The sequence below is a fragment of the Mycobacterium lehmannii genome (genome assembly GCF_002245535.1).
In the GTDB taxonomy this organism is placed as follows: Bacteria; Actinomycetota; Actinomycetes; order Mycobacteriales; family Mycobacteriaceae; genus Mycobacterium; species Mycobacterium lehmannii.
Genome location: NZ_NKCN01000002.1, coordinates 56,585 through 170,018, shown reverse-complemented (window position 1 = coordinate 170,018; position 113,434 = coordinate 56,585). Strand labels below are relative to the sequence as shown.

The window sequence follows — 113,434 nt, the reverse complement described above, 5'->3', positions numbered from 1 at the left end:
CGACCGCGCTGCGGCGATCAGATTTGACGATGAGTAACCGGCGACGGTCGGCAGCAGCACGACCTCACCGCCGTGGCGGCGGACCACGTCGGCCTCGGGAAGGTCGGCCTCGGTGTAGTCGCCGCCCTTGACCCAGATGTCGGGCCGCAGTTGCTCCAGCGCCGCCTCTGGTGACAGTTCGTCGAAGATCACCACGGCGTCGACACATGCCAGTGCGCCGAGCACCCGTGCCCTGTCCTGATCCGCGACGACGGGCCTGCGCGGTCCCTTCAGCGCGCGCACCGAGGTGTCGGAGTTCAGCAGCACCACAAGCGCGTCGCCGAGATCGCGCGCCTGCCGCAGCAGGCGGACATGACCGGTGTGCAGCAGGTCGAAGCAGCCGCCGGTGGCGACCAGCCGGCCTGCGCGCCGGCGCAAGCGGTCCCGGACCTCGGCGATGTCACCGGTGAGCGCGGTCGACGTTGCCGCCGAATGGGTTCCACCGACTGCCGCGGCGCTCGACACACCAACCGCACCGCCGGCGGCGACGAACCTGCTGGCGGCGTCCACCGCGTCGGCGACGGCGTCGTGAACACCCTTACCCGCCGCGAGTGCCATGGTGGCCGCGATCGCGAACCGGTCCCCCGCGCCGCAGGTGTCGCCGTGGTCAACCCGTGCGACCGAATCCCGCACGGGGTGGTGCTCGTTCCGGGTGTCGGTGGCCAGGAGTGCACCCCTGGAACCCAGGGTCACGCACACCGCTCGCGCCGCCCACTGTTCGCGCAATGACTCCGCCGAGCGTCCCGCCGCCTCGTCCTGGTTCGGGGTGACCAGCCAGCAGCCCGGGACAGGTTCGCTCCCGCGCGGATGCGGGTCCCATACCGTCGGCACTCGCCGCGCGGCCGAGGCGATGAGCTTGCGAACCTCACCGTGCGCGGTGATGCCGCGCCCGTAGTCGGCCACACAGACCGCGGCGGCCTGCCCGAGCACCTCGGCCACCTCGGGGGGTACCGCGTCCCCAGCGGCTGCTCCATCACCATGGTCGAGCCGCAGCATGGACTGCCCGGCCGCACGGATCCTGGTCTTACACACCGTGTTCCCGGCCATCGGCAAACCGATGACCCGCACGCCGGCATCGGCCAGCAGGTCGGTCAGCGCGCGGCCTTCGGCGTCGTCGCCGACCGCGGTCACCAGCACCACATCGCAGCCCGTCCGCGCGGCGAGCACCGCGGCCAGTCCCGCCCCGCCCGGGCGTCGCCATATCCGTTCGGTGTCGACGACCGGGACGGGCGCCTCGGGACTGAGCCGGGTTGCGGTGCCTTCGATATCGACGTCGAGCATGGAATCGCCGATGACGACCAATGGCTCACTCATGGGAGGCCCCCGACAGAACCTCGTCGACGGCGATGCACAGCGCATGCACGAGGAGCAGGTGGACCTCCTGGACCGTCGCGGTGGTCGGCGCTTCGACGCAGACGGCGTCGTCGCACATCGCGGCGAGGGGATTGGGCTGAGGGCCGGTGAAGGCCCATGTAGCGAGGCCGGTTTCGTGTGCAGCCTTGACGGCAGCGAGCACATTCGGACTCGTCCCGCTGGTCGACAGCGAGACCAGTACGTCGCCCGGCCTACCGTGTGCGCGCACGCCTCTGGCGAATATCTCGTCGATTCCGTAGTCGTTGCCGATCGCGGTGAGCGCCGAGGTGTCAGCGTGTAGCGAGATGGCGGACATGGGCATTCGCTCGTCTCGGAAGCGGCCGACCAGTTCCGCGGTCAGATGTTGCGCCTCGGCCGCGCTACCGCCGTTGCCGCACGCGAGTAGCCGGCCGCCGGTGGTGAGGACATCGGCGAGCCGTCGCCCCCACGCGGCCAGCTTGGGCGCCTCCGGTGTGAGGTGGCGGGCCGCCTGTGACAATGCGGAGAAGTGGGTTTCGATCGTCGGATTCATTGCCGTCCTCCAATTCGGTTGACCGCGTCGAGCAGTTCGTCGTCGGTGATGCCGTCCAGGCACGGGTGCCCGCGCACCGGGCAGACGCGGGCCCGGGTGAGCCGACAGGGGGCCTGTTGGTCTCCGAGCCGAATGACGGTGGACCCGTACGGGCTCCACTGTGAGGCGGGCACGACGGGAGCGAACAACGAGACCACCGGTGTGCCGACGGCCGCCGCCAGGTGGGCGGGCCCGGTGTTGGGTGCGATCACCATCCGCGCCGCGGCGTAGACGGCCGCCAACGTCTCCAGGGTCGTGCGCCCTCCGAGGTCGGTGGCCGACTCCCCCGCTACCGCAGCGGTGAGCTCGCTTTCGCCGGGATCGCCGGTGACGACGACCCGGTACCCAGCGGCGACGAGTGCCTCGACCATGCCGATGCTGCGCTGCGTGGTCGGTCGACGCGCGGGCACGGCGGCTCCGGGATGGAAGACGACAAACGGTGCATCGCCCGCTGATTCGGCGATTTCGGTGGGCAGTGGCGGTGGCTGCCGCACCCGCAGCGTGCCGTCGTCACCGTCGGGCAGCTCGCAACCGGCCGCCGTGGCCAACGACAGCGCACGCTCGGGCTCGGGTATGCCGTCGGGAACGTGGTGGCGAAGGTCGAGCAGTGTTCCGGGATAGTCCTCGCTGATCGCCCCGACCCACGGCACCGAAGCCATCCGGCAGATCAATGCCAGCGGCAGCGGGGACTGATGAAACGACGTGAAGATGTAGACCCGCTCGGGGGCGATGTCGCGCAACTGTTTGACCAACGCCTCCACGTGTCCCGCGGTCAGCTCGGGTGAGTCGAAGTCCACCCACGGCGCCTGCCACTCGATGATGTCGTCGACGGCGGGCAGGAGCTCGGCGGCGGCTCGCCCGCGCGGCCCAGCCAGAAAGGTGACCTCGTCGTGTGTTTCGGCCACGGCGCGGACCGCGGGGCCGGTGATCAACACGTCCCCTGCGCTGTCCAAGCGCGCAACGACCGCCCGGCTCATCGGCAGTCCCTGAGCACCATGGACACCGCTTCGTCGATGCTCGTCGCGACGCGCGCCTTGATCAGTGCCTCACTGATCTCCTGGCGCAGCGTGCGGTCGGTGGGCACGAGTATCGCGTCGGCGCCCGCGGACAGCGCGGCCTCGACGTCTCCGCCGGTGTCGCCGATCATTACACACCGGGAGGGGTGCACGCCCAGCGCGGCGGCGGCGTCTTCGACCATGCCGGGAGCGGGTTTACGGCAGCGGCATTCGTCGTCGGCGTCGTGCGCGCACAGGTGCCACGAGTCGAACGGGCCCAGCGCCGAATCGACCTCCGCGTTGACGGATTCGAGTTGTTCGGTGCTGATCAACCCCTTGGCCACCCCGGACTGGTTACTCACGATGGCCAGCAGTAACCCGTTGCGACGCAACCGATCCAATGCGCGGTGCGCGCCCGGCAGCGGGCGGACACGGGCCGGATCGTTGAGGTAGGGCCCGTCCTCGATGATCGTGTCGTCGCGGTCGAGCAACACCGCCAGCGGCGGATCGCGCCGCGCGCTGCGAAACGCCCACTCCCCAACCACGCGGTGCCACACCGCGACCGGCGGGATCAGCGCGCTGGTGAGCGTCATCCGTGCGGCCTCGGTGAAGGTTCGGGGTCCGGACCAGAACCGGCGGATCGCGAACTGTCCGGTCAGCAGCGCCCATGCCGCGGCGGCGGTGCGCGCGACGCGCCAGCGGCGCGCCACCGCACTCAGCGCCGCGACGACGGCTGCGGCCGTGGTCACCGAGTGCGCCGGGACCCGGCCTCGACCCTCACCGATCGCCGAGCGCCAGCGCCTGCCGAACTTGCGGCGAAGCAACGCGTTGTCCCGGTTGCCGATCTGGGCGCGCACGCTGCTCATCAGCGTGGCGTTCGCGACCGGATGGGTGCACCGGCGGGATCCGCGGACAATCCCGTTGCCGGCCTGATTGATTCGCAGCGCGATGTCCGAGTCCTCTCGGTAGGCCCGGGGGAACCGTTCGTCGAACCCCCCGACGTCGACCAGGACGTCGCGCCGGAAAGCCATATCGGCGGTGATCCACTTGGCCTCGGCGAGTCGCTGGGTGCGTTGTTCGTCGTCGGTGGCCTTGCGGCCGGCCACTCGCGGCACCTCGATCACCGCTTGTGAGCCTGCGGCCGACTCCACGTCGGCCTTGGCCAGGTCCTCGACCAGCGCGGTGAACCAGTCAGGTTGCGGGACAACGTCATCGTCGAGGAAGCACACCCATTCGGTCCGGGTCGCACGCCAGCCCGTGTTGCGGGCGGCCGCCGGCCCTCGTCCCCCGCTGCGCAGCACGGTGACCGGAAGCCGTGAGTCCACCTCCAGCGGCGGATGAGGCCGCGGGCGGTCGTCGACGACGATCACCGCAGCCGGTGCCGGCCCGGCGGACCCGTCGAATTCTGCGAGCAGGCGGTGCAGCGACGGCCGCCCGACCGTCGGTACCACGACCGAGAACGACGGCGTCATGCCGGCCGCCTCACGATGAACGGACCGATCGCCAGCACGTCGATCGGTGCGCTGCCGAAACATTCGAGTGCGTCGCGCGGGGTGTCGACCATCGGCCGCCCGGCGGTGTTGAAGCTGGTGTTGACGATCACCGGGACACCGGTGCGGCCGGCGAACCTGCTGATCGTGTCGTGCAGCAGTGGGTGGCTGCGGTCGACGGTCTGGATGCGTGCGGTGCCGTCGACGTGGGTGACCGCGGGAATCCGGTCCCGCCACTGGGCGGCGACCTCGTGCACGAACAACATGTACGGGCTCGGAATAGGTCCGCCGGAGAAGATCTCGGCGGCGCGTTCGGCGAGCACCATTGGGGCGACCGGCCGGAACTGTTCACGGCCCTTCACGGTGTTGAGTCGCTCCAGGTTCTCGATGCGCCGGGGGTCGGCCAGCAGTGATCGCTGGCCGAGCGCGCGTGGCCCGAACTCGGCACGACCCTGGAACCAGCCGACGAGTTTGTTGTCAGCCAACGCGTCTCCGATCGCGCCGGCCAGATCCGTGGGCCGTTCGTGAGGTATCGCGGCTTCGGTGAGCACCGCGGCGATCTCGTCGTCGGAGATCCCGCGGCCCAGCGCCGCCGACGGCATCGGCGCAATCGGTTCACCGGCGTCGCCCGCCAGCGCCAGTGCCGCGCCGAGCGCGGTTCCCGAGTCCCCCGCTGCGGGTTGCACCCACACGTTCGAGAAGCCGCCGCTGCGGAAGATCTTCGAGTTGGCCACGCAGTTGAGGGCGACACCTCCTGCCAGACAGAGGCTTTCGTGGTCGGTGCGGTCGCGAAGCCAGCCGACGAGGTCGAGCAGCACTTCCTCGACAACCGTCTGGACGCTGCACGCCAGGTCGGCGTGCTCGGGTTCGGGCCGGTCCAGCGCGTGTCCCTTCCCCGCGCCGGGCGCACGGGCGGGAGTGATCGAGTTCCAGTCCACCGGTTCGGTGCGGAAACCACCGTCGGCGCAGGCGTAGACCGCCTCGCGGAACCTGTCGGCGAACCGTGGCGTCCCGTAGGACGCCATCGCCATCACCTTGTACTCGTCGCTGGAGCGCTTGAATCCGAGGTGCTCGGTGAGGCTTTCGTAGAACAGACCCAGCGAGTGCGGAAGCGACTGTGTCGCGAGCACGTCGAGCTTGTGGTCGCGATAGCTCCCAGCCAGCATCGAGGACCGCTCGCCACGGCCGTCTACGACCAGCACCGCGCAGTCGGGGTGGGGGGAGGCCAACGCGGTGGACGCGGCGTGCGCGACGTGATGGCGGACGTGCCGCACAATGCCCGGGTCGAGCCCGGGCAGGGCGGACCGCAGAAAACGGGGGGCCCGGTCGGCGTAGAGCGTGCGCAGGTACTCCCAGTCGCGGTCCAGGCCGGCGAGCCCGTCGGTGGACTCGTCCATCAGGCGCGGGTCGTAGGAGTATCCGACCAGATCCAGGTCCGACGGTTTCAGGCCCGCCTGCTCGAGGCACCAACGCGCCGATTCCACCGGCAACTCCCACGTCGAGAACGGCACGGCCTGTTTGCCGTGCTTGCGGCGCGTGAACCGCTCCTCCTCTGCGGCCGCGACGATCTGACCGTCCACCACGAGCGCGACAGCCGGATCGTGGAACACCGCGTTGATTCCGAGAATGCGCATGACTTCCTCAACTCCCCTGCAGTGCAACGGTTGCCGATTTCCGGCGGAACCAGTCGACGGTCATCGACAGGCCGTCGGTGTAGCTGACTCGCGGACGCCACCCCAGCAGCTCGCGCGCCAGCGAGGTGTCCGGGCACCGGCGCTGCGGGTCGTCCTGCGGCGCCGGACGGAACTCGATCGGCGAGTCGCTTGCTGCCAGATCCCGGATGAGCTCCGCGATGCGCAGCACCGTCAGTTCGTCGGGGTTGCCGACGTTGACGGGTCCGGTGCAATCGGATTCGGCCAGGGCGATCAGCGCCGCGACGGTGTCGCCGACGAAACACAACGACCGGGTCTGGGCGCCGGTTCCGTTCACCGTGATCGGCTCACCCGTCAATGCCTGGTGGCAGAAGGTCGGCACGACCCGGCCGTCGTCGTGCCGCATCCGCGGTCCGTATGTGTTGAAGATCCGCGCCACGGCGATGTCGGCCGACCGCTCTCGCAGATAGGCGAATGTCAGCGCCTCGGCGAACCGCTTGGCTTCGTCGTACACGCTGCGCGGGCCGATCGGATTGACGTTGCCCCAATACGATTCGCGCTGCGGATGTTCCAACGGATCGCCGTAGACCTCGCTGGTGGAGGCCAGCACCAGCCGCGCACCGCACCGCTGCGCGAACTCGAGCATGTGTGAGGTGCCGAGCGCCCCGGTGCGAAGCGTGTGGATCGGCAACTGCAGATAGTCCACCGGGGAGGCCGGTGATGCGAGGTGGAAGACGGTGTCGATTCCCGACGGCAGGTCGGGCAGCGACTCGGTGATGTCGTGCGCGACGAACCGGTATCCCGGTCGGTCCACGAACAGGTCGGCGGCGGTCGGCGCGCTGGTGGACAGGTCGTCGACACAGGTCACCTCGACACCCCTGTCGAGCAGTCGCTCGCACAGGTGTCCTCCGAGAAACCCTCCGCCGCCGGTGACCAGCGCGCGATTGATGTCATGCATCGTTTGCCTTCCGATTCCGCGGGTAGCCGTCTGGGTCATGCAGGGCCCAGCTTCCACCGACGTCTCGTTCGTGATCGCCAGCCAGAATCGCGCCGCGGAGTTGTCGACCGTGGTGGCCAGGCTGCTCGACACGACACCGTGTCCGATCGTCGTGGTGGACAACGCCTCCACCGACGACACCGCAGCGATCATCAACGGCATGGCGGCACGGTCCGCAGGCCGCCTTGAACTCGTCGAGCTCGACACCAACCTCGGCGCGGTCGGACGCAACGTCGGGGTGGCGGCGTGCCGCACGCCGTACGTGGCGTTCTGCGACGACGACTCCTGGTGGATGCCGGAGGCTCCCCAGATCGGTGCGGAGACCTTCGAACGTCATCCATCGGTGGGACTGCTTGCCGCGCGCACGATCGTCTGGCCGCAGCGCCGGGAGGATTCGTTCTGCGCGATGCTCGCCGACAGCGCGCTCGGCAGGCGGCCGGACCTGCCGGGTCCGTCGATCCTGGGCTTCATGAGTTGCGCGGCCATGGTGCGCAAGCGGGCATTCGAAGAAGCCGGCGGCTTCAGCCCCATCCTGCACTTCCGCGGGGAGGAGCAACTGCTCGCACTCGATATGGCCGCGGCGGGCTGGGACCTCTGCTACTACCCCGAACTGCTGGCCATTCACCAGCCGTCCTCGGTGCGCGCCGCGTCCGCGGCCCAAGCCGCGAGGGTGCTGCGCAACGATGTCCTCACCACATGGCTGCGACGCCCGATCCGCCACTGCCTCAGCGCAAGCGGGCGCTTGGCCGTGGCGGCGCTGCGCGACCGCGACCATGCCAGGGGTGCGGCCCAGGCCGTGGCCCGGATTCCTGCGGTGGTCGTCCAGCGGCGGCCGCTCCCCCGTGAGCTGGAGGAAGCGGTGAGGGTGCTGGAGTCGGGCTGAGCCGGTCATCCGGACGACAGGCTCGTCGCCGGCTCCGGTTGCGGGACCCGCACCGGCACCAATCGGTCGTAGATCCGCTGGATGTCGGCGGCGATCCGGTCCCACGAGTAGCGGGCCCGCGCGCGATCCCGTCCGGCGGCGCCCATGCTCTGCCTGAGGAAGTCGTCGCGGAGCAGCCTGTTCACCGTCTTGGCCACCTCGTCGGGCCGCTGGGGCTTGAGCAGCTGTCCGGTCACGTCGTGGACGACGGTGTCGAGCATTCCGCCGACCGCCGACGCCACCACCGGCACCCCGCACGCCATCGCCTCGAGCGGCACGATGCCGAACGGTTCGTACCAGGGAGTGCACGCCACCACGTCGGCCGATCGAAGAATCGCGGGCATGTCCGCCCGGGACACCGATCCGTACAGCATCACTCGGTCCGCGACACCCAATTCCGTTGCCAGATCCATCAATCGACGTGCCTCGGGATCGGAGCCGAGTTGTGACTGGTCGGGTCCACCGACTATCACCAGTTCGGTATCGGGCAGATGGGGCAACGCGCGCACCACGACATCGAAACCCTTACGGGGCACGAACCGGCCGACGCTGACGATGCGGTGCTGCTCGGAGCGCGGTGCCACAGGTCCTTCCGGGCTGAACAGGTCGAGGTCGACGCCGCAGGGCACCACGGAGATCCGGTTGCGGGAGCGCCCCATTCGCATCAGCTCGAACACCTCGTCGGTGCAGGTGGCCGCGACCCAGGTGGCGGAACGCGCCACCGTCGCCTCCAGGCGCAACCGTTCCGGCGGGCTGGTGTCCTGCACACCCTGGTGGCGCCGTTTCACCACGCCCAGCGCGTGAAACGTCTGGACCGCAGGCAGATTGAGATGGCGCGCGGCGAGTTGCGTTGCGATACCCGACATCCAGAAGTGGGCGTGCGCGACATCGGGTCGATCCGCAGCCCAGTCGGCGTCGAGGAACTGGGCGAACGGACCCATGTACGAGAGGAGTTCGTCCTTGGGTAACGGCTCCGGCGGGCCGGCCGCGACGTGCACAACGGTGTATCCCTCGGGTGTGACCACGCGGTCAGGCAGCTCCGGGTCGTCCCTCCTGGTGTAGACGCTCACCTGATGACCGCGTCTGGTCAGCGCCGCCGACAACTCGGCGACGTGTACGTTCTGCCCACCGGCATCGACCCCGCCGAGCGCGGCGAGCGGGCTGGCGTGTTCAGACACCATTGCGATCTTCATCGGCGCCCTCCTTTCGTTGTCATCGACAGCACTCATCGATGAGGTCGTCCCATTGCGCGAGGAACCGATCGATTCCGAACTGCGCCATGGCGAAATCGCGCGCCGCCTTACCCGCCGCCGAGGCGGCCGCGCCGTCTGCGACGAACGACGACAGAGCGCGCGAAAGTGTGTCCATATCGACGCTCACCACGCCGGCCTCGGGCGGCACCACCAGTGGTGCCATCGTCGAGGCGACGGCGACCACCGGCATCCCCATGAACATCGCCTCGATCAGCGACAGGCCCAGAGACGTCCATCGGGCGGTGTGCAGGAACACGCGACGGCGGGCCACCTCGGGCAGCAACGCCGCAGTGGGCACGTCGCCCCTCCCGCGCACCTGCGGGCTCGTGATGCATTCGCTGAGCACGTCGGTGTCGATGCCCCACACGTCGATCGGGACCTTTTGCCCGAACGCCGCCAGCAAATCCGCACCGACCGTGCGCCAGCGGCGGCAGGGTTCGTTGATCATCGTCGCCGCGGCCTCGACGTCGCCCTGGTAGAGCGAGCCCGGATCGGCAATCCCGTGCGTGATGACGCGGGTGGGCGCGGCACCGTTGTTCCACATGAGCCGGTTGAAGTCGGTCACGTGCACGATCGGGATGTCGCTCCGTTCAGCAACCGGATGGACGCTGTCGACCGCGAACGGTCGCGGAGCGTTGTGCTCCACGTAGACGGCGGGTACGTCCAGACCGGGTCGCCGTCCCAGCCATCGGCTCGTCAGCTCGATCTCTTCGGGACGCTGCAACACCACCAGATCGATCGGCTCGTCATACAGTTCAGGCGGCGAAACCTCCTCAGCGCGTGGCCAATTCCGACCACAGAGTCCTCGGCCGTCGGCATCCCTCTCGCTATTCACAGGTAACACACAGCGATGGCGGCCGGCGACGAAAGACTCCGTCCAGGACCCGTGTACGTGCCAGAGCAGCACCGAACGCGGACTCGAGACGGCCGACATGTGGCCCGCCTACCCGAGCCCCTGACCAGCAAAACGGTCCCCCCACGACTCTTCGCATCGCGGACAAGTGCCGATTCGTATTCCGGACGGTTCACTTCGGGGCGCGGATGAGCTGCGGCATCGACCACCGTTTCGCTATGTGGGCCGGGGGTACACCGGTGGGCATGTCAGACAGCGAAGGCCTGCCCGACGACGTTCCCGTGGCCGACGCGGTGGAACAACAGCGCACCGCCAGCGAACCGGTTCTCGACGAGGAGGCGGGCGCTGATTCGGAACCGAATCCACCTTTGGAGGCGTCGCCCGCCGACTGGCAGGAGCAGCTGGAGGCGGTCGAGATTGACCCCGAGGATGACGTGCCGGCGGAGTGAGCCCGGACGCGCGAGCGTTTAGTCGTTCAGGCCCTCGGGAACCCGACACCTGCGCGAGGAAGTTCCTCGTGGTTGGACTGATCCACTGCACTGCGGAAGGTGAACATGACCGAGAAGAACAGTGGCCCTGAAGAAGGCATCAAGGGCGTCGTCGAAGACGTAAAGGGCAAAGCTAAGGAAACGGTCGGCACCGTCACCGGCCGCGACGACATGGTTCGCGAAGGCAAGGCCCAGCAGGACAAGGCCGATGCCCAGCAGGACGCCGCCAAGAAGGAAGCCGAGGCGGAATCTGCGCGCGCAGGCGCCGATGCCGCCGAGAAGCGCCAGGAGAACGAGCAGTAACCGATCCAAATCGGGAAAGCCCAGCCGAACCGGCTGGGCTTTTCTCTTTCCGTGCGTCAGCTACTCGGTTTTTGCCGTTGCGCTTCGGGATGTTCTGCGTACCAACGATCTTCGATCTTACGTACCCGCAGATGCTCTACGAGCAGCCAGCCGCCGCCGATGATGAACAGCACAGCCGACCCGCTGCCCAGTCCGACGCCGACGCCGTGTTCGTCGGCGCCGTGAGCCGCCAGCGCCGAGACGAACAGCACCAGGGCAATACCGATGAGGATCAGCCCCGGCATGTTCTTGGTGTCCTTCATCGACTCCCCGGCGTGCGGACGCGTCGTCCTCGCGTGGTCGACGGGGTCCTTCGGGCTTTTCATCGGTACTCCTCTCTCGGCATACCTCCGCCCGGGTATGGGCTATTGACAACGCTAGAACTACCCGACCGCAGAGGGGCAGAAACCGGCCGAACGCCGGCCTTCACTCATACGGCGGGTACTGGTCTGCCCGCAGGGCCCTTGCGAGATGAGCTGCGTTGCGGGCCAACGCGGCAGTCGTCGACGCGACGGGCTCGGGTACCTCGTCGAGATCCTTGTAGTCCTTGCTCTGCATCGCTTCGCCGGTCCAGTAGGTGCCGCCCTGGGCCGAGATGGTGTAGCCGATGTCGTTGAGGCCTTGAAAGCAGTCGGCGATCACCTTGTGAGCGCCGTCCTCGTTGCCGACGACACCGACCACGGCGACCTTGCCGACCATGATCGGCCGGCCGGCGTCGTCGGTGCTCGACAGTTCGGCATCGAGGCGTTCCAGCACACGCTGCGTGACGCTGGACGGATGTCCCAACCAGATCGGGGTGCACAACACCAGGATGTCGGCGCGCAACAGTTTCTCGCGGATGCGGGGCCATTCGTCGCCGTCTCCCATGTCGGCCTCGACGCCCGGTGCGATCGCGTAGTCGACGCAGCGCAGCACCTCCGTCTCGACACCCGCACCGCGCAGCTTCTCGCAGATGTGTTCGGCCATCAACGCGCTGCTCGACTCCGCGGGGCTGGGCTTGAGGCTGCACACCAACGCCACGGCGGTCAGCGGTCGGTCTGCATTCGCGGGGGCGCTCATGCGCCGAACACCGGGAACCCGGTGAGGGCGGGCATGCTCGTCGTGAGCACCAAAAGCATGGACGCCAGCAGGAACCATCCCGCGCCTTGCCACGCCGACGACATATCGCCTCTGCGCCAGAGCTGATAGGCCCGGAAGAACGCCCGCAGCCCGCCGACCAACAGAACGGCGGGTGCCGCGAGCGCCAGCAGGGTCCGCTGGGGCGCCCCGCAAGCCAGGCTGTCGGCCGTCGCGCCCTGGCAGGTACTCACCCACACCATCGCGCCGATCAGGAAGATGGCACCGGTCGCGCCGATCCCGAGGGCGAACCGTGCCGCGTCGCGGATGCCGGTGTCGACTTGTCTCAGCTCGGTGGGACCGTGGTACACGACGAGAACTCCCGAATTTGCTGCTGAATCAGCGGAATAGGTATGACGCAGCGCAGAGTTCCCGGTCAAAACGTGCGGTAAACCTCAATCTCGAACGCGATAGTGTGCGGTGAGCAGCAGCCTGTCGTAGGTCGACCGCGGCGGCAACTCCTCCTCATAGGTGAGCCCGAGGAAATCCTTGGCGATTTGCTCGGCCAAGATTCGCAGCTTGGTGTTGGTCTCCTGCGACCGCCACCGGAGCAACTCGAACGCCGAATCGGCGGAGATCCGGTAGATCAGCATCAGCATCCCTTTGGCCTGCTCGATCGGGCCGCGGACCTCCGCCATCTCGGTGACCGCCGCGCTGAAGGCCCTGTCGTGCCGCTGCAGCGTGGACGGGGTGACGTCGACATAGAACCCGTGGGTTCCGACTACCTGATCGTTGTCGTCGAAGAGTTGGTCGCCGACCACGACCACGTGGTGCACCTCGCCGTGGGTGTCGATGATCCGGTGGCGGGTGGAGAACGCGCCCGACGTACGGCGAATCTCCTCCAATGTCGCCGCCACCTGGCGGTAGTCGTCGGGATGTTTGTGTGACAGCACGAGTTCCGTCGACGGTTCCGTGGTACCCGGCTCGTAGCCGTGCATCCGTTCGACTTGCGGCGACCACTCCCAGCGTTCGTCGGCGAAGTAGAACCGGAACCAGCCCACCCGGTGCGGGTCGCCGCCGGCAAGCGCCTGCTCGACGGGTGTCTGCCCGTCGGTATCGGGCAGCTCGTCACTCATGATCGCAGGTTAACGCCGGTGATCGCACACGTGTATTGCAGCACGATCGTCCACTGGTTTCTCGGACAAGCACCGGATCGGCCGACGCGGGGATGTCGGGGTCGCGCCTTACGATCCGTGACGTGAGCGTAAAGCTGTACCTGGCAACGGCCTCGGCGGCGGGCGTCGCGGGGTGGCTGGTCGGGGTCTCCCCGCAGTGGAGCCTCGCACTAGGACTGGTCGCGCCGCTGGTGCTCGCCGCGCTTCCGCGCTTCCTCGCAGGCACGCTCGTCGGCGTCGCCACTCCCAGCGCACGCGAGGACCTCACCGCGGCGATGTCGGGCCCGGAGTTCGAGGATCATGTGGCGCGAGTGGCCCGGTCGTGCGGAGCGCCGGTGATCATGACCGCGATCACCGGAGACTGGGGCGTCGACATCATCGTCGGCAAGCGACCGGATCGCCTTGCCATCCAGTGCAAACGACAGTCGCGCCCGGTCGGCGCGACCGCCGTGCAGGAAGTGGTGGCAGGTGCGCCGATGCAGGACTGCACCAAGACGATGGTCGTCACGAACCACGAATTCACCACCGCTGCACGCAAACTCGCCGAGCTCCACGGATGTGAGCTGGTCGGCGGCGCCGACCTCCCGCGGTTACGGTCGACGATCCGGCGACTGCTCGAGCCGTCGGCGCCCTGACTGCGCGAACGTGCCGTTTCATACGCGACACGCCGCGAGAAGCGGATGAGACCGCACAATCGCGTCGGCAAACCTGTGGATAACGTGGGCTCTCACGCCGAACGATGTCGTGGTGGGGCGCGACCGTTGCGGCCATGGAAGATCTCGACTGGCCGTTTCGAGCAACCGAGGCACTCGACGCGGGACTACTGACGTTTCGCGAGTTGCGGCAGTGCCACACCGGTATCTATCCCGGAGTATGGGTGCCGCGGGGGGCCGAGCTGTCGGCCGTCGACCGGGCCAGAGCCGCCTGGCTGTGGTCACGCCGACGCGGCGTACTGGCAGGCCTATCGGCGTCGGCAATACACGGCGCGAAATGGATCGAGTCTGACGTCCCCGCCGAACTCGTGTTGTCCAATCGGCGACCGCCGAAACAGATCACCGTCCACAGCGACACACTGTTGCCGGAGGAGATCCAGATGGCCCACCGGATGCCCGTGACGACGCCGGAGCGCACCGCGTTCGACCTCGGCCGCCGGCTCCCGCTCGATGAAGGGGTTCAACGCATCGACGCGCTGATGAATGCGACGGACCTCAAGCCCGCCGACATCGACGAGGTGGCGCAGCGCCATCCCGGCGTGCGCGGCTTGCGGCAGCTGCGCCGAACACTGGACCTCGTCGACGGCGGCGCGGAGTCGCCGTACGAATCACTGACCCGACTGTTGCTGATACAGGCTGGATTTCCGCGTCCGGAAACCCAGATACGGGTGCTCGACCGTTCGGGGCGCGTGGTCGCACGCATCGATCTCGGATGGCGGCAGTACCGCGTCGGCGTGGATTTCGAAGGCGCACACCACTGGACTGACCCGCGACAACGTACGGCCGATGCCGAGCGGTACTGGCTGCTACCGCGTCTCGGCTGGAACGACATCCGACTGACCAGCGGCATGTTGCACAACCAGCCGCGGATCTTTCTCGAGCGAGTCGGCGAGGCGCTGATCGCCCGCGGCTGCCCGAAAACATGGTGACCGTGCGGTTTCATACGCGAACTCGGCGTGTCGCGGATGAAACCGCACGATCGACCGGTCGCAGCACGCTACAGGATCGGCCTGCCGCCAGTCACCGCGATCCGCGCGCCCGTCACATAGCTCGCCTCGTCGGACGCCAGCATCACATAGACCGGCGCCAGTTCGACCGGCTGGCCCGCACGGCCCAGCGGCGTGTTCTCCCCGAACTGCTTGACCTTCTCCGGCGGCATCGTCGAGGGGATCAACGGCGTCCAGATCGGGCCCGGTGCAACGCTGTTGGCGCGAATGCCCTTCTCGCCCAGCATCTCCGCCAAGCTCGCGGAGAAGTTGGCGATCGCCGCCTTGGTGGCCGCGTATGGCGCCAGCTTCGGGTTCGGCATGTCGGAGTTCACCGATGAACTGCCGATTATCGACGCACCGGCGCCCATGTGCGGAAGCGCGGCCTTCACGAGGTAGAAGTACGCCCCGATGTTGAGCCGGAACGTGTAATCCCACTCCTCGTCGCTGATTTCGTCGAGGGTGTCGTGCGTCATCTGGTAGGCGGCGTTGTTGACGAGCACATCGATGCCGCCGAATTCCTCGACGGCGCGGTCCACGACGGCGCGGCAGTGCGCCGGGTCGGAGAGATCACCGGGCATCAGCACACATTTGCGCCCGGCGTCCTCGACGTACTTCTGGACCTCCTTGGCGTCGCCGTCCTCGTTCAGGTAAGCGATCAGCACGTCGGCGCCCTCGCGCGCGTAGGCGATCGCGACCGCACGGCCGATTCCGCTGTCGCCTCCGGTGATGACCGCGCGCTTACCGGTCAGCCGGCCCGACCCCTGGTAGCTCGTCTCCCCGCAGTCGGGGGCCGGGGTCATGTCGCTCTGCACACCCGGCGGGGACTGCTGCTGTTCTGGAAACTCATTGATGGCCTCTCGTGCTCGCGGAATGTCTCGCACTCGGGGTTACCCCCGAGGGCTTCGAATACTCCGCGGCACGTCGGAAGAGCCGCTGTTTGACATGTGTTCACTAGGATGACGCCATGGCCGAGTCCCGACGGCGGCTCTCCCCCGCCGACCGACGCAGCGAACTGCTGACGCTCGGTGCCGAGGTGTTCGGTCAGCGGCCCTACGACGAGGTCCGCATCGACGAGATCGCCGAGCGCGCCGGAGTGTCGCGTGCGCTGATGTACCACTACTTCCCGGACAAGCGGGCGTTCTTCGCCGCGGTGATCCGCGCCGAGGGCGAGCGGCTGTTCGAGGCCACCAATGTGCCACCGCGCCCTGGGCAGAGCCTCTTCGACCAGGTGCGCGAGGGTGTGCTCGCGTATCTGCGCTACGACGACGAACACCCCCACGGCGCATGGGCCGCCTACGTGGGATCGGGCCGCTCCGACCCGGTGCTGCGGGGCATCGAGGACACCGACAACGACCGTCAGGCCAACCGCATCCTCGGCCGCATCCATGCCGCCGTCGGCGACGACCTGGACTCCAAGGTGGAGCGCGATCTCCGCATCACCGTCTACGGCTGGCTGGCCTTCACTTTCGAGATGTGCAGACAACGGCTCATGGACCCGTCCATCGAGGCCGGTCCGGTCGCCGACGCGTGCGCACACGCCTTGTTCGACGCCGTCGGACGGGTCGGTGGCATCCCTTCTGCCCTCCGCGAAGCGGTCTCGCCGAAACGCCGCTGACCTGTGCCTTCGGCGCGCTAACTAGCGCTGGACGATACCTACAGCACCGAAATCGCCGGAAACGTGTCGGTGGCGGGGTGCACGATGGATGTCGATGAGCAATTCCCCCCTCGCCCGGTTCAGCGACCTGACCCGGGAATGGTTCACCGGCACGTTCGCCGAGCCGACGCCCGCCCAGGCCCAGGCCTGGTCGGCGATCGCGGACGGGGACAACACGCTCGTCATCGCGCCGACCGGGTCCGGTAAGACGCTCGCGGCGTTCCTATGGGCAATCGATCAACTGGCATCCGTCCCCGCCGAACCGCGAGCCGGCACCAAAGTGCTGTACGTCTCGCCGCTCAAGGCGCTCGCCGTCGACGTGGAGCGCAACCTGCGCACCCCGCTGACCGGTATCGCCCGGGTGGGCGAACGGCGCGGCGTGCCGGCCCCGCAGATCAGCGTCGGCGTGCGCTCCGGCGACACCTCCCCGGCGCAACGGCGCGAACTGATCACCCGGCCGCCCGACATCCTCATCACCACGCCCGAATCGCTGTTTTTGATGTTGACCTCGGCGGCGCGCGACACCCTGGCCAACGTCCGGACCGTCATCGTCGACGAGGTGCACGCCGTCGCGGCCACCAAACGCGGCGCCCACCTCGCGCTGTCGCTGGAGCGGCTGGACCAACTTCTTAACACGCCCGCGCAGCGGATCGGGTTGTCGGCCACCGTACGACCCCCAGAGGAGGTGGCGCGGTTCCTGTCGGGTCAGGCCCGCACGACGATCGTGGCGCCGCCCGCCGCCAAGACGTTCGACCTGTCGGTCCAGGTGCCGGTGCCCGATATGGCGAACCTCGAGAACAACACCATCTGGCCCGACGTCGAGGAACGCATCGTCGACCTGGTCGAATCGCACAACTCGTCGATCGTGTTCGCCAACTCGCGACGGCTCGCCGAACGACTCACGTCGCGGCTCAACGAGATTCACGCCGAACGCACCGGCCAAGAGCTCGAGACGGGACCCAACACCGGCGTCGCAGGCGGCTCACCCGCGCACATCATGGGCAGCGGGCAGGCTTCGGGTGCACCCACGCTGCTGGCCCGCGCGCATCACGGCTCGGTCAGCAAGGAACAGCGGGCGATCGTCGAGGACGACCTGAAAAGCGGCCGGCTCAAGGCCGTCGTCGCGACCTCGAGTCTGGAACTCGGGATCGACATGGGCGCAGTCGATCTGGTGATCCAAGTGGAGGCCCCGCCCTCGGTGGCCAGCGGGCTGCAGCGCATCGGCCGCGCCGGCCACCAGGTCGGCGAGATCTCGCAGGGTGTGCTGTTCCCCAAGCACCGCACCGACCTGATCGGCTGCGCGGTGACGGTGAAGCGGATGCTCTCCGGTGAGATCGAGACCATGCGGGTGCCGACCAACCCGCTCGACGTGCTCGCGCAGCACACGGTCGCCGCGTGTGCGCTCGAACCGCTCGACGCCGACCGCTGGTTCGACGCCGTGCGGCGCAGCGCCCCGTTCGCCACCCTGCCGCGCAGCGCGTTCGAGGCGACGCTGGATCTGCTTTCGGGTAAGTATCCGTCGACGGAGTTCGCCGAGCTGCGACCCCGCCTGGTGTACGACCGCGATACCGGCACGCTGACGGCCCGGCCCGGCGCACAGCGGCTGGCGGTCACCAGCGGCGGCGCGATCCCCGACCGCGGGTTGTTCACGGTCTATCTGGCCACCGATTCCGAAAAGCCCTCCCGCGTCGGGGAACTCGACGAGGAGATGGTGTACGAGTCACGCCCGGGTGATGTCATCTCGCTGGGCGCGACGAGTTGGCGGATCACCGAGATAACCCACGACCGCGTCCTGGTGATCCCCGCGCCCGGTCAGCCGGCGCGACTCCCGTTCTGGCGCGGCGACGGCGTCGGCCGCCCAGCCGAACTGGGCGCTGCGGTCGGGGCGTACACCGGCGAGCTGGCCCGCCTCGGTAAGGACGAATTTGACCAGCGTTGCCGCTCAATGGGTTTCGACCAGTTCGCCACCGACAACCTGTGGCAGCTGATCGACGACCAGCGCCAAGCCACGGGTGTCGTCCCTTCGGACGCCACGTTCGTCGTCGAACGGTTCCGCGATGAACTCGGCGACTGGCGCGTCATCTTGCACTCGCCCTTCGGACTGCGGGTGCACGGCCCGCTCGCGCTGGCGGTTTCGCGAAGGCTGCGTGAGCGGTACGGCATCGAGGAGAAGCCCACCGCGTCCGACGACGGCATCATCGTGCGGCTGCCCGACACCGAGGACGCGCCTCCCGGCGCGGACCTGTTCGTCTTCGACGCCGACGAGATCGAGCCGATCGTCACCGCCGAGGTCGGAGGCTCGGCGCTGTTCGCGTCCCGTTTCCGCGAGTGTGCGGCCCGCGCGCTGCTGCTGCCGCGCCGCCATCCTGGCAAGCGTTCCCCGCTGTGGCATCAGCGCCAGCGCGCCGCGCAATTGCTCGACGTCGCGCGCAAGTATCCCGACTTCCCGATCGTGTTGGAGGCCGTGCGGGAGTGCCTGCAGGACGTCTACGACGTGCCCGCACTGACGGAGCTGATGCACCGGGTTGCACAGCGCCGGTTGCGCATCGTCGAGGTGGAGACCACCACGCCGTCACCGTTCGCCGCGTCGCTGCTGTTCGGCTATGTCGGCGCCTTCATGTACGAGGGCGACAGCCCGCTGGCCGAACGCCGCGCGGCGGCACTGTCGCTGGACAGCGTCCTGCTCGCCGAACTGCTGGGCCGGGTCGAGCTGCGGGAGCTGCTCGATCCGCAGGTCATCACGAGTACAACGCGACAACTGCAGCATCTGAGCGACGACCGGCGGGCCCGTGACGCCGAGGGTATCGCCGACCTGCTGCGGCTGCTGGGCCCGTTGACCGAAGCCGAGATCGCCGACCGCTGCACGACTTCCGACATCGGCGGCTGGCTCGAGGGCCTGCGCGCCGCCAAGCGCGCGTTGACCGTGTCGTTCGCCGACCAGACGTGGTGGGCCGCGATCGAGGACATCGGCCTGTTGCGCGACGGCGTGGGTGTGGCCGTGCCGGTCGGGGTGCCGACGGCGTTCACCGAGTCTGTCGACGACCCGCTGGGTGAGCTGCTCGGCCGCTACGCCCGCACCCGCGGGCCGTTCACCACACACGATGCGGCCGCGCGGTTCGGCCTGGGTCTGCGCGTCACCGCCGACGTGCTGGGCCGGATGGCCATCGACGGCAAGCTGATTCGCGGTGAGTTCACCGATCTGCCGGTCGCCGACCCCGGCGCTGCTGAGCAATGGTGCGACAGCGACGTGCTCAAGATTTTGCGGCGCCGGTCGCTGGCGGCGCTGCGCGCACAGATCGAGCCGGTCAGCACCGCGGCGTACGGGCGCTTCCTGCCCGCGTGGCAGACGGTTGGCTCGGCGCACAACAGCGGCGTCGACGGGCTCGTTGCCGTGATCGATCAGCTTGCGGGCGTGCCGATTCCGGCTTCGGCCGTCGAGCCGCTGGTGTTCGGTCAGCGCGTCCGCGACTACCAGCCCGCCATGCTCGACGAACTGCTGGCCTCCGGTGAGGTCACCTGGTCGGGAGCCGGCCAGATCGGTGGCGGCGACGGGTGGATCGCCTTCCATGCCGCCGAGTCGGCGCCGTTGACGTTGACCGCCCCCACCGAGATCGAGTTCACCGACACCCACCGGGCGATCCTCGATGCGCTCGGCTCACCCGGTCAGGCTGGCGGCGCTTACTTCTTCCGTCAGCTCGCGGACAACCCGACCGAAGACCACAAGAACGCGCTGTGGGATCTGGTCTGGGCGGGCTGGATCACCGGCGACACGTTCGCGCCGGTGCGCGCGAAGCTGATGGGCACCCGCGGGGCGTCGGGGCGGCGCGGCGCACCCGCGCACCGCCAGCGGCGACGGGCGCCGCGGCTCAGTAGCTACAGCGTCGCGCACGCCCAGACCCGCAACGCCGACCCCACGGTGGCGGGCCGGTGGTCGGCGCTGCCGGTCGCCGAACCGGAATCGACTGTGCGCGCGCACTTCCAGGCCGAACTGCTGCTCGGCAGGCACGGCGTGCTGACCAAGGGCGCCGTCGGCGCGGAGGGCGTGCCCGGCGGCTTCGCGATGCTCTACAAGGTGCTGACGGCGTTCGAGGATGCCGGCCGATGCCAGCGGGGCTATTTCGTCGAGTCACTCGGCGGGGCCCAGTTCGCCGTCGCATCCACGGTGGACCGCTTGCGGACCTATCTGGACAGCGTCGACCAGGACCACCGCGAGTACCACGCGGTCGTCCTGGCGGCCGCCGATCCGGCAAACCCCTACGGCGCCGCACTTCCGTGGCCGACACGGCGATCCGATGACGACGTCACGCACCGCCCCGGTCGTAAAGCCGGTGCGCTGGTCGCGATGGTCGACGGCGAACTGGTGTGGTTCCTCGAACGTGGCGGGCGCTCGCTGTTGAGCTTCGCCGAGGACACCGACGCGCACGTCGCCGCCGCCGCGGCCCTGGCCGATCTGGTCAGCAGCGGTCGGGTCGGATCGTTTCTCGTCGAGAAGGTCAACGGGGTCCCGGTTCTCGAACCGGGTGCAGAAGGCGAGCGCGCCGCGGTGCACGACGCCCTGCTGGGCGCTGGGTTCGCCCGTACACCGCGCGGCCTGCGGTTACGGTGATGAGAGCCTGCGCGACGAACAGAAGGCGCTGAGGCATGCCCGAAGGCGACACGGTCTACCGCACCGCCACGAAGCTGCGCGAGGCGTTGGTCGGCAAGCCGCTCACCCGTTGTGACGTTCGGGTGCCCAAGTTCGCCACGGTCGACCTGACGGGCTGCGTCGTCGACGAGGTGATCGACCGGGGTAAGCACCTGTTCATCCGCGTCGGGGACGCCAGCATCCACTCACATCTGAAGATGGAGGGCGCCTGGCTGGTTGGCGGCCAGATCCGTCGGGTACCGGAGTACAAGATCCGGATCCTGTTGCACACCAGCGATTCCCGAGCTGCCGGTGTCGACCTCGGTGTGCTGGAGATCCTGCAGCGTGACCACGATATGGAAGCCGTCGCCCACCTCGGCCCCGACCTGCTCGGCGACGACTGGGAACCGCGCGTCGCCAGGGCCAACCTCGTCGAGGACCCGGAACGGCCGCTGGCCGACGCGCTGCTGGACCAGCGCGTGATGGCGGGCGTCGGCAACGTCTACGCCAACGAGCTCTGCTTCGTCACCGGCTACCTGCCCACCACCCCGGTCGGCAAGGTCAAGGACCCGCTGCGGATGGTGCAGCGGGCCCGAGACATGCTGTGGCTGAACAGGTCCCGCGTCAACCGGACCACGACCGGTGACACCCGCGGCGGTCGCGACCTGTGGGTCTATGGCCGGCGTGGCCGACCGTGCCGACGGTGTGGCACGCCCATCGAGTCGGACTCGGTGCGTCCCGGCAAGCCGGGCGATCGCGTCTCGTACTGGTGTCCGGTCTGCCAGACCTGAACCGTGCCGAAACTGCGGTTTATGACGGGTTTCGGCCGATTCCCATCAGAAACCGCAGTCTCGCCGCGCCGGAGGCGTTACGGCAACGCCAGTCGGACGATCTTGCGCACCACCGTCGCGAACTGCCGCGGCAGCGACCCCGCGTTGTACGGAATCCCGTAGCGGGTGCAGATGTCCTTGACCTCTTCGGAGATCTCGGCCAGGCGGTGCGCCGGGATGTCGGGGAACAGGTGGTGCTCGATCTGGAACGACAGATTCCCGCTCAGAATGTGGAACAGCCTTCCACCCGTCAGGTTCGCCGAGCCGAGCACCTGCCGGAAGTACCACTGACCGCGCGTCTCGGCCTTGGTCTCCTCGACGGAGAACTCCTGCACGTCATCGGGGAAGTGGCCGCAGAAGATGATCATGTACGCCCACACGTTGCGCATCAGGTTCGCGGTCAGGTTCCCCGCGACGACCCACGGGGCGAACGGCCCGGCCAGCAGCGGGAACGCGACATAATCCTTGAGCGTCTGGCGTTTGGTCTTGCGCCAGATGCCCTCGAGGATCTCGCGCTTGTCGGCGATCGTGATCTCACCGGCGCGGATGCGCTCGGTTTCGAGTTCGTGCAGCGCGACGCCGTACTGAAACAGCACCATCAGCAGGAAGGCGTAGACGGGGTTGCCGAGGAAGTACGGCGTCCACTTCTGGTCCTTGCTCATCCGCAGGATGCCGTAACCGACGTCGCGGTCCATCCCGACGATGTTGGTGTAGGTGTGATGCATGTAGTTGTGCGAGTGGCGCCACTGCTCGCCCGGGCAGGCGGTGTCCCACTCGAAGCCCCGGCTGGAGATGTTCGGATCGCCCATCCAGTCGTATTGACCGTGCATGACGTTGTGGCCGATCTCCATGTTGTCGAGGATCTTCGACAGTCCCAGCAGCGCGGTGCCCGCCAGCCAGAACGGCGGGAACACTCCGCCGAACAGCAGGGCCCGCCCGCCGATCTCAAATGCGCGCTGCGTCTTGATGATTCGACGGATGTAGGTGGCATCGCGCTCGCCGAGGTCGGCGATCACGCGCTCCTTGAGCGCGTCGAGTTCGCGGCCGAAGGCCTCGGCCTGCTCGGCGGTCAGACTGATCTTCCTGCCCGCCACCGTCTTTTCGAGGGTGTGCGGTTTCGAAGTGGTATCGGTGATGACAGTCATGTCGAACTCCTTTTCGGTTTCTACAACGCGAGGTCGACGTCGCCGACAGGAGCCGAGACGCAGATCTGCACGTCTTCGTTCTCCGCGGTCGACACCGCGCCGGTGACCAGGTTCTTCACCACGCCGCGCGTCTTGCGGCGGGTGCAGCTGTGGCAGATGCCCATTCGGCATCCGCTTTCGGGGGTCAGGCCTGCGTTTTCGGCCTGCTCCAGCAGCGGGCGGCCGTCGTCGGTCACCGCGACTCCGCTGTCGGCGAACGTGATCGTGCCGCCCGACGGTTCGGCGGGCGCGGTGTACGTCGGCGGGACAAAGCTTTCCGAGACCACGTTCGTGCAGTGCTCGCGCACGGCCGATGCGAGTTCGGGCGGGCCGCAGACGAACACCGCGTCGGGGTCGGGCATCGCCGCCGCCAGATGTGCGGGTCCGAACCGGCCGGTCAGGTCGGAGCCGGCCGTCGACCGCGTGTATCCGTGCAGCACCCGCACGCCGGTCATGGCGTCGAGCTCGGCGCGGTAGCACGCGTCCTCGGCCGAGCGGGCGTAGTGGATGAATGCCACCTCGCCGTCGTACCCGCCGGCTCGCAGCGTCCGCGCCATCGACATCACCGGTGTGATGCCGCTGCCGCCCGACACGAACAGGATGCGGCGCGGTGCGTCGTCGGGGAGCACGAAGTTGCCGCCGACCGAGTCAAGACCCACCACCATGCCGGGGCGGGCGTTCTCGCACAGGTAACCGGAGACCAGCCCGCCGTCATGGCGTCCCACCGTGAGCTCGAGATAGGGGGCGCCCTCGGCGTTGGCCGGAGAGTAGGGCCGGGTGCGACGACGACCGTCGATCTCGACCGTGAGGTTGATGTGCTGTCCGGCGCGAAAACCGGTGAACGCCTGATTCGGCTCCAGCGTGAGGGTGACGCTGCGCGGGGTCTGCCGCCGCACCGCGACCACTTCCGCGCGAGCATCCGAGCGCGTCCACGTGGGCGCGACAAGCTCGGTGTATCGGTCCACGCCATGGGGGCCGGTGAGCAGGTCGACCAGCGGCGACCCGAGCACCCTGTCCCGGAGACCACGCGTCAACGTTTGAGTGAACATATGTACACCGTCCCCGCATGTGCAGCACCTCGTCAACCCATTCACCCAGGTTGTGGTATGTTTCACACAGTGAACAGTCGTACGCCTGGCTCACGGTCGAGCCGGTCGGGACGGTCACGATCGCGCGAGCACCCGCGCACGACCATGTCCCGCGAAGAGCGCAAGGAGGCCACCCGGCAGGCGATCGTCGCGGCCGCCCTCAAGTTGCTCGAAGACCGCAGCTTCTCCGCGCTGAGCCTGCGCGAGGTCACCCGCGAAGCGGGTATCGTGCCTGCGGCCTTCTACCGGCATTTTGAGTCGATGGAAGCCCTCGGGCTCGTCCTCATCGACGAGTCGTTCCGCAGCCTGCGCGACATGCTGCGCGGGGCCCGCGCCGGCAAGCTCGACCCGAAACGGGTCATCGAGTCCAGCGTCGACATCCTCATCGACGGCGTGAACGAACGGCGCGAGCACTGGCGGTTCATCGGCCGCGAACGGAACAGCGGCGTCACCGTTCTGCGCTACGCCATCCGCACCGAGATCCGGCTGATCACCTCCGAGCTCGCGATCGACCTGGCCCGTTTCCCGAACCTGAACACGTGGAGCAGCGAAGATCTCAACATCCTGGCCAGCCTGTTCGTCAACGCGATGATCGTGATCGCCGAGGCCATCGAGGACGCCCACGACCAGGCCGCGCTCAACGAGATCAAGCGGGTGGCAGTCAAGCAGCTGCGGATGATCGCAGTGGGTGTCGGGGGATGGCGCAGCAGCGGGTGAAATCCGGCGCGGGTTAGCGTGTGCTGGATGCCGCACCTCGAATTGGCCTACCCCCGCCCCGACATCGCCGTGCTCACGCTGAACCGCCCCGAGAAGCTCAACGCACTGTCTTACGAACTCGTCGAGGACCTCCACTCGACGCTGGCGCAAATCGACTCCAACAACGAGTGCCGCGTCGTCGTGCTCACCGGCGCCGGACGTGGGTTCTGCTCGGGTCTGGACCTCACCGATCCCAACCCGGAGAAGACAGGCCAGGGAACGGAGTTCCCGCGTTCGGGCATGCGTTGGCAGGAACGCATCGCCGACCTGACCGCACGCATCCACCGGCTGCGCCAACCGGTGATCGCCGCCGTGAACGGGGTCGCGTACGGCGGGGGAATGGGCATCGCGCTGGCCTGCGACATCCGCATCGCCTCGGAGTCGGCGCGCTTCTGCACACAGTTCATCAAGCTGGGCCTCGGTGGCTGCGACATCGGGGTCAGCTACACGCTTCCGCGGATCATCGGCGCCGGCCCGGCGTTCGACCTCATCCTCACCGCGCGCGCTGTCGACGCCCCCGAAGCGCTGAGGCTCGGCCTGGTGTCGCGGGTGTCGACCGACGAAGCGATCGTTTTCGACGCCATGGCGATCGCCGAGATACTCTGCGGCTACGGCAAGTTCGGCCTCGAGTCGACGAAGCAGGTGCTGTGGGCGAACCTGGAGGCGTCGAGCCTGGAAGCGGCCCTGCACTTGGAGAACCGCAGCCAGATCCTGGCCTCGACCAGCGGCGAGATGCGCGAGGCTAGCGAGGCGTTCCGCCGCCGTCCACGATCATGACCGTTCCGGTGATGTAGCTGCCGGCATCCGAGGCCAACAGCAGGGCGGTGCCGACCATCTCGTCGGGCGATGCGAGTCGTTTGAGGAAGGTGCTGCGCGCCATCCCGTCGACGACCTCCTGCGGGTTGTTGCGCATCATGTCGGTGTCCACCGGTCCGGGGGCGATCGCGTTCACCCGGATGCCCGAGGGCGCGAACTCGGCGGCCATCGATCGGGTGAACGACATCAGTGCGGCCTTGTTGGCAGAGTAGATCGAGGTCAACGCCGAGAAGTTGAACGCCCCAACCGAGACCATGTTGATCACACTGGCTTTCGCGCTGGCCTTCAGGTAGGGCAGGGCCGCCTGCACCAGGAACACCGGCCCGCGCAGGTTGACCTCGAAGGATTTCGTCAACGCATCGGGCGTCATCGCACCCAGTGGTTGCGCCAGGGCGTTGGCGGCGTTGTTGACCACCACGTCGACACCGCCGTACTCGTCGACGGTGCGCTGCACCAGCGCCTCGAGGGCATCGACCTCACCCAGGTGGGTCGGCACGCCGACCGCCGAACCCCCGAGGTGGCGCAGATGTTCCGCGGCCCGCTCGCAGGCCTCGGGTTTGCGGCTGGCCACGACGACGCGGGCGCCGGCGAGGACGAAGCCCTCGGCCAACGCGAGGCCGATGCCCCTCGTGCCGCCCGTGACGATCACGGTGCGGTCGGTCATATCGAAGAGACGGTCGAACGAAGCGCGGTCCACGGCCGTCAGTCAAGCAGATGGGTCAGCGGTCAGATGCAACCGCTCACGCTGATCCGTCGCCACACATTCGCGCACACGCTGACGTTCGGCGCAGGTGGCGGCGGTGGTGGCGGAGGAGGCGGTGGCGGCAACTCGTTGAGATACGAAAGCGGGTCCGCGCAGCCGGTCACGTCGACGAACCTGCCGCCGACCGAACCGCAGAGCGTCGCCTCGGCGCTCGGCGGGTTCACCGTCACCAATCCCCCGGCGAACAAGGCCGCAGCAGCGCACAGCACTACCTTGCGCACATCTCCTCCCTCCGGCGACGTGCCAAGCGCCGTCGCCCGACCCGATTGTGGCAGTGACGCACGCGTCAGGGGGCCGAATGCGCGATCGGCGAGTCGCCGTAACGAACCCCTCAGCGTCTTCGATGTCTACTGCGATGCCCGAACCATTCCTTCCTGTATGGTGGCCGCATCCGGCTCCGAACAGGATCACCAGCCGTACATCTAGCTCACCTATTCACCATTTGCTCCATCTTGGCGTGCGGCCTCGGCGCAGCGGCGAGACACACTCGGTCCGGAAGGCAGCGCACAGCCCGCGCGACCCGTGGCACCGGCGACGGATCGATGCTAGGCTAGATGAGCGTCTCGACTTTGCATTTACGGTGTGGCACACCAACTCTCACGCATTCACGCGAGCTTGATCGATTCCACGATCGGTGCGCGATGCCTGCACGAACCGGGTGGTTCGTCCATGCCGATGCAAAGCATAGGGAAACACCTGATTCCTCGCGGCCTGCTCCTGACTAGGTTTGCTATGGCGTCCGGTGCGCAGCACCCGAACAGCATTTCCGTCGATGGTTTCCAGCAGGGGGGACTAGTAGTCGTGGCCGTGAACACCGAGCTGTCGAACAACCGGCACCGTGTGCGCAAGATACTCAGCCGGATGGCGGCCGTACCGCTGGCCTTGGCGGCGGGTTTCGCGATCTGCGCGGCCCCGGCGAACGCGGCCGAGGCGTGGCAGCGGCAGAGCCCGCCGCTGTCGACGCCGTGGACGCATCTCGTCGGACCCAACAACGCCCTGCCGGAATACCCCCGTCCGCAGATGGCGCGGGCGCGCTGGCTGAACCTCAACGGGGTCTGGGCCTACACCGGGCGCTCGCAGGACACCGCGGTGACGACGCCGCCGTCGGCCAAGGAGTTCGACGAGAAGATCCTGGTCCCCTACCCCACGGAGTCGGCGCTGTCGGGGATCAAGCGTCATGACGACCAGATGTGGTACCGCAAGAACTTTCAGGTGCCGGGCACCTGGCGCGGGCAGCGGGTACTGCTGCACTTCGGCGCGGTCGACCAGACCGCGACGGTGTGGGTCAACAACAAGCGTGTCGCCCACCACGAGGGTGGGTTCACCGCGTTCAGCGCCGACATCACCGACGCACTGCGCTGGTCGGGCACCCAGGAGATCGTCGTGCGCGCCGAGGATCGCAACGAAGCCGCACCGTTCGCCGTCGGCAAGCAGCGCAACGATCCCGAGGGTCTCTTCTACACCGGCGCGTCAGGCATCTGGCAGACGGTGTGGATGGAACCCGTGCGCGCCGCCCACGTTGAGAAGCTCGATGTCACAGCGGATTTGAAGGGTTTCACCGTCACAACGCGCTCCACGGGGACGACCGACGAACGCGCCGAGGTGATCGTGTCGGCTCCCGACGGTCCGACGGTGGCCCGCAACTACGGGGAACCGGGCAAGCCGGTGCGCGTACAAATTCCGGACCCACACCTGTGGACACCGGACGACCCGTACCTCTACGACCTGCAGGTGCGGCTGGTCACGCCCGAAGGCAAGGTCGTCGACGAGGTCAACAGCTACGGCGGTCTGCGCACCATCAGCACGGTCAGAGACCCGCAGGGCCGTCCGCGAATCGCGTTGAACGACAAGATCACGTTCCTGCACGGTCCGCTGGACCAGGGCTACTGGCCCGACGGCATCTTCACCGCTCCCACCGACGACGCACTGAGGTTCGACCTCGAACGCACCAAGGCGCTCGGCATGAACTTCGTGCGCAAGCACGCGAAAGTGGAACCGGCGCGCTGGTACTACTGGACGGACAAGCTTGGGCTGCTGGTGTGGCAGGACATGCCGTCGCTCGACGTGTCCCTCGACATTCCGGTCGGCCCCGCACCGGAGCCGTCGCCGCAGGCGAAGGTCAACTTCGAACGCGAACTCGTCGAGATGATCGACCAGTTGCGAAGCGTCACTTCGATCGTCGGCTGGGTCCCGTTCAACGAGGGATGGGGCGAATTCGACACCGCGCGGATCGCAGGTGTGGCCAAGGCCGCCGACCCGACCCGGATGGTGAACGCCAACAGCGGGGTGAACTGCTGCAAGTCCAGGCCCGACAGCAGGGCCGGCGACGTCTACGACGACCACACCTACGTCGGCCCCGGCCGCCCGGTCCTGCACGACAACCCGGCCACCCCGCGCGACGAGCGCACGATGCTCGGCAACCGTCCGATACCGCTCGAGCATCGCGTGGTGGTGAACGGTGAGTATGGCGGGCTCGGGCTGATCCCCCACGGCAATCGCTGGCCGGGCAGGCCGCAGGCCTACGAAATGACCGACAGCCGAGCGCGATTGACCGAGCGCTACGTCCAGGTGAGCCGCGACCTCGAGGACGAGGTCCGAAAGGGTGGCCTGTCCGGCGCCATCTACACCCAGACCACCGACGTCGAGAACGAGGTCAACGGGTACATGACCTACGACCGCTGGCTGGTCAAGATGTCGCTGCGGACGGTCGCCGAACGCAACCGCGCCGTGATCGCCGCGGGGGCAAAGGTCGACGAGCCGGTCGAGCGTCGCTGAGTCACAAGGTCCGGGTGCTGACGAAGTCGCATTGACGTCCGATGAGCGGGTCGGTGAACTCGAGGCGTTGTGCGAGAAGCTGCAGCGGGCGCGAGAAGTCGTCCGGGGCGACGTCGGTCACCGCCGGGTACAGCGGATCGTTGACGATCGGCAGGCCCAGCGAGGCCATGTGCACCCGAAGCTGATGCGTGCGGCCGGTCTGCGGTGTCAGCCGATACAGTCCGTCACCGAGATGCTCGATCACCGTCTCGGCGTTCGGCTCGCCCGGCTCCTCCACCGCCTGTAACCGTCCACGCCGCTTGACGATTCGACTGCGCACCGTGATCGGAAACTCAAGCGCCGGATCCGCTGCGGCCCGCGCCAGATACGTCTTGCGCACCTGACCGCGCGCGAACATGGTCTGATACGCGCCGCGCACCTCGCGCCGCGTCGTGAACAGCAGCACACCGGCGGTCAACCGGTCCAGGCGATGCGCCGGCGACAACTCCGGCAGGTCCAGTTCGCGGCGCAGCCGCACCAGCGCGGTCTGCGCGACATGGCGACCGCGCGGCATCGTCGCCAGGTAGTGTGGTTTGTCGACCACCACGATGTCGTCGTCGCGGTACAGCACGGGGATGTCGAACGGCACCGGAACCTCGTCGCGCAGTTCGCGGTACAGGTACACGAACGCACCGGGCGGCAGTACGGTCCCCGCGGTCACGACGTCGCCGTCGGCCGTGACCACCTCCCCCGCAAGCACTTTGGCCGCGGCCGCCTCACCGAACCGGTCGGCCAGCTCGACCAGGACCGCGCCGCCACGCAGCCGCACCCGTGCCGGACCCAACCCGTCGCGCACGGGCAGCGGCGCCGGGCGCCTCAATGCCTGCGCCTCAATTGAGCGGAACGGGTTCGAGGATCTCGGCGCGTGCTTCCGGTGCCGCCGCCCGCAACTCATCGGCGCACTCGTCGTCGGGTTCCTGCTGCGAGCGGATCTCCGCATCCACCCGCGCCAGATACGTGTTGACCTCGCGGTCGATGTCCTCGTCGCTCCAACCCAGCACCGGCGCAACCACTTCGGCGACCTCGCGCGCGCAGTCCACGCCGCGGTGCGGGTACTCGATCGATATCCGCATCCGCCGGGCCAGGATGTCCTCCAGATGCAATGCGCCCTCGGCGGCCACGGCGTAGAAAGCCTCGACCTTCAGGTAGACCGGCGCCTCGGTGATGGGGGTCAGCAGTTCTGGATTGCCCTCGGCCATCTGCAGTACCTCGCCGATCAGCGACCCGTACCGGTCCAGCAGGTGGCGCACCCGGTACGGATGCAGGTCGTAATGCTTTCCGACGCTCTGGGTCTGGTTGATCAGCGCGAAGTAGCCGTCGGCGCCCATCAGGGGGACCTTCTCGGTGATCGAGCGCGCCACCCGCGCCGGGATGTACTCGGCGGCAGCGTCGATGGCGTCCTCACCCATCACCCGATAGGTCGTGTACTTGCCGCCGGCGATCGCGACCAATCCCGGGGCGGGCACCGCGACGGCGTGCTCACGCGACAGCTTCGAGGTCTCCTCGCTCTCGCCGGCCAGCAACGGTCGCAGACCGGCGTATACGCCGTCGATGTCGTCGTGGGTCAGCGGCGTTGCCAACACCGTGTTGACGGTCTCGAGGAGGTAGTCGATGTCGACTTTGGTGGCCGCGGGGTGCGCCAAGTCCAGATTCCAGTCGGTGTCGGTGGTCCCGATGATCCAGTGCGTGCCCCACGGAATCACGAACAGCACCGACTTCTCGGTGCGCAGGATGATCGCCACCTCGCTGACGATCCGGTCACGCGGCACCACGATGTGTACGCCCTTGGAGGCGCGCACCCGAAATCGCCCGCGCTGCTTGGACAATGCCTGGATCTCGTCGGTCCACACACCGGTGGCGTTCACGACGACGTGCCCGTGCACCTCGGTCACAGAGCCGTTCTCGGAGTCGCGGACCTCCACGCCGGTGACGCGGTCTCCCTCCCGCAGCAACGCGACCACCTGCGTCGAGGTCCGCACCACGGCGCCGTAGTGCGCGGCCGTGCGCGCCACGGTCATCGTGTGGCGTGCGTCGTCGACCACCGTGTCGTAATACCGGATGCCGCCGATCAACGACGACCGCTTGAGCCCCGGCGCCAGCCGCAGCGCTCCGGACTTCGTCAGATGCTTCTGCGCCGGGACCGATTTCGCGCCACCCAGCTGGTCGTAGAGGAAGATGCCCGCCGCGACGTACGGACGCTCCCACCACCGGTTGGTCAGCGGAAACAGAAACGGCAGCGGTTTGACCAGATGCGGCGCCAGCGTCGTCAGCGATAGTTCGCGTTCGTGCAACGCCTCGCGCACCAACCCGAACTCCAACTGCTCGAGATAACGCAGCCCGCCGTGGAACATCTTCGACGACCGGCTCGACGTGCCCGACGCGAAGTCGCGCGCCTCGACGAGCGCGACCTTCAGACCGCGCGTGGCCGCATCCAGTGCCGCACCCGCCCCGACGACTCCCCCGCCGATCACGACGACGTCGAACTGCTCGCTGCCGAGCCGCTCCCAAGCCTCGGCCCGCTGCTGGGGACCCAGAAGCGTCTGCCCGTTCGCCGGGATCGGGTCACTCACCGGATTGGCTCCTAGTTACTCGTGGGTACACTCGCCCCGTCCAGGCTACGTGGACTCAGTCCAGATCGTCGTGCGCCATCAGGCGGCGGCCCGCTTCGGTGATCGACCCCGACAGCGACGGGTAGACCGAGAACGTCTGCGCCAGATCCTCGACGTCGTTGCCGTTCTGCACGGCCAGCGCGATCGGCATGATCAGCTCCGATGCGATCGGCGCAACCACCACACCGCCGATCACCACTCCGGTCGCCGGGCGGCAGAAGATCTTGACGAAACCCCGACGCAGGCTCGACATCTTGGCGCGGGCGTTCGTGTTGAGCGGCAGCGTGATCGTTCGCGCGGCCACCGAACCGTCGTCGATCCTGGACTGCGGCACCCCCACCGCGGCGATCTCGGGCCTGGTGAACACCGCCGCGGCTACCGTCCGCAACCGGATCGGTTCGAGCCCCTCGCCCAGCACGTGGTACATCGCGATGCGGCCCTGCATGGCGGCTACCGAGGCCAGCAGCATCAGGCCCGTGCAGTCACCGGCGGCGTAAATGCCGGGCACCCCGGTGCGCGACACCCGGTCGACCTTCAGATAGTCACCATCACCGAGCTCGATGCCCACCCGTTCGAGGCCAAGGCCGCTGGTGTTGGGCACCGACCCGACCGTCATCAACGCGTGGCTGCCCTCCACGGTGCGCCCGTCGGTCATCGTGACCAGCACACCGGAGCCGTTGCGCGTGACCGACTGGGCCCGCGCGTTCTTGACCAACGTCACACCGCGGTCGCTCAAAGCGTCCTCGAGCACGGCGGCGGCGTCGGAGTCCTCGTGAGGCAGGATCTGGTCGCGGCTCGCGACCACCGTCACCTTGACCCCGAGTTCGGTGTAGGCGTTGACGAACTCCGCGCCGGTGACACCGGAGCCGACGACGACGAGGTGCTCGGGCAGCTCGTCGAGGTCGTAGAGCTGGCGCCAGTTGAGGATGCGTTCGCCGTCGGGTTCGGCGCCGGGCAGCACGCGGGGGCTGGCGCCGGTGGCGATCAGCACGACGTCAGCCTTGATCGTGCTGACGGTGCCGTCGTGCTCGGTCACCTTGACCGTGTGGGTCGCCATCCCCGCCATGTCGTCGACCAGTTCACCGCGACCGGCGATCAGCGTGACGCCGTCGCTGCGCAGCCGTTCGGCGATATCGGCCGACTGCGCGGCGGCCAGCGTCTTGACCCGCTCGTTGAGCTTGGACAGCGCGATCTCGGCATCGGAGAACTCCAGCGCATACCCGAGGTCGGGGGCCCGACGCAGTTCGGTGCGCACACCGGTGGACGCGATGAATGTCTTGGACGGGACGCAATCCCACAGCACGCAGGCGCCGCCGATGCCGTCGGAGTCGATGACGGTGACCTCGGCAACTTCGGGTCCACGGGCCGCGGCGACCAGTGCGGCCTCATAGCCGGCGGGCCCGCCGCCGATGATCACGATGCGGGTTGCCACGTCCCCAACCTAACGAAGCGGGAGGTTGATCGCCCGCGCGGCGCGCGAACCCTTAGTCTTTCCTGGTGCCGCTCTATGCCGCTTATGGATCGAACATGCATCCGGAGCAGATGTTGCAGCGCGCACCTCATTCTCCGATGGCGGGAACGGGCTGGCTGTACGGCTGGCGTCTGACGTTCGGCGGGGCGGACATCGGCTGGGAGGGTGCGCTCGCCACCGTCGTCGAGGATCCGACGTCGAAGGTCTTCGTCGTGCTCTACGACATGACCAAGGACGACGAGTCCAACCTGGATCGCTGGGAAGGCTCGGAACTCGGTTTCCACAAGAAGATCCGTTGCCGGGTGCATCGGATCTCGTCGGACACCGACTTCGAGCCCGTGCTCGCCTGGCTGTACGTGGTGGACGCGTGGGAGGGTGGTTTGCCGTCGGCGCGCTATCTCGGCGTGATGGCCGACGCCGCCGAAATTGCAGGCGCGCCAGCCGAGTACGTCCACCACCTGCGGACCCGACCCGCACTCAACATCGGCCCGGGCTCCTAGCCCTAGTGCCGCGAGCGACCGTGTTTGTCCCGCGACACGCCGTACTTCGCGGACAATTCGCGGTCGCTCACGCCGCGCGAGCGCGCCGAAGCTGCCTGTCGATGCGGTCGACCAACTGCCACTGCCGGTGGCGGACGTCGTCGAAAACGATCGCAATCACCGTCCAGCCGACGTCGAGCAGCGCTGCACTCCGCCTGCGGTCGCGCCGCATGGCCTCGGGGTCGCTGTGCCAATCGACGCCGTCGTACTCGACGGCCACGTGCACGTCGGGCCACGCGAAGTCCAGGCGCCGCAGCTCGCCGTTACCGTCGACGACCTCGTACTGCAGCTCGGGTGTCGGCAGGCCACCGTCGATCATCGCGAGGCGCGCTTCGCTCTCCATCGGCGACTCCGAACGCGCGTCGGCCAGGGCGATCAACTCCCGAACGGCGACGATGCCGCGCCGCCCCGCCTGGGCGACCGCGGCGCGCCACAACTCGGTCCGATTGCAGGTGCCGCTTCGCAGAGCCGCGTCCAAGGTGGCCAGTGCCCTCGGGCGGCGTTGTGAGCGGGCGACTTCCACGGCGGTCCATGCCGGCGTCGTTGCCGGTCTGCCGCCGACGACACCCAGCGGCGCACCCTGACGACGATGAACGACCAAGCCGTCGCTCGATCGCAACCGTGAGCCCGGCGGGCTGAGCACGTGGAGGTCGGCCGGCTCCTCGGTATCGAAGCCGTACAACGCCGCGGCAGTATGCAGGCACGCCGCGACCGGCCTTCCGCAGCGGAAGTCCAGTCCCCGCAACAGCAATATGTCGTCGGGTTCGTCGAGGCAGTAGACGCCCGGCCAAAGTCGTTGCAGCGGGCCGGTTTCGAGCGCCTTCTCGAAACTCCGTCTGGTCAAGTGCTGCAGAATCTGGCCGCTGGACGCCAGTCCTGCCTGGGCGCTGAAGAGTTGCAGCAACTCTGGGTTCACCCGCCGATCGTCAACGACGAAGGCTCATCGCCCGCGGGTGTCGCACGCGAATGTGGATGAAGCGCGCTTTGGGGACGATCAACCGCCGCGAGCGACCGCTTACTGTCCGCTCATAGCGGCGTGTCGCGGGGCAGACACGGTCGCTCGCGGAAATTAGAACGCGGCGGCGTGGTCGATGATGTTGACGAGCACCCGCACCCCAACCGCGAGCGCCCTCTCGTCGAGGTCGAACGTCGGCTGATGCAAATCCAACTGAGGTCCGCGGCCGGTCCACACACCCAGCCGGGCCATGGCGCCGGGCACTTCCTCCAGGTACCACGAGAAGTCCTCGCCGCCACCGGACTGCCGGGTGTCGGCCAGCACGTCGGGTCCGATCGCCTCGATCGCGTGGGTGAGGATGCGCGTCGAGATCTCCTCGTTGACCACCGGCGGCACACCGCGACGGTACTGCACCGTGTACTCGATGTGTAGCGGCGCCAACAAAGACGAAATGATCTCCCGCACAATGTCTTCGAGTGTTTCCCAGGTGTCGCGGCTCGCGGTCCGGATGGTGCCGGCCAGCGTTCCGGTCTGCGGGATTGCGTTGGCGGCGACGCCCGCGTTCACCGCACCCCACACCATCACGGTGCTGTTGCGCGGATCGATGCGACGCGACAACACGCCAGGCACCCCGGTGATCAACGTGCCGAGCCCGTAAACGAGATCGCCGGTGAGATGCGGTCGCGAGGTGTGGCCACCGGGCGAATGCAACGTCACCTCGAGCTGATCGGCGGCCGACGTGATCGGCCCGGGCCGCATCGCCACCTTTCCGACCGCCAGCCGCGGGTCACAGTGCAACGCGAAGATCCGCGACACACCCGACAGCGCGCCCGCGGCGATCGCGTCGATCGCGCCGCCCGGCATCAGCTCCTCGGCGGCCTGGAAGATCAGCCGCACCCCGACGGGGAGTTCGGGCACCGACGCCAGCGCCAGCGCGGCGCCCAGCAGGATCGCGGTGTGCGCATCGTGCCCGCAGGCGTGCGATACGCCCGGAACCAGCGACGCGTACGCCGCGCCGGTCCGGTCGGCCATCGGCAGCGCGTCCATATCGGCACGCAAAGCGATCCGCGGCCCGTGCTCGGGCCCGAAGTCGCACGTCAGGCCGGTGCCGCCGGGCAGTACCTTCGGGTTCAGGCCCGCGTCGGCCAGCCGCGATGCGACGAACTGCGTGGTGGCGAACTCCTGGCGCCCCAACTCCGGATGCATGTGAATGTGGCGGCGCCACTCCACGAGGTCGTCGAAGTGGGCCGACAGCCACCGGGCGGCGGCGTGGGGCAGCACGCTCACGACGCCCGCCTCGCTTGCAGTTCCAGCACCCGGTCGCGTTCGCGGGGCGTCTCGGCCAACCGCACAACCGTGCGGGCCAGCATGACCGCGCCCTCGACGACCGCCTTGTCGGCGCTCGGGCTCGCCGCGGCCTCGGTGAACGCGGGCTGGTGCACCGACGCACCGCCCGCGTCGATGCCGACGATGGGGTGGATTCCGGGCATCACCTGCGTGACGTTGCCCATATCGGTGCTGCCCAGCGGCAACGCCGCCTCCAGTTCCGGGGAAACCGGGTCGCGGCCCATCCGCTGCATCTCAGCGCGGAACGTCTCGGCCAGCCAGGTGTCCGGGGTCAGTTCGTGGTAGCTGGGTTCGGTCTCGGCGACGTCGTGGCCGCAACCGGTGGCCACCGCCCCGGCCAGGAAGCAGTCCGCCATCCGCTGTTCGAGGTCGCGCAGCGACGTCGCGTCGTTGGCCCGCATCGTGTACTGCATCTCGGCTCGTGCCGGGATGACGTTGGTGGCCTGGCCGCCGTCGGTGACGATGCCGTGCGCCATCTGGCCCGGCGCCATCTGCTGGCGCAGCAGCCCGATCGCCACCTGCGCGACTGTGATCGCGTCGGCGGCGTTGACGCCGAGGTACGGCGCCACGGCGGCATGGGCTTCCCTGCCCTCGTACCGGACCGCGACCTGCGACAGTGCCAGCGACCGCGCGGCCGCGATGTCGAGCGGACCGGGGTGCAGCATCACCGAGGCGGCGACGTCGTCGAACGTGCCTGCGTTCAGCATCAGCACCTTCCCGCCGCCCGCCTCCTCGGCAGGCGTGCCGAGAAGCACCACCGTCAATCCCAGCCGGTCGGCCACGTCGGCCAAGGCCAGGGCGGCGCCGACGGCTGAGGCCGCAATGATGTTGTGCCCACAGGCGTGCCCGATACCGGGCAGCGCGTCGTACTCGGCGCAGACGCCGATGACGAGCGGCCCGCTGCCGTATTCGGCGCGAAACGCCGTCTCGAGCCCCGCGGGCGCCCGTGTCACCTCGAATCCGTATTCGGCGACCAGCGTCTGGGTCTTGGCGCAGCTGCGGTGTTCGGCGAACGCGAGTTCCGGCTCGGCGTGGATGGAATGCGAAAGTTCGACCAGGTCGTCACGGCGTCGGCGGACGGCGTCCTCAACGACGTCCGACGCGGTGGGTGCTGGCATCTTGGCAGTATCTCACTGCGGCCGCACGCCGGGTCCGACAGATAAGCTCGCCCACTGTGACCGATGCCCAGGCAGTGGCCGTCGAATCGGCCGTAGCGCTGGCCGAGCGCACCGGCGTCGACCGCCACGACGTCGCCGTCGTGCTCGGTTCGGGCTGGGCGCCTGCGGTGGAACGGCTGGGCGATCCGGTCGCCGTGGTTCCGGTCGCGGAGTTGCCGGGGTTCGCGCCACCGACGGCCGAGGGTCACGGCGGCCAGGTGTTGTCGATGCGCATCGCCGATCACCGAGTGCTGGTCTTCGTGGGCCGCATCCACCCCTACGAGGGCCACGACCTGCGCCACGTCGTGCATCCGGTCCGCGCCGCCTGCGCTTCCGGAGTGCACACCATCGTGTTGACCAACGCCGCGGGTGGGCTGCGCGAGGACTTCACCGTCGGACAGCCGGTTCTGATCGGCGACCACCTCAACCTGACCGGACGCTCGCCGCTGGTGGGCGCTCGGTTCGTCAACATGGTCGACGCGTACGCCCCGCGCCTGCGCGAGCTCGCCAGGGAGATCGACCCGACGCTGGTCGACGGCGTCTACGCCGGCCTGCCGGGGCCGCAGTACGAGACGCCCGCCGAGATCCGGATGCTGCGCATCGTGGGCGCCGACCTCGTCGGGATGTCGACCGTGCACGAGACCATCGCCGCCCGCGAAGCCGGCGCGCAGGTGCTGGGAGTATCGCTGGTGACGAACCTCGCGGCGGGCATGACCGGGCTGCCGCTCAACCATGAAGAGGTGCTGGAGGCCGGCCGTCAGTCGGCGACGCAGATGGGCACCCTGCTGGCCGCGGTCATCGCCCGGCTCTGAGGTCGAAGTCGCCGGAATATGCGGCCGTGAAACTGGGCACACTAACCGCATGACTGCGTCGCCGGCCACAAGTACTGCGCAGGAGTGGATCTCCCATGACCCGGATCCCAAAACCGCCGCCGAGCTCTCGGAGTGTTCCGATGAAGAGCTCGAGCAGCTGTTCGCACACCCCTTGACGTTCGGCACCGCCGGTCTGCGCGGGCCGTTGCGCGGTGGCCCCGGCGGGATGAACCTCGCCGTCGTGCTGCGGGCCAGCTGGGCCGTGGCCAAGGTGCTCAAGGACCGGGGCCTGGCCGGCCAGGACGTGATCGTGGGCCGCGACGCCCGGCACGGGTCCGACGACTTCGCGCTGGCTGCCGCTGAAGTGCTTGCCGCGCAGGGCTTTCCCGTGACCTTGTTCTTCACCGCCGTGCCAACCCCGACACTCGCGTTCGCGGTGCGCCATCGCCCCGCGGCGGCCGGTATCCAGATCACCGCCTCGCACAATCCGCCGTCCGACAACGGCTTCAAGGTGTTCTTCGGCGGCGGCTTCCCGATCAACTCGCCCACCGACCGCGAGATCGAGACGGCCATGGCCGAGGCACCGCACGCCGACGAGATCCCCCGTCAGGAGGTCACCCCGGGCGGCGTCGACGAAGTACAGCGCTATGTCGAACGCGCCGCGAATGTCCGGCACACCCACGGAGCGGTCCGCATTGCGTTCACCCCGCTGCACGGTGTTGGTGGGGAGTTCGCGCTCGACGCGTTCGTGCGCGCCGGACTGCCCGACGTGCACGTCGTCGACGAGCAGTTCGCACCCGACCCCGACTTCCCCACCGTCTCCACGGCCAACCCCGAAGAACCCGAGGCGGTCGAAGCGGTCCTGAGATTGGCCGGCGACGTCGACGCAGAAGTCGCAATAGCACTGGACCCCGACGCCGACCGATGTGCGGTCGGCGTTCCCACGTCCGATGGGTGGCGGATGCTCTCCGGCGACGAAACGGGTTGGCTGCTCGGCGATTACATCCTCTCGCAGATCGAGCCGGGACCGGTCATGGAGACGACGGTCGTGGCCAGCACCCTGGTGTCGTCGCGCATGCTCTCGGCGATCGCGCGGGAGCATGGTGCACAGCACGTCGAGACACCCACCGGCTTCAAGTGGCTCTCCCGAGCCGACGTCGACCTGCCCGGCAGCACGCTGGTGTACGCCTATGAAGAAGCGATCGGGCACTGTGTCGATCCGTCCGCGGTCCGGGACAAGGACGGCATCAGCGCGGCGGTGTTGATCTGCGATCTGATCGTCGCGCTGCGCGACCGCGGGCACACACTGCTCGATGCACTCGATGACCTGGCCCGCCGCCACGGTGTGCACACCACGACCGCGGTGTCACGAACCGTCGAGGACACCCACGAGGCCGCCGAGGTGATGAAACGTCTGCGGGAGACACCACCCGAGAGCATCGCCGGATACGACGTGGCCGTCACCGACCTGCTGCCCGAAGAGGGCACCGACGCGATGGTCATGTCCGGAGGCGACGACGACGTCTCGGTGCGCATCGTCGTGCGTCCCTCCGGCACCGAGCCGAAAGTCAAGTCCTACATCGAGGTTCGCTGTAGCGACGTCAACGATCTGGTCGGGGCCCAGGAGCGCGCACGACGCCTGCAGGACGAGCTGCGCGAGGTCGCCGCGCGTTGGTGATCGCCAGGCACTAACGCGGGCCGAACTGGCGGTCCCCCGCGTCACCGAGACCCGGCACGATGTAGGCGATGTCGTTGAGGCATTCGTCGATGGTCGCCGTGACCAAGCGGATGTTCGGAGCCGCCTTCTCCAGTGCGGCAAGGCCTTCGGGGGCGACGACGACGCAGACCGCCGTGACGTCAACGGCCCCGCGCGAATACAGCAATTCGACGGTGTGCACCATCGATCCGCCCGTCGCGAGCATCGGGTCCAGCACGATCACCGGCTGTGTGCTCAAATCCTCGGGCAGAGACTCCAAATACGGTGTCGGCTGATGGGTTTCCTCGTTGCGCGCCACACCGACGAAGCCGACCCGCGCCTCGGGTATCAGCGCGTGCGCCTGGTCCACCATGCCGAGGCCGGCGCGTAACACTGGTACGAGCAACGGCGGATTGGCCAGCCGGCAGCCGGTCGTCTCGGTGAGCGGGGTGCGCACCGGCACGGTTTCGACCGCGGCGTCGCGGGTGGCCTCGTACACCAGCATCAGCGTGAGATCGCGCAGTGCCGCCCGGAACGCGGCGTTGTTGGTGTTCTCGTCGCGCAGAGTGGTCAGTCGTGCGGCCGCCAGCGGGTGATCGACCACGCGCACATCCATGGGGCGACCATAGCGGGAACCGAGGGCCGCCGCGCCGCGTCCTACTCCATATGCACGCTGACACCGACGCGGTCCGAGCGTTGGCCGCGACCACCGCCGCGCATGCCGACGAACTGTCCGCCATCGCCTCGAAGCTGGCCAGCCTCACCACATCCGCTGCTGCATTCGGTCCCGTCGGCCGGCCGTTCCTCGCGGCGCTGGCCGACGCCGTCGAGCGTGAGGCCCGCATGGTGGCTTCGCTGCGCGATCACGCGTCGGCGAGCGGTGAGGCCGCACACCGGACGGCGCTCGCCTATGACGACGCCGACGACCGTGCGGGCACCCGGGTCCTTGGCGTCTGACGATGCCCAATGCGTTGGTCGCCGGCCTGGCGGCGCCCCTGCGGGACGTCCAGTCGCTGGTCGGCTCGGGCTCGGGTGCCGAGCTCACGACCGCGCTGCGCGATGTGCACAACGCCCTGCGGGAGGTGTCGGCGTCAGTCGGCCAGGCGTGGGGCCGCGCGGCGCAGCACTGGGCGGGCTCGGGTGCGGATGCGGCCGCGGGCGTGTTCACCGCGGCCGTCGCACAAACCGATGAGCTCGCGCAGCGGGTGGGGCGACTCGGCACGGCGGCTGAGGCGGCCGACGCCGCGGTGGCGCGCGCTCGTGAGCGCCTGAGCGACATCGTGGACACCTTCGAGGCGCGGGCGGCCGCGCTCGAGCCGTTCCTCGACTCGCCGGGTGTGGCGGAGGAGCTGGTCGCCGAGGCGCGGCGATCATTAGAAGAGGCCCTGGCGGTCGTCGAGGGATTGCGCGCCGAGCTGGACGAGTATGCCGCAGGTCTTCCCACTGCAGCATCAGCGCCTGCTGCCGGGCCGGCACCGACCGCGCCGTCGGGTTTCGGCGGTGGTGGTGCGGGACTGCCGATCGGTGCCGGAGGGCTGGGTGCTGGCGCTGGCGGTCTCGGAGCCGGCTCCGGTGCGAACTCGGCGGGCCTGGGCTCGCTGGTGCGCGACGTCGCGGAGCTGACCCGGCCACAGGCCCCGACTCCGGACGCGGCGACCTTCGGCGACGGTGTGGCGGTGCGGTTGCCCGACGGCAGCACGGCGACCGCACCGAACGCGACGGCCGCGAGCGCGGTCAGATATGCCCTGACCCAATTGGGGGTGCCCTACGACTGGGGCGGCACCACGCCGGGCGTCGGCCTGGACTGCAGCGGCTTGACGCAGTGGGCCTACTCGGAAGCCGGTTTGGCCCTGCCACGGTTGGCGCAGGAACAGGACGTCGGTGCCCCGGTCGCGGCGGGGAGCCTGCGGCCCGGTGACCTCGCGGTGTGGGACGGGCACGTGGCGATGGTGGTCGGCAACGGCCAGATGATCGAGGCAGGCGACCCGGTGAAGTTGTCGCCGATCCGGACCTCCAATGCCGGGCAGGGCTTCCAGGGGTTCTGGCGCCCGACGGCGTGAGGGCACTGTGCCAGCTTCGCCCCAGGTTTCGATCGTTAGGCTGTCCGCCATGGCTGCTGACATCGTGGCGATCCGGCTCGGCTTGACCAAGGGCGACCTGTACACGTTATGGGCTCCACGCTGGCGTGATGGCGGCGACGAGTGGGAGGCCTTCCTCGGCAAGGACGAGGATCTGTACGGGTTCGAGTCCGTCGCCGACCTCGTCGCGTTCGTCCGGACCGACAAGGACAACGACCTGGCCGATCACCCCGCATGGACCAAGATCACCGAGGCCAACGCCCACCGCCTGGATCCGGCCGAGCAGCACCAGTACGACGTCATCGGCGTGCCGGAGATCGTCGCGGAAAAGGTCAGCGAAGACGCGGTTCGGCAGCTGCACCGCACACTTGTGATCGTCTCGTCGCTCGGCTCGGTGTGCGAACTCCCGGTCGTCACAAGGTTTTTCAACGGCAATCCAGTGCTGGGCACACTCGGTGGCGGGATCGAAGCCTTCTCCGGCCGCAGCGGACGTAAGCGATGGGGCGAGATCGAGGCGGTCATCGCGCGGGCCTGGGACAACGTCGTCGACGCACTCGACGAGGTGATCACGACGCCCGACGTCGACACCACCGCCTCGCAGAAGGCCGAAGCCGAGCTGGCCGAGCCTGCACCGGAACCCGAGGACGACGAGCTGGTAGACGAGGTGTCCGAGGGCACCGAGGAGGATGCGGACGAGTCCGACGCCCTGAGCTCTCAGGCGCAGAGCCAGGTGCTGGGCAGCGACGAGGACTTCTGGCTCAAGGTCGGCATCGACCCGGTCCGGTTGATGACGAGCGCGGGTACCTACTACACGCTGCGCTGCTACCTCGACGATCAGCCGGTCTTCCTCGGCCGAAACGGGCGCATCAGCGTGTTCGGCTCCGAGCGGGCGCTGGCGCGTTACCTGGCCGACGAACACGACCACGACCTGTCCGGTCTTGCCACCTACGACGACATTCGCACGGCCGCCACCGACGGCTCGCTGCAGGTCGAGATCACCGACGACAACGTCTACGTGTTGACGGGCATCGTCGACGACCTCGCGGACGGACCCGATGCGCTGGACCGCGACCAATTGGAGCTCGCTGTCGAACTGCTCCGCGACGTCGGCGACTACTCGGAGGACACGACCGTCGATCAGACCCTCGATCCGGATCAGCCGCTCGGAAGGCTGATCGCGCACGTCCTGGAACCCGACACCGTCCGGGCACCGAGCCCGCCGTACGCCAAGGCCGTCGAACAGTGGGAGGCGTTGGAGGCGTTCGTCGAGTCGCGGCTACGCCCCGAATAGGGTCACTCGTCGACCGCGAGCGACCGCAAACTGTCACGCGCACGCGGCGTGTCGACGGGCAAACACGGCCGCTCGCGGGGGGTTGCCTAGCGGAGATCAGCCGATCAGGACGGCGTAGCGCGGCTTGATGACGTCGTCGATGATCGACAGTCGCTCGTCGAACGAGACGAACGCCGACTTCATCGCATTGATCGTGAACCGCTGCAGATCGCTCCAGCCGTAGCCGAAAGTCTCCACCAGGCGCAGCATCTCCTGGCTCATCGTCGTATCGCTCATCAGCCTGTTGTCGGTGTTGACGGTGACGCGGAAGCGCAGCCGGGCCAACAGGTCGAACGGATGCTCGGCGATGCTGGCCACCGCCCCGGTCTGCACGTTGGACGAGGGGCACATCTCGAACGGAATCCGCTTGTCGCGCAGCAGTGCCGCGAGCCGGCCCAGTTGCGCGGTGCCGTCGGGTGCGACGGTGATGTCGTCGACGATCCGAACGCCGTGGCCGAGGCGGTCGGCGCCGCAGTAGGCGATCGCCTCGTGGATCGACGGCAGACCGAAGGCCTCCCCCGCGTGAATCGTGAAGCGCGCGTTGTTGCCTCGCATGTACTCGAACGCGTCGAGATGCCGGGTGGGCGGATGGCCCGCTTCTGCGCCCGCGATGTCGAAACCGACAACGCCCTTGTCGCGGAACCGAACCGCCAGTTCGGCGATCTCGAGCGAGCGCGCCGCGTGCCGCATCGCGGTCACCAGGCAGCGCACGGTGATGGTCCGCCCTTCGGCGCTGGCGGCCTTCTCACCGTCGGCGAACCCGGCCATCACCGCGTCGACGACGGCGTCCAGCGACAGTCCGCCGTCGATGTGCAGTTCCGGCGCGAAGCGGACCTCGGCGTAAACCACGTTGTCGGCGGCGAGGTCCTCGACGCACTCGTAGGCCACCCGGTGCAGGGCCTCGGGTGTCTGCATGACGCCGACGGTGTGGGCGAACGGTTCGAGATAGCGCACCAGCGACCCGCTGTGCGCGGCAGTGCGGAAGAACGTCGCCAGCTCGTCGATTTCGGTCGCCGGAAGATCGTCGTAACCCGTCGCCTCGGCCAGTTCCAGGACGGTCGCCGGGCGCAGCCCGCCGTCCAGGTGGTCGTGCAGCAGCGCCTTGGGCGCTTGTCTGATCGAGTCCAGCGAAAGCGTCGTCATGTCGGTCTCCGGTCAGTCTCCGCTCGTGATTCGGTCGATGATCAGCGGACGCGACGGCGGTTCGGCGTCGCCGACGGCCCAGCCGCCATCCAGTTCGGCGATCGCCCCCTCGAAACGCTCGGGAGTCTCGGTGTACAGCGTGAACAGCGGCTCCCCGGCGCTCACCGGTTCGCCCACCCGCCGGTGGATGTACATCCCCGCGCCCGGCTGGACCCGCTCACCAGGAGCGGAGCGGCCCGCTCCGAGCCGCCACACCGCCAGACCCACCGCCATCGCGTCGATGCTCTCCATCCTGCCATCGCGCGGCGCCGTGATGGTTTCGGCGTGAGGACCGACGGGCAGGTCCTGGCCCAGATCACCGCCCTGCGCGGCGACGAGATCGCGGAACCGGTCCATCGCCGAGCCGTCCGCAAGGGTCTGGGCCGGGTCGACACCGTCGAGGCCCGCGGCATCGAGCATCTCGGCGGCCAGGGTGACCGTGAGCTCGACCACGTCGGGCGGACCGCCACCGGCGAGCACCTCCAGCGATTCGGCCACCTCCACGGCATTGCCGACGGCGCAGCCCAGCGGTGTGGACATGTCGGTCAGCACCGCCCGGGTGGTCAGGCCGTGCGCGGTGCCCAGTTCGACCATCGTGCGGGCCAACTCCCGCGACTCCTCCTCCGTCTTCAGGAAGGCACCAGAACCGACCTTGGTGTCGAGCACCAATGCGTTGGCGCCCTCCGCGATCTTCTTGCTCATCACCGAACTCGCGATCAACGGCAGCGACTCCGTGGTCGCCGTGATGTCGCGCAGCGCATATATCTTGCGGTCGGCGGGTGCCAGTTCACCGGCAGCGAAGATCGCGGCGCCCAAGTCGCAAAGCTGTTGGCGGATCTGGTGTTTGGAGATCTCAGCGGTGAACCCGGCGATGGACTCCAGCTTGTCGAGCGTGCCGCCGGTATGCCCGAGGCCTCGTCCGGCGGCCTGGGGCACCGCGCCGCCGCAAGCCATCACGACGGGCACCAGCGGGATGGTGGTCTTGTCTCCGACACCGCCGGTGGAGTGCTTGTCCACCAACGCCAGAGGCCTTCCGCCACGACGGAGATCGCTGAAGTCCATCCGCTCGCCGGAGTCGACCATCGCCGCCGTCCAACGGGCGATCTCGGCTGCCGTCATACCGCGCAGGAAAATCGCCATCAGCAACGCCGACATCTGCTCGTCGGCCACGCGGCCATGGGTGTAGGCGTCGATCACCCAGTCGATCGCCGCGTCCGAGAGCACCCCACCGTCACGCTTGGTCCGGATCACCGTCGGTGCATCAAATGTGAACTGCGTCACGGAGTTTCCCCATCCCGCGGCCGATCGCGGCGAGCCAGGTCCTGCGGGCCGAACGCGTCGGGAAGAAGCTCCGCCAGCGGCCGCGGTCCGCCCGGATGGTCGATCAGCATCTCCGGCCCGCCGTGCTCGAGCAGCACCTGACGACACCGGCCGCACGGCATGAGCAGGTCCCCCGCCGCGTCGACGCACGACAGCGCGATCAGTCGCCCGCCACCGCCCGAATGCAGGTCGCAGACCACCGCGCACTCCGCACAGAGACCAAGGCCATATGAGACATTTTCCACATTGCAACCAGTCGCCACCCGCCCGTCGTCGACCAGGGCGGCCGCGCCGACCGCAAACCCCGAATATGGCGCATAAGCTGCCCTGGAAACTTCAGTTGCCTTGTAACGCAACATATTCCAGTTGATCTCCGACATCGTCCCACCCTCGCCAGGCCGGTTCTGAATGCATTCCGATGCCCCCTCCGCGGAGCCGGGAATCGGAATAGGCAACCCTAACTTCGGCGTTTTTCAAGACATCGACGGCTAAACCGTAGTTCGTTTAGCAGTACAACTGGGTTTAGAGTCGCCCCGAGGTTTGGGTGAAGTGCACGAACCGGAACCGACCGCCAGGAAGAAGCCTGCCGCCCGGTGCAGCTCCGAAGCCCAATCGTCCACCGAAGGCGTTGGAGGCCAGATGAGTACTCAGATTTCCGGGGGACCGCCGGGATCCTCCGCGGCTCCACGATCGCGACCGTCGCGCAGACGAACCCTCTACCGCGGCGATCCCGGGATGTGGTCCTGGGTCCTGCACCGCATCACCGGTGCGACGATCTTCTTCTTCCTGTTCGTGCACGTGCTCGACACGGCGCTGGTGCGGGTCAGCCCGCAGGCCTATAACGAGGTCATCGAGACCTACAAGACTCCGCTGATCGGGCTGATGGAGATCGGGCTCGTCGTCGCCGTGCTCTACCACGCCCTGAACGGCATCCGGGTGATCCTCATCGACTTCTGGCAGCACGGCGCGCGCTATCAGCGGGTGATGCTGTGGATCGTGGTCGGCGTCTTCCTGGCGATCTTCATCCCGTCCCTCGGCATCATCGGCATGCACATGGCGGAGCGGTTCCTGTGAGCGCGCCAGCCGGCGGGCCCGCGGGAGCCTGGACGCCGCACCACCGCGAGGGCCGCATCGCCCCGGTGATGCAGAAGGAGCACGACAGGCCGGCCGGCCTGGACCACCCGCGGGCACCTCGGCGTCCGCGCGGCATCCCCTACTTCGAGAAATACGCGTGGCTGTTCATGCGGTTCTCGGGTGTCGCGCTGGTCTTTCTGGCGCTCGGCCACCTGTTCGTGATGCTGATGTGGGAGGACGGGGTCTATCGCATCGACTTCAACTACGTCGCCGAACGCTGGGCGTCGCCGTTCTGGCAGATCTGGGACATGGCGCTGCTGTGGCTGGCCCAGCTGCACGGAGCCAACGGGCTGCGCACGATTATCGGTGACTACGCGCGCAAGAACACCACGAAATTCTGGCTGAACTCGCTGTTGCTGCTGGCGACCGGATTCACCCTGGTGCTGGGCAGCTACGTGCTGGTGACCTTCGACGCGAACATCTCATGAGGGTGAGCAACACATGATTCAGGAACATCGCTACGACGTCGTCATCGTCGGTGCGGGCGGGGCCGGTATGCGCGCGGCGGTGGAGGCGGGACCGCGAGCGCGCACCGCGGTCCTGACCAAGCTGTACCCGACGCGCAGCCACACCGGCGCGGCCCAGGGCGGGATGTGCGCGGCGCTGGCCAACGTCGAAGAGGACAACTGGGAGTGGCACACCTTCGACACCGTCAAGGGCGGCGACTACCTCGCCGACCAGGACGCCGTCGAGATCATGTGCAAGGAAGCCATCGACGCGGTGCTGGACCTCGAAAAGATGGGGATGCCGTTCAACCGCACCCCCGAGGGCCGCATCGACCAACGCCGCTTCGGCGGGCACACCCGCGATCACGGCAAGGCTCCCGTGCGCCGGGCCTGTTATGCCGCCGACCGCACCGGCCACATGATCCTGCAGACGCTGTATCAGAACTGCGTCAAGCACGACGTCGAGTTCTTCAACGAGTTCTACGCGCTGGACATATCGATCACCGAGACGCAGTCCGGCCCCGTGGCCACCGGCGTCATCGCCTATGAGCTGGCCACCGGTGACATCCACGTCTTCCACGCCAAGGCCATCGTGTTCGCCACCGGCGGGTCGGGGCGGATGTACAAGACGACCTCCAATGCGCACACGTTGACCGGGGACGGTCTCGGCATCGTCTTCCGCAAGGGACTTCCCTTGGAGGACATGGAGTTTCACCAGTTCCATCCGACCGGCCTCGCCGGCCTCGGCATCCTGATCTCCGAGGCGGTGCGCGGTGAGGGCGGCCGGTTGCTCAACGGTGATGGCGAGCGCTTCATGGAGCGCTACGCGCCGACGATCGTCGACCTGGCCCCGCGCGACATCGTCGCCAGGTCGATGGTGCTCGAGGTGCTCGAGGGCCGCGGCGCGGGGCCGAACAAGGACTACGTCTACATCGACGTACGCCACCTCGGCGAGGACGTGCTCGAGGCCAAGCTGCCCGACATCACCGAGTTCGCCCGCACGTATTTGGGCGTCGACCCGGTCAAGGAGTTGGTGCCGGTCTACCCGACGTGCCACTACGTGATGGGCGGCATCCCGACCAACGTCAACGGCCAGGTGCTGCGCGACAACACGACGATCATTCCCGGCCTCTACGCCGCGGGTGAATGCGCGTGCGTGTCCGTCCACGGCGCCAACCGCCTGGGCACCAACTCGCTGCTGGACATCAACGTGTTCGGCCGGCGCGCCGGCATCGCCGCGGCCAATTACGCACTGGGACACGACCACGTCCCGCTTCCGCAGAATCCGGCGGGCATGGTGGTCGACTGGGTCGGCGACATCCTCTCCGAGCACGGCAACGAGCGCGTCGCCGACATCCGCGGCGCCCTGCAGCAGTCGATGGACAACAACGCCGCGGTGTTCCGCACCGAGGAGACGCTGAAGCAGGCGCTGACCGACATCCACGCACTCAAGGAGCGGTACTCGCGAATAACGGTGCACGACAAGGGCAAGCGCTACAACAGCGATCTGCTCGAAGCGATCGAGCTCGGCTTCCTGCTCGAGCTCGCCGAGGTCACCGTGGTCGGGGCGTTGAATCGCAAGGAGTCCCGTGGCGGCCATGCCCGCGAGGACTACCCCAACCGCGATGACACCAACTACATGCGCCACACCATGGCCTACAAGGAGGGCACCGACCTTCTGTCCGACATCCGGCTGGACTACAAGCCCGTGGTCCAGACCCGCTATGAGCCGATGGAACGGAAGTACTGATCAATGACTCCCGACGAGCACTTGTGCGAGGAGAAATGACCCTAGCGCCTGACGTGAAAGGCCCGGCCACCGGCGAACCCGAACTGCCGCCCGTGCCCGAGGGTTCGGTGATGGTGACGCTGAAGATCGCGCGGTTCAATCCGGAAGAGCCCGACGCCTACGCCGATTCGGGCGGCTGGCAGAGCTTCCGCGTTCCGTGCCTGCCCACCGACCGGCTGCTCAACCTGCTGCACTACGTGAAGTGGTACCTGGACGGCACGTTGACGTTCCGGCGGTCGTGCGCACACGGAGTGTGCGGCTCGGATGCGATGCGGATCAACGGCGTCAACCGGCTGGCGTGCAAGGTGCTGATGCGCGACATGCTGCCGAAGAACCCGAAGAAGCAGTTGACCATCACGATCGAGCCGATCCGCGGACTGCCCGTGGAGAAGGACCTGATCGTGGACATGGAGCCGTTCTTCGACGCCTACCGCGCGATCAAGCCGTACCTGGTCACCAGCGGCAATCCCCCTACGCGCGAACGTATTCAGAGCCAGACCGACCGGGCCCGCTACGACGACACCACCAAGTGCATCCTGTGTGCGTGCTGCACGACGAGCTGCCCGATCTACTGGAGCGAAGGGTCCTACTTCGGTCCCGCCGCGATCGTCAACGCGCACCGCTTCATCTTCGACAGCCGCGATGAGGCCGCCGCCGAGCGGCTCGACATCCTCAACGAGGTCGACGGGGTGTGGCGCTGCCGAACCACGTTCAACTGCACCGAGTCCTGCCCGCGCGGCATCCAGGTCACGCAGGCCATCCAGGAGGTCAAGCGCGCGCTGATGTTCGCGCGCTGATCTTCTTCCGCGAGCGCTGCGACTTCACGGGTCTGCGAACCAGAACGCTCCTTTCGCCGTTGTATCCACTACAGCAACGAAGAGGAGCACAGTGTCGATACTGTCCTGGCAGCCGTCGCCGACGGCGTGGCGCGCCTGTTCGCCCGAGCCTTCAACACCGAACCGAAGCCGGGCGTGCGATTCCCCGAGATCGAGGGTGATACCAGCACCGACGTCGTCGGCACCCGGCACGGCCCCACCGCGGTGACGATCTACCGGCCGCCGGCCGCGGCGACCGAACGTGCGGGCGTCTACGTCAACATCCACGGCGGTGGTTTTGTGGCCGGGCGCCAGGAGCAGGACGATCCGTGGTGCCGCTACCTGGCCGCGCACGCCGGGGTGGTCGTCGTCAACACCGACTACGTGCTCGCGCCCGGTCACCGGTTTCCCACCGCGGCCGAACAGTTGCTCGACGTGGTGCGGTGGGCCGCCTCCGAGGAACGGGACTGGGATGGCAGCCGGTTGTGCGTGGGCGGACAGAGCGCCGGGGGGAACCTGTCGGCCGCGATCAGCCGGATGGCCCTCGAGCAAGGCGGCCCGGCGATTGCGTTGCAGGTGCTGCATTATGCGGTGCTGGACCTGGTGACACCGGCGGCGAAGAAGCACTCCCCGCTGGGCCGCGACGCCGTTCTCAAACCGTGGATGGCCGAGGTCTTCGATACGGCCTACATCCCGCGGCGCGAGGATCGCAAACACCGACTCGCCTCGCCGGTGTGGGGGTCCAACGCCGACCACCTCGCCGGGATCGCCCCAGCGGTGGTCATCACCACCGAGTTCGACCTGCTCCGCGACGAAGGCGTCCGGTACGCCGCCGAGCTGGACGCCGCGGGCTCGCTGGTGCGCCACCACGACGTCCTGGGCGTCGACCACGCCTACAACGTCCGAAGCGACAACTCCGATGTGACGCGGCGCATGTACGGCCTGCTCGCAAAACACGTGCGTGACGCGACCGCTCCGCGGGCCTGACCGCGAATCGGGGCTCATTTCCTGCGCGCGGTCACACTTCGGCGGGCTGTCTCGTCTGCAAGGTATGACGACATCACGTATCGAACCCCTGCCCCCGCAGCGCGCGACGCTGCTGACCAAGCTCCTCTACCGAGTGGCCAAGCGCCGCTTCGGCGAGGTGCCCGAACCGTTCGCCGTGGCCGCGCACCATCCGCGGCTCATGATCGCCAACGTGGTGCACGAAGGCATGCTGCAGTCCGGGTCGAAGAAGCTGCCCACCAGCGTCCGTGAGCTCGCGGTGTTCTGGGCCGCCCGGACGGTCGGATGCTCGTGGTGTGTGGATTTCGGCGCGATGCTGCAACGCCTCGACGGCCTCGACGTCGACCGCCTCAAGCACATCGACGAATACGCGACGTCGCCGCTGTTCTCCGACGACGAGCGCGCCGCGATCGCTTACGCCGACGCGATGACCGGTGATCCGCACACGATCACCGACGAACAGGTCGACGACCTTCGCCAGCGGTTCGGCGACGACGGCGTCATCGAGCTGACGTATCAGATCGGCGTGGAGAACATGCGCGCACGGATGTACTCGGCGCTGGGTATCACCGAGCAGGGCTTCGGTTCGGGTGATGCGTGCCGGGTCCCGTGGATTACCGACGAGCCTTCAGCGGCGAGCCGGTGAACTTGTCCGGGTTGGCGATATCCCATATCGCGCAGACCTTGCCGTCGCGCACGGTCATCGCGGTGACCCGCGGCATCATCTCCGCATAGCCATCGTGGGCGGGTGCCCCGGGAGTCCAGCTGCCGAACTGACCGTTGATCAAAGCGGGCACACCCGTCTCGAGCCAGCCCGGTCCATAGCGACGGGCCAGCCCGAACAGGAACCGGGCCACCTTCTCCGGGCCGTGGATGACGCGCGGCGCGGTCGGCGCGCGGCGGTTCGAGTCCCCGGCGAAGGTGACATCGGGATGTAGCAGTGCCACAACGGCTTCCATGTCGCCCGCAGCGAGGGCTGCCATCAGCGCTCCGGCGACCTCGTTGTGGGCGTCGTCGGATACCGGCGGTGGCGCGTCGGCGACGGCACGCCGTGCCCGGGAGGCCAGCTGGCGCGCCGCCGCCGCACTGACACCGAGTACGTCGGCGATCTCTGCGAACGGCACCGAGAAGCCGTCGTGCAGTACGAACGCCACCCGCTGATCGGGGTTGAGCCGTTCGAGCACCACCATCGCGGCGAACCGGGCGTCTTCGCCGGCGACCACCGTCGCCAATGGGTCGTCACCGTCCAGCGGGGTGACCACCGGCTCCGGAAGCCATTGGCCGACATAGGTTTCGCGCCGGTGCGCCGCCGAACGAAGCCGGTCCAGGCCCAACCGGCTGACCACCGTCGTGAGCCAGGCCCGCAGGTCCTTGATCGACTCGTGGTGGGCGGCGCTCCAGCGCAACCAGGCGTCCTGGACGATGTCCTCGGCGTCGGCCATCGTGCCCGTGAGCCGGTAGGCGACGGACAGCAGGTGCGGCCGCAGCTCCTCGAACTCGTCGACCCGCGCGCTGGCGGTCATTCAGCCAGCCTAGTCCGCGCCAATACTTCCAGCGTGGCGCGCCCCCGGCAGTGCGATTGGCTTGCTAGGTTCGACCCTCGACATACCCGGACTTATGGAGGGGGACGCGGTTGATTCAGGTTCGGGCAGCGCTGCTGCTGGCGGCGGGACTGATTGCGGTACCGGGGATCCCGATGGCAGCGGCGGCCATGGTCGACGACGACGCCTGGCAGCCGGGCTCCGAGACCGCGCAGGTGGCCAGCGAGGACGGCAACGGGATCGGCTACCGCTCAGGGGACGAGCTCGTCATCGTGCAGGTCTTCGACCGGGGTGGGCGCGACGTGGATGCTGTCGCACGCCGGCTCATGCGGGCCGACCGCGTCACCGGTTCCAGCGCCGCGATGACAGGCGAGACCATCACCACCGCCGACGGCACCCTGACCGGTGAGGCGTGTGAACTCGTGGCCGGCGACCGGTTGGGCGAATGCGCGTTTCTGGCCGACGACGAGGTGATCGTGTGGGTCCAGACCCTCGGCACCGCCGACCAGCCCGCGCCGCCACTGGACGTCGTCGTGGCACCGATCAGAAGGGACCAGCCGTGACCGGCGATACCGTGCAAGCAACGCGTCCTGTGGTGTACCGCCCTGAGTCCGCGGTGTTCTGGGTGTTCGTGGTGGCCCTGATCGCCGGCACGCTTCTCTTGCTCGACGACTCCTGGTCCGTCATCCGCGCCACCCTCGACGCCCACCTCGACCTGGCGTGGCTGTGGCTGCTGTTCATCGTCTTCATGGTGTGGTTGATTTTCCGGTTCGACCCGTTCCGCAGCGGTCGGCGTCATCCGCAGGCACTCGTGGCCGGGTTCGCGCTGGGCGGCACCACAGCGGTGGCGATGGCGATGATCGGCAACGATGCGCTCGGCCAACTGTGGAGTCTGGTGCTCCCACCGGAGACGTTGACCGCCTGGCAGGCCTCGATCACCGCGCCGATCATCGAAGAGGCGTCCAAGGCGTTGTGCGCAGCGGTGGTGCTGGTGCTGTGCGGGCATGTGCTGCAGCGGATTTCGCACGCACTGATGCTCGGGATGTTCGTCGGCTTCGGTTTCGACCTGATGGAGGACCTGTCTTACGCCGCCAACAGTGCACTGCAGGATCTCGACTCGGATGTGGTCGGCGCGGGCGGCAATCTCCTCGTGCGGTTCTTCACCGCCGTGCCGGCGCACTGGACCTACACGGCGCTGACGTCGGTCGGCGTGCTGATGTTGCTCCCGACGTTCCGTAGCGCGTCGCACTGGCCGACCGGTCGGCGGCTGGCCACCGCATGCGGACTGCTGCTGAGCGGCCCACTGCTGCACTTCATCTGGAACGCACCGGGTCCGGTGGCGGCGATGCCGCTGAAGATACTCGGCGGCCTGGTGTTCTTCCTGATCGTCGCGGCCCTGTTACTGCGTGACGAGCGGCGCTGGGTGGTCGCCCGCATCCAAGCGGGCCGCGCCAGCGGCGAGTTCTCCGGCATCCGCGACGACCTTCTGGACTCGCTGCCGACGCGTCGCTGGCGCCGCGCCCTGAAAAAGGCGGCGAAAAAGGCCGGTGGCCGCGCAGCCGCCAAGGCGGTCAAGGCCCAACAACGTGCCGCGCTCGACCGGATACAAGCATCTTGGACCGCCGAGCCGACGTCCGCGGAGCCGGTGGCTCAGCACGGTTAGCGCTTCGTGAACACCGTGCGGTGCCAGTCCTTTTCGGCCACCCCGGTGATGTCGCTCATCACGTGCTTGACCGTGAGGTACTCCTCGAGCGAGTAGTCGCTCATGTCCTTGCCGAACCCTGACGCGCCGACACCGCCGTGCGGCATCTCGCTGATGATCGGGATGTGGTCGTTGATCCACACACAACCGGCCTTGATCTCCCGCGAGGCCCGCTGCGCGCGGTACACGTCACGCGTCCACGCCGATGCCGCCAGCCCGTAGTCTGTGTCGTTGGCCTGCCGCAGCGCGTCGTCGTCGTCGGTGAACGAGCGCACCGTCAGAACTGGCCCGAAGATTTCGTCGCGATACACCTCCGAGCGCTCGTCGACGTCGGCGATCACGGTCGGTAGATAGAACGAACCCGGCCGGTCCGGGGCCGACCCACCGCAGACGATTCGCCCGCCCTGACCGGCGGCGCGCTCGACCATGCCTGCCACTTTTGCCCGGTGCGCCATCGAGATCAGCGGTCCGAGATCGGTGTCCGGGTCGTGCGGATCGCCGACGACGACCTTGGAGAACACTTCGCCGACACCCGCGACAAAATCGTCGTAGAGCTCGCGCGCGACGATCGCCCGGGTCGCGGCCGTGCAGTCCTGACCGGTGTTGATCAATGCGGCGGCCGCAGCGCCCTGGACGGCGGCGTCGAGGTCCGCGTCGTCGAACACCACGAACGGTGCCTTACCGCCGAGCTCGAGCTGCACCCGGTGGCCGTGCACCGCCGCCGCGGCCATCACCTTGCGCCCCACCGGCGTCGAACCGGTGAACGTCACGACGTCGACGTCGCGGTGCCCGGCCAGCGCCGCGCCGACGTCGCCGCCCAACCCGGTGACCACGTTGAAGACGCCGTCGGGTAGACCCGCCTCCTTGGCGAGGCGCGCGAGCGTCAACGTGGTCAACGGCGTCAGCTCACACGGTTTGATCACCACCGAACAGCCGGCGGCCAACGCGGGCAACACCTTCCACACCGCCATCTGCAGCGGATAGTTCCACGGCGTGATCGTCGCGACCACGCCGACGGCTTCGCGACGGATGCTGGAGGTGTGGTCGCCGGAGTACTCGGCGCTGGCCTTGCCTTCCAGATGACGGGCCGCGCCTGCGAAGAAGTCGATGTTGTCGACGCTGCCGGGCACGTCGAACTCGGCGGCCAACCGCACCGGCTTGCCGGTGTGGCTGACCTCCTCGACGACCAGCGCGTCGGCGCTCGCGCCCGCCAACTGCGCCAGTTTGTACAGCACCGCCGAGCGCTCGGCCGGCGTGGCGCCCGACCACTCGGACAGCGCGCCTCGAGCAGACGCCACCGCGGTGTCCACGTCATCGGGTGTGGCCACTGCGTACTCGGCCACAGCCTCACCGGTTGCGGGGTTGACGACGTGGAACGCAGCCCCATTGGTGGCCACCGCGGCGCCGTCGATCCAGCTGCTCGCCACACTGGTGGAAACGGATGTCGCAGTCATGGCCATACGCTAACGGACCCGACGGCCACGAGCCACGCTTTCCCATAGCCGAACGCGCCTCGAACGAGTGAATTCATGGCTGTGGTTGCCCCTGACGACGGATTCCGTGCACAATCACTGGCATGCCTACCCCGGGTGCTACGCACGGTCTCGGCCCCGTTTCGTTCCGACTAAACCAGTCCCGTCCCGGTGCTGCGTTCCAGCTCGACGATCTGAGCAAGCAGATCATCGAGAAGCTGCAGCAGGACGGACGACGCTCGTATGCGGGCATCGGCAAGTCGGTCGGGCTGTCGGAGGCCGCCGTCCGGCAGCGGGTGCAACGCATGGTCGACGCCGGCGTCATGCAGATCGTCGCCGTCACCGATCCCATGCAGCTGGGCTTCGCGCGCCAGGCGATGATCGGCATCCGCTGCACCGGCGACACCACCAAGATCGCCGAGAAGCTGGCCGCCATCGAATCCGTCGACTACGTGGTGCTCACCGCCGGATCCTTCGACGCCATCGTCGAGGTGGTCTGCGAGGACGACGACGACCTGCTCGACCTTCTCAACACCCAGATCCGTGCCCTGCCGGGAGTGATATCCACCGAAACGCTCGTGTACTTGAAACTTGTTAAGCAACAATATAATTGGGGCACTAGATGACTACAACCGATATCGCGCAGGAGGTTTCGGCCGAGCTCGGCGCGAAAGCCAACCGTCACCTGTGGGGTCACTTCGCGCGGCACGGGGCCGGTATCACCCCGCCGATCATCACCCGCGGTGAGGGCGTCACGATCTGGGACAACAACGGCAAGAGCTACATCGACGGGCTGTCGGGGCTTTTCGTCGTACAGGTCGGTCACGGCCGCCGGGAACTGGCCGAGGCCGCTGCCAAACAGGCCGAGCAGCTGGCGTTCTTCCCGCTGTGGTCCTACGCCACGCCGACCGCGATCGAACTCGCCGAACGGGTCGCCAAGTATGCGCCCGGCGACCTGAACCGGGTGTTCTTCACCACCGGCGGCGGCGAAGCCGTCGAGTCGGCGTGGAAACTGGCCAAGAACTACTTCAAGCTGACCGGCAAACCCGGTAAGCACAAGGTGGTTTCGCGGTCCATCGCCTACCACGGCACACCGCAGGGGGCGTTGGCGATCACCGGATTACCGGTGTTCAAGGCACCGTTCGAGCCGCTGACGCCCGGCGGTTTCCGAGTGCCCAACACCAACTTCTACCGGGCCCCCGCGCCGTACCAGGACGACGAGAAGGCGTTCGGGCAGTACTGCGCCGACCGCATCGCCGAAGCCATCGAATTCGAGGGGCCCGACACCGTCGCGGCCGTCTTCCTCGAACCGGTGCAGAATGCGGGTGGCTGCTTCCCGCCCCCACCAGGCTATTTCGAGCGGGTCCGGGAGATCTGCGACGAGTACGACGTGCTGCTGGTGTCCGACGAGGTCATCTGCGCATACGGCCGGATCGGGTCGATGTTCGCCTGTGACGATTTCGGTTACGTGCCCGACATCATCACCTGCGCAAAGGGTTTGACGTCCGGCTACTCGCCGATCGGCGCGATGGTCGCCAGCGACCGGCTGTTCGAGCCGTTCAACGACGGCAAGACCACGTTCGCGCACGGCTACACGTTCGGCGGGCATCCGGTGTCGTCGGCGGTGGCGCTGGCCAACCTCGACATCTTCGAGCGCGAGGGCCTCAACGACCACGTCAAGGAGAACGCGCCGAGATTCCGGGCCACCCTCGAGCAGTTGTACGACCTGCCGATCGTCGGTGACGTTCGCGGCGAGGGCTACTTCTACGGCATCGAACTCGTGAAGGACAAGGCCACCAAGGAAACCTTCAGCGACGAGGAGTCCGAGCGGCTGCTGCGCGGCTTCTTGACCCCGGCGCTGTTCGAGGCAGGCCTGTACTGCCGCGCCGACGACCGCGGCGATCCGGTCGTGCAGTTGGCCCCGCCACTGATCAGCGGCCAGAAGGAGTTCGACGCGATCTACCAGATCATGCGCGATGTGCTCGCCGACGCCGGCCGCCGCATCTGAATTTGCGCGAAATTGCATTCCAGCAGCGAAAGTACGAGTAACTGCCTGCTGGAATGCCATTTCGGCGAGACTGGCGGCGTGTCCACCAAGCCGATGCCGAAGAAGCCGCCGATCGATCCCGTCCGCTGGCAGCCGCCGCCCGTCGATCCGCTTCCGGATCTGCCGTCGGCCGACCTGACCGTCATCCCGCTTCCGGGCAACGCGCCCGAGGACGTGGTCGTCCACGCCGACGGCGCCATCTGGGCAGGCGTCGACGACGGCCGCATCCTGCGCATCACCCCCGGCGGTGGGGACCCGGTCGTCGTCACCACGACCGAGGGCCGGCCGCTGGGCATGCACGTCGCCCACGACGGCCGCATCCTGGTCTGCACCAGTCCCGGCGGCCTGCTGTCGCTCGACCCGGCCAGCGGCACGGTGGAGACGCTCGTGGCTGACGTCGACGACCGGCGATTGATGTTCTGTTCCAACGTCACCCAATCACCGGACGGCACAATCTATTTCACCGAGTCGACGAGCGCGTTCGACTACGCCCATTTCAAGGGTGCGGTGATGGAGGCGCGCCCGCGCGGCAGCCTGTTCCGGCGCGATGCCGACGGCACCGTGCTCACCGCGGTCGCCGGGCTGTATTTCGCCAACGGCGTGACCCCCACCGCCGACGGGTCGGCGTTGGTCTTCGCCGAGACGATGGGGCGCGGGTTGTCGAAGTTCTGGCTCACCGGCGAGCGCGCCGGGTCGGTGACCCCGCTTCGAAAGAACCTGCCCGGCCATCCCGACAACCTGTCCACCGGCGCCGACGGCCGCATCTGGTGCGCGATGGTCTCGCCGCTCAACGCCGCCGCCGAATGGCTCGCGCCGCGCTGGCCCGCGTTGCGCAAGCTGCTGTGGAAGCTGCCCGACAAGCTGCAGCCCCAGATCAAGCCCGAGGTGTGGGCGGTGGCGTTCGATCCGGAAACCGGTGACGTCGTCGCGGGCATCCGCTGCGAGCATCCGCGGTTCGGCATGGTGACCGGTCTGGTCGAGTCCGAGGGCCGGCTGTGGATGGGCAGCATCGGGTTCCCCGCCGTCGCGCACGTCGACATCGCGTCGCTGTCGCTCCGCTAAGTCACAAATGAAACTCAAGTAACACCAGTCACAGCGCGCCTACGCGCGATCAGCCCGTTCGCGGCTTAATGTGCGGTCACGATGGCGAAGTTTCGAATTCCGCTGCAACGCGCCGCCGTACTGGCCACAGCCTTGTTCGTGGCCGCGGGACCGGCCGTGGCAAGCGCGCAGCCGCCGGCGGCGCCCGAGGCGAGCGCATGCCCGTACCGCGAGGTGACACCACCCGCGGTCGACGCCTCCGAGGTCCCCAAGCCCGGTCAGGCACCGCCCGCACCGCTGCCGGTGCCGGCCACGCCGATGGGCGGTGAGAAGCTCTCCGGCTGTGGGGTCATCACCGCGCCGGGCACGCCGCCGCTGCCGAACGACATCTCCGCCGAGGCGTGGCTGGTGGCCGACCTCGACTCCGGTGACGTCATCGCGGCCAAGGATCCGCACGGCAGGCACCGGCCCGCCAGCATCGTCAAAGTGTTGACCGCCATGCAGGCGATCAAGGAACTGCCGCTCCACAAGGTCGTGCCCGGCACCGCCGAGGACGCCGCCCAGGAGGGCACCAAGGTCGGCGTCGGCGAGGGCGGCCACTACTCGATCAACGACCTGCTGCACGGGCTGCTGATGTACTCGGGCAACGACGCCGCGTTCGCACTGGCTCGCCAGATGGGTGGCTGGGACGCCGCGCTGCACAAGCTCAACGACCTGGCCCGCAAGTTGGGCGGCCTCGACACCCGGGTCGCCACGCCGTCCGGGCTCGACGGTCCCGGCATGAGCACCTCGGCCTACGACATGGCCCTGTTCTACCGGTACGCCTGGCGCAACCCGGTTTTCAGCGACATCGTGTCGACCCGCGCATTCGACTTCCCCGGCCGCGGCGATGTCGGCTACCCGATCGAGAACGACAACAAGCTGTTGCTCAACTACCCCGGTGCGTTGGGCGGTAAGACCGGCTACACCGACGACGCCGGGCAGACGTTCGTCGGTGCCGCCGACCGCGACGGCCGTCGGCTCGTCGCGGTGCTCCTCAAGGGCACCCGCCAGCCGATCGCACCGTGGGAGCAAGCCGCGCATCTGCTCGACTACGGGTTCGCGACGGCACCGGGCACCAGCGTCGGCACACTGATCGAGCCCGACCCATCGTTGCTGGGAACCAAACCGGACGGCGATGGCACCAACCCCGCGGTCAGCGCGGCCCCGATGATGTCGGACATCGACGCGATGCCGGTGCGGGTCGGCGTCGGGGTGGTCGGCAGCGTGATCGTGTTCTCGTTGATCATGGGCGCACGGTCGCTGAACCGGCGCCCGCAGCACTAGCACCAGCGGCGCAACAACAGTTCCGCATCGGCGCAGAGCCGTTCGACCACCTCCGCCGCGGAGCGCGATTCTGCGACCATGCCGACGCCCTGCCCGGCGTTGACGGGCGCCACCCGGTAGTCCTCGGCGGCCGCAGCGGCGGCGAGTTCGGCGCGGGCGTCGGCATCGATGAGTTCGTCGCGACCGTCGAAGCGGTCGACGAATTCGTTGCGGAGCACCCGCTCGGGAAGCGTTGCCGGCCAGGGATACTCGAGCGCGATGTCGAAGACGCGGGTCGTCTCCGTATCGTCGCCGGATGCGCGCAACAGCTGCCGGCGCGCGGCATCGGACGTCGTCGCTTCGGTACAGGTCGTGAACGCGGTCCCCAGCCAGGCGCCCGAGGCTCCGGCGGCCAGCACCGCGGCCAGGCCGCGGCCCGAGCCGATACCACCGGCGGCGAGTACGGGCACCGTCACCGCGTCGAGCACCTCGGCGAGCAACGGCAAGGTCCCGATGCGCGGCTCGCCGTGCCCGCCGCCCTCAGCCCCGCGCGCGACGATCACGTCGACACCGGCGTCGAGCGCCCGTCGCGCGCCGGTCACATCGGCCACTTGCGCGGCGACCGGTACGCCGGCGTCGTGAGCCTGCCCCACCCAGGACCAGTCGTCGCCGAAGCTGACGGCCAGCAGCGCGGGCTTCGCGGCGAGCGCGACCTCCAACAGTTCGGGCTCGGCCGCCGTCACCCAGTGCACGAGCCCGATCCCGAACGGACGCTCGAGCGCCGATACGTGCGGGAACTCAGCCGCCAACTTCGCGGCGGTGGCCGAACTGCCCATGCCGATCATGCCGAGGCCGCCCGCCCGGGACACCGCTGCGGCCAGGACGCCGCCCGCGGTGCCGCCCATCGGCGCATTCACGATCGGCGCGTCGAGTCCCATCCGGCGGGACCAGGGCGTCGCAAGGGGCACGGACGCGACGTTACCGCTTTGCTACGGTGGCCCTGTCAGCAGTTGACACCGGACGAGCGGCGCCGTACCCGGCCAGCGACAAGACGGCGTTTCGGAGGTGTTGCTTCATGCCCTGGGTCATCCTCATCGTGTCGGGTGCGTTCGAAGCCGTGTGGGCCGTCGCACTGAGCAAGTCGCAAGGTTTCAGCCGGCCGATTCCGATAGCGGTTTTCGTTGTGGCACTGATCATCTCGATGGGCGGTCTGGGTATCGCATTGCGGGATCTGCCCGTCGGCACCGGTTATGCGGTGTGGGTGGGCGTGGGCGCCGCGCTCACCGTCGTCTATGCGCTGGCCACCGGCGAGGAGAGCGCATCACCGATCAAGGTGGCACTGCTGCTCGGCATCGTCGGTTGCGTGGTCGGCCTGCAGCTGGTCAGCCAGGGTCACTGACGCCGTCGCAGTCGCGAAATTCCCAACGCGCCAACCGCTCCCGCCGCCGCGGCCGCCAGCACGCCGCCGACGCCGACACCCTCGTGCACCTGCACCCGGGGGGTGATCTGCACGAGCCCGGGCGGCGGGAGCGGTGCGGCCTCCATGTTCTCGATCGACGTCGCCGCCCACGCCGTGGCGAAGAGGATGAGCCGGGCGGTGATGTAGGCGAACACCATCAGGCCGAGCACCGGACCGAACGTCGCTCCGGCCGGGCCGGTCACCACCGAACGTAAGTAGATCGACGCCACCTGTTTGAAGACCTCGAACGCCACCGCCGCGAGCACCCCGGCCCGCATCGCCGAACTGAAGCTGATCGACTCGCGGGGCAACCGCGCGATGATCCAGGTGAACAGCAGCCAACTGATCAGCACCGAGATGGCCAGCGAGATCACCCGCAGCAGAATGCTCATGCCCGGAACATCGCCCAGCCCAACCCATTCGACGGCCTTGCGGGCCAGCCCGGAGCTGCTCACCACGGTCAGCGCGATGGTGGCCGCGATCGCCAGGAACAAGCCGGCGATGGCCGTCAGATCCGACAGCTTCGTGCGCACGAAGCCGGGGGTGTCGCGTCGCATCAGGCCCCACATCTGGCTCAGCGCCTCGCGCAGATTGGCCATCCAGCCGAGCCCGGCCCATGCCGCGGTGGCCAGCCCGATGATGCCGACCGAGGTGCGGGACTCGATCGCGGAGTCCATCAGCTCCACGAGTTGTGTGGCGACGTCGCCGGACACCGACGCCCTGATCCGATCCTGGATCTCGGCGAGCAGTTCGGGCTGCCTGACCAGGATGAAACCGCCGACGGCGAAGCCGACCATCAACAGCGGGAACATCGCGAAGACCGTGAAGTAGGTGATGCCTGCCGCGTAGAAGTCACCCTTGCTGTCCTTGTAGCGCTCCTGCGCCCGCATGACGTGGTCGAACCATTCGTGCCGCGCGCGCAGGCGGTCGACGAAGCCCCGCTTCTCTTCCGGCTCCCCCGGAGGTGTCACGCCAGCCTCCCCACGTCAGCCCCCCGGCCGCAGAAACCCCAACCGGTCATATACCCGCCGCAGCGTCGTCGCAGACACGTCGCGGGCCCTTTCGGCCCCCGCCGCCAGAATCGATTCCAACTCGGCCGGATCGGCGAGCAGTTCGTCGACCCTGGCCTTGATCGGTGTCACGAACTCGACGACGGCTTCGGCGGTGTCGGCTTTGAGGTCGCCGTATCCGCGTCCCGCGTAACCGTCGACGAGCTTGTCGATGTCGGTGCCGGTGACCGCAGACTGAATGGTCAGCAGGTTCGAGACGCCGGGTTTGGCGTCGAGGTCGTAACGCACCTCGCGTTCGCTGTCGGTGACGGCCGAGCGGATCTTTTTGGCCGAGGCCTTCGGCTCGTCGAGCAGGCCGATCAGGCCTGCCTCGGTTCCCGCGGATTTGCTCATCTTGGACGTCGGGTCCTGCAGGTCGTAAATCTTGGCCGTCGCCTTCGGGATCATCGGCTCGGGGATGACGAAGGTGTCCGGGAAGCGGGAGTTGACCCGTTGCGCCACATCGCGTGCCAGCTCCAGATGTTGGCGTTGATCCTCCCCAACCGGGACGAGCTCGGTGTCGTACAACAGCACATCGGCGGCCATCAGCACCGGATAGGTGAACAACCCCACGGTGGTGGCCTCGCTGCCCTCCTTCTGCGACTTGTCCTTGAACTGCGTCATCCGCGACGCCTGCCCGAAACCGGTGAAACAGCCGAGCACCCAGGCCAATTCGGCGTGCGCGGGAACGTGGCTCTGCACGAAGATCGTGGCCCGGGCCGGGTCGATGCCCAGCGCGAGGTACTGCGCGGCGGTGACCAGCGTGCGCCGCCTCAGCCGCTCGGGGTCCTGCGGGATCGTGATCGCGTGCAGGTCCACCACGCAGAAGAACGCGTCGTGGTCGTCCTGGAGGCCGACCCACTGCTGGATCGCTCCCAGTGCATTGCCGAGGTGCAGAGAATCGGAGGTCGGTTGGACCCCGGAGAAGACGACGGGTTTCGGCGAACTGCTCATGATCGCCCGATCATTTCACGCGACCGGTATTCGACCGTCACCGGCGCGTGGTCCGACCAGCGCAGCGCATACGCCTCGGCGCGCTCCACCCGGGCGGCGACGGCCCGCTCCGCCAGCGCCTTGGTGGCCAACTGGTAGTCGATGCGCCAGCCGGCGTCGTTGTCGAAGGCGCGGCCCCGCCACGACCACCACGCATACGGACCCGGCTGGTCGGGGTGCAACTCGCGAACCACGTCCACCCAACCCGAGGCGAGCAGTTCGGTGAGCCACTGTCGCTCACCCGGCAGGAACCCGGACTTCTTGAGGTTTCCCTTCCAGTTCTTGATGTCGTTGGTGGTGTGGGCGATGTTCCAGTCGCCGCATACGACGGCCTCGCGGTCGGTCAGCGTCGCCATCCGAGCGGCGAGTTCGGCCGTGAACCGTTCCTTCTCGAGCTGCCGGTTCGTCTCTGCCTCGCCGGTCTGGACGTAGACGCTCGCGACCGTCACCCCGGCGGTGTCGACCTCCAGATAGCGGCCGTGCCCGCCGAACTCGTCGGACTCGAGCAGCCGCGACGCCGAGATCGGGTGGCGCGACAGCACGGCCACGCCGCTGCGGCCCTTGATATGCGGTTCGGCCGACGCGAGGCGCCACCCGTCATCCAGGGCGGGCGCCAATGCGGCGGTCAGCTGGCCATCGTCGGCGCGGGTTTCCTGCAGGCAGATCACGTCGGCGGTGGTCGACGCCAGCCACGGCAGCATGCCGCCGTTCTGCGGTGAGCGCTCTTTGACCGCGGCGCGGATGCCGTTGACGTTGATGGTGCTGACGATCAGCGAGGTCACAGCGGCAGACCATACCGACGCACTTGCGGTACCGCCGGTATCACCTTTACTGTCGGGCTGATGACCGAGCGCGCACCGATCCACGTCGGCTCAGGCGAGCCCATCGTCCTCCTACACCCGTTCATGATGTCGCAGAACGTGTGGAAGAAGGTCGCCCCGCTCATCGCCGACACCGGCCGCTACGAGGTGCTGGCCCCGACGATGCCCGGGCACAACGGCGGGGTGAAGGGGCACCGGTTCCTGGACACCGCCGAACTGGCCGACGACGTCGAACGCAGAATGGACGCGCTGGGCTGGGACACCGCGCACATCGTCGGCAACTCGCTGGGCGGCTGGGTGGCCTTCGAGTTGGAGCGCCGCGGCCGGGCCCGCACGCTGACCGGGATCGCACCGGCGGGCGGTTGGAGCAAGTTCACCCCGGCGAAATTCGAGATCGTCGGCAAGTTCCTGGCCGGCTTCCCGGTGTGGGTGTTCACGCTGGCGTTCCGGCAACGCGTTTTGAAGCTGCCGTTCACGCGCTGGCTGGCGCACTTTCCGATCAGCGCCACGCCGGACCGGTTGTCCGACGACGACCTCGTCGACATCATCGACGACGTCACCCACTGCCCGGCCTACTACCAGCTGCTGGTGAAGTCGCTGCTGACCCCGGGCCTGATGGAACTGGCCGAAAGCGCGTGCCCCACCCACCTGGTGATCTGCGAGAAGGACCGGGTGCTGCCGCATCCGCGGTTCACCCGCCACTTCACCCAGCAGCTGCCGTCGAGCACGCAGGTCACGCATCTCGACGACGTCGGCCACATCCCGATGTACGAAGCGCCCCAGCGTGTGGCCGACCTGATCGTCGCCTTCGTCGACGGCCACGCCGCCGAGCCGCGTGAGGCACTCGGCGGTTAGAGCTTCGTCACCGGCTCGCTCGTCGCGCCCTCCAGCACCGAGTTCAACGTCTTGCTGGGACGCATCACCGCGGTGGTCTTCTCCGGGTCCGGGTAGTAGTACCCGCCGATGTCGACCGAGTCGCCCTGCACCTCGACGAGTTCGTTGACGATCGCATCCTCGTTGTCGGCCAACGACTTTGCGAGATCGGCGAAGTGGTGGGCGAGCTCCTTGTCGTCGGTCTGCTCGGCCAGCTCCTGCGCCCAGTACATCGCGAGGTAGTACTGGCTGCCCCTGTTGTCGAGCTCACCGGTCTTGCGTGACGGGCTCTTGTTGTTGTCCAACAGTTTTCCGATGGCCGAGTCAAGCGTCTTACCCAGCAGAACAGCCCGCTTGTTCTCGGTCTTGCGCCCGATGTCCTCGAAACATGCTCCCAGAGCGAGGTATTCGCCGAGCGAATCCCAGCGCAGGTGGTTCTCCTCGACCAGCTGGTGGACGTGCTTGGGCGCGGAGCCGCCGGCGCCGGTCTCGTACATCCCGCCGCCGGCCATCAGCGGCACGATCGACAGCATCTTCGCGCTGGTGCCCAGCTCCAGGATCGGGAAGAGGTCAGTCAGGTAGTCGCGCAGAATGTTTCCGGTCACGGCGATGGTGTCCTGGCCGCGAATCAACCGTTCCAGGGTGTACCGCATGGCCCACACCTGCGGCATGATCTGGATGTGGAGGCCCTCGGTGTCGTGGTCCTTGAGGTACTCCTTGACCTTCTTGCGCAGCTCCACCTCGTGCGGACGCTCGGTGTCGAGCCAGAACAGCGCGGTCATGTCGGCGGCCCTGGCCCTCGTCACGGCCAGCTTCACCCAGTCGCGGATCGCGGCGTCCTTGACCACCGGCATGCGCCAGATGTCGCCGGTCTCGACATTCTGGGTCATCAGCACCTCGCCGGTGTCGACGTCGACGATGTTGGCGACGCCGTCCTCGGGGATCTCGAACGTCTTGTCGTGGCTGCCGTACTCCTCGGCCTTCTGCGCCATCAGCCCCACGTTGGGCACGGTGCCGATGGTCGTCGGATCGAACTGCCCGTGGGTCTTACAGAAGTTGACCATCTCCTGGTAGATCCGGCTGAACGTGGACTCGGGGTTGACCGCCTTGGTGTCCTTGGTCCGCCCGTCGGCGCCGTACATCTTGCCGCCGAGACGGATCATCGCGGGCATCGACGCGTCGACGATCACGTCGCTCGGCGAGTGGAAGTTTGTGATGCCGCGGGCCGAATCCACCATCGCCAGTTCCGGGCGGTGCTCGTGCACGGCGTGGATGTCCTGGACGATCTCCTCGCGCTGCGAGGCGGGCAGCGCCTGGATCTTGTCGTAGAGATCGGACATGCCGTTGTTGACGTTCACGCCGAGCTCGTCGAGCACCTTCTGGTGCTTGGCGAACGCGTCCTTGTAGAACACCTTCACCGCGTGGCCGAACACGATCGGGTGCGACACCTTCATCATCGTGGCCTTGACGTGCAGCGAGAACATCACGCCGGTCTTGTAGGCGTCCTCGATCTGTTCTTCGAAGAATTCGCAGAGCGCCTTTTTGCTCATGAACATGCTGTCGATGATGTCGCCGTCGTCGAGCGCCACCTCCGGCTTGAGCACGATCGTCTCGCCGCTGTTCGTTTCGAGCACCATCTTGACCTTGCGGTCCTTGTCCAGGGTCATCGACTTCTCGCCGTGGTAGAAGTCGCCGGTCTTCATGGTCGCCACGTGTGTGCGCGAGGCCATCGACCACTCGCCCATGCTGTGCGGGTGGCGACGCGCGTACTCCTTGACCGCCTTGGGGGCGCGGCGATCCGAGTTACCTTGCCGCAGAACCGGGTTGACCGCGCTGCCGAGGACCTTGGCGTAGCGTTCCTTGATCTCTTTTTCTTCGTCGTTCTTCGGCTCGCCGGGATAGTCGGGAAGGTCGTAGCCCTTCCCCTTGAGCTCCTTGATCGCGGCCAACAGCTGCGGCACCGAGGCGCTGATGTTGGGCAGCTTGATGATGTTGGTGTCGGGATTCTCCGTGAGTTCGCCCAGCCGCGCCAGGTTGTCGGGCACCCGCTGCTCGTCGGTGAGCCGGTCGGAGAACTCCGCGAGAATGCGTGCGGCCACCGAGATGTCACTGGTCTCGACGTTGATGCCCGCCGGCTCGGTGAACGTGCGAATGATCGGCAGGAACGCGTAGGTCGCCAGCAGCGGCGCCTCGTCGGTCAGCGTGTAGATGATGGTCGGCTGCTCGGCAGTCATGTGGGGTTCTCCCGGCTCGCTAATCGGTTCAGGCCTCGGTCAGTCGACTACCAGTATTGCGCCGTACCCGGTGCTCTGTGTGAGCCAGGGGGTCCGCCGGGAAGGACTGTGATCCGTTACCGGCGGGTAGCCAGTCGTCGGCATCCCTCGCTGGCAGACGCAGGTGACGTGCGATAGGCTTCTCATCGGTCATGAGTGCCAGCGACAAGCCCCGGCTTGCTGGTCGGCAACCCTCCAACCGCGGTGGGGTGCCCCGGGTGATGACCAGGTTGAGTACCCGCTGACAAGCGGTTACCGGCAAGCGCGGGTCCGTTGTGACGGGCCCCCAGAGAAGACAGCGGAGGTCCGGCGTGCGCAGTTACCGCTGAGTGCGTGAAATGCCCTTTCGGCCCCTCACAACAGGAGAAGCTATGAGCACCGAACACGATGACCCGACCGCGCGGTGGGCGTTCGAAACCAAACAGGTCCACGCCGGACAGACCCCCGACAGCGCGACGAACGCGCGGGCGCTGCCCATCTACCAGACCACGTCGTACACGTTCAACAGCACCGATCACGCCGCCGCGCTGTTCGGCCTCGCCGAACCGGGCAACATCTATACGCGGATCATGAACCCGACCCAGGACGCCGTCGAGCAGCGCATTGCCGCGCTCGAGGGCGGTGTCGCCGCACTGTTCCTGGCCTCCGGTCAGGCCGCCGAAACCCTCGCGATCCTCAACCTGGCCAACGCCGGCGACCACATCGTGTCCAGTCCGCGGCTCTACGGCGGCACCTACAACCTGTTCCACTACACGCTGCCCAAGATCGGTATCGAGGTCAGCTTCGTCGAAGACGCCGACGACCTCGATTCGTGGCGCGCGGCGGTGCGGCCGAACACCAAGGCGTTCTTCGCCGAGTCGATCTCCAATCCGAAGATCGACGTGCTCGACATCCCGAACGTGGCCGCAGCCGCCCACGACGCCGGCGTGCCGCTGATCGTCGACAACACGATCGCCACGCCATATCTGATCCAACCGTTCCGCCACGGCGCCGACATCGTCGTGCACTCGGCCACCAAATACCTCGGCGGGCACGGTGCGGCGATCGCCGGTGTCATCGTCGACGGCGGCACATTCGACTGGACCAACGGCAAGTTCCCCGGCTTCACCGAACCCGACCCCAGCTACCACGGCGTCGTGTTCGCCGAGCTGGGCCCGCCCGCGTTCGCGCTGAAGGCGCGCGTTCAGCTGCTGCGCGACATGGGTTCGGCCGCGTCACCGTTCAACGCATTCCTGGTCGCCCAGGGACTGGAGACGTTGAGCCTGCGCGTCGAGCGGCACGTCGAGAACGCACAGAAGGTCGCCGAATACCTGGCGGGGCACGAGGACGTCATCTCGGTGAACTACGCCGGTTTGCCGTCGTCTCCGTGGTACGAGCTCGGAAAGAAGCTGGCGCCCAAGGGGACCGGTGCAGTGCTCGCGTTCGAACTGGCCGGCGGGGTCGACGCCGGGAAGGCCTTCGTCAACTCGCTGACCCTGCACAGCCACGTCGCCAACATCGGCGACGTGCGCTCGCTGGTGATCCATCCGGCTTCCACCACACACGCGCAGCTCTCGCCGGAGGAGCAGTTGGCCACCGGCGTCACGCCAGGTCTGGTGCGGCTGGCGGTCGGCATCGAGGGCATCGACGACATCCTGGCCGATCTGGAGCGGGGCTTCGCCGCCGCCAAGCCGTTCAGTTCCGCAGGCAAGTCCGATCCGAACACCACGGCGGCGTTCTGATGACCCTCTCCGACCTGGAAGTCGAGGTGCCACTCCTGAATCTGCCCGCGGAAGGCGAGATCGGCGTGGTCGACATCGGCCCGCTGACGCTGGAGAACGGCGCGGTCATCGACGACGTGTCGATCGCCGTGCAGCGCTGGGGCGAGTTGTCGCCCGAGCGCGACAACGTCGTCGTCGTGCTGCACGCGCTGACCGGCGACTCGCACATCACCGGTCCGGCCGGACCCGAGCACCCGACCCCCGGCTGGTGGGACGGCGTCGCGGGACCCGGCGGACCCATCGACACCGACCGCTGGTGCGCGGTTGCGACGAATGTGCTCGGCGGGTGCCGCGGCTCCACCGGCCCGAGCTCACCGCATCCCGACGGCAAGGCGTGGGGTTCGCGTTTCCCGGTCGTCTCCGTGCGCGACCAGGTGCGCGCCGACATCGCCGCGCTGGAGGCGTTCGGGATCACCGAAGTCGCCGCGGTCATGGGCGGCTCGTTGGGTGGCGCCCGCGCCCTCGAGTGGATGGTCGGCCATCCGGACAGGGTGCGCTCGGGGCTGGTGCTGGCCGTCGGCGCGCGTGCCACCGCAGACCAGATCGGCACGCAGAGCTCGCAGGTTGCCGCGATCAAAGCGGACCCGAATTGGCAGAACGGCGACTACTACGGCACCGGCCTGTCCCCCGATCTCGGCATGGAGATCGCCCGCCGGTTCGCCCACCTGACCTATCGCGGCGAACTCGAGCTCGACACCCGGTTCGCCAACGATCCGCAGGACGACGAGGACCCCGGCGTCGGCGGCCGCTACGCCGTGCAGAGCTATCTGGAGCATCAGGGCCGAAAGCTGGTGTCGCGGTTCGATGCGGGCACTTATGTGGCCCTCACCGAGGCGCTGTCCAGCCATGACGTCGGACGGAACCGCGGGGGCGTCGAGGCCGCGCTGCGTGGCTGTGGTGTGCCTGCGGTGGTCGGCGGCATCACCTCCGACCGGCTCTACCCGCTTCGGCTGCAGGAGGAGCTGGCCGAATTGCTGCCCGGCTGCGCCGGACTCGATGTCGTCGAGTCGATCTACGGGCATGACGGCTTCCTGGTGGAGACCGACGCGGTCTACAAGCTCATCCGCCGGACGCTGGAGCTGGCATCTCGGTGAGCGGGCTGGAACAGGATCGCTCGCTGTCGTTCGGCGCGGAAGCCGCAGCCTACGAACGCGGTAGGCCGTCGTATCCGCCCGAGGCGATCGACTGGCTGCTGCCGTCGGCCGCCGCCAAGGTGCTCGACCTCGGCGCGGGCACGGGCAAGTTGACCACGCGCCTCGTCGAGCGCGGCCTCGACGTCGTCGCCGTCGATCCGATTCCCGAAATGCTTGACCTGCTGAGTCGTTCGCTTCCCGAGACGCCCGCGCTGCTCGGCACGGCCGAGGAGATCCCGCTGCCCGACGACAGCGTGGACGCCGTGCTGGTGGCCCAGGCCTGGCACTGGTTCGATCCCGAGATCGCGGTCAAGGAGGTCGCCCGCGTGCTGCGCCCCGGCGGTCGGCTGGGCCTGGTGTGGAACACCCGCGACGAGCGGCTCGGTTGGGTCAAAGACCTCGGCCGGATCATCGGTCACGAACACGATCCGTTCAGCAACACCGTGTCGCTGCCCGAACCGTTCACCGATGTGCAACGTCATCAGGTCGAGTGGACCAGTTACCTGACCCCCCAGGCGCTTATCGACCTCGTGGCGTCCCGCAGCTACTGCATCACCTCACCGGAGCAGGTGCGCACCAGGACGCTGGACCGCGTGCGCGAGCTGTTGGCGACCCACCCGGCGCTGGCCAACTCCACCGGGCTGGCGCTGCCGTACGTCACGGTGTGCATCCGGGCGACGCTGGCCTGACAGCCGCGCCGAGATCGACGTATTGGCGGATATGGTCGAGGAAAACCCGCCAAAGCGTAAGTCTCGGCGATTGCAGCGTTAGCTGGTGCCCAGCGGGTCGATGGTCCAGGCGACATAGAGCATCGTCGCGCTGACGGTCGCGGTGGTGACGAAATCGACACCTCGGCTGCGCACCGCCAGCAGCCCCGCCCGTTCGTCGCTCAACATCAGCCGCAGCGCGGCAGCCACCCCGACCCCGATCGCCATCACCAGCGCGCCGCGTCGCCAATAGCCCGCGACCACCAGGACGAACGCGGCGGCGAAGATCAGTCCGACCGACCAGAACGGCCACTGACTCGCGAAAACCTTGCGCGCGAACTCCTTTGGCGTCACGTCGCCGCCAGTGCCTCCGCGCGCTCGACCACGTTCGTCAGAAGGAACGCCCGCGTCAGCGGGCCGACGCCACCCGGATTAGGCGAGACGTGGCCTGCGACGTCCCAGACGTCGGGGTGGACGTCACCGACGAGCTTGCCGTTCTCGTCGCGGCTGACCCCGACGTCGACGACCGCCGCGCCGGGTCGCACCATCTCGGCGGTCACCATATGCGGCATGCCCGCCGCGGCGATGATGATGTCAGCCTCTCGGGCCAGCTCCGGGAGATGGCGAGTCGCGGTGTGGCACAACGTCACCGTCGCGTTCTCCGAACGACGGGTCAGCAGCAGTCCGAGCGGGCGACCGACCGTCACACCGCGGCCGATGACGACGACCTGCGCGCCGGCGATCTCCACCTCGTAGCGGCGCAGCAGGTGCACGATCCCGCGCGGGGTGCACGGCAGCGGTGCCGGTTCGTTGAGAACCAGCCTGCCGAGGTTCGTCGGATGCAGACCGTCTGCGTCCTTGCCCGGGTCGACGCGCTCCAGGGCGGCGTTCTCGTTGAGGTGCTTGGGCAGCGGCAACTGCACGATGTAACCGGTGCACTCGGGGTTGGCGTTGAGCTCGTCGATCGTCTCGTCGAGCGTGGCCTGGCTGATGTCGGCAGGCAGGTCGCGGCGGATCGAGTTGATGCCGACCTTCGCGCAGTCGGAGTGCTTACCGCGCACGTAGGCCTGAGACCCGGGGTCGTCGCCGACGAGCACCGTGCCCAACCCCGGCGTACGTCCCGCCGCGGTCAGCGCCGCGACCCGTTCGGTGAGGTCGACGAAGATCTCGTCGCGCGTGGCCTTGCCGTCCAGTGTGATCGCACCCACGGGTCACAGTCTGGCATGCTCTGAGACCATGAACACTCAGCCCAATGTGTTCACCCCGGCCAAGCTCGGCCCGGTGACGCTGCGCAACCGGATCATCAAGGCGGCGACGTTCGAGGCGTCGACGCCGGACGCGCTCGTCACCGACGAACTGATCAACTTCCACCGACTGCCCGCCGCCGGCGGAGTCGGGATGACGACGGTCGCCTACTGCGCGGTCGCCCCCGGCGGGCGCACCGACGGCTGGCAGCTCTGGATGCGCCCCGAGGCGGTGCCCGGCCTGAAGCGGCTGACGGAAGCGGTCCATGCCGAGGGCGCGGCGATCAGCGCGCAGATCGGCCATGCCGGCCCAGTGGCGAATGCGCGGACCAACAAGGCCAAGGCGCTGGCGCCGATCCGCTTCTTCAACCCGCTGTCGATGCGGTTCGCCAAAAAGGCCACACGTGAGGACATCCGCGACGTCACCGAGGCCCACGCCAACGCCGCGCGCCTCGCGATCGAATCCGGTTTCGATGCGGTCGAGATCCATCTCGGCCACAACTACCTGGCCAGTTCGTTCCTCAGCCCGCTGCTCAACCGCCGCACCGACGAGTTCGGCGGTTCCCTGCAGAACCGCGCCAAAGTGGCCCGCGGCGCCGTCATGGCGGTGCGGCGCGCGGTGGAGAAGGAAGGTGCCCCTATCGCGGTGACTGCGAAGCTGACCATGACCGACGGTGTGCGCGGCGGTATCCCGATCGAGGAGTCGCTGCAGACCGCGAAGTGGCTCGAGGAGGACGGCGGGCTGGACGCCATCGAGCTGACGGCGGGCAGCTCGCTGGTCAACCCGATGTACCTGTTCCACGGCGACGCGCCGGTCAAGGAGTTCGCAAATGCGTTCAAGCCGCCGATTCGGTGGGGCATCCGGATGACCGGCAAGAAGTTCCTGCGCGAGTACCCCTACCGCGACGCGTTCCTGTTGCGCCACGCCCAGAAGTTCCGCGCCGAACTCAAGATGCCGCTGATCCTGTTGGGCGGCATCACCAACCGAGAGTCGATGGACCTCGCGATGGCCGAGGGATTCGACTTCGTGGCGATGGGACGCGCGCTGCTGGCCGAACCGGACCTGATCAACCGCATCCAGGCCGACAGCTCGGTGCAGTCGATCTGCGATCACTGCAACAAGTGCATGCCGACGATCTACAGCCACACCCGCTGTGTGCTGACCGGGGCGCCGGACAACTATCAGCCGTCGACGGCGGGCCGCGGCTCGACGTAGGCCACCATCGGTTCGGTCACCAGCACCTGGTCTCCGGCGGTCACGACGAGTTCCTTGGGCGAAAACGTATATGTGGCGCCCTCGTTCTCGACGGTGAAGACGCCGTCACTGTCTTCGACGGCAGGCGCGGTCAGCACCAGACCGTCGCTCATCCGCACCCCGCGGTACTCGTAGCTGCTGCCACGTTCGCAGATCGCGACGAGCGCGAACTGGGTACGGCCCAAAGCCGCTGGCTGCCATGGCGCCTCGCAACGGGCTTCGGAGTCGACGAACCCACGGGCGTCGATCGCGATGGCGCCTTGCGCATCGACCGTCGGCGCCAGGAACGCCGCTACGACACAGAGCCCGCCAATGCCGAAGACCAGGAAAGGCGCCCGAGACACCATGACCTATGGTGACCACGTTTCGTCGCCATAAGCGCGCGACTCGCCGTACGACCGGCAAACTTTCGTGGTCGGAGCACCGGGTCGGACATGCCTACCGTTAGAGTTGGCGACGATGTCCAATGTCGCCGGCGGTCCGGCTCCGACGAGCCGAGCTGCTTCACCCGCGCTCACCGTTCGGTACGACGGATCGACCCGAACCTTCGCGGCGGGCAATGACGTCGTCATCGGCCGCGATCTGCGCGCCGACGTTCGCATCGCCCATCCGTTGATCTCCCGTGCGCATCTGGTGTTGCGCTTCGACCAGGGCCGCTGGGTGGCGATCGACAACGGCAGCCTCAACGGGATGTTCGTCAACAACCGCAGGGTTTCCGCGGTCGACATCCACGACGGTCAGACGATCAACATCGGCAATCCCGACGGTCCGCGGCTGACTTTCGAGATCGGCCGCCATCAGGGCGCGGTCGGCCGGACACCGACCGTGGCGGTGCCGATCGCCAACCAGCGACCGACGGGCAACTACCCCACCGCGCCGCCACCCCCGCCGGTTTCGGGACCCCACTCGGCTCCGCACACCGCGCGGCCGTACGGTCCGCCGCCGGGTCAGGCGCGTCCACAACCGACCTATCCGAGTGCGCCTCCCCCGCCCCGGCATCCCAGCACGCCGCAGCCCGCGGCCTATACGAGCCCTCAACAGCCGGTGCGTCAGGTGATATCGTCCCCGGCGCTCGAGTCGGCGACGATGATGGGACCGACCGCGGCTCCGCGCTCCAGCGAGGGCAACCTCGCCACGAGCATGCTCAAGATTCTGCGGCCGGGAACCAGGCCGCCGGACAACGTCCCCGGCGCAGTCAAGATCGGTCGAGCCACCGACAACGACATCGTCGTACCCGACGTGCTGGCGTCGCGCCACCACGCCACGCTGGTGCCGACGGCGGCCGGTACCGAGATCATCGACAACCGCAGCATCAATGGCACGTTCGTCAACGGTGCACGCGTGGAGTCCGCGCTGCTTCGCGACGGGGATACGGTCACGATCGGCAACATCGACCTCGTCTTCTCCGGCGGCACACTGGTCCGCCGCAGCGAGAGCGAGGCCGCGACCCGCACCGGCGGACTGGAAGTTCACGGCGTCACGTGGACCATCGAGAACAACAAGACGCTGCTGGACAACATCTCGATCGCCGCGCGGCCCGGGACTCTGACCGCGGTCATCGGCCCGTCGGGCGCCGGCAAGTCGACGTTCGCCCGGTTGGTCGCCGGCTATACCCATCCGACGACGGGCACGGTGACCTTCGAGGGCCACAACGTGCACGCCGAATACGCGTCGCTGCGCTCCCGGATCGGGATGGTCCCCCAGGACGACGTCGTGCACGGTCAGCTGACCGTCCGTCAGGCGCTCATGTACGCCGCGGAACTGCGCCTGCCGCCGGACACCACGAAGGCCGACCGGGAACAGGTCGTCATGCAGGTGCTCGAGGAACTCGAGATGACCAACCATCTGGAGACCCGCGTCGACAAGCTCTCCGGCGGCCAGCGCAAGCGCGCTTCGGTTGCGCTCGAACTGTTGACCGGCCCGTCGCTGCTGATCCTCGACGAGCCGACCTCGGGTCTGGACCCCGCACTGGACCGTCAGGTGATGACGATGCTGCGGCAACTGGCCGACGCCGGGCGCGTCGTGCTGGTCGTCACGCACTCGCTGACCTATCTCGACGTCTGCGATCAGGTGCTGCTGCTGGCGCCCGGCGGAAAGACCGCGTTCTACGGCCCGCCCAGCCAGATCGGCCCGTCGATGGGCACCACCAACTGGGCCGACATCTTCAGCTCGGTGGCCAGCGACCCCGAGGCGGCCAACGAACGCTTCCTGTCCCAGCACGGGCCTCCGCCACCGCCGCCGCCGACCGAGGAGCCGTCCGATCTGGGCAGCCCGACGAGCACGAGCGTACGGCGACAGTTCTCGACGATCGCGCGCCGACAGGTGCGACTGGTGGTGTCCGACCGCGGCTACTTCGCGTTCCTGATGCTGCTGCCGTTCATCATGGGCGTGCTGTCGCTCTCCGTGCCCGGTGACGTCGGGTTCGGCGTGCCGGTGCCTGCGATACAGGGCGGCCCGGCACCCAACGAGCCGGGCCAGATCCTGGTCATGCTCAACGTCGGCGCCATCTTCATGGGCACCGCGCTGACCATCCGGGCGCTGATCGGCGAACGGGCGATCTTCCGCCGCGAGCAGGCCGTCGGATTGTCAACGACCGCATACCTTTTGGCGAAGGTGTTCGTGTTCACCCTGTTCGCGATCGTCCAGTCGGCGATCGTCACGGCGATCGCGATCATCGGTAAGGGCTGGGGTCCCGGGGCCGTCGAAAGCGGCGCGCTCATCGGCAACCGCAGCATCGAGTTGTTCGTCGACATCGCGGTGACGACGGTGGCCGCGGCGATGGTGGGCCTGGCGCTCTCGGCGTTGGCCAGGTCCAACGAACAGATCATGCCGCTGCTGGTGGTGGCGATCATGTCCCAGCTGGTGTTCTCGGGCGGCATGATCCCGGTGACGGACCGGATCGTGCTCGATCAGATGTCCTGGTTCACCCCTGCCCGTTGGGGTTTCGCGGCTTCGGCCTCGACGATCGACCTGATCCGGTTGGTGCCTGGCCCATTGACGCCCAACGACCGACACTGGGAACACAGCGCGGGCACATGGCTGTTCGACATGGGCATGCTGGCGCTGATCTCCATCGGCTACACGGCGTTCGTGCGCTGGCGGATTCGGCTGAGCAGTACCTAGCCTCGGGCAGGGGCGAGCCGCTTGAGGGCGAGACCGCCCTCGAACGGGCGGTAACCGAACGCGGGCGGCGAGACATAACCCGTATCGCCCAGCGGTGTATGCACTTCGGCGACCGTCGGACCGATCTCGGAGGCGACCGGGACGAGGGCGTCCAGGTCGAACCGGTACAGCCGGGCGGCATTCCCGGCGAGGATCTTGCGGCACACGTCCTCGGGTTGGTCGTGCAGTGCCCAGCGGATCGCCAACTTGGAGTGCGGCGCGAAGCCTTCCTCGTGCGGGTAGTCGCTGCCCCACATGACGTGGTCGGCACCGAGGTAGTCGATGGTCGACGACTCGTACGGCGTCAACTCCGATGCCAGGTAGCAGTTCCGCTTGGCGTAATCGCTGGGCTCCATGGTCAATTCGTCGATCGACGAGCCGCCGAACATTCCGTACGTGCGGTTCCCCGCTTCGGATTTCATCGAGGGCACCATGACGTCGAGCAGCATCATCTGGTCCTGCAGCCACAGCGTTCCCTGCTCGGTCGGCACGAACCGCAGGGTCGGATGACGCTCGAACACCCCGGCGAGGATGAGGTGCGAAACCGTGCGTTGCGCCCACATCGCCATCTCGGTGACCAGCACGGCATTCGACGCCGGCTGATCCATCGGCATCAGCGGGCTGCCGGCTCCGGCGTGCTGAACCACGGTCAGGTCGAGTTCCGCGCACAGCGCCCAGATCGGTTCGTAGCGGGTGTGGAACAGCGGTGCGACGTTGGGGTCACCGGGTGAGACGGCGGGTAGCAGCACGCCGCCGAAGCAGCCCTTCTCGGCGCCCCAGCGGATCTCCTCGAGCGCCAGGTCGACATCGTTGGGGAACACCTGAATCAGCCCCCGGCGCCGCGCCGGCGCCAACGAACAGAAGTCGATCTGCCACCGGTTGTGGGCCTGCACACCGGCCCATCGCTTCTCGAACTCGTCGCGGGTGCGCGGCAGCGTGATGGTGATGTTCGGGGTGGTCGGGAAGAACGGCGGGACGGTGTTGGGAAGCAGCACTTCGGCCGCCACCCCGTCGGCGTCCATCTCCGAAATCCGAAGCTCATGGCTCCAGTTGCGCTGCGCGGTGGCGATGATCAGGTCGTCGAACGGGCTGACATAGGTCGCGGCCCATGCGTCGAAGTCGTCGTGCAGCCGGGCGGGCAGGTAGGCCTTGTAGTCGCGCAGGTCGGCCCCCGCGTGGGTGTCGGTGGAGATGACGACGTAGCGATCGAGGGTGTCCCATGTGGCGGCCATCTGCCCATTCTTTCTCCGGACAGATGGCCGCATGCGGTTTCGGCGCTATTGGCCGCACCCGCTCATGACAGCAGCCAGTCGTTGGGTGAGAACAGCTCACTGTGCACCCGCGTGGCCGGCACACCCCGCGCGAGCAACTGAGTACGGACCGCCTGCACGAAACCGTTGTTGCCGCACAGGTAGATCTCGGCGGTCGCAGGCAACTCGATGCCGTCCAGCGTGAGCAGCCCCGGATGCACGCCCGCCCGTCCAGCGGTCAGGCCGTCCTCATACCAGACGTCCAGCGAGCCGTTTTTCAGCTGGGCCATCAGCTCGTGCTGTCGCTCTCGCAGCGGGTGGCTGACGTCGCTGCGGTCGGCGTGCAACACCTGCACCGGGGTGGCGGGCGCGTTGGCCGCGAGGTACTCCAGGATGCCGACCATCGGGGTGATGCCGATCCCGGCCGAGATGAGCACCAGTGGTTGGTCCCCCGTGGGCGCGGGCAGATCACCGAATGGCACGGTGACGTCGAGGATGTCGCCGACGCAGACGTTCGACGCGATCCAGGTGGACACCTCGCCGGCGGGCTGATCGCCAACGGCGGCGACCGGTCTGACCGCGAACGTCAGGTCCTCTCCCGGAGCGTTGACGAGGCTGTACTGGCGCAGCTGACGCGCACCGTCGGGCATCGTGACGCCCACCGAAACATACTGTCCCGGAAGGAATTCCGGGAACCCGCCACCGACCGGGCGGACGGTCAGCAGCACCGCTCCCGACGGGTCGTCGAGCCGGGAGACGACACGGACGCGACGGTAGACGTCACCGTCGGCGACCCCCGCGGCCGCGTAGAGCGCGCGCTCGATGTCGATCAGGGTCTGCGCCATGATCCAGTAGACCCGGTCCCACGCGGCGGCCACCTCGTCGGTCACCGTGTCAGCGCCGAGTACCGCGACGATCGCGGCGAAGAGATGCTCGTGCACGATCGGGTACTGCTCGGCGGTGATGCCCAGTGACGCGTGCTTGTGCCCGATCCGGGACAGCAGTTCGGCCGGGTGCGGAAGCTGTGGGTCGACGAGGTGGGCGGCGAAGGTCGCGATCGACGCCGCCAAGGCCCGCTGCTGAGCACCTTGGGCCTGGTTGCCGCGATTGAACAGGTTGCGCAAGAGGTCCGGGTGGTTGGCGAACAGGCGGCGGTAGAACTCCGTGGTGATCTCGTCGATGTGCGCACCGATCAGAGGAAGCGTGACCGAAACGATCTCGGCGTGTTGCGGATCGAGTTCAGCGGGTGCGGCGGCAATCGCGGTCATCGGGGGGCCCTTTCGGCGGGTTGGGGAAGAGGTTCTGGGTCGGCGCCCTTGAGCGGTGGCCCGTGGATCAGGAGAAGCCCTGCATCCCTTGTCAAATCGGCGATGGTGTGGCGGTCGAGCTCGCGGTAGAACGCCTCCTTGGCGTCGGCGAGCGCACGGCGCAACCGGCATGCCGACACCAATGGGCACGGGTGGGCGCCGTCGCAGTCGATGACCTCCCGGTCACCCTCGAGGCGCCGGATGAGCCAACCGAGTGACGCTTCGCGGCCGGCCGCGGTCAGGGTCAGCCCGCCGACCCTGCCGCGCTGAGTGTTCACCACGCCGAGATCGGCCAATCGGGCGACCGCCTTGGCGACGTGGTTCTCCGAGGCGTTCGCACCGACCGCGATCGACCGGGTGGTGACCCGGCGGTCCTCTGCTTCGCCGGCGGCGAGCAGCATCATGGTCCGAAGACCGAGGTCGGTGAACCGAGTGAGCTGCATACGACAGAACGTAGTAATTCGGTATTGCGGATGCGAGTTTTCCCGATGTGTGCTTAAACACCACGTACGCTGCGGTTTTTTGATCAGGCGATTCGCGGCATCCGCCGCCGCATCATTCCCCGTGGATGTTCAGGCCGTGCGCGGCGGCGAACGCGAGCGCTTGGTCGACGTCGATCTTCACGCCGGTGAGGCCAGCGGTGGTCCACAGTGTCGGGTCGGTCCTGGCGCCGCGAAGGTCGGCCTCGTCGAGTCGCAGGTTCTGCACCCGCGCCCCGCTCAGATCCGCGCCGCGCAACACCGCCTTGCGCAGATCGGCGTCGACGAGGCCTGCCTCACGCAACCGGCATCCGGTGAGATCCACACCCCGCAGATCACATCCGCCGAGGACGGCCATTGTCAGGTCGACGTCGACCAGCGTCATCGGCCGAAGGCGGCTTCCGGTGAATACCGATCCGAGCATGCTGCATTGTCGAAATACGCTGTGGTGCAGGGTCGCTCGCTCGAACCGGCAGTTCCGAAACGCCGAACCGGCATGTTCGGATTCGGTGAGGTCGACCCCGCGGAAATCACATTCGTCGAAGACCACGCGTTCGGTGCGCAGCCTGCTGAGGTCGTCGTCGCGGAAGTCGCGGCCGGTGTAGTGCTCGTCGCTCCACAGTGTTTCGTCGGGACGCACTCGGTCAACCGGGCAGGGAGGTCAGGTTCGCCAGAGCGTACTCGGTGATCGCGATCAACGCCGCCTTGGCGGACTGCCGGTCACGCGCGTCGACGGTGATCACCGGAACGTGCTCGCCCAACGCCAACGCCTTGCGTACCGCGGCGGCGGGATGCCTTGGCGCGCTGTCGAACTCGTTGATTGCGACGAGGAAGGGCAGGTTACGCGCCTCGAAGAAGTCGACCGCGGCGAAGCTGTCCTGTAGCCGCCGCACGTCGACCAGGATGATGGCTCCGATCGCGCCGCGGACGAGGTCGTCCCACATGAACCAGAACCGGCGCTGACCGGGCGTGCCGAACAGGTACAACACCAGGTCATCGGCCAAGGTGATGCGACCGAAGTCCATCGCCACCGTCGTCGTGTTCTTCTCGGGCGTGGCTTCCAGCCCGTCGACACCCGCCGAGGCGGCGGTCACCAAGGCCTCGGTCCGCAGCGGCACGATCTCGGAGACCGCGCCGACGAACGTCGTCTTCCCGGCGCCGAAGCCGCCCGAGATGACGATCTTGGAAGAAGCCGGCTGGCCCGAGGGTTTCGGTGCTCGGCGCTCCTCAAAGTGCCTTGAGGCCACGCAGTGTCCTTCCTATCAACTCACGTCTTTCGTCGATGTCGGTCGACTCGCCCAGGGTGCTGCCGACCGCCACATAACCCTGCGTCACGAGATCCCCGATGAGCACCCGCGCCACGCCGAGCGGCAACGATAACTTCACAGCGATCTCGGTAACCGACGGGCGGTCGACGCATATCGCCACGATCTGCCCGCGCACGTCGTTACCCGGCCAGCGCGGCGGCTTGGCCGAGTCGACCGCCTCGATCGGCGCTTCCAGCGGCAGCGAGACGCGGGAGTCGGTGCGGCCCGCGGTCAGGATGTACGGCCGGACCAGGCTCGGCTCGGCCGCGACGTCGCCCTCCCATTGGTCCATCGGCGGCTCACGAATGTTGGCGTGCGCGCCGGCGCGCCGACTGGACGACGGTGCCCACCCGCTCGACCAATACCGCCATCTCGTAACCGATCTGGCCGATGTCGCAGTTGCGTGCCGCCAGGGTCGCCAGGTTCGAGCCGTCGCCGACGCGCATCAACAGCAGGTAGCCGTTCTCCATCTCGACCACCGACTGCAGCACGTGGCCGCCGTCGAAGAGTTGCGCCGCACCCGTGGACAGGCTCGCCAGTCCGGAGGCCACGGCCGCGAGTTGGTCGGCCCGCTCGGTCGGGATGTGCTCACTGGCCGCCATCAGCAGCCCGTCGGCGGACACCAGCACCGCGTGCGTCACCCCCGACACTTCGCGGGCGAATTTGGAGACCAGCCAGTCGAGCGAGTCACGCTGCGTCGAACGGGCCGGGTACGTCATTCGGTATCGGTTCCTCTGGTCTCTCGTGCGTGCGAGCGGCCGGCGTGCACCCCGCCGAAGTGGCTGCTGATGCTGGCGCGAACGGCGTCAGGATCGCGTTGCTTGGCTCCCGGTTCGGCGCCCAACTCAGCCGCCGATGCTACCTCGCCGGTCTGCGCGGCGCCCGGCACGAGGCGGGCACCCGGAGTGCGCACCGGAAGCCCGTCGTCGGTGACTTCGGTGACCGGGGCCTCGTCAGCGGCGGCCGCGGCCGACCAGCCGTGGTCCCAGACCGATTCCCAGTTCAGGTCCTCGCTGTTGGCGAGTTCGGTCGGGTCGACCAGCCACTCCGAGAGCATGCTCTGGTAGATCGAGTCGTCGGCATCGGCCGTTTCCGCCGCTTGTGTCCGCGCCGCGAAGAAGCTCGAGGTGTCCGTCGGCCGGCCGGCCGGTTCCGGCTCCTCGACTTCCTCATCCGGGGTGGCCGCGATACCGCTGGCGCCGGGGTTGCGCTGCGGCAGGACCGCGATCGGCGCATCAGAGTGGCCATTGGCGTGCCTCGGCTCATCGAGCGCCAGCGCCGTCGCGATCCCCGAATGGGCGTCGGCGGGCGTGGCGTACTCGGGCTCGCTGAACTGATGCGGCTCCCCGGGCCGCCTCAACAACTCGCTCGGAACATACACACCGGCGGTGGTGCCCGAATCCGGCTCGCCACCGATCGTGGACCGCAACCGGACCACCAGCCCGTGCTGCGCGGCGAGGCGCCCCACGACGAACAACCCCATGTGCCGCGCGGTGTAGGGGTCGACCTGTCCGCCCGACTGCAGACGGGAGTTGGCCACCCGCAGATCCGACTCGGTCATCCCGAGCCCGATGTCACTCACCTCGATGACCAGTCCGCCGTTGGCGGTGTGCACCGCCGACACCCGCACCTGTGAGATCGGCGGCGAGTAGCGCAGCGCGTTGTCGAGCAGTTCGGCGAGCAGGTGGACCAGGTCACCGGCGACGGCGCCGACGACCTCACTGTCGGGAACGGTCGCGGTAACGACCCGGGTGTAGTCCTCGACCTCGGAGGCCGCGGCATTGATCACCGCGGAGACCGGAACCGGCTCGGCCTGCTCGCGAGGAACCCTCGCGCCGGACAGCACCAGCAGGTTCGCGCCGTTACGTCGCATCCGGGCGGCCAGATGGTCCAGCCGGAACAGGCTCTCGAGCCGCTCGGGGTCCTCCTCGTTGCGCTCCAACCGGTCGATCAACGCCAATTGCTGGTCAACCAGTGAGCGGCTGCGCCGCGAGAGCGTCTCGAACATGTCCCCGATCTGCAGCTGCAACCGCGACTGTTCGGCGGCGAGGAAGACGGCCTGCTCGTGCAGTTCATCCACGGCATGGGCCACCTGGCCCACCTCCTCGGTCGTGTGCACCGGGATCGGGGTGATCTGCGAGGCGTCACCACCGGCTCGCACCCGCTCGATTTCTGCGCCGAGGTCTTCGTGGGCGACCTTGAGCGCGCTGTCGCGCAGACGCCGCAGCGGTCGCACCAGCGTGCGCGCCACCAGGACCACGATGATCAGCGCGACCAGCATGGACACACCGACGATGACCGCATCGCGGATCAAGGTGGTGCGCTGAGCGTCGGCTCGGTCCCGCACGGCCGACGTGACCGCCCCGGTGGTCCGCTCGATGATCTGGGACGCGATCTGATCGGTTGCGGCCACCGACCCCAGTAGTTCGGGGTTGTTGACCAGTGGCACCGCCGGGTCGGTCATCAGCGCCATCCGCTTGACGAACTCGGCCTGCAGCGCCTTGGCCTCGGGCGATCCCACCCCGAGCACCTGGCTCATACCGAACAACGTCGACGGCTCGGTGCCGGCAAGTGCGATCACCGCGGTCCGCAAATCGGGCTCGGGCAACTCGGCACCGCGGGTGAGCGCGAGCGTCTGCATCGTCATCTGGCCGCGCGCCCCGATCGCCCGGGCCAGCCCGACGGTCTCCGCGCGGATGCGTTCGTCGTCGACGCGGACCGAGCCGGTCACCGCATCCTCGGCGGGCAGCAGCAACAGCGCGTAGGCCTGGATGCTGTCGCGCAGTCCGACGCTGTTCGAGGTGACCCTGTCCATCAGCGCCTGACCGTCGTCGATCATGGTGGTGATGCCCTGGCGGACGTCCGGAGCGACGTCGGTGGCCTCCATCCGGAGCTGGAGTTCACGACGGCTGCTGTCGAATCGGCTCAGCGCGGCCTGCATGTCACCGTTGGCCTCACCATTGGGCGAGGTGGCCAGCATCGCCGCTTCCAACGCCTCCATGTAGCGCTCGATCGCGGGCACCATTTCGGCGCGTTCGGCGGCGCGTCGTAGATCGGCCTCCGCGGTCACGTCGCCGTAGATGCGCAGGCCGCCGAACGTTGCGGCCACGATCAACGGCACCAGGACGATCGCGAGCACTTTCCACCGGACCGGCCAGTTGGACAAGGCCCACCGCGACGGCCGTTTGACCGGCGGCTCGGGTTCGCGCGGGGAGAACACGCTCATCGGCGCACGGCTGTTCGCAGGGCCGGCGGCTTCATCGTCAGCGATGGCACGTCATTCATGAGACTTCCCACTGATTTTCTACTGATCTGCCCACCCCGGCGGGCCTGTTCCGGCCCTGGCAATTGGACGAGTATGCCAGCGATGTGCGGCCGAATCCACCATTCTTACTGAACAGACAGAGTTGAAAACCGCAGGTGAAAAGCGGTGTGAGGATACCGAGCAAATACCGGGACCCGATCGTGATGTGACCCCGGCAGCAGCGGCCGCCTACGCCGGGCGAAGGACTGCGACGAGGAAGTCGGAGTCGTCGGTGAACGGCCGCACATCCCACGTCGACAACAGCACATCCGGCGCGAGACCCGCGTTCGAGGCGTCGTCGAAGAAGTCGGCGAACGCGTAGTCACGACCGGCGCCGAAGCCGATCACCGCCCGCCCGTCGTCCTTCAGATGGGCGCGCAGCCGGGTGAGCACCTCGCCACGGGTGCTCGGCGCCAGGAACGTCATGACATTGCCCGCCGACAGGATGACGTCGAACTTCTCGGTGATGCCCCGCGCGGGCAGGTCGAGTTCGGCGAGGTCGCCGACGAGCCACTGTGGGCCCGGATGGTCCTGTTCGGCCGCCTCGATCAGCGCCGGGTCGACGTCGACGCCGACGACGCGGTGACCGGCGGCAGCGAGGTAGCCGCCCAGGCGGCCCGGTCCGCACCCCGCATCGAGGATGTGGGCGCCCCGGGGAGCCATCGCGTCGATCAGGCGCGCCTCACCCGCCAGGTCGTCACCGGCTCGCGCCATGGCGCGGAATCGCTCGATATACCAGTGGGAATGGCCGGGGTCGGCCGCCACCTTCTGCATCCAGAGGCTCTTCGCGACCATGCGAGCATTATCCCTTCGCCCCCTAAGCGCTCTCCACCGAGAGGTGCCAGTTGTTCAGATTGATGTTCTACTCACCGCGCATCGCGCCCAATACGGGTAACGCGATCCGGATGGTGGCGGGCACCGGCTGCGAACTGCACCTGGTGGAACCGATGGGATTCGACCTGTCCGAGCCGAAGTTGCGGCGGGCCGGCCTGGACTACCACGACCTGGCGTCGGTCACCGTCCATCCCGATCTGGCCGCTGCATGGTCCGCGATGGCGCCCGAGCGGGTCTATGCGTTCACCGCGCACGCGACGACGTCGTTCACCGATATCGACTACCAGCCGGGTGACGTGCTGATGTTCGGGCCGGAACCGTCTGGCCTCGACGAGGCGACGCTGGCCGACCCGCACATCACCGCGCAGGTACGGATCCCGATGCTGGCCGGCAGGCGCTCGCTGAACCTGTCGAACGCGGCGGCGGTCGCGGTGTACGAGGCGTGGCGCCAGCATGGGTTCAGCGGCGCGACCTGAGCATCACCTTCCGATGAGCGCTTGCGCGAAGAGACTCACCAGGAGTCGAAGTGGACGATCTGCTCGACGGGCAGCCGCTTGGCCGGACGGAAGGCGGTGCCCTTGGTGTAAGCGATCGGGAACAACCCGCCCTGACGGTATTGGTCGAACGGGATACCCAGCACGTCGGCGGCCAGCTTCTCCCCCTTACCGACCAGATGCAGTGTCGTCCACGCCGATCCGAGGCCGCGCGAACGCAAGGCGAGCATGAAACTCCACACCGCGGGCAGCAGTGAACCCCAGAACCCGGCGCTTCCCGCAGTGGCGACCTCGGGGCTGCCCTCCAGGCAGGGGATCAGCATGACCGGCACTTCGTGCAAGTGATCGTTGAGGTACTTGGCGGATTCGGTGACGCGTGGGCGCTGCTGATCGCGTGCGTCGCCGTAGGTGGGTTTGGGCGCGTCGAGGTAGGGCGTCGCGTTGTGCCGATAGATGTCGGCGAGGGCCGTCTTCTTGTCCGGATCTTCGACGAACATCCACTGCCACCCTTGGGCGTTCGATCCCGTCGGCGCCTGGATGGCGAGCTCCAGACATTCGAGCAGCACTTCCCGCGGTACCGACTTCTCGAGATCGAGCCGCTTTCGCACCGAACGCGTGGTGGTCAGGACTTCGTCGACAGACAGGTTCAGGGTCATTTTCCGAGACTACATTCGCGGTATGGCAGTCAATTTCACCCAGGAAGTCGTCGACCGGCTCTCGTCGGACAAGCACGGCTGGTTGACCACGGTGGCCAAGTCCGGACAACCCGTCCCGAAATTGGTGTGGTTCTACTTCGACGGGACTTACGTGCTCGTCTACACCGAACCGAGTGCCGCGAAAGTCAGGCATATACGGGCGCATCCACGGGTCAGCCTCAATCTGGACTCCGATGGAAACGGCAGCGGGATCATCGTCGTCGGCGGACCCGCGACCGTCGATGCCGAGGGCGCGAATCCGCTGCACGACGAGCGGTATCGCGCGAAATACGCCGAGTTGGCGGCCAGCCTCGGTTTCAGCGACGAGTTTCTCGCCGCCTACGACACGCGGCTGAGGATCAGCGTCGACAAGGTCTGGACCACGCCCACCGAGGGTTAGCGCGCTGCGGGCACCGGCGCCGTTTTCACGGGCCGCACCGCAAGCGCACACAGGCCGACCGCGGCGATCGCCAGGAACGCGGCCCGTCCACCGGCCAGGTCGATGAGCGCACCGGCCACGGGCGCGCCGAGGGCTTGACCGGCCGCGAGCGTGAAGAACGACAGGCCGACCCCGGATGAGGTGCTGTCGGGATACAGGCGGGCGCTCCACAGCAGCGCCAAACCCGTCAACGCGATGTAGGCCCCGCCGAACAGCGTGGCGGCCGCGATCATGACGCCGAGGTTCCACGGGGCGGCCGCCAACAGCGCCGTCGCCGAGGCCATCGCGACGGTCGCGCACACCCAGGCCCACTGCAGTCCGATCCGCCGCACCACATCACCGGCGAGCGCCCCGGCGATGCCCGCCGCGCCGATGACGATCCACAGCAACGACGAGCGGGTGGCGTCCGCCCCGCCGACCGTGGCGATCAGGTCGCGGCCGAAGGTCCACACCGCGACGCTGCCAACGCCCGTCAGCAAGGATGCCAGCAGCAAGCCGAAAGTGCCTGTGCGCCAGAGCGGATCGACCCGTTTCGCCGCGCGCTGCGAGTTGGCCGGCACGGCGAGGAACACCCAGACGGTCACCGCCGCCGAGACCAACGCGTACACCACCCACGCCGCGCGCCACTGGCTCAGCAGCAGCAGCGCGATCGGCGCCGACAGCACCACACCGATTCCGGTGCCGCCGTTGACGACGGTCTGGGCGCGTTCTGCCGTGTTCGGCGGCACGTGTTGGGCGACCGCGGCGGCCAGCGGCGGTGAGACGATGCCGGTGCTACAGCCGGCGACCAGCACACCGACCGCGAGCACCCAGGCCGAGGGCGCGAGCGCGATGATGGAGATCCCCAGCGTGGCAACGACTCCGGCGGCGACCGCGACCCGTCGCGGGCCGATGCGGTCGGTCAGCAGCAGGCTGGCGGTGATCGCCGCGCAGTAGCCGATGTAGCTGCCCGCACCGATCACGCCGGCGATGGTGGGGCTCAGGTGGAAGGTCTCGCCGAACACCGGGCCGAACAGTCCGTAGGAGAACCGCCCGAAGCCGTAGCAGCAGGCGATCAGCGCGGTGCCCGCACCGACGAGAAGGTAGACGGGTCGCCGCACCGCTCAACCGTAGCGGGCTAGCGGAAGTCGCGAGACTTGGAGCCGATCGCCAAGGTGAGCTTGCCCATCCGTTCGGCGACGACGGTGACGGCGCCGGTCGCGTTCTGCACCTGACCCCGGATCAGCAGTGCCGGAGCCGTCTGCGCCAGCTTGCGGTGCCGCGCCCACACCCCGCGCGAGCAGATGACGTTGACCATTCCGGTCTCGTCCTCGAGGTTGAGGAAGGTCGCCCCCTGCGCGGTCGCCGGCCGCTGCCGGTGCGTCACCGCCCCGGCCACCAGCACGCGGGTGCCGTCGGGCACGTCGAGCAGGCTTCCTGCCGGGATGACACCGAGGTCATCGAGATCCTCTCGGAGGAACTGCGTCGGATAACTGTCCGGTGAGACACCGGTCGCCCACACGTCGGAGGCGGCCAACTCGAGTTCGGTCATACCCGGCAGCGAGGGGATGTGCGACGAGGCGCCCACACCCGGCAGCCGGTCGGGTCGTTGGCTGGCGGCCGCACCCGCCGCCCACAACCCTTCGCGTCGGGCGATGTCGAAGCAGCCCAGGGCCCCGGCGGTGGCCAGCGCCTCGGTCTGCGGCACGGACAGCTGCACTCGATGAGTCAGATCCAACAGGGATGTGAACGCGCCGTTGGTCTTTCGTTCCTCGACGAGCTGCTCGGCCAGTTCGTCGCCGATGTGCCGGACCGCCCCCAGACCCATCCGCACCTCGGTGCCGACGTTCTCGAGGGTCGGGTACGCCAGGCTGGCGTTGACGTCGGGTCCGTGCACGGTGACACCGTGTCGGCGGGCGTCGGCCACCAGCGTCTGCGGTGAGTAGAAGCCCATCGGCTGCGCGCGCAGCAGCGCGGCGCAGAACGCGGCGGGGTGATGCAGTTTGAACCACGAGGAGTAGAACACCAGCGACGCGAAGCTGAGCGAATGACTTTCGGGGAAGCCGAAGTTCGCGAAGGCCTCCAGTTTCTCGTAGATGCGGTCGGCGATCTCGCCGGTGATGCCGTGGCGCTGGCGCATCCCGTCGTAGAACCTGCTCCGCAGTCGGCGCATCCGTTCGGTCGACCGCTTGGATCCCATCGCGCGGCGCAGCTGGTCGGCCTCGGCGGCAGAGAAACCCGCGCAGTCCACCGCCAGCTGCATGAGCTGTTCCTGGAACAGCGGCACCCCCAGCGTCTTGTGCAACGCCGGCTCCATCGACGGGTGGTCGTAAGTGACGGGTTCTTCGCCGTTGCGCCGCTTGATGTACGGATGCACTGACCCGCCCTGGATGGGGCCGGGCCGGATCAGCGCCACCTCGACGACCAGGTCGTAGAACACGCGAGGCTTGAGTCGTGGCAGGGTGGCCATCTGGGCGCGCGACTCCACCTGGAACACCCCGACCGAGTCCGCCTTCTGCAGCATCTCGTACACGGCGGGCTCGGACAGGTCCAGTTTCGCCAGGTCGACATCGATACCTTTGTGCTCGCGCACCAGGTCGATGCAATAGTGCAGCGCCGAGAGCATGCCGAGGCCGAGCATGTCGAACTTCACCAAACCGATTGCCGCGCAATCGTCTTTGTCCCACTGCAGGACGCTGCGGTTCTCCATCCGCGCCCATTCGACCGGGCACACGTCGGCGATGGGCCGATCGCAGATGACCATGCCGCCGGAGTGGATGCCCATGTGGCGGGGCAGGTTGGAGATCTGCTTGGCCAAGTCGATGACCTGCTCGGGAATGTCTTCGGTGTGCGGCGCCTCGGCGAGGTTGCCCCACTGGCCGAGCTGCTTGCTCCAGGCGTCCTGCTGACCTTGCGAGAAGCCCAGTGCGCGGGCCATGTCGCGTACCGCGCTGCGACCCCGGTAGGTGATGACGTTGGCCACTTGGGCGGCGTAGTCGCGGCCGTAGCGGTCGTAGACGTACTGAATGGCCTTCTCCCGCAGGTCCGATTCGATGTCGATGTCGATGTCGGGTGGGCCGTCGCGCGCCGGGGACAGGAAGCGTTCGAACAGCAATTCGTTGGCGACCGGGTCCACGTTGGTGACGCCGAGGGCATAGCAGACCGCGGAATTGGCCGCCGATCCCCTGCCCTGGGCCAGGATGCCGTTCTCCCTGCAGAACCGGGTGATGTCGTGGACCACCAGGAAGTACCCGGGAAAGGTCAGCTGTTCAATGACTTTCAGCTCATGGTCGATCTGCGCGTATGCGCGCGGCGCCCGCTGCGGTGGGCCATATCTCCGGTGCGCGCCCTCCATCACCAGATGACGCAGCCAGCTGTCCTCGGTGTGGCCGTCGGGGACGTCGAACGGCGGTAACTGCGGCGCGATCAGCGCAAGACCGAACGCGCACTGCTCACCGAGGTCGGCCGCGGCCGTCACCACCTCAGGCCGGTCGGCGAACAGCCGGGCCATCTCCTCACCCGACCGCAGATGCGAACCGCCCAGCGGGGCAAGGTAACCGGCGGCCTCGTCCATCGAGTGCCGGGCGCGGATCGCCCCCATCGCCATGGCAAGCCGGCCCCGCGACGGTTCGGCGAAATGCGCGGCGGTGGTGGCGACCACGCTCAGGCCGAACCGGGGCGCCAGCTCGGCGAGGACGGCGTTGCATTCGTCGTCACAGGGGTGCCCGTGATGGGCGAGTTCGACGCTGACCCGGTCGCGGCCGAAGCGGTCGACCAGGTCAGCCAGCGCGGTGGCGGCGGCCTGCGGACCGCCTTTTGAAAGCGCCTGTCGGACATGCCCTTTACGGCAGCCGGTGAGGATGTGCCAGTGTCCGCCTGCGGCCTCGGTCAGCGCGTCGTAGTCGTAGTGCAGCTTGCCCTTCTCACCGCCGGCCAGGTGCGCCTTGGCGAGTTCGCGTGACAACCGCCGGTAGCCCTCGGGGCCGCGCGCGAGCACCAGCAGGTGCGGGCCGGGCGGATCGGGGTCTTCGGTCCGGCTGCCCCCGCCGAGGGACAGTTCGGCGCCGAATACCGTCGACATCTCCAGTTCCCTGGCGGCTTCGGCGAAGCGCACCACGCCGTAGAGGCCGTCATGGTCGGTCAGCGCGATCGCCCGCAGGTCCAGTCGGGCCGCCTCCTCGACCAGTTCCTCCGGCGTGCTGGCACCGTCGAGGAAGCTGTAAGCCGAATGCGCGTGCAGTTCGGCGTACGGAACCGTCGACGTGGGCCGCTCGAAGTCGAGCGGCTGGTACTCGCCCCGCTTGCTGGACCAGGCCGGGCTGTCACCCCCGTCACCGATCTGCTCGTCGATGGGCCAAGCGCCGGCGCGGCGCGGTTTGCCGTTGAGCACCCGCTCCATTTCCACCCAGCTCGGTGGCCCGGTATGCCAGCCCATGGTTGCAGTGTATCGAACTTGTGTTCGAACCACTTGGGTCCTCCATTCCCCGTTGCCTCATCAGAAATGCGCGCGTACGCCTGAATCCCGACGAAAGCGCACGTTATCCCCAAGCTCAGGTTCATCCACAGGTTGGGCGACGGAGTGCACTGGCGGCCGACCCGCGTCTGTCCCGGTGGCTAAATTCGCTAGTATGTTCGAACAGCTGGTTCAGGCGGCCGACGGCACTAGCGGTGCCGGAGCGGCCGGTGCGTGGGCGCGCATCGAGAACGCCGCCTGCGCGCGCCGGCTCTCGGCGGCGGCCGATGTGTTGGATCGGATGTACGCCGCCGACGGCTCGGCCGAACGCGACCAATGGATCCTCGACAATTACGCCGCGGTTGCCGCCGAGATCGCCCCCGCCCAGCGTGTGTCGCTCGGAATAGCCGCATCCCTGCTGGAGACCGCGATCACCCTGCGTGACCGTCTTCCCGGCGTCAACGCGGTGTTCCTGACCGGCGCCATCTCCTACCGCGAGGTGACCGCCATCGTGTCTCGCACCCGCTTGATCCAAGACCGCGACGCGCTGGCCAACGTCGATGCCGCGATCGCTGCGCACGTCGAGGGGTGGACGACGCTGTCATCGATGAAGTTGCAGACCTCGATCGACTACTGGGTCGACCGCTTCGACCCCGCTGCGGTGCGCCGTGCCGAGAACAGCTCCCGCACCCGCTACGTCGACGTCAGGAACAGTAAGAACGGCTTGGGCGTCGCCTACATCGAGGCGACGGTTTTCGCCCACGACGGTGAGTCGATCGACCAACGCCTCGAAGCCTTGGCCGCGACGGTGTGTGACAACGACCCCCGCACCCAAGAGCAGCGCCGCGCCGACGCCCTCGCCGCCGCCGTCAACGGCGCGCAAGCGCTGCCGTGTGCGTGTGGTTCGGACGAGTGCCCTGCCGCGGGTCTCACCGTCGACAACGTGATGGTGCACGTCGTGGCGAGCGAAGACACGTTAAATGACGAAACCCCAGCGGAATTGGACGGTGACAAGCCAGTCGAGGCGGTCGAACCCGACGATCCCAGCCTGGGAGGCCCGGCCGCGACACCGCCAGGTTTTGTGATGGGCCGCGGCGTGGTGCCTGCCCCGATTGTGGCCGCCAAGCTGGCCGTCGCTCGGCGTCGCCCCGTGAAACACCCAGGGGATGCGCCTCCGGAAAGGCGACGAAATCCCTCGGCGGCCCTGGCCTGGTTCATCCGCTGCCGCGACCTGACGTGCCGCTTCCCAAACTGCGACAAGCCGGCCATCCGTTGCGACATCGATCACACCATCCCCTATCCACGGGGTGCTACGCAGGCGTCGAACCTCAAGTGCCTGTGCCGAATTCACCATCTCTACAAGACGTTCATCGGTTGGCGCGATCGACAACATCCCGACGGCACTGTCGAGTGGCTCTCACCGGGCGGGCAGAAGTACGCCACGCATCCAGGTAGCAAGCTGCTGTTCCCGTCGCTGTGCCGGCCGACCGCGCCCGCGGTGGTCGACCCCAGCGTCGACCTTATCGACGATGCGGCCCGTTGCTTGAAGATGCCGCGCCGCAACCGAACCCGCGAGCAGAGCCGCGCCGACGCCATCGAAGCGGAGCGTCGACGCAACCAGCCCTACGCCGACGAGCGCAATAGGCCGCCGCCGTTCTAGGGCAGATCGTCTGGACCGAGTTGTTCGCGCGGCACCACCACCATGGGCACGTCGAGCACCCGCAACATCTTGGCCGCCTTCGATCCGAGGAACAGCCGCCGTGGCGCGCTGAGCCGGCTCGACCCGACCATGATCAGGTCTCCGTCTTGCCAGTCCAGCTTGCCCACCGCCTCCTCGATCGTCCGGCCTTCTACGATCATCGAGGTGACCGGGAAATCCTGCGGTAGCTCGGATTTCGCCAACTCAAGGACGTGGCGCGCATGAGCGAGAGCATGCTCCCGTACCGCGTCACCGTCACCGCGCAACGTCCCGAACGTGGGGTCCAGGGCCACCAGGGACACCAGACGCAGCGGCGCGCCCGCCACCCGACTGTATTGAACAGCGATGTCCAACAACACATCTGCACCTTCGCGCTCGCCAATCGCACATGTCACTTCGCGTGTGCGGTCGACGGGCGAATGCCTCGTACCCCGAGGCGCCACGGCCACCGGCAGCGGAGCCGAGTGCAACAGCGCGTTGACCGTCGATCCCAGGGAGTAGCTGGCGACGAGGCCACCCGATCCGCCGGCGACGATCATGTCGGCCTCGACGCGCGCCGCTTCCTGGATCAGCGCATCAGCGGGCGAGTCGTCGACGCGGACGTGGCTGCGCACGACGATGTCGTCGGGCACCGCTGCGCGAGCCTCCTCCAACCACTGTTCGGCCTGCGCGACGAGGTGCTTCTCGAAGTCGCCGACCGGCTTGATCGACGGCGTCACCCGGTCCGGCGGCAGCACCATGCACAGATCGAGGTCGGCGCCGAGGGTTCGGGCGAACCGCACACCGAGCGCCAGCGCATCCGCACCGCCGGGAGTGGCCAGGTATCCAACGACGAGCCTCATGGTCGATCATCCTTTCAACCTGGAGCGTCGGACGCCCGTGGATCCACCAAATGCGCGTCAGTCGCGATACTCGGCGGCACCGTCCTCGAGAACGAGGCGCGAGTTCGACCCGTCGGGTTCGGCCGCCTCCGTGCGGAACACCGCGCGACCAGCCTCGGTCCGCCAGATCGAGGTGGTCAACGTCTCCCCCGGGAACACCGGCGAGGTGAACCGGGCGTCGATCGCGCTGACCTTCGTCGCGTCGCCGCCACCGAGTTCAGCGACCAGCGCCCGACCCGCCACGCCGTAGCTGCACAGTCCGTGCAGGATCGGCTTCGGGAACCCGGCGAGTTCCCGCGCAAACCACGGATCGCTGTGCAGCGGGTTGCGATCACCCGACAACCGGTAGATCAACGCTTGATCTTCGCGCGTGGGCAAGGCAATTCGCGCGTCGGGCTCGCGGTCGGGTATCTCCGGAGCGGCGGGCCGCTGCCCCGGTTGCCCACCGAAGCCGCCCTCACCGCGGATGACGGCGGTGGTGAAGGTCTCGGCGACGACGTTCGACGTGTCGGGGTCGGTACCCGTCGCCTTGAGCATGACGATCCCGTTCTTGCCCTCACCCTTGTCCTGGATGTCGGCGACCTCGGCTACGACGCTGAGCTTGCCCGCCGGTTTCAGCGGTTCGTGCAGCCGGATCCCCTGCGACCCGTGCAGCAGCATCGCGAAGTTGAACGAGCCGACCAGGCCGACCGCCGCGAACGGCAGGCAGGCGATCACCGCATAGGTCGGCAGCACCTGTTGCTCGATGCCGTGACTGTTCTCGGTGGTGAACGCCAGATCGGCGGTGCCCGCGCCGACGCCCAGCGCGTACAGCAGCGTGTCGCGGTCGGTCCATTCGAACAGATGCGGGTCGGTCTTGGCGCCGATGGCGTTGGGGTCGAGAGGCATACCTCGAACGATATCCGCATTGACGTCTCGCCCGCGGGGGTCCACGATTGCTCGCATGCGCTATGTCGTTACCGGCGGTACCGGGTTTATCGGCCGACGGGTCGTGACGCGATTGTTGGCCCACAGCAGCGACGCGGAGGTGCTGGTGCTCGTCAGACGCACTTCGCTGTCGCGGTTCGAGCGATTGGTCACGACCTGGGGTGAACGCGTGAAACCCCTGATCGGCGACCTCGGCGAACCGCATCTTGGACTCACACCCAACGACCTCACCGACATCGGCGCCGTCGATCACATCGTGCACTGCGGCGCGGTCTACGACATCACCGCCTCCGACGCCGATCAGCGCGCGGCCAACGTCGACGGCACCCGCGCGGCGGTCGACCTGACCTTGCGGCTCGACGCGACGCTGCACCATGTGTCGTCTATCGCGGTCGCGGGCACCTTCCGCGGCGAGTTCACCGAGGACGACTTCGACGTCGGCCAGAACCTGCCCACCCCGTATCACCGCACCAAGTTCGAGGCCGAACAGATTGTCCGCACGACCCCCGGCTTGCGGTACCGCGTGTACCGGCCTGCCGTCGTCGTGGGCGATTCGAACACCGGCGAGATGGACAAGGTCGACGGCCCGTACTACTTCTTCCCGGTGCTCGCGAAGCTGGCCAAGCTACCGTCGATCACGCCGATCGCCCTGCCCGACACGGGCCGAACCAACCTCGTGCCGGTCGACTACGTGGTCGACGCTCTCGTCGCTCTCATGCACCTGCCCGACCGCGACGGTGAGACGTTCCACCTAACGGCACCGAAATCGATTGGGCTGCGCGGCATCTACCGCGCGGTGGCCAAAACCGCCGGGCTTCCACCGCTGCGCATGTCGCTGCCCCGTTCCACGGCGGCGCCCGTGCTGAGGACTACCGGCCGCGTGAAGGTGGTGCGCAACATGGTGGCCACCCAACTCGGCCTGCCCGCCGAGATCCTCGACGTCGTTGACCTGATGCCGACGTTCACCGCCGAGCGCACCTCGGAAGCGTTGCGCGGCACGGGAATCACGGTTCCCGATTTCGCCGATTACGCGCCTGCCCTGTGGCGCTACTGGGCCGAACATCTTGATCCCGACCGGGCCCGCCGCGACCATCCCCGCGGCCCGCTGGTCGGCAGGCACGTGATCGTCACCGGCGCATCGAGCGGGATCGGCCGGGCTTCGGCCATGGCGATCGCCGAACGTGGCGCGACAGTATTCGCGTTGGCGCGCAACGCCGATGCGCTCGACGAACTGGTGGCCGAGATCCGCGCCGCCGGCGGGCAAGCGCACGCGTTCACCTGTGACGTCACCGACTCGACGTCGGTGGAGAGCACCGTCAAGGACATCCTCGGCCGGTTCGACCACGTCGACTATCTGGTGAACAACGCGGGCCGATCGATCCGCCGTTCGGTGATCGCCTCCACCGACCGCCTGCACGACTACGAGCGGGTGATGGCCGTCAACTACTTCGGCGCGGTGCGGATGGTCCTTGCGCTGCTCCCGCATTGGCGCGAAAGGCGATTCGGCCACGTGGTCAACGTGTCCAGTGCCGGAGTGCAGGCACGCAACCCGAAGTACAGCTCCTACCTCCCCACGAAGGCTGCCCTCGACGCGTTCGCTGACGTGGTCGCGACCGAGACCCTTTCCGATCACATCACGTTCACCACCATCCACATGCCGTTGGTGCGCACTCCGATGATCGTCCCGTCGCGCCGGCTCAATCCTGTTCCAGCGATCAGCGCCGAGCACGCCGCGGCGATGGTGGTGCGTGCGCTGATCGACAAGCCGGCCCGGATCGACACCCCGCTGGGCACGCTCGCCGACTTCGGCAACTACCTCACGCCGAAGCTGTCGCGGCGGATCCTGCACCAGCTCTATCTCGGGTATCCGGACTCGGCTGCGGCCCGGGGCGTGCCGATAGCCCCGTCGGCCTCGCTCACCGCGCGACGTCCCAAGCGGCCCGCCCGCCCCGTGCGAGTTTTGCGGCCGGTGAAGTCCGCGGTGCGCCTGGTACCGGGTGTGCACTGGTAACCGCGGATCCCTATCGTTGGCGGAGTGAGCCAGCCCGTATTCGTCGACGTCGACACCGGCGTTGACGACGCGATGGCGTTGGCATACCTGTTCGCCAGTGACGACGCCGAGGTGGTCGGTATCGCATCGACAGCGGGAAATGTTCCGGTACAACAGGTTTGTCTCAACAACCTCGGTCTGTTGGACATGTGCCGGATGCCGGACATCCCCGTGTCGAAAGGGTCCGAGCAGCCTGTCAGCTCGCCGCTGCGCACCGCCGAGGACACCCACGGCCCTAAGGGGATGGGGTACGCGCAGTTACCCGCCTCCGAGCGCAGGCTCACCGAGTACGACGCCGCCGAGGCGTGGGTGCGTGCCGCTCACGCCCATCCCGGCGATCTGATCGCGATCGCCATGGGTCCGCTGACCAATCTCGCGCTGGCGCTTCGCGCCGAACCCGCCCTTCCCACGCTGCTGCGCCGGCTGGTCATCATGGGCGGCGCGTTCGACTACCGCGGTAACACGACCCCGGTCGCCGAATGGAACGTCAGCGTGGACCCGGAAGCAGCCGCCGAGGTGTTCACCGGGTGGTCGGCCGCGTGGGGAGCCGAGAAACCCTCGCACCTCCCAATCGTGTTGGGGCTGAACCTGACCGAACACATCGCGATGACACCCGCCCTGTTGAACCGGCTCGCGGAGGAGGCCGGAGCGGAATCGGTGGCGATGAGCGTGTCCGACGACCGCGGCACCCGGTCGGCGTCGGACAACCCGCTGATCGCGGTGCTGGAGGACGCGATGCGGTTCTACTTCGAGTTCCATTTCGACCAGGGCGAGGGTTATCTGGCGCATCTGCACGACCCGCTGGCCGCGGCGGTGGCGTTGGACCCCGACCTCGTCACCTACCGGCCGACCACCGTCGACGTCGAGTTGACGGGCACACTGACCCGCGGCATGACCATCGCCGACTGGAGCAACCGGTGGGGTCGGGAAGCCAACGCGCTCATCGGTGTTGACGTCGACCCGGGAGCGTTCTTCGACCGGTTCATCGCCCGCGTCGGCGCGTTCGCGCGAGCGCTGAACGGTTAGAGGATCACCGAGACCACGACCGCCAGGAACAACAGCAGAAAGATCGCGAGCGCGATGACGCTGACGACGGCTGTCGGTGTCCACCGGTGCCGCGGCCGGGACTCGACGGCGCCCACACCGGAGACCTGGTCGGAGTCGGGCGGCGTCGACCCCGGCGGCACTCCACCACCGGGTTCGAGGTCCGGCGTGTTGGACTGTTCTGGGTCGGGCGGTATGGCGGTCATCGACGCACGGGTACCCCATCGCGCGGTCGTCATTCATAAATCCCCTCGACGTACCACCGTCGCTGTCGGTAGCACAGCAGCAAGGCCTGCCCCGGTCGGGCTTCGCGCGAGCACCCGTCGTCGAGCAACACCTGTGCGCGGGCGGTGCGGCCGGCTTTGCGGCCTTCCGGATCCCACCACCGTTCGTCGACCGGCCACGGTCCTGCCCACCAGGTCAATCTGCCCGCCTTGACGGCCTTGCCCGGCGCGTCCAACCGCGCGGGATCGGTGGAGAACAGGCCACGAGCGGTCACCCGCACCGGACGGCCGTCGGCGTCGAACAACTCGACCGGATCGTCGAGCAGCACGGTCGGCGACGGTTCGGGCAGCTGGCCCGGCCAAGGCTGACACGGATCGGCCCGCGGCACCTGCTCATCCCCCAGCGGGGTGAACGTGATGCGTTCGGCCGGGCCCCGACCACCGCTGAGCACCGGGACCTGCACCGCCTCCGGGCCGAGCAGACCCTGCACGCGCACCAGCGCGCGTCGGGCACGCAGTCGATCCTCTTCACCCACCCCGCCCCACAGCGGCAGCTGCAACGCCTCGGCCGACACCACCTCCACCGGGCGCAACCGGATCACTGTGATGGGCGCGGTGGGCCGGTCGTTGGGGTTGCGCCTGTTCAGCCAGCCGTCGAGCTGCCAGCGCACCCGGTCGGCGGTGGCGTCCTCGGTCAGCGGTTCGGCGCAACGCCAAACTCGTTCCAGCTCTTCACCATTGGCGGTGCGGGCGTGGATGGCCAGCCGGGTGCACCCCACACCGGACGCGGCCAGGGTGCGGTGCAGGTCGGCGGCCAGCGACCGTCCGGCGAAAGCGGCGGCATCCACCCGGTCGATCGGCGGATCGCAGTCCATGACGGCGTCGAGGTCGGGATCGGGGTCCCGGCCGGACGGACCACGGGTGGGCTCGCCGCAGGCGAACTGGTGTGCGGCCACCGCGTCGGCCCCGAACCGCGAGGCCACATCGCTGCGGGACAGCGCGGCGAACTGTCCGATGTTGCGAATTCCCATGCGCCACAGCAGGTCCGCCAGGTCTTCCCGGCCGGGGGCGGCCAGGCTGGGCTCGGTGGCCAACTGGCGGATCGACAGCGCCGACAGGAACAGCGCATCCTGTCCGGGCTCGACGATCCGCCCCGCCCGCGCGGCGAAGACCGCAGTGGGCAACTGGTCGGCGACCCCCACCTGACACTCGGCGCCGGCGGCGGCCACCGCGTCGACCAGCCGCTCGGCGGCGACCTGTTCGGACCCGAAGTAGCGGGCCGCGCCCCGGACCGGCAGCACCAGCAGGCCCGGCCGCAACACCTCGGCACGCGGCACCAAGTCGTCCACCGCGATCGTGACGTTTTCGAAGTGGCGGGCATCGCGCGCCGGATCGGCGGTGACCACATGCAGTTCCGGGCACCGGGCTTGGGCTTCCCGGCGGCGCAGCCCGCGTCGCACTCCCGCCGATCGGGCCGAGGCCGAACAGGCGATGACCCGGTTGGCCAGCGTCACCGCGATCGAGGCGGTCGGCGGCAGGTCGGCTGCGGCCGCCGCGGCGACGGCCGGCCAGTCCATACACCAGATGGCCAGAACGCGCGACCGTGACGAGTCGCGGGAAGAGCGGGCCACTCATCCGCCCACCGCGCGGACGGAACCGAACGACCGCCCCCATGCCCGGGTGGCCAGCCGGACCCGGCTGATGCGGCCGAAGCCCGGTCGTCCCTGCCCGGTGATCTCATAGCCGCACACCGAGGCCTCCAACCGGGCCGACGCACCCTGCCAGTCGCCACCGGTGACCAGCAGCGTGCAGCCCTTCTGGCGGGCCCGGGCCACCACCGCCCGCGCGCGGGTGGCCGGCACCGACCGCCCGCCCAGGCCGAGCACCACCAGATCCATACCGTCCATCAGCACGGCCGCGACCTCTACCGGATCGGCGCCTGGTTCGGGGATGACCGCGATTCGGCTCAGGTCGGCGCCCATCTCCACGGCCGCCAGCAGACCGACGTCGGGTTGGCCGACGATCGCGGCGTGCCCGCCCTTCGCCGTCACCGCCGCGACCATGCTCAGCGGCAGCGACCTGGCCCCCGAGACCACGGCCACCGTTCCGCGCGGCAACGGCGCCGGAAGCAGCCCGTCCAGCGATTCGGGCATCGGCAGCAAAGTTTCCGAGTCCGGAAGCGGCTCGCTCGTCGACGCCGCTCCACGACGGCTGCCGCCCACCTTGCTGGATACCGCCGCAATCTTGCGACGCAGGTGTTGCACCTGTTCAGCGCGGGTAAGCTGACGCTGATTCAGGCTCACGGCGGCTGTCACAACAGCACCTCCCGCATCGTCTGCCTCACTGATGTTTCGAATGTTTGTTCGATACCCTGAGTAAACACCCACCCACCGACAGCGTCAAGCGGGTTCAGTCGATCAGAGGATGCAAAACAGAGGGGAGAACTACTCCCATTCGATGGTGCCGGGCGGCTTGCTCGTCACGTCCAGCACCACCCGGTTGACCTCCGCCACCTCGTTGGTGATGCGGGTCGAGATGCGTTCGAGGACTTCGTACGGCACGCGCGTCCAGTCGGCGGTCATCGCGTCCTCGCTGGAGACCGGGCGCAGCACGATCGGATGCCCGTAGGTTCGGCCGTCACCCTGCACACCCACCGAACGGATATCGGCGAGCAGGACGACGGGGCACTGCCAGATCTGGTTGTCGAGCCCGGCGGAGGTCAGTTCCTCGCGCGCGATCGCATCGGCGCGACGCAGCGTCTCCAGCCGCGCGGCAGTGACCTCGCCGACGATCCGGATACCCAGCCCCGGCCCCGGAAAGGGCTGCCGCGCAACGATTTCCTCGGGCAGGCCGAGCTCGCGGCCCACCGCCCGGACCTCGTCTTTGAACAGCAACCGCAGCGGTTCGACGAGCTTGAACTTCAGGTCGTCGGGCAGGCCTCCGACGTTGTGGTGGCTTTTGATGTTGGCGGTGCCCGACCCTCCGCCGGACTCGACGACGTCGGGATACAGCGTGCCCTGCACCAGGAATTCGACGTCCGGACCGCCGCCCTCGACAAGCCCTCGCACCGCCCCTTCGAACGCCCGGATGAACTCCCGTCCGATGATCTTGCGTTTGCCTTCGGGATTCGTCACACCGGACAACGCCTCGAGAAACCGGTCGGCGACGTCGACGGTGACCAGGTTGGCGTGCGTGGCGGCGACGAAGTCGCGCTGCACCTGGGCCCGCTCCCCCGCCCGCAGCAAACCGTGGTCGACGAACACACAGGTCAACCGGTCCCCGATGGCGCGTTGCACAAGCGCCGCGGCGACCGCCGAGTCCACGCCACCTGACAGCCCGCAGATCGCCCGCCCCTCACCGATCTGCTCGCGGACCTGCTCGACGAGCGCGTCGGCGATGTTGGCAGGCGTCCATGTCGAGTCGATCCCCGCGAACTCGTGCAGGAAGCGGCTCAGCACCTGCTGGCCGTGCGGGGTGTGCATCACCTCCGGGTGGTACTGCACACCCGCCAACCGGCGGCCGCGATGCTCGAACGCCGCGACCGGCGCACCGCTGCTGGCGGCCACCACCTCGAAGCCGTCGGGTGCCTCGGTGACCGCGTCGCCATGACTCATCCATACCGGCTGGGTAGTTGGCAGGTCCGAATGAAGCTCTCCCCCAGTGACTTTCAGCTCCGTGCGGCCGTATTCACGGGTTCCCGTCCGCGCGACGGTACCACCGAGCACCTGCGCCATCGCCTGAAACCCGTAGCAGATTCCGAACACCGGAACGTCGAGGTCGAACAGCTCCGCGTTCAGTTGCGGGGCGCCGTCCTCGTAGACACTCGCAGGCCCTCCGGAGAGCACGATGGCCTGAGGGTCGCGCGCCTTGATCTCCTCAACGCTGGCGGTGTGCGGGATCACCTCGGAATACACCCGCGCCTCGCGGACCCGTCGGGCGATCAGCTGCGCATACTGCGCCCCGAAATCGACAACCAGTACGGGTCGGGGAGATCCTGATGTCACCCGGTCAGTCTAGTTGGCCGCGAGGACGTCAGACGTGCAGCGCGGTGAACGGTTCAAACGGCAAGTTGCGCATGACGAACCACGCCGCGGTCAGCACCACCGCCACCGGAGCCGACCACCGCAGGTGCTGCCAACTGCGCACCCGCCTGCCCGCCAGAGACCCGTAGACCCAGGTCCCGTATGCCCACAGCAGGAACACCAACGCGAGCACGCCGAGTGCGTTGAAGCGGACCGCCGCGGCGACGTCCAGGTGCAGCAGCGAATAGATCATCCGCAGGCTCCCGCACCCGGGGCAGTCGATGCCGAGCAGCGCCTTGGTCGGGCAGACCGGCAGTATCCCGCCGGACACGGTCGGATCCGCCAACCAGATCACCGCGCACCCGCCCACCGCGGCGGTGGCGACCGCCAGCGGCGCGGTGAGCGAGTGCACGTGGATCACATGTAAGCCAGTCCGCCGCCCGCCAGGCCGATGACGAGATAGATGACGATGACGATGACACCCGCGATCGCACCCCAGATCGCCCACTTCTTGGCATCGTCGGATGCCTTCTGCGCCTGCGCGTACTGACCCTGGCTCCACAGGCCGGACACCTTGGCGGCGTTGATGATCGACACGATACCAAACGGCAAGCAGCACAACACCGTAACCAGGATTCCCCATACGAGGTTGCTGTCGGGCTGCTGCGCTGGGTAACCACCCCCGGGAGGCGGCCCATAACCCTGCGGCGGTGGTGGTGGAGGAGGCTGAGGCGGATAGGTCATGGGGGTCCCTTTTCTCGAGTAGCACCCTGTCGGACGGACAAGCTCGCTCAATATAAGGCAATTGTTTGCTGAGTGCGTCAATTTCAAAGCTGCAGTATGTTCATCGACACGCAGGTATGTCTGCGCGCGATAACGGGAATGGGTGGTTTGTGCCTGAAACCGAAAGACTAGGTCTGCCCGCTGGGATCCGCGCCGCATTGTTCGACCTCGATGGCGTGTTGACCGACACCGCGAGCGTGCACAAGAAAGCATGGAAGGCGATGTTCGACGACTTCCTCCGTCGACGAGCGGAGCTCACCGGCGAGGCGTTCACACCGTTCGACGTGCAAAGTGACTACCTCACCTATGTCGACGGCAAGAAACGTGAGGACGGCGTGCGGTCGTTTCTGGCGAGTCGGAGCATCGAGATACCCGAGGGCGATCACGACGACCCGCCTCAGAACGAAACCGTCCACGCACTGGGCAACGCCAAAAACCAGATGTTCCAACAGATTCTGCGGACCGACGGGGTCGAGGTGTTCGAGGGTTCGCGCCGCTATCTCGAAGCGACCGCGAATGCGGGGCTGGGCATCGCGGTGGTGTCGTCCAGCGCCAATACCCGCGAGGTGCTCGACATGACTGGGCTGGCCGAATTCGTCCAACACCGGGTGGACGGTGTCGTGTTGCGCGAAGAGAACATCGCAGGAAAACCCGCGCCCGATTCGTTCCTGCGCGCAGCCGAGCTTCTCGCCGTGACACCCGAACAGGGTGCTGTGTACGAAGACGCGATCTCCGGGGTGGCGGCAGGACGGGCCGGAGGATTCGGCCTGGTTATCGGCGTCGATCGGGTAGGCCACGCAGAAGCGTTGCGGCACAACGGGGCCGACATCGTGGTCACCGACCTGGCGGAGCTGCTCACGTGAGCCTGCACGACGACGTCTACCCCGTCGAACCGTGGCAGATCCGCGAGCAATCGCTCGACCTCGACATGCTCGCACAGTCGGAGTCGTTGTTCGCGCTGTCCAACGGCCACATCGGCATGCGTGGAAATCTCGACGAAGGCGAACCACACGCTTTGCCCGGCACCTATCTCAATTCGTTCTACGAGGTTCGCCCCCTTCCGTACGCCGAGGCAGGATACGGCTGGCCCGAGGACGGGCAGACGGTCGTCAACGTCACCAACGGCAAGTTGATGCGCCTGTTGGTCGACGACGAACCGTTCGACGTGCGTTACGGCGAACTGCTCGACCACGAACGAGTTCTAAATTTTCGGACGGGCACCCTCAGACGCACCGCCTGCTGGTGTTCACCGGCAGGTAAGCGGATCAAAATCACTTCCACGCGGATCGTTTCACTGACCCAACGCAGCGTCGCGGCCATCGAGTACATCGTCGAGGCGCAGGACGAATTCGTCCGTGTCACGGCGCAATCGGAACTGGTGGCCAACGAGGAGTTGCCGCCGTCGACGAAGGACCCGCGGGTAGCGGCCGTCCTGGAAAGACCGTTGGAGCCGGTGCAGCACGAGCACTCCGAACACGGCGCGATCCTGCTGCACCGCACCCGTGGAAGCAACCTGATGATGGCCGCGGCCATCGACCACGACATCGAGGTTCCTGGTCGTGTCGAGGTGGACACGGGTGCCGGCAAGGACTGGGCCAACACGACGGTCATCTGCGGGCTGCGTCCCGGCCAGCGTCTGCGCATCGTCAAGTACCTCGCCTACGGCTGGTCCAGCCTGCGGTCGCGCCCGGCACTGCGCGACCAGGCGGCGGCGGCGCTCAGCAGCGCGCGCTACACCGGCTGGCAGGGTTTGCTCGATGCCCAGCGGGCCTACCTCGACGATTTCTGGGACGGTGCGGACGTCGAGGTGGAGGGCGACCCCGACTGTCAGCAGGCGGTACGGTTCGCCCTCTTCCACGTCCTGCAGGCCAGCGCGCGCGCCGAGCGCCGCGCGATCCCCGGCAAGGGGCTCACCGGAACAGGTTATGACGGCCACGCCTTCTGGGACACCGAGGGTTTCGTCCTGCCGCTGCTGACCTACACCCAACCCTCGGCGGCTGCGGACGCATTGCGTTGGCGCGCTTCGATTCTCCCGCTGGCCAAGGAGCGAGCGACGCTGCTGGATCTCGACGGCGCCGCCTACCCGTGGCGCACCATCCGCGGTGAGGAGTGCTCGGCTTACTGGCCGGCGGGCACCGCGGCCTTCCACGTCAACGCCGCCATCGCAATGGCGTTCGAGCGCTACCGCATTGTCACAGGGGACCATTCGCTCGAAGAGGAATGCGGGCTGACGGTGCTCATCGAGACCGCGCGGCTGTGGGCGTCGCTAGGTCACCACGACCGTCACGGGGTGTGGCACGTCGACGGGGTGACGGGACCCGACGAGTACACGGCCATCGTGCGCGACAACGTGTTCACCAACTTGATGGCGGCGGCGAACCTTCGGGCGGCCGCAGAGGCGTGTGCGCGCAATGTCGACGCCGCCCAGACAGCCGGGGTCACCACCGAAGAGATGGCGGTGTGGCGCCACGCAGCCGACTCGGTCCACATCCCGTTCGACGAGGAGCTGGGCGTGCATCAGCAGTGTGACGGTTTCACGACGCTGCGCGAGTGGGACTTTCACGCCAACACGATCTATCCACTGCTGATGAACGAGCCGTATGTTCGGCTCTACCCGGCGCAGGTGATCAAACAAGCGGACCTGGTGTTGGCGATGCACTGGCAGGGCCATGCGTTCACCGCCGAACAAAAGGCCCGCAACGTCGACTATTACGAACGACGAACCACACGGGATTCGTCGCTGTCGGCGTGTACACAGGCGGTGATGTGCGCCGACGTCGGTCATCTCGAACTCGCCCATGACTACGCCTACGAGGCGGCGATGATCGATCTGCGCGATCTCCACCACAACACCCGCGACGGCCTGCACATGGCGTCGCTCGGCGGTGCATGGGCCGCAATGGTCGCCGGATTCGGCGGGCTCCGTGACGATGAAGGGGTACTCGAGCTCAACCCCCGACTGCCCGACGGGATCTCTCGCCTTCGATTTCGATTGCGGTGGAGGAACTTTCGCCTCACTATCGATGCCGATCACGACGAGGTCACCTATACGCTGCGTGACGGCCCGGAGGGCGAACTGCTGATCCGCCACGGCGGCGAAGACCTGCATCTGGATTCCCGGCAGCCCACAACCGTTCCGGTTCGCCATTGCCGGCCGCTGCTGCCGACACCTCAGCAACCACCGGGGCGCGAGCCGGTGCGCCGGCGCCCGACGTAGGCCCTGCTAACCGATCTGCTTGTGACCGGGCAGACCGCCGGTCGCCTCGAACACCACGCGCTTGCCGATCTCGACGGCGTGGTCGGCGAACCGCTCGTAGTAGCGCCCCAGCAGCGCCACATCGACGGCCGAGCACACCCCGTCCTGCCACTTGTGGTCGATCAACAGCGTGAACAGGTGCCGGTGCTCGGCGTCGACGGCGTCATCCTCGTCGCGCAACCGCGCTGCCTTGTCGGGATCGCGCGACAGCAGCACCTCCTGTGCCGTCTTCGCCAGTTGCACCGCGCGCGCACCCATCTCGGCAAAGCTCGCGCGCCCGTCGGCAGGTAGCGCGCAATCCGGGTGCCGAAGCCGCGAGATGCCGGCCACGTGGGCCGCCAGCGCGCCCATCCGGTCGATGTCCGCGGCGATGTGGATGGAGCCGACCACCCTGCGTAGGTCACTGGCGACAGGTTGTTGCAGCGCGAGGATCCGCAGCGCCGCCTCCTCGGCTTGCCAGTTGAGCTCGATGATGTGCTCGTGGTCGGCGATGACCTGCTCCGCGAGCGAGAGATCCGCGCCGAGCAGTGCTTCCGTCGCCCGCTCGAGCGCACTGACCGCCAGCCCGCACATCTTGCCGAGATCGGCGCTCAGTGCGGTCATTGCTCTTGATAAGCGGTCCGCATCGGCGACTCCCCTCACTCGCAGGATGTGCGGTCGCGATAAGCGGGGGTTAGTTACCCGAATCGGCCGATTCTCAACCAGCCGAGGTGACGGGTTGGATCGGCAACCAGCGCAGCGCAGCGGGTGCGTGGGCCGGAACGACCGGGTTCTGCGGCGCGACGGGCGCCAACCGGCGGTACGGCTGTCCCTGTTCCGGCCGCAGGTCGGGCTCACCCTTGTTCGGCCACAGCGACGCCGCGCGCTCGGCCTGGGCGGTGATCGAAAGTGACGGATTGACACCGAGATTCGCCGAGATCGACGCACCATCGTGCACCGAAAGGGTCGGGTAGCCGTACACCCTGTGATACGGATCGATGACGCCGTGCTGCGCGTCGTCGCCGATGGCGGCGCCGCCGAGGAAGTGCGCGGTGAGGGGGATGTTGAACAACTCGCCCCAGGTGCCGCCCGCGACGCCGTCGATCTTCTCGGCGATCCGGCGGGTGACCCGATTCCCGACCGGAATCCACGTCGGGTTGGGCGCCCCGTGGCCCTGTTTGCTCAGATAGCGCCTGATGCCCAGCCTGTTGCGCTTGGTGAACGTGGTGATCGAATTGTCGAGGTGCTGCATGACCAGTGCGATCAACGTGCGTTCGCTCCACCGCCGGACGTTGAGCAACCGCACCGTGCCGCGAGGATCCTTGCGCGCGTTGATGAACAGCTGTTTCCACCGCGGCGTGTCGGTGCCCTCGGGGCCGTCGCCGTCGGTCATCAGCGTCTGCAGCAGGCCCATGGCGTTGGAGCCCTTGCCGTAGCGCACCGGCTCGATGTGGGTGTCGGAGGTGGGATGGAACGACGAGGTGATCGCCACGCCGTGCGTCAGGTTGAGGTCGTCGGACACCTCGAATCGTCCGGCGCCGACGATGGATTCGGAGTTGGTGCGGGTCAGCACACCCAGCTTGTCGGACAGGTTCGGCAACTTGCCCTTGTCGCGCATCTTGAACAGCAACCGCTGCGTGCCCCAGGTGCCGGCCGCCAGCACGACGTGCGACGCGGTGAAGGTCCGCTTCTGTTTGCGAACCCAGCGACCGGTCCGGACGGTGTGCACGTTCCACAGCCCGTCCGGGCGCTGCTCGAAGCCGGTGACGGTGGTCATCGGGTGGATCGTCGTGCCGAACTTCTCTGCCAGATACAGATAGTTCTTGACCAGCGTGTTCTTGGCGTTATGGCGGCAGCCGGTCATACATTCGCCGACCTCGATACATCCCCTGCGCGCCGGTCCGGCGCCGCCGAAGTACGGGTCGGGCACGGTCTCGCCGGGCGCTTTGGTGCCGTCCGGGCCGAAGAAGACGCCAACGGGCGTCGGCACGAACGAGTCGCCCACACCCATCTCCTCGGCGACCTGCTTGACCACGCGGTCGGCGTCGGTGAACGTCGGGTTGGTGACGACGCCGAGCATGCGCTGGGCCTGGTCGTAGTGCGGCATGAGCTCCGCGCGCCAGTCGGTGATGTCCTTCCACTGCGGGTCGTTGAAAAACGGGTCCGGCGGTACGTAGAGCGTGTTGGCGTAGTTCAGCGAGCCGCCCCCGACACCCGCGCCGGCCAGGATCATCACGTTGCGCAGCAGGTGAATCCGCTGGATGCCGTACATGCCCAATTGCGGCGCCCACAGGAACTTGCGCAGGTTCCACGAGGTCCTGGCGAAGTCCTCGTCGGCAAAGCGCCTGCCGGCCTCGAGCACACCGACGCGGTACCCCTTTTCGGTGAGCCGCAGCGCCGTGACGCTGCCGCCGAACCCCGAACCGATAACCAGGACGTCGTAGTCAGGTTCCATGCGTCCAGTATGGCGTTACCGAGGGGTAACTTTCCACGTCGGTCAGACCGCGACGGCGGTGCCGCAGATGCCGCACACCTCGAACTGACGACGGTTCCAACGCGCCACCGGAATGAAGAACAGCGAGAACTGCTTGAACTCGCGAACCCGCGACCACTGCGTGGTGTTGTGGCAGCGGGGGCAGGTCCTAACCTCCCCGGCACCGAGATGCTTCTGTTTGGTGCCGTAGCTGAAGAGGAAGAAGAACACCTCGTCCAGGGTAGGCGCGAAAACTCAGCTCCCGACGGTCAGGCCGACCTTCTGGAATTCCTTGAGGTCGCAGTAACCGGCCTTGGCCATGGAGCGCCGCAGCCCTCCGACCAGGTTCAACGAGCCGAACGGATCGTCGGAGGGACCGGTGAGGACCTGTTCCAACGACGGGCGCTCGCCCATTGCGACTTGCAGGAACGCACCCCGTGGCAGCGACGGATGCGCGGCGGCGGCCGGCCAGTACCAGCCTGCGCCCAGCGCTTCGGCCGAGGTCGCCAGCGGAGTTCCGAGCACCACCGCGTCCGCACCGCACGCGATGGCTTTCGCCAGATCGCCGGAGGTGTGCATGTCGCCGTCGGCCAGGACGTGGACGTAGCGTCCGCCGGTCTCGTCGAGGTACTCGCGGCGCGCGGCGGCGGCGTCGGCGATCGCGGTGGCCATCGGGACGCTGATCCCGAGCACCTCGTCGCTGGTGGTCACGCCGCTGGTCGAGCCGTAGCCGACGATGACGCCGGCCGCACCGGTGCGCATCAGATGCAGCGCGGTGCGGTGGTCGAGGACGCCGCCCGCGACGACCGGCACGTCGAGTTCGGAGATGAAGGTCTTGAGGTTCAGCGGTTCCCCGTTGGAGGCAACCCGCTCGGCGGAGATGATCGTGCCCTGAATGACCAACAGGTCGATTCCCGCGGCGAGCAGTGTCGGCGTCAGCGCGCGGGCGTTCTGCGGGCTGACGCGCACCGCGGTGGTCACGCCGGCCTCGCGGATGCGCGCCACGGACGCGCCGAGCAGATCCGGGTCCAGCGGGGCGGCGTGGAACTGCTGCAGCAGTCGGATCGCGGCCGAGGGCTCCGGTTCCTTCTCCGCCGCCTCGATCACCTGCGCGATCTTGGCTTCGACGTCGGCGTGCCTGCCGATCAGGCCTTCGCCGTTGAGCACGCCGAGCCCGCCGAGCCGACCGATCTCGATCGCGAACTCCGGCGACACCAGCGCATCGGTGGGGTGGGCCACCACCGGGATCTCGAATCGGTAGGCGTCCAGTTGCCAGGCCGTCGACACGTCCTGCGACGACCGGGTGCGCCGCGACGGCACGATGTTGACGTCGTCGAGTTCGTAGGTGCGGCGGGCGGTTCTGCCCATGCCGAGCTCAACCATGTCTCGCATGGCCAGTTTCTCCTGTCAGTACGTTCTGTTCCTCGCGCAAGCGCTCGTCAGCGGGTGTAGTAGTTCGGCGCCTCGACCGTCATCGTGATGTCGTGTGGGTGGCTCTCCTTGAGCCCCGCCGCGGTGATCTGCACGAACTGGGCCTGCTGCAACTGTTCGATGGTCGCCGATCCGGTGTACCCCATCGCCGCGCGCAGCCCGCCGGTGAGCTGGTGGATCACCGTCGCCAGCGGACCGCGGAACGGCACCCGGCCCTCGATGCCCTCGGGCACGAGCTTGTCCTCGCTGAGCACGTCGTCCTGGAAGTAGCGGTCCTTGGAGTAGGACCCGCGCAACGCCCCGGCCGCACCGCGGCCCTGCATGGCGCCGAGCGAGCCCATGCCGCGATAGCTCTTGAACTGCTTGCCGTTGACGAAGATCAGCTCACCGGGCGACTCGGCGGTGCCCGCGAGCAGCGAGCCCAGCATCGCGGTCGACGCACCCGCGGCCAGGGCCTTGGCGATGTCGCCGGAGTACTGCAGTCCGCCGTCGGCGATGACCGGCACACCATACGGACGACAGGCCGCTACAGATTCTAAGATCGCGGTGATCTGCGGTGCTCCCACACCGGCGACCACGCGGGTGGTGCAGATCGACCCCGGCCCGACCCCGACCTTCACGGCGTCGGCGCCGGCCTGCACCAGCGCAGCCGCTGCCGCACGCGTCGCGACGTTGCCGCCGATCACCTCGACCCGGTCTCCCACGGCGGCCTTGACCCGGCTGACCATGTCCAGCACGCCGCGGTTGTGCGCGTGCGCGGTGTCGACCACCAGCACGTCGACGCCCGCGTCCACCAGCGTCATCGCCCGCGTCCAGGCGTCGTCTCCGACACCGACCGCGGCCCCGACGAGCAGCCTGCCGTCCTTGTCCTTGGTCGACAGTGGGAACTGTTCGGTCTTGACGAAGTCCTTGACGGTGATCAACCCGGTCAGCTTGCCGTGCCCGTCGACGATCGGAAGCTTCTCGATCTTGTTGCGCCGCAACAGTCCTAGCGCCGCCTCGGCGGAGACGCCCTCCCGGGCGGTGATGAGCGGGGCCTTGGTCATCACCTCGGAGACCGGCTTGGACTGGTCCACCTCGAAGCGCATGTCGCGGTTGGTGATGATGCCGACCAGCTCGCCGGTGTCGTCGACGACGGGCAACCCGGAGATCCGGAATCGCGCGCACATCGCGTCGACCTCGGCCAGCGTGTTGTCCGGCGAGCAGGTGACCGGGTCGGTGACCATCCCCGCCTCGGACCGTTTGACCGTCTCGACCTGGCCGGCCTGCTCGGCCACCGGGAGGTTGCGGTGCAGCACGCCCATCCCGCCGGCGCGGGCCATCGCGATCGCCATGCGCGACTCGGTGACGGTGTCCATCGCGGAGCTCACCAACGGCACCTTGAGCCGGATCTTTCTCGTCAACTGGCTCGAAGTGTCGGCGGTCGCGGGCACCACATCGGAGGCGGCGGGCAGCAAAAGCACGTCGTCGAAGGTCAGGCCGAGCATGGCGACTTTCGTCGGGTCATCCCCACCGGTAGGCACCGGCACCGCGATGGGGATGCTGCTTTCGGCGATCGACATGGTGGGGGCCTCCAGATACAAACGCAGCCGAACACTGTCGTCGAGCTAAGAAACCATCCTATCGGCTAGCGGCCGGCATCCCGGTCTCACGTGCCACGACGCACATAACTATTGATACGTCGACGACGTCGGCGTGACGGCTAGCGTTATCCCCGCCCCGCTGCGTAGTGTGGACTCGTGCGTGACCACCTGCCACCGGGTTTGCCACCGGACCCGTTCGCCGACGACCCGTGCGACCCTTCGGCCGCCCTCGACGCGCTCGAGCCGGGCCAGCCGCTGGACCCGCAGGAGCGGACCGCGGTCGAGGCTGATCTCGCCGATCTGGCGGTATACGAGGCGCTTCTGGCGCACAGGGGCATCCGCGGACTGGTCGTGTGCTGCGACGAATGCCAGCAGGACCACTATCACGACTGGGACATGCTGCGCGCCAACCTGCTGCAACTGCTGGTCGACGGCACGGTGCGCCCGCACGAGCCCGCCTACGATCCCGAACCCGACGCCTATGTGACGTGGGATTACTGCCGCGGCTACGCCGATGCCTCGCTCAACGAGGCGACGTCGGAATCCGACGGCTATCGCTGACTAGCTCGGTTCCTCGACCGCATCCGGGACGGTCACCGTCGTAGCGGCCGTTCTCGGCGCGGGCGCCTGCACAGTCGATTGCTGTGACGTCGGCGCGGCCGTCGGTACCTCATCCTCCTGCTGCTCGACCACGGAAGTGCTCGGAGTCGGCAGCGGTGTATCCGCCGTCGGCGTCGGCCGTGGCGTGGCCGACGGGGTCGGCTGCGCCGTCGGTGTCGGCAGCGCCGTCGGCGAGTTCGGAGCCGACGTCGGCTGCGGCGTGGCACTCACTGTCGGCGGCGGAGTGCCGGGCACCGACGTGGGTAACGGTGCGCCCGGCGCAGCCGTCGTCGAAGGCGACGGGGATGGCGAGGGCCTCCCGGATGGCGACGTCGACGGTGTCGTCGGCGCGGACGCCGAGGGAGTGGTCGGGCTGGTCGGCGCGGACGTCTCGGAGGTGCTGGTCGGCTCAGAGGTGCCCGGCGGCACAGTCGTCTCCGACGAGGTCGCGCCGTCGCTCGGAATCACCACGACCTCGGGGAAGGTCGGCGGCGGCGCATTCGGCGGCAGGGTCGCCGCGGGGTCCTGGGCCTCGACCTTGACCGTCAGCTCCTGCCACTGCGTGACCAACTCTTCTTTGCGCACGGTGTCGTTCACCGTCGCCACGGTCGTGGTCAACGTCTCGAGCTTGTCCTGGGCGGCTTGCCACTGACCGTCGTCGATCAGCTGCTGCACCTCGGCCATCTGCGTCTGCGCGGCCAGGACGACTGCGTCGTCGCGGGTGTCCTGTTGCTCGCCGAAGAGCATGGTGCGCAGGCCGTACAGCGAGTCACCCGGTCCGGAGCCTGCGACCACCGCGCCGAAGCCGCCGATGCACAACACCGCCGCCGCGGCCGACCCGACGACCGCCAGCGACGTCCGCGTACGCCGTCGCGTTGCCGCGGCCCGGTCGAGCGCCAGCACCGCGTCGCGCGGTGTGACCGTCGCGGTCAGAGGTGCGTTGCGGACCTCGTCGCGCCAGCCCTCCAGCAGCTGAGCCAGTTCCGCTTCACTGGGATCGGT

General features: G+C 67.9%; 105 protein-coding genes, 2 pseudogenes and 2 riboswitches (2 of these 109 cut by a window edge). Of the genes and pseudogenes, 44 read left to right on the top strand and 63 right to left on the bottom strand.

Annotated features, from left to right (window positions below; all coding sequences use genetic code 11):
* The 6 genes in view from CEX87_RS03250 to CEX87_RS03225 are tightly spaced (at most 7 nt apart) and all read right to left on the bottom strand, a layout consistent with a single transcriptional unit that may run on beyond the window.
* Positions 1-1,353, bottom strand: the 5' portion of a protein-coding gene (locus CEX87_RS03250; protein ID WP_064417303.1) for a PfkB family carbohydrate kinase. It extends 3 nt beyond the left edge of the window; the window shows 1,353 of its 1,356 coding nt (coding positions 1-1,353); its start codon is at positions 1,351-1,353; the stop codon falls past the left edge of the window.
* Entirely contained in the window at positions 1,346-1,924 is a 579-nt protein-coding gene (locus tag CEX87_RS03245) for a D-sedoheptulose-7-phosphate isomerase (protein ID WP_064426904.1), read from the bottom strand. Before CEX87_RS03245 ends, CEX87_RS03250 begins: the two co-directional genes overlap by 8 nt.
* Positions 1,921-2,940 (bottom strand): glycosyltransferase family 9 protein, encoded by a 1,020-nt coding sequence (locus tag CEX87_RS03240; RefSeq protein ID WP_064428548.1) that lies wholly within the window; start codon positions 2,938-2,940, stop codon positions 1,921-1,923. The genes CEX87_RS03245 and CEX87_RS03240 overlap by 4 nt, the downstream gene beginning before the upstream one ends.
* A complete protein-coding gene (locus tag CEX87_RS03235) occupies positions 2,937-4,430 on the bottom strand; it encodes an HAD-IIIA family hydrolase (protein ID WP_064417306.1) in 1,494 nt (497 codons plus the stop codon). The genes CEX87_RS03240 and CEX87_RS03235 overlap by 4 nt, the downstream gene beginning before the upstream one ends.
* Positions 4,427-6,082: a carbamoyltransferase family protein gene (locus CEX87_RS03230; RefSeq protein ID WP_064417307.1), complete on the bottom strand. Its 1,656-nt coding sequence runs from the start codon at positions 6,080-6,082 to the stop codon at positions 4,427-4,429. Before CEX87_RS03230 ends, CEX87_RS03235 begins: the two co-directional genes overlap by 4 nt.
* Before the next feature lie 7 nt (positions 6,083-6,089).
* Entirely contained in the window at positions 6,090-7,058 is a 969-nt protein-coding gene (locus CEX87_RS03225; protein WP_094285954.1) for an NAD-dependent epimerase/dehydratase family protein, read from the bottom strand.
* 37 nt (positions 7,059-7,095) lie between these two features.
* Here CEX87_RS03225 and CEX87_RS03220 point away from each other — a divergent pair, with 37 nt between their 5' ends.
* Positions 7,096-7,980 (top strand): glycosyltransferase family 2 protein, encoded by an 885-nt coding sequence (locus tag CEX87_RS03220; protein WP_064417309.1) that lies wholly within the window; start codon positions 7,096-7,098, stop codon positions 7,978-7,980.
* A gap of 5 nt (positions 7,981-7,985) precedes the next feature.
* On the opposite strand, the gene CEX87_RS03215 is transcribed toward CEX87_RS03220, so the two are convergent.
* Together CEX87_RS03215 and CEX87_RS03210 are read right to left on the bottom strand one after the other, a co-directional pair.
* Positions 7,986-9,212: a glycosyltransferase gene (locus CEX87_RS03215; RefSeq protein ID WP_064394795.1), complete on the bottom strand. Its 1,227-nt coding sequence runs from the start codon at positions 9,210-9,212 to the stop codon at positions 7,986-7,988.
* A gap of 19 nt (positions 9,213-9,231) precedes the next feature.
* Positions 9,232-10,206, bottom strand: coding sequence for a glycosyltransferase (locus tag CEX87_RS03210; protein WP_064417310.1), 975 nt, complete (start codon positions 10,204-10,206; stop codon positions 9,232-9,234).
* A gap of 164 nt (positions 10,207-10,370) precedes the next feature.
* On the opposite strand from CEX87_RS03210, the gene CEX87_RS03205 reads away from it, so the two are divergent.
* Together CEX87_RS03205 and mbp1 are read left to right on the top strand one after the other, a co-directional pair.
* Positions 10,371-10,574 carry a hypothetical protein gene (locus tag CEX87_RS03205; RefSeq protein WP_064426926.1) on the top strand — a complete coding sequence of 68 codons (204 nt, stop codon included), beginning with the start codon at positions 10,371-10,373 and terminating at the stop codon, positions 10,572-10,574.
* A 105-nt stretch (positions 10,575-10,679) separates the two neighbouring features.
* Entirely contained in the window at positions 10,680-10,916 is a 237-nt protein-coding gene (gene mbp1, locus CEX87_RS03200) for a microaggregate-binding protein 1 (protein ID WP_064394817.1), read from the top strand.
* A 56-nt stretch (positions 10,917-10,972) separates the two neighbouring features.
* Here mbp1 and usfY read toward each other — a convergent pair whose 3' ends face one another.
* From usfY to CEX87_RS03180, 4 genes are all read right to left on the bottom strand, one after another.
* Positions 10,973-11,281, bottom strand: a complete 309-nt coding sequence (usfY, locus tag CEX87_RS03195; protein WP_064394797.1) for a protein UsfY — start codon at positions 11,279-11,281, stop codon at positions 10,973-10,975.
* Positions 11,282-11,381: 100 nt separating this feature from the next.
* A complete protein-coding gene (locus tag CEX87_RS03190) occupies positions 11,382-12,014 on the bottom strand; it encodes a flavodoxin family protein (RefSeq protein ID WP_094285952.1) in 633 nt (210 codons plus the stop codon).
* The gene (locus CEX87_RS03185) at positions 12,011-12,382 is read right to left on the bottom strand and encodes a hypothetical protein (RefSeq protein WP_094285950.1); all 372 of its coding nucleotides are present in this window, start codon (positions 12,380-12,382) and stop codon (positions 12,011-12,013) included. Before CEX87_RS03185 ends, CEX87_RS03190 begins: the two co-directional genes overlap by 4 nt.
* 84 nt (positions 12,383-12,466) lie before the next feature.
* A complete protein-coding gene (locus CEX87_RS03180) occupies positions 12,467-13,147 on the bottom strand; it encodes a PAS and ANTAR domain-containing protein (RefSeq protein WP_094285948.1) in 681 nt (226 codons plus the stop codon).
* Between the two features lie 92 nt (positions 13,148-13,239).
* Between CEX87_RS03180 and CEX87_RS03175 the strand changes: the two genes are divergently transcribed.
* Complete coding sequence (locus CEX87_RS03175; protein WP_094285946.1) at positions 13,240-13,821, top strand: restriction endonuclease; 582 nt, start codon at positions 13,240-13,242, stop codon at positions 13,819-13,821.
* A gap of 134 nt (positions 13,822-13,955) precedes the next feature.
* The gene (locus CEX87_RS03170; protein ID WP_094286210.1) at positions 13,956-14,828 is read left to right on the top strand and encodes a hypothetical protein; all 873 of its coding nucleotides are present in this window, start codon (positions 13,956-13,958) and stop codon (positions 14,826-14,828) included.
* A 68-nt stretch (positions 14,829-14,896) separates the two neighbouring features.
* On the opposite strand, the gene CEX87_RS03165 is transcribed toward CEX87_RS03170, so the two are convergent.
* A complete protein-coding gene (locus tag CEX87_RS03165; protein ID WP_094286209.1) occupies positions 14,897-15,688 on the bottom strand; it encodes an SDR family oxidoreductase in 792 nt (263 codons plus the stop codon).
* A gap of 164 nt (positions 15,689-15,852) precedes the next feature.
* Here CEX87_RS03165 and CEX87_RS03160 point away from each other — a divergent pair, with 164 nt between their 5' ends.
* From CEX87_RS03160 to nei2, 3 genes are all read left to right on the top strand, one after another.
* Entirely contained in the window at positions 15,853-16,503 is a 651-nt protein-coding gene (locus CEX87_RS03160; protein ID WP_064394803.1) for a TetR/AcrR family transcriptional regulator, read from the top strand.
* 94 nt (positions 16,504-16,597) lie between these two features.
* On the top strand, positions 16,598-21,148 hold the full coding sequence (locus CEX87_RS03155) for an ATP-dependent helicase (RefSeq protein WP_416171882.1): 4,551 nt from the start codon (positions 16,598-16,600) through the stop codon (positions 21,146-21,148).
* Between the two features lie 35 nt (positions 21,149-21,183).
* Complete coding sequence (gene nei2, locus CEX87_RS03150) at positions 21,184-21,957, top strand: endonuclease VIII Nei2 (protein ID WP_094285942.1); 774 nt, start codon at positions 21,184-21,186, stop codon at positions 21,955-21,957.
* Positions 21,958-22,034: 77 nt separating this feature from the next.
* Here the strand turns inward: nei2 and CEX87_RS03145 are convergent, their stop codons facing one another.
* Together CEX87_RS03145 and CEX87_RS03140 are read right to left on the bottom strand one after the other, a co-directional pair.
* Positions 22,035-23,141, bottom strand: a complete 1,107-nt coding sequence (locus tag CEX87_RS03145; RefSeq protein ID WP_064428540.1) for a fatty acid desaturase family protein — start codon at positions 23,139-23,141, stop codon at positions 22,035-22,037.
* Positions 23,142-23,161: 20 nt separating this feature from the next.
* Positions 23,162-24,229 carry a ferredoxin reductase gene (locus CEX87_RS03140; RefSeq protein ID WP_094285940.1) on the bottom strand — a complete coding sequence of 356 codons (1,068 nt, stop codon included), beginning with the start codon at positions 24,227-24,229 and terminating at the stop codon, positions 23,162-23,164.
* 69 nt (positions 24,230-24,298) lie between these two features.
* Between CEX87_RS03140 and CEX87_RS03135 the strand changes: the two genes are divergently transcribed.
* Together CEX87_RS03135 and CEX87_RS03130 are read left to right on the top strand one after the other, a co-directional pair.
* Positions 24,299-24,985, top strand: coding sequence for a TetR family transcriptional regulator (locus tag CEX87_RS03135; protein ID WP_064426928.1), 687 nt, complete (start codon positions 24,299-24,301; stop codon positions 24,983-24,985).
* A 27-nt stretch (positions 24,986-25,012) separates the two neighbouring features.
* The gene (locus tag CEX87_RS03130; RefSeq protein ID WP_064419203.1) at positions 25,013-25,801 is read left to right on the top strand and encodes an enoyl-CoA hydratase/isomerase family protein; all 789 of its coding nucleotides are present in this window, start codon (positions 25,013-25,015) and stop codon (positions 25,799-25,801) included.
* On the opposite strand, the gene CEX87_RS03125 is transcribed toward CEX87_RS03130, so the two are convergent.
* Positions 25,767-26,537 carry an SDR family NAD(P)-dependent oxidoreductase gene (locus CEX87_RS03125; RefSeq protein WP_064426915.1) on the bottom strand — a complete coding sequence of 257 codons (771 nt, stop codon included), beginning with the start codon at positions 26,535-26,537 and terminating at the stop codon, positions 25,767-25,769. The two genes, CEX87_RS03130 and CEX87_RS03125, sit on opposite strands and share 35 nt — an antisense overlap.
* 29 nt (positions 26,538-26,566) lie before the next feature.
* Positions 26,567-26,824 carry an RNA-binding protein gene (locus CEX87_RS03120; protein WP_094285938.1) on the bottom strand — a complete coding sequence of 86 codons (258 nt, stop codon included), beginning with the start codon at positions 26,822-26,824 and terminating at the stop codon, positions 26,567-26,569.
* 640 nt (positions 26,825-27,464) lie between these two features.
* Here CEX87_RS03120 and CEX87_RS03115 point away from each other — a divergent pair.
* Positions 27,465-29,378 (top strand): glycoside hydrolase family 2 protein, encoded by a 1,914-nt coding sequence (locus tag CEX87_RS03115; protein WP_094286207.1) that lies wholly within the window; start codon positions 27,465-27,467, stop codon positions 29,376-29,378.
* 1 nt (position 29,379) lies between these two features.
* On the opposite strand, the gene CEX87_RS03110 is transcribed toward CEX87_RS03115, so the two are convergent.
* From CEX87_RS03110 to CEX87_RS03100, 3 genes are read right to left on the bottom strand one after another with little or no spacing between them, the layout of a single operon-like run.
* Positions 29,380-30,237 (bottom strand): pseudouridine synthase, encoded by an 858-nt coding sequence (locus CEX87_RS03110; protein WP_233151262.1) that lies wholly within the window; start codon positions 30,235-30,237, stop codon positions 29,380-29,382.
* Between the two features lie 10 nt (positions 30,238-30,247).
* A complete protein-coding gene (locus CEX87_RS03105) occupies positions 30,248-31,987 on the bottom strand; it encodes a glycerol-3-phosphate dehydrogenase/oxidase (RefSeq protein ID WP_094285934.1) in 1,740 nt (579 codons plus the stop codon).
* 55 nt (positions 31,988-32,042) lie between these two features.
* Positions 32,043-33,458 carry an NAD(P)H-quinone dehydrogenase gene (locus tag CEX87_RS03100; RefSeq protein ID WP_064394214.1) on the bottom strand — a complete coding sequence of 472 codons (1,416 nt, stop codon included), beginning with the start codon at positions 33,456-33,458 and terminating at the stop codon, positions 32,043-32,045.
* Between the two features lie 65 nt (positions 33,459-33,523).
* Between CEX87_RS03100 and CEX87_RS03095 the strand changes: the two genes are divergently transcribed.
* On the top strand, positions 33,524-33,997 hold the full coding sequence (locus tag CEX87_RS03095) for a gamma-glutamylcyclotransferase (protein WP_064394215.1): 474 nt from the start codon (positions 33,524-33,526) through the stop codon (positions 33,995-33,997).
* 67 nt (positions 33,998-34,064) lie between these two features.
* On the opposite strand, the gene CEX87_RS03090 is transcribed toward CEX87_RS03095, so the two are convergent.
* From CEX87_RS03090 to CEX87_RS03080, 3 genes are all read right to left on the bottom strand, one after another.
* Positions 34,065-34,952, bottom strand: a complete 888-nt coding sequence (locus CEX87_RS03090; RefSeq protein WP_094285932.1) for a type IV toxin-antitoxin system AbiEi family antitoxin — start codon at positions 34,950-34,952, stop codon at positions 34,065-34,067.
* Between the two features lie 153 nt (positions 34,953-35,105).
* Entirely contained in the window at positions 35,106-36,278 is a 1,173-nt protein-coding gene (locus CEX87_RS03085; protein ID WP_064394217.1) for an amidohydrolase, read from the bottom strand.
* Positions 36,275-37,456 carry a M20 family metallopeptidase gene (locus CEX87_RS03080; RefSeq protein ID WP_064419134.1) on the bottom strand — a complete coding sequence of 394 codons (1,182 nt, stop codon included), beginning with the start codon at positions 37,454-37,456 and terminating at the stop codon, positions 36,275-36,277. Before CEX87_RS03080 ends, CEX87_RS03085 begins: the two co-directional genes overlap by 4 nt.
* 56 nt (positions 37,457-37,512) lie before the next feature.
* On the opposite strand from CEX87_RS03080, the gene CEX87_RS03075 reads away from it, so the two are divergent.
* Complete coding sequence (locus CEX87_RS03075; protein ID WP_094285931.1) at positions 37,513-38,307, top strand: purine-nucleoside phosphorylase; 795 nt, start codon at positions 37,513-37,515, stop codon at positions 38,305-38,307.
* A gap of 49 nt (positions 38,308-38,356) precedes the next feature.
* Positions 38,357-39,985, top strand: coding sequence for a phospho-sugar mutase (locus tag CEX87_RS03070; protein WP_094285930.1), 1,629 nt, complete (start codon positions 38,357-38,359; stop codon positions 39,983-39,985).
* Positions 39,986-39,995: 10 nt separating this feature from the next.
* On the opposite strand, the gene upp is transcribed toward CEX87_RS03070, so the two are convergent.
* Positions 39,996-40,619, bottom strand: a complete 624-nt coding sequence (upp, locus tag CEX87_RS03065; protein WP_094285928.1) for a uracil phosphoribosyltransferase — start codon at positions 40,617-40,619, stop codon at positions 39,996-39,998.
* Between the two features lie 50 nt (positions 40,620-40,669).
* Here upp and CEX87_RS03060 point away from each other — a divergent pair, with 50 nt between their 5' ends.
* Genes CEX87_RS03060 through satS form a run of 3 tightly spaced genes read left to right on the top strand, consistent with a single transcriptional unit; the run spans position 40,670 to position 43,372 of the window.
* Positions 40,670-40,960 (top strand): type VII secretion target, encoded by a 291-nt coding sequence (locus tag CEX87_RS03060; RefSeq protein WP_094285926.1) that lies wholly within the window; start codon positions 40,670-40,672, stop codon positions 40,958-40,960.
* Positions 40,961-40,962: 2 nt separating this feature from the next.
* On the top strand, positions 40,963-42,063 hold the full coding sequence (locus CEX87_RS03055; protein ID WP_094285924.1) for a C40 family peptidase: 1,101 nt from the start codon (positions 40,963-40,965) through the stop codon (positions 42,061-42,063).
* Positions 42,064-42,112: 49 nt separating this feature from the next.
* Complete coding sequence (satS, locus tag CEX87_RS03050) at positions 42,113-43,372, top strand: protein export chaperone SatS (protein WP_094285922.1); 1,260 nt, start codon at positions 42,113-42,115, stop codon at positions 43,370-43,372.
* A 96-nt stretch (positions 43,373-43,468) separates the two neighbouring features.
* Here the strand turns inward: satS and CEX87_RS03045 are convergent, their stop codons facing one another.
* From CEX87_RS03045 to CEX87_RS03035, 3 genes are read right to left on the bottom strand one after another with little or no spacing between them, the layout of a single operon-like run.
* Positions 43,469-44,554, bottom strand: a complete 1,086-nt coding sequence (locus CEX87_RS03045; protein ID WP_094285919.1) for an adenosine deaminase — start codon at positions 44,552-44,554, stop codon at positions 43,469-43,471.
* A 12-nt stretch (positions 44,555-44,566) separates the two neighbouring features.
* Complete coding sequence (locus CEX87_RS03040) at positions 44,567-45,874, bottom strand: thymidine phosphorylase (protein WP_094285917.1); 1,308 nt, start codon at positions 45,872-45,874, stop codon at positions 44,567-44,569.
* Positions 45,871-46,293: a cytidine deaminase gene (locus CEX87_RS03035; RefSeq protein WP_198957143.1), complete on the bottom strand. Its 423-nt coding sequence runs from the start codon at positions 46,291-46,293 to the stop codon at positions 45,871-45,873. Before CEX87_RS03035 ends, CEX87_RS03040 begins: the two co-directional genes overlap by 4 nt.
* Positions 46,294-46,648: 355 nt before the next feature.
* Between CEX87_RS03035 and sdhC the strand changes: the two genes are divergently transcribed.
* The 6 genes and pseudogenes from sdhC to CEX87_RS03005 all read left to right on the top strand — a co-directional run.
* A complete protein-coding gene (gene sdhC, locus CEX87_RS03030; RefSeq protein WP_064394228.1) occupies positions 46,649-46,987 on the top strand; it encodes a succinate dehydrogenase, cytochrome b556 subunit in 339 nt (112 codons plus the stop codon).
* Between the two features lie 68 nt (positions 46,988-47,055).
* Positions 47,056-47,475, top strand: coding sequence for a succinate dehydrogenase hydrophobic membrane anchor subunit (locus CEX87_RS03025; RefSeq protein ID WP_064394320.1), 420 nt, complete (start codon positions 47,056-47,058; stop codon positions 47,473-47,475).
* A 13-nt stretch (positions 47,476-47,488) separates the two neighbouring features.
* Complete coding sequence (gene sdhA, locus CEX87_RS03020) at positions 47,489-49,243, top strand: succinate dehydrogenase flavoprotein subunit (protein WP_064394229.1); 1,755 nt, start codon at positions 47,489-47,491, stop codon at positions 49,241-49,243.
* Between the two features lie 35 nt (positions 49,244-49,278).
* Entirely contained in the window at positions 49,279-50,079 is an 801-nt protein-coding gene (locus CEX87_RS03015) for a succinate dehydrogenase iron-sulfur subunit (protein ID WP_094285915.1), read from the top strand.
* Between the two features lie 174 nt (positions 50,080-50,253).
* On the top strand, positions 50,254-51,084 hold the full coding sequence (locus CEX87_RS03010) for an alpha/beta hydrolase (RefSeq protein ID WP_094286203.1): 831 nt from the start codon (positions 50,254-50,256) through the stop codon (positions 51,082-51,084).
* 19 nt (positions 51,085-51,103) lie between these two features.
* Positions 51,104-51,748, top strand: a pseudogene (locus CEX87_RS03005) (carboxymuconolactone decarboxylase family protein); the annotation flags it as partial.
* On the opposite strand, the gene CEX87_RS03000 reads toward CEX87_RS03005, so the two are convergent.
* Positions 51,717-52,625 (bottom strand): sigma-70 family RNA polymerase sigma factor, encoded by a 909-nt coding sequence (locus CEX87_RS03000; protein WP_094285911.1) that lies wholly within the window; start codon positions 52,623-52,625, stop codon positions 51,717-51,719. The pseudogene CEX87_RS03005 and the gene CEX87_RS03000 overlap by 32 nt on opposite strands.
* A gap of 110 nt (positions 52,626-52,735) precedes the next feature.
* On the opposite strand from CEX87_RS03000, the gene CEX87_RS02995 reads away from it, so the two are divergent.
* Positions 52,736-53,206, top strand: coding sequence for a hypothetical protein (locus tag CEX87_RS02995; protein WP_094285909.1), 471 nt, complete (start codon positions 52,736-52,738; stop codon positions 53,204-53,206).
* Positions 53,203-54,306: a PrsW family intramembrane metalloprotease gene (locus CEX87_RS02990; protein WP_233151261.1), complete on the top strand. Its 1,104-nt coding sequence runs from the start codon at positions 53,203-53,205 to the stop codon at positions 54,304-54,306. The genes CEX87_RS02995 and CEX87_RS02990 overlap by 4 nt, the downstream gene beginning before the upstream one ends.
* Here the strand turns inward: CEX87_RS02990 and CEX87_RS02985 are convergent.
* Positions 54,303-55,799, bottom strand: coding sequence for a gamma-aminobutyraldehyde dehydrogenase (locus tag CEX87_RS02985; RefSeq protein ID WP_094286201.1), 1,497 nt, complete (start codon positions 55,797-55,799; stop codon positions 54,303-54,305). The genes CEX87_RS02990 and CEX87_RS02985 overlap by 4 nt on opposite strands.
* A gap of 122 nt (positions 55,800-55,921) precedes the next feature.
* On the opposite strand from CEX87_RS02985, the gene CEX87_RS02980 reads away from it, so the two are divergent.
* From CEX87_RS02980 to CEX87_RS02965, 4 genes are all read left to right on the top strand, one after another.
* Positions 55,922-56,443 (top strand): Lrp/AsnC family transcriptional regulator, encoded by a 522-nt coding sequence (locus CEX87_RS02980; protein WP_064394236.1) that lies wholly within the window; start codon positions 55,922-55,924, stop codon positions 56,441-56,443.
* Complete coding sequence (locus tag CEX87_RS02975; protein ID WP_094285905.1) at positions 56,440-57,825, top strand: aspartate aminotransferase family protein; 1,386 nt, start codon at positions 56,440-56,442, stop codon at positions 57,823-57,825. Before CEX87_RS02980 ends, CEX87_RS02975 begins: the two co-directional genes overlap by 4 nt.
* A 93-nt stretch (positions 57,826-57,918) precedes the next feature.
* Positions 57,919-58,926, top strand: coding sequence for an SMP-30/gluconolactonase/LRE family protein (locus tag CEX87_RS02970; protein ID WP_094286199.1), 1,008 nt, complete (start codon positions 57,919-57,921; stop codon positions 58,924-58,926).
* 81 nt (positions 58,927-59,007) lie between these two features.
* Entirely contained in the window at positions 59,008-60,231 is a 1,224-nt protein-coding gene (locus tag CEX87_RS02965; protein WP_094285903.1) for a D-alanyl-D-alanine carboxypeptidase family protein, read from the top strand.
* Here CEX87_RS02965 and CEX87_RS02960 read toward each other — a convergent pair.
* Positions 60,228-61,148 carry an NAD(P)H-dependent flavin oxidoreductase gene (locus CEX87_RS02960; protein WP_198957153.1) on the bottom strand — a complete coding sequence of 307 codons (921 nt, stop codon included), beginning with the start codon at positions 61,146-61,148 and terminating at the stop codon, positions 60,228-60,230. The genes CEX87_RS02965 and CEX87_RS02960 overlap by 4 nt on opposite strands.
* Before the next feature lie 59 nt (positions 61,149-61,207).
* Positions 61,208-61,271: riboswitch (guanidine-III (ykkC-III) riboswitch) on the top strand.
* Positions 61,272-61,285: 14 nt separating this feature from the next.
* On the opposite strand from CEX87_RS02960, the gene CEX87_RS02955 reads away from it, so the two are divergent.
* On the top strand, positions 61,286-61,609 hold the full coding sequence (locus CEX87_RS02955; protein ID WP_064394241.1) for a DMT family transporter: 324 nt from the start codon (positions 61,286-61,288) through the stop codon (positions 61,607-61,609).
* Here CEX87_RS02955 and yhjD read toward each other — a convergent pair.
* The 3 genes from yhjD to CEX87_RS02940 are packed head-to-tail and all read right to left on the bottom strand — an operon-like array spanning position 61,603 to position 64,484.
* Positions 61,603-62,640 (bottom strand): inner membrane protein YhjD, encoded by a 1,038-nt coding sequence (gene yhjD, locus CEX87_RS02950; protein ID WP_233151260.1) that lies wholly within the window; start codon positions 62,638-62,640, stop codon positions 61,603-61,605. The two genes, CEX87_RS02955 and yhjD, sit on opposite strands and share 7 nt — an antisense overlap.
* A gap of 15 nt (positions 62,641-62,655) precedes the next feature.
* Positions 62,656-63,672, bottom strand: a complete 1,017-nt coding sequence (gene trpS, locus CEX87_RS02945; RefSeq protein ID WP_064394243.1) for a tryptophan--tRNA ligase — start codon at positions 63,670-63,672, stop codon at positions 62,656-62,658.
* Positions 63,669-64,484 (bottom strand): exodeoxyribonuclease III, encoded by an 816-nt coding sequence (locus CEX87_RS02940; RefSeq protein ID WP_094286195.1) that lies wholly within the window; start codon positions 64,482-64,484, stop codon positions 63,669-63,671. The genes trpS and CEX87_RS02940 overlap by 4 nt, the downstream gene beginning before the upstream one ends.
* A gap of 69 nt (positions 64,485-64,553) precedes the next feature.
* Here CEX87_RS02940 and CEX87_RS02935 point away from each other — a divergent pair, with 69 nt between their 5' ends.
* Positions 64,554-65,387 (top strand): alpha/beta fold hydrolase, encoded by an 834-nt coding sequence (locus CEX87_RS02935; RefSeq protein ID WP_064394244.1) that lies wholly within the window; start codon positions 64,554-64,556, stop codon positions 65,385-65,387.
* On the opposite strand, the gene CEX87_RS02930 is transcribed toward CEX87_RS02935, so the two are convergent.
* Positions 65,384-67,639: an NADP-dependent isocitrate dehydrogenase gene (locus CEX87_RS02930; protein ID WP_064425241.1), complete on the bottom strand. Its 2,256-nt coding sequence runs from the start codon at positions 67,637-67,639 to the stop codon at positions 65,384-65,386. The genes CEX87_RS02935 and CEX87_RS02930 overlap by 4 nt on opposite strands.
* A gap of 187 nt (positions 67,640-67,826) precedes the next feature.
* Positions 67,827-67,949: riboswitch (SAM riboswitch) on the top strand.
* 100 nt (positions 67,950-68,049) lie between these two features.
* On the opposite strand from CEX87_RS02930, the gene CEX87_RS02925 reads away from it, so the two are divergent.
* From CEX87_RS02925 to CEX87_RS02915, 3 genes are read left to right on the top strand one after another with little or no spacing between them, the layout of a single operon-like run.
* Positions 68,050-69,399, top strand: a complete 1,350-nt coding sequence (locus CEX87_RS02925; RefSeq protein WP_064419430.1) for a bifunctional o-acetylhomoserine/o-acetylserine sulfhydrylase — start codon at positions 68,050-68,052, stop codon at positions 69,397-69,399.
* A complete protein-coding gene (gene metX / locus CEX87_RS02920) occupies positions 69,399-70,532 on the top strand; it encodes a homoserine O-acetyltransferase MetX (protein WP_064419431.1) in 1,134 nt (377 codons plus the stop codon). Before CEX87_RS02925 ends, metX begins: the two co-directional genes overlap by 1 nt.
* Complete coding sequence (locus CEX87_RS02915) at positions 70,529-71,260, top strand: class I SAM-dependent methyltransferase (RefSeq protein WP_165593259.1); 732 nt, start codon at positions 70,529-70,531, stop codon at positions 71,258-71,260. Before metX ends, CEX87_RS02915 begins: the two co-directional genes overlap by 4 nt.
* 78 nt (positions 71,261-71,338) lie before the next feature.
* Here CEX87_RS02915 and CEX87_RS02910 read toward each other — a convergent pair whose 3' ends face one another.
* Both CEX87_RS02910 and CEX87_RS02905 read right to left on the bottom strand, forming a co-directional pair.
* Positions 71,339-71,632 carry a DUF3017 domain-containing protein gene (locus CEX87_RS02910; protein WP_064394249.1) on the bottom strand — a complete coding sequence of 98 codons (294 nt, stop codon included), beginning with the start codon at positions 71,630-71,632 and terminating at the stop codon, positions 71,339-71,341.
* Positions 71,629-72,486, bottom strand: coding sequence for a bifunctional methylenetetrahydrofolate dehydrogenase/methenyltetrahydrofolate cyclohydrolase (locus CEX87_RS02905; protein ID WP_064394250.1), 858 nt, complete (start codon positions 72,484-72,486; stop codon positions 71,629-71,631). Before CEX87_RS02905 ends, CEX87_RS02910 begins: the two co-directional genes overlap by 4 nt.
* Positions 72,487-72,514: 28 nt before the next feature.
* On the opposite strand from CEX87_RS02905, the gene CEX87_RS02900 reads away from it, so the two are divergent.
* On the top strand, positions 72,515-73,738 hold the full coding sequence (locus CEX87_RS02900) for an NADH:flavin oxidoreductase (protein WP_064394251.1): 1,224 nt from the start codon (positions 72,515-72,517) through the stop codon (positions 73,736-73,738).
* Here CEX87_RS02900 and CEX87_RS02895 read toward each other — a convergent pair.
* Positions 73,705-74,121 carry a hypothetical protein gene (locus CEX87_RS02895; RefSeq protein WP_131805099.1) on the bottom strand — a complete coding sequence of 139 codons (417 nt, stop codon included), beginning with the start codon at positions 74,119-74,121 and terminating at the stop codon, positions 73,705-73,707. The genes CEX87_RS02900 and CEX87_RS02895 overlap by 34 nt on opposite strands.
* A gap of 115 nt (positions 74,122-74,236) precedes the next feature.
* Here CEX87_RS02895 and CEX87_RS02890 point away from each other — a divergent pair, with 115 nt between their 5' ends.
* Positions 74,237-76,900 carry an FHA domain-containing protein gene (locus CEX87_RS02890; RefSeq protein ID WP_064419432.1) on the top strand — a complete coding sequence of 888 codons (2,664 nt, stop codon included), beginning with the start codon at positions 74,237-74,239 and terminating at the stop codon, positions 76,898-76,900.
* Here CEX87_RS02890 and CEX87_RS02885 read toward each other — a convergent pair.
* The 9 genes from CEX87_RS02885 to CEX87_RS02845 form a co-directional block, all read right to left on the bottom strand.
* Complete coding sequence (locus CEX87_RS02885; protein ID WP_064394254.1) at positions 76,897-78,171, bottom strand: amidohydrolase family protein; 1,275 nt, start codon at positions 78,169-78,171, stop codon at positions 76,897-76,899. The genes CEX87_RS02890 and CEX87_RS02885 overlap by 4 nt on opposite strands.
* A gap of 62 nt (positions 78,172-78,233) precedes the next feature.
* Positions 78,234-79,457, bottom strand: coding sequence for a globin domain-containing protein (locus tag CEX87_RS02880; protein ID WP_064394255.1), 1,224 nt, complete (start codon positions 79,455-79,457; stop codon positions 78,234-78,236).
* The gene (locus CEX87_RS02875; protein WP_064394256.1) at positions 79,454-79,939 is read right to left on the bottom strand and encodes an RrF2 family transcriptional regulator; all 486 of its coding nucleotides are present in this window, start codon (positions 79,937-79,939) and stop codon (positions 79,454-79,456) included. The genes CEX87_RS02880 and CEX87_RS02875 overlap by 4 nt, the downstream gene beginning before the upstream one ends.
* A 112-nt stretch (positions 79,940-80,051) precedes the next feature.
* Positions 80,052-80,615, bottom strand: coding sequence for a pentapeptide repeat-containing protein (locus CEX87_RS02870; RefSeq protein ID WP_064394257.1), 564 nt, complete (start codon positions 80,613-80,615; stop codon positions 80,052-80,054).
* A gap of 4 nt (positions 80,616-80,619) precedes the next feature.
* Positions 80,620-81,222, bottom strand: a complete 603-nt coding sequence (locus tag CEX87_RS02865) for a GTP-binding protein (protein ID WP_064394258.1) — start codon at positions 81,220-81,222, stop codon at positions 80,620-80,622.
* Positions 81,203-81,574 (bottom strand): DUF742 domain-containing protein, encoded by a 372-nt coding sequence (locus CEX87_RS02860; protein ID WP_064419437.1) that lies wholly within the window; start codon positions 81,572-81,574, stop codon positions 81,203-81,205. The genes CEX87_RS02865 and CEX87_RS02860 overlap by 20 nt, the downstream gene beginning before the upstream one ends.
* A gap of 7 nt (positions 81,575-81,581) precedes the next feature.
* On the bottom strand, positions 81,582-82,001 hold the full coding sequence (locus CEX87_RS02855; RefSeq protein WP_064394260.1) for a roadblock/LC7 domain-containing protein: 420 nt from the start codon (positions 81,999-82,001) through the stop codon (positions 81,582-81,584).
* Entirely contained in the window at positions 81,998-84,508 is a 2,511-nt protein-coding gene (locus CEX87_RS02850; protein ID WP_064394261.1) for an ATP-binding protein, read from the bottom strand. Before CEX87_RS02850 ends, CEX87_RS02855 begins: the two co-directional genes overlap by 4 nt.
* Before the next feature lie 267 nt (positions 84,509-84,775).
* Positions 84,776-85,381, bottom strand: a complete 606-nt coding sequence (locus CEX87_RS02845; RefSeq protein WP_064394262.1) for a class I SAM-dependent methyltransferase — start codon at positions 85,379-85,381, stop codon at positions 84,776-84,778.
* 50 nt (positions 85,382-85,431) lie between these two features.
* On the opposite strand from CEX87_RS02845, the gene CEX87_RS02840 reads away from it, so the two are divergent.
* Entirely contained in the window at positions 85,432-85,896 is a 465-nt protein-coding gene (locus tag CEX87_RS02840) for a tRNA (cytidine(34)-2'-O)-methyltransferase (protein ID WP_064419439.1), read from the top strand.
* 35 nt (positions 85,897-85,931) lie between these two features.
* Here CEX87_RS02840 and CEX87_RS02835 read toward each other — a convergent pair whose 3' ends face one another.
* Positions 85,932-86,570: a nitroreductase family protein gene (locus CEX87_RS02835; RefSeq protein ID WP_094285899.1), complete on the bottom strand. Its 639-nt coding sequence runs from the start codon at positions 86,568-86,570 to the stop codon at positions 85,932-85,934.
* Between the two features lie 22 nt (positions 86,571-86,592).
* Between CEX87_RS02835 and CEX87_RS02830 the strand changes: the two genes are divergently transcribed.
* On the top strand, positions 86,593-87,009 hold the full coding sequence (locus CEX87_RS02830; protein WP_064394265.1) for a TIGR03667 family PPOX class F420-dependent oxidoreductase: 417 nt from the start codon (positions 86,593-86,595) through the stop codon (positions 87,007-87,009).
* Here the strand turns inward: CEX87_RS02830 and CEX87_RS02825 are convergent.
* Together CEX87_RS02825 and CEX87_RS02820 are read right to left on the bottom strand one after the other, a co-directional pair.
* Positions 87,006-88,148 (bottom strand): MFS transporter, encoded by a 1,143-nt coding sequence (locus CEX87_RS02825; RefSeq protein ID WP_064394266.1) that lies wholly within the window; start codon positions 88,146-88,148, stop codon positions 87,006-87,008. The two genes, CEX87_RS02830 and CEX87_RS02825, sit on opposite strands and share 4 nt — an antisense overlap.
* 17 nt (positions 88,149-88,165) lie before the next feature.
* Positions 88,166-91,462: an error-prone DNA polymerase gene (locus CEX87_RS02820; protein WP_094285897.1), complete on the bottom strand. Its 3,297-nt coding sequence runs from the start codon at positions 91,460-91,462 to the stop codon at positions 88,166-88,168.
* Positions 91,463-91,655: 193 nt separating this feature from the next.
* Between CEX87_RS02820 and CEX87_RS02815 the strand changes: the two genes are divergently transcribed.
* Positions 91,656-93,140, top strand: a complete 1,485-nt coding sequence (locus tag CEX87_RS02815; RefSeq protein WP_094285895.1) for an HNH endonuclease signature motif containing protein — start codon at positions 91,656-91,658, stop codon at positions 93,138-93,140.
* Here the strand turns inward: CEX87_RS02815 and CEX87_RS02810 are convergent.
* Together CEX87_RS02810 and CEX87_RS02805 are read right to left on the bottom strand one after the other, a co-directional pair.
* Positions 93,137-94,021, bottom strand: a complete 885-nt coding sequence (locus CEX87_RS02810; protein ID WP_064394270.1) for a universal stress protein — start codon at positions 94,019-94,021, stop codon at positions 93,137-93,139. The two genes, CEX87_RS02815 and CEX87_RS02810, sit on opposite strands and share 4 nt — an antisense overlap.
* Positions 94,022-94,078: 57 nt before the next feature.
* Entirely contained in the window at positions 94,079-94,948 is an 870-nt protein-coding gene (locus CEX87_RS02805; protein ID WP_066849259.1) for a MaoC family dehydratase, read from the bottom strand.
* 55 nt (positions 94,949-95,003) lie between these two features.
* On the opposite strand from CEX87_RS02805, the gene CEX87_RS02800 reads away from it, so the two are divergent.
* Entirely contained in the window at positions 95,004-96,998 is a 1,995-nt protein-coding gene (locus tag CEX87_RS02800; RefSeq protein ID WP_094285893.1) for an SDR family oxidoreductase, read from the top strand.
* A gap of 24 nt (positions 96,999-97,022) precedes the next feature.
* Positions 97,023-98,063, top strand: a complete 1,041-nt coding sequence (locus CEX87_RS02795) for a nucleoside hydrolase (RefSeq protein ID WP_094285892.1) — start codon at positions 97,023-97,025, stop codon at positions 98,061-98,063.
* Here CEX87_RS02795 and CEX87_RS02790 read toward each other — a convergent pair.
* The 6 genes from CEX87_RS02790 to CEX87_RS02765 all read right to left on the bottom strand — a co-directional run bounded on the left by CEX87_RS02790 (position 98,060) and on the right by CEX87_RS02765 (position 103,071).
* A complete protein-coding gene (locus CEX87_RS02790; RefSeq protein WP_094286193.1) occupies positions 98,060-98,287 on the bottom strand; it encodes a DUF6480 family protein in 228 nt (75 codons plus the stop codon). The two genes, CEX87_RS02795 and CEX87_RS02790, sit on opposite strands and share 4 nt — an antisense overlap.
* Positions 98,288-98,316: 29 nt before the next feature.
* Positions 98,317-99,882: a DNA polymerase Y family protein gene (locus CEX87_RS02785; RefSeq protein WP_174522723.1), complete on the bottom strand. Its 1,566-nt coding sequence runs from the start codon at positions 99,880-99,882 to the stop codon at positions 98,317-98,319.
* A 54-nt stretch (positions 99,883-99,936) separates the two neighbouring features.
* Positions 99,937-100,620 (bottom strand): hypothetical protein, encoded by a 684-nt coding sequence (locus CEX87_RS02780; RefSeq protein WP_198957141.1) that lies wholly within the window; start codon positions 100,618-100,620, stop codon positions 99,937-99,939.
* A 129-nt stretch (positions 100,621-100,749) separates the two neighbouring features.
* A complete protein-coding gene (gene guaA / locus CEX87_RS02775; protein ID WP_064394275.1) occupies positions 100,750-102,309 on the bottom strand; it encodes a glutamine-hydrolyzing GMP synthase in 1,560 nt (519 codons plus the stop codon).
* A 28-nt stretch (positions 102,310-102,337) separates the two neighbouring features.
* Positions 102,338-102,745: a DUF2752 domain-containing protein gene (locus tag CEX87_RS02770; protein ID WP_064394325.1), complete on the bottom strand. Its 408-nt coding sequence runs from the start codon at positions 102,743-102,745 to the stop codon at positions 102,338-102,340.
* Positions 102,745-103,071: a CD225/dispanin family protein gene (locus tag CEX87_RS02765; RefSeq protein WP_064394276.1), complete on the bottom strand. Its 327-nt coding sequence runs from the start codon at positions 103,069-103,071 to the stop codon at positions 102,745-102,747. Before CEX87_RS02765 ends, CEX87_RS02770 begins: the two co-directional genes overlap by 1 nt.
* 149 nt (positions 103,072-103,220) lie before the next feature.
* Here CEX87_RS02765 and CEX87_RS02760 point away from each other — a divergent pair, with 149 nt between their 5' ends.
* Complete coding sequence (locus tag CEX87_RS02760; protein ID WP_233151258.1) at positions 103,221-103,973, top strand: beta-phosphoglucomutase family hydrolase; 753 nt, start codon at positions 103,221-103,223, stop codon at positions 103,971-103,973.
* Positions 103,974-103,975: 2 nt separating this feature from the next.
* The gene (locus CEX87_RS02755) at positions 103,976-106,327 is read left to right on the top strand and encodes a glycoside hydrolase family 65 protein (protein ID WP_064425260.1); all 2,352 of its coding nucleotides are present in this window, start codon (positions 103,976-103,978) and stop codon (positions 106,325-106,327) included.
* 6 nt (positions 106,328-106,333) lie between these two features.
* Here the strand turns inward: CEX87_RS02755 and phoU are convergent.
* The 5 genes and pseudogenes from phoU to guaB all read right to left on the bottom strand — a co-directional run bounded on the left by phoU (position 106,334) and on the right by guaB (position 111,811).
* Positions 106,334-106,992: pseudogene (gene phoU, locus CEX87_RS02750) on the bottom strand (phosphate signaling complex protein PhoU).
* A gap of 71 nt (positions 106,993-107,063) precedes the next feature.
* Complete coding sequence (locus CEX87_RS02745) at positions 107,064-108,800, bottom strand: GMC oxidoreductase (protein WP_094285888.1); 1,737 nt, start codon at positions 108,798-108,800, stop codon at positions 107,064-107,066.
* Between the two features lie 42 nt (positions 108,801-108,842).
* Positions 108,843-109,049: a zinc-ribbon domain-containing protein gene (locus CEX87_RS02740; RefSeq protein WP_064394280.1), complete on the bottom strand. Its 207-nt coding sequence runs from the start codon at positions 109,047-109,049 to the stop codon at positions 108,843-108,845.
* Positions 109,050-109,073: 24 nt separating this feature from the next.
* Positions 109,074-110,201: a GuaB3 family IMP dehydrogenase-related protein gene (locus CEX87_RS02735; RefSeq protein WP_174522725.1), complete on the bottom strand. Its 1,128-nt coding sequence runs from the start codon at positions 110,199-110,201 to the stop codon at positions 109,074-109,076.
* A 56-nt stretch (positions 110,202-110,257) separates the two neighbouring features.
* The gene (gene guaB / locus CEX87_RS02730) at positions 110,258-111,811 is read right to left on the bottom strand and encodes an IMP dehydrogenase (protein WP_064394282.1); all 1,554 of its coding nucleotides are present in this window, start codon (positions 111,809-111,811) and stop codon (positions 110,258-110,260) included.
* A gap of 177 nt (positions 111,812-111,988) precedes the next feature.
* Between guaB and CEX87_RS02725 the strand changes: the two genes are divergently transcribed.
* On the top strand, positions 111,989-112,393 hold the full coding sequence (locus tag CEX87_RS02725; protein ID WP_064345682.1) for a DUF5319 domain-containing protein: 405 nt from the start codon (positions 111,989-111,991) through the stop codon (positions 112,391-112,393).
* Here the strand turns inward: CEX87_RS02725 and CEX87_RS02720 are convergent, their stop codons facing one another.
* Positions 112,394-113,434 carry the 3' portion of an anti-sigma-D factor RsdA gene (locus tag CEX87_RS02720; RefSeq protein WP_064394283.1) on the bottom strand. It continues 111 nt past the right edge of the window, so 1,041 of the gene's 1,152 nt are visible here — the last part of the coding sequence; the start codon falls outside the window, past its right edge — the gene reads right to left on this strand; the stop codon is at positions 112,394-112,396. It lies immediately after the preceding gene.

Bases quoted from the DNA above. Each gene is read 5' to 3' on its own strand.
- CEX87_RS03245 (WP_064426904.1), bottom strand. From the start codon at position 1,924: ATGAATCCGACGATCGAAACCCACTTCTCCGCATTGTCACAGGCGGCC.
- CEX87_RS03240 (WP_064428548.1), bottom strand. From the start codon at position 2,940: ATGAGCCGGGCGGTCGTTGCGCGCTTGGACAGCGCAGGGGACGTGTTG.
- CEX87_RS03235 (WP_064417306.1), bottom strand. From the start codon at position 4,430: ATGACGCCGTCGTTCTCGGTCGTGGTACCGACGGTCGGGCGGCCGTCG.
- CEX87_RS03230 (WP_064417307.1), bottom strand. From the start codon at position 6,082: ATGCGCATTCTCGGAATCAACGCGGTGTTCCACGATCCGGCTGTCGCG.
- CEX87_RS03225 (WP_094285954.1), bottom strand. From the start codon at position 7,058: ATGCATGACATCAATCGCGCGCTGGTCACCGGCGGCGGAGGGTTTCTC.
- CEX87_RS03220 (WP_064417309.1), top strand. From the start codon at position 7,096: ATGCAGGGCCCAGCTTCCACCGACGTCTCGTTCGTGATCGCCAGCCAG.
- CEX87_RS03215 (WP_064394795.1), bottom strand. From the start codon at position 9,212: ATGAAGATCGCAATGGTGTCTGAACACGCCAGCCCGCTCGCCGCGCTC.
- CEX87_RS03210 (WP_064417310.1), bottom strand. From the start codon at position 10,206: ATGTCGGCCGTCTCGAGTCCGCGTTCGGTGCTGCTCTGGCACGTACAC.
- CEX87_RS03205 (WP_064426926.1), top strand. From the start codon at position 10,371: ATGTCAGACAGCGAAGGCCTGCCCGACGACGTTCCCGTGGCCGACGCG.
- mbp1 (WP_064394817.1), top strand. From the start codon at position 10,680: ATGACCGAGAAGAACAGTGGCCCTGAAGAAGGCATCAAGGGCGTCGTC.
- usfY (WP_064394797.1), bottom strand. From the start codon at position 11,281: ATGAAAAGCCCGAAGGACCCCGTCGACCACGCGAGGACGACGCGTCCG.
- CEX87_RS03190 (WP_094285952.1), bottom strand. From the start codon at position 12,014: ATGAGCGCCCCCGCGAATGCAGACCGACCGCTGACCGCCGTGGCGTTG.
- CEX87_RS03180 (WP_094285948.1), bottom strand. From the start codon at position 13,147: ATGAGTGACGAGCTGCCCGATACCGACGGGCAGACACCCGTCGAGCAG.
- CEX87_RS03175 (WP_094285946.1), top strand. From the start codon at position 13,240: ATGTCGGGGTCGCGCCTTACGATCCGTGACGTGAGCGTAAAGCTGTAC.
- CEX87_RS03170 (WP_094286210.1), top strand. From the start codon at position 13,956: ATGGAAGATCTCGACTGGCCGTTTCGAGCAACCGAGGCACTCGACGCG.
- CEX87_RS03165 (WP_094286209.1), bottom strand. From the start codon at position 15,688: ATGACCCCGGCCCCCGACTGCGGGGAGACGAGCTACCAGGGGTCGGGC.
- CEX87_RS03160 (WP_064394803.1), top strand. From the start codon at position 15,853: ATGGCCGAGTCCCGACGGCGGCTCTCCCCCGCCGACCGACGCAGCGAA.
- CEX87_RS03155 (WP_416171882.1), top strand. From the start codon at position 16,598: ATGAGCAATTCCCCCCTCGCCCGGTTCAGCGACCTGACCCGGGAATGG.
- nei2 (WP_094285942.1), top strand. From the start codon at position 21,184: ATGCCCGAAGGCGACACGGTCTACCGCACCGCCACGAAGCTGCGCGAG.
- CEX87_RS03145 (WP_064428540.1), bottom strand. From the start codon at position 23,141: ATGACTGTCATCACCGATACCACTTCGAAACCGCACACCCTCGAAAAG.
- CEX87_RS03140 (WP_094285940.1), bottom strand. From the start codon at position 24,229: ATGTTCACTCAAACGTTGACGCGTGGTCTCCGGGACAGGGTGCTCGGG.
- CEX87_RS03130 (WP_064419203.1), top strand. From the start codon at position 25,013: ATGCCGCACCTCGAATTGGCCTACCCCCGCCCCGACATCGCCGTGCTC.
- CEX87_RS03115 (WP_094286207.1), top strand. From the start codon at position 27,465: ATGGCGGCCGTACCGCTGGCCTTGGCGGCGGGTTTCGCGATCTGCGCG.
- CEX87_RS03080 (WP_064419134.1), bottom strand. From the start codon at position 37,456: ATGCCAGCACCCACCGCGTCGGACGTCGTTGAGGACGCCGTCCGCCGA.
- CEX87_RS03070 (WP_094285930.1), top strand. From the start codon at position 38,357: ATGACTGCGTCGCCGGCCACAAGTACTGCGCAGGAGTGGATCTCCCAT.
- upp (WP_094285928.1), bottom strand. From the start codon at position 40,619: ATGGATGTGCGCGTGGTCGATCACCCGCTGGCGGCCGCACGACTGACC.
- CEX87_RS03060 (WP_094285926.1), top strand. From the start codon at position 40,670: ATGCACGCTGACACCGACGCGGTCCGAGCGTTGGCCGCGACCACCGCC.
- CEX87_RS03055 (WP_094285924.1), top strand. From the start codon at position 40,963: ATGCCCAATGCGTTGGTCGCCGGCCTGGCGGCGCCCCTGCGGGACGTC.
- satS (WP_094285922.1), top strand. From the start codon at position 42,113: ATGGCTGCTGACATCGTGGCGATCCGGCTCGGCTTGACCAAGGGCGAC.
- CEX87_RS03045 (WP_094285919.1), bottom strand. From the start codon at position 44,554: ATGACGACGCTTTCGCTGGACTCGATCAGACAAGCGCCCAAGGCGCTG.
- CEX87_RS03035 (WP_198957143.1), bottom strand. From the start codon at position 46,293: ATGTCGGAGATCAACTGGAATATGTTGCGTTACAAGGCAACTGAAGTT.
- sdhC (WP_064394228.1), top strand. From the start codon at position 46,649: ATGTGGTCCTGGGTCCTGCACCGCATCACCGGTGCGACGATCTTCTTC.
- CEX87_RS03025 (WP_064394320.1), top strand. From the start codon at position 47,056: ATGCAGAAGGAGCACGACAGGCCGGCCGGCCTGGACCACCCGCGGGCA.
- sdhA (WP_064394229.1), top strand. From the start codon at position 47,489: ATGATTCAGGAACATCGCTACGACGTCGTCATCGTCGGTGCGGGCGGG.
- CEX87_RS03015 (WP_094285915.1), top strand. From the start codon at position 49,279: ATGACCCTAGCGCCTGACGTGAAAGGCCCGGCCACCGGCGAACCCGAA.
- CEX87_RS03000 (WP_094285911.1), bottom strand. From the start codon at position 52,625: ATGACCGCCAGCGCGCGGGTCGACGAGTTCGAGGAGCTGCGGCCGCAC.
- CEX87_RS02985 (WP_094286201.1), bottom strand. From the start codon at position 55,799: ATGACTGCGACATCCGTTTCCACCAGTGTGGCGAGCAGCTGGATCGAC.
- CEX87_RS02980 (WP_064394236.1), top strand. From the start codon at position 55,922: ATGCCTACCCCGGGTGCTACGCACGGTCTCGGCCCCGTTTCGTTCCGA.
- CEX87_RS02975 (WP_094285905.1), top strand. From the start codon at position 56,440: ATGACTACAACCGATATCGCGCAGGAGGTTTCGGCCGAGCTCGGCGCG.
- CEX87_RS02970 (WP_094286199.1), top strand. From the start codon at position 57,919: ATGCCGAAGAAGCCGCCGATCGATCCCGTCCGCTGGCAGCCGCCGCCC.
- CEX87_RS02965 (WP_094285903.1), top strand. From the start codon at position 59,008: ATGGCGAAGTTTCGAATTCCGCTGCAACGCGCCGCCGTACTGGCCACA.
- CEX87_RS02960 (WP_198957153.1), bottom strand. From the start codon at position 61,148: ATGGGACTCGACGCGCCGATCGTGAATGCGCCGATGGGCGGCACCGCG.
- CEX87_RS02955 (WP_064394241.1), top strand. From the start codon at position 61,286: ATGCCCTGGGTCATCCTCATCGTGTCGGGTGCGTTCGAAGCCGTGTGG.
- trpS (WP_064394243.1), bottom strand. From the start codon at position 63,672: ATGAGCAGTTCGCCGAAACCCGTCGTCTTCTCCGGGGTCCAACCGACC.
- CEX87_RS02935 (WP_064394244.1), top strand. From the start codon at position 64,554: ATGACCGAGCGCGCACCGATCCACGTCGGCTCAGGCGAGCCCATCGTC.
- CEX87_RS02930 (WP_064425241.1), bottom strand. From the start codon at position 67,639: ATGACTGCCGAGCAGCCGACCATCATCTACACGCTGACCGACGAGGCG.
- CEX87_RS02925 (WP_064419430.1), top strand. From the start codon at position 68,050: ATGAGCACCGAACACGATGACCCGACCGCGCGGTGGGCGTTCGAAACC.
- metX (WP_064419431.1), top strand. From the start codon at position 69,399: ATGACCCTCTCCGACCTGGAAGTCGAGGTGCCACTCCTGAATCTGCCC.
- CEX87_RS02900 (WP_064394251.1), top strand. From the start codon at position 72,515: ATGAACACTCAGCCCAATGTGTTCACCCCGGCCAAGCTCGGCCCGGTG.
- CEX87_RS02890 (WP_064419432.1), top strand. From the start codon at position 74,237: ATGTCCAATGTCGCCGGCGGTCCGGCTCCGACGAGCCGAGCTGCTTCA.
- CEX87_RS02885 (WP_064394254.1), bottom strand. From the start codon at position 78,171: ATGGCCGCCACATGGGACACCCTCGATCGCTACGTCGTCATCTCCACC.
- CEX87_RS02880 (WP_064394255.1), bottom strand. From the start codon at position 79,457: ATGACCGCGATTGCCGCCGCACCCGCTGAACTCGATCCGCAACACGCC.
- CEX87_RS02875 (WP_064394256.1), bottom strand. From the start codon at position 79,939: ATGCAGCTCACTCGGTTCACCGACCTCGGTCTTCGGACCATGATGCTG.
- CEX87_RS02860 (WP_064419437.1), bottom strand. From the start codon at position 81,574: ATGGACCAATGGGAGGGCGACGTCGCGGCCGAGCCGAGCCTGGTCCGG.
- CEX87_RS02855 (WP_064394260.1), bottom strand. From the start codon at position 82,001: ATGACGTACCCGGCCCGTTCGACGCAGCGTGACTCGCTCGACTGGCTG.
- CEX87_RS02850 (WP_064394261.1), bottom strand. From the start codon at position 84,508: ATGAGCGTGTTCTCCCCGCGCGAACCCGAGCCGCCGGTCAAACGGCCG.
- CEX87_RS02845 (WP_064394262.1), bottom strand. From the start codon at position 85,381: ATGGTCGCGAAGAGCCTCTGGATGCAGAAGGTGGCGGCCGACCCCGGC.
- CEX87_RS02835 (WP_094285899.1), bottom strand. From the start codon at position 86,570: ATGACCCTGAACCTGTCTGTCGACGAAGTCCTGACCACCACGCGTTCG.
- CEX87_RS02830 (WP_064394265.1), top strand. From the start codon at position 86,593: ATGGCAGTCAATTTCACCCAGGAAGTCGTCGACCGGCTCTCGTCGGAC.
- CEX87_RS02820 (WP_094285897.1), bottom strand. From the start codon at position 91,462: ATGGGCTGGCATACCGGGCCACCGAGCTGGGTGGAAATGGAGCGGGTG.
- CEX87_RS02815 (WP_094285895.1), top strand. From the start codon at position 91,656: ATGTTCGAACAGCTGGTTCAGGCGGCCGACGGCACTAGCGGTGCCGGA.
- CEX87_RS02810 (WP_064394270.1), bottom strand. From the start codon at position 94,021: ATGAGGCTCGTCGTTGGATACCTGGCCACTCCCGGCGGTGCGGATGCG.
- CEX87_RS02805 (WP_066849259.1), bottom strand. From the start codon at position 94,948: ATGCCTCTCGACCCCAACGCCATCGGCGCCAAGACCGACCCGCATCTG.
- CEX87_RS02800 (WP_094285893.1), top strand. From the start codon at position 95,004: ATGCGCTATGTCGTTACCGGCGGTACCGGGTTTATCGGCCGACGGGTC.
- CEX87_RS02790 (WP_094286193.1), bottom strand. From the start codon at position 98,287: ATGACCGCCATACCGCCCGACCCAGAACAGTCCAACACGCCGGACCTC.
- CEX87_RS02785 (WP_174522723.1), bottom strand. From the start codon at position 99,882: ATGGACTGGCCGGCCGTCGCCGCGGCGGCCGCAGCCGACCTGCCGCCG.
- CEX87_RS02765 (WP_064394276.1), bottom strand. From the start codon at position 103,071: ATGACCTATCCGCCTCAGCCTCCTCCACCACCACCGCCGCAGGGTTAT.
- CEX87_RS02745 (WP_094285888.1), bottom strand. From the start codon at position 108,800: ATGGAACCTGACTACGACGTCCTGGTTATCGGTTCGGGGTTCGGCGGC.
- CEX87_RS02735 (WP_174522725.1), bottom strand. From the start codon at position 110,201: ATGGTTGAGCTCGGCATGGGCAGAACCGCCCGCCGCACCTACGAACTC.
- guaB (WP_064394282.1), bottom strand. From the start codon at position 111,811: ATGTCGATCGCCGAAAGCAGCATCCCCATCGCGGTGCCGGTGCCTACC.